Genomic DNA, 112,143 nt, shown 5'->3' on the forward strand with positions numbered 1-112,143 from the left:
TCGGTCGCGCTCGTCCCCACGGCACCGATCCGCATCAAGACCGTCACCGCCAAACTCGGCGACAAGGAGACCAGCCCCGGCAGCTACACCGGCACCGCCCTGCACGTCGAGGCCACGCTCACCGCCACGCAGGCCGCCACCTTCAAGGCCGGCGACAAGGTACGGGTCGTCATGCCGAACAACACGACCATCGACACCGCGCTCGCCGCCGTCGATCAGGGCGGGCAATCCACCGGCAAGGACGGACAGGTCACCTCGCCCTCCGCGCGCGTCGATTTCCCCGACCAATCCCAGGCGGCGAGCTTCGGCACCACCTCCGTGCAGCTCGTCATTCCCAACACGGCCGTCGCGAACGGAACGGCCACGGGGGAGTCGCTGATCGTGCCGGTGACCGCGATCATCGCCTCCGCCGGCAACACGTACGCGATCGACGTGGTGCGCGGCGACGGACTCAAACGCATTCCCGTCGAGATCGGACTCGTCGCGAATGCGCAGGCGCAGCTGACGAAGGCCGACGGTCTCAAGGAAGGCGACAAGGTGGTGGTGTCATGATGCGGGTCGATGCGACGACGATGACCATACCGCTGCCGGAGCCGCAAACGATGGCCGCGGCACCGCTCCTGACGCTGGAGCATGCGACGAAGAGCTATCCGGGACGTGACGGCGCCCCGTTGGAGATTCTGCACGAGACCTCCATCGCGATCGATCACGGCGAGCGGATCGCGATCGTGGGCCCGTCCGGCTCCGGCAAATCGACGCTGCTGTCCCTGCTCGGCACGCTCGACATGCCGTCGACCGGTACGCTGCGCTACGGCGGCGAGGATGTGGCGGCGATGGGGGAGCGTCGGCGGAGCATGCTGCGGGCCGCGCGCATCGGCTTCGTGTTTCAGCAGTTCCATCTCATCGCCACGGTGTCCGCGTTGGAGAACGTGACGACGGGGCTCCAGTACACGTCGGCGCCCCGGCGTTCGCGCAAGGACCTCGCCGCCGAGGCGCTGACACGGGTGGGATTGGGGGAGCGGCTGCACCACAAACCCCCTCAGCTCTCCGGAGGCGAACAGCAGCGCGTGGCCATCGCGCGAGCTCTGGCTAAACGGCCGGACATCATCTTCGCCGACGAACCGACCGGTGCGCTCGACACCGAGACCGGGCACGCGATCATCGACCTGTTGCTCGGAGCGTCGGATGACGGCGCGAGTCTCGTGGTCGTCACGCACGATCCGACCGTCGCCGCCCGCTTCCCACGACGGCTGCACATCCGGGACGGCATCGTGACGGAGCTGGCCGCGTCGGCGGAAGCGACGATGGAAACGACGGAGGGCGCGCAATCGAAGGAGACACGACCATGACCGCCACGAAGCACGACACGGGACGCTCCGGGCGACCGCTGGGCACGCGCATCGTGGATCTCCTGCACTCGGCGTGGATCGGCGCCATCGGCCGCCGATCGCGCACCGTGCTCGCGGCGCTGGGCATCGCACTCGGCGTCGCCGCGTACGTGGCCCTGTCGGGAATCTCCGCCTCGAACCAGTCGGCGCTGCTCGCCCGCCTCGACGCGCTCGGCGCGAACCTGCAGGTGGTCACCCCTGGACAGGACGCCTCGCAGAAGCAGATACCGCTGCCGCGGTACGCGCCGGAGACTCTCGCCCGGCAGCCGCAGGTCGAACGGGTGGGCGTCTTCGACACCCCGCCGGAGGGCGTGAAGATCTTCAAGAACGAGTTCGTGCCCAAATCCAACGGCAACGCGCTGGCGCTGGCGGTCATGCGCTCCGGCGCGCTCGACGCCCTCGGAGCGTCTCTGTCCCAGGGGCACGGCATCGACCGGCACAACGAAAGCCTGCCCGTCGCGGTCCTCGGCTCCGAGGCCGCCTACCGGCTCGGCGTGACCGGGGTGGGCGACCGCATCCTCATCGACGACGCATGGTACGGCGTCGTCGGAATCCTCGACCCCGTGCCGCAGGCGCAAAGCCTCGACTCGTCCGTGATCATCGGGTCGAAGGTCGCGAAGGTCCATTACCCGGACAAGGCGAAGACCATCGGGGCGATCAGCGCCATCTACGTGCGCACGAAACCCGGCGACGCGGAGGCACTGCGCCGCATGCTCGCCCACGCGGCGAACCTCACCGGATCGGGGGTCTCGGTCAACGCGTCCGCCGACCTGTCCGAGGCGCGCAACACCACCGACGACTCGCTGACCTCATTGGGGCTCATGATCGGTGTGATCGCGCTGGCCGTGGGCGGCATGAGCATCGCCAACATGATGATCGTCACCGTGATGGAGCGTCGCGGCGAGATCGGGCTGCGCCGCGCGCTCGGAGCCACGCCGGGATCCATCCGCATGCAGTTCGTCACCGAAGCCGCCATGCTCTCCGCGTTCGGCGGACTCGCCGGAATCGCGCTCGGCGCGGGGACGGCGATGGGGGTCGCGCTGTCCGCGAGTCAACCGGTCGCATTGGATTGGGGGTCGCTGCCGGCCGCCTGGGGCGCCGCCGTCCTCGTCGGCGTCGCCGCCGGCATCTACCCGGCCTCCCGTGCAGCACGACTCACCCCCACCGAGGCTCTGCGCGGCGAATAGCGGCCGAACGGCCGGAAACATGCCCGGAACGTGGAACGGCGCCTACGGTCAGCGCGACGGGTGCCTTATGGTGGCGCATGGTCAGACTTCAAGAACCACAAGGGAGGACCATGTCGGTACTGGACGAATTGGTGGCGGGCGCGCTGGAGGACCAGCGGACTCGTGAGCAGGCCGTGTCGTTGGAGGAAGTCAGGAAGGCCGCGTTGGCGGCGCCGGCCCCGATCGACGCGACCCGATGGCTCAAGCGTGCCGACGGCATCCCCGTGATCGCCGAGATCAAGCGCGCCTCCCCGTCCAAAGGCCATCTGAGCGACATCCCGGACCCGGCCGCGCTGGCCCGCGAATATGAGAAGGGCGGCGCGAGCGCGATCTCCGTGCTCACCGAGGGTCGCCGCTTCCTCGGATCCCTGGATGACCTCGACAAGGTCCGCACCGCCGTGCATATCCCGGTGCTGCGCAAGGACTTCATCGTCACCGACTACCAGATCTTCGAGGCTCGCGCCCACGGCGCCGATCTGGTGCTGCTCATCGTCGCCGCGCTCGACGACGCGAAGCTGAAGCACCTGCTCGACCTCGCGCACGAGCTGAAGATGACGGTGCTCGTCGAGACGCACACGCGCGAGGAGATCGAGCGCGCGATCGCGGCCGGCGCGAAGGTCATCGGCATCAACGCCCGCAACCTGAAGAACCTCAAGGTGGACGTCAACAAGTACGACGAGCTCGCGGCGAACCTGCCCGACGACGTCATCAGGGTGGCGGAATCCGGCGTCTTCGGCGCCGTCGAGGTCGAGGACTACGGACGCGCCGGCGCGGACGCCGTGCTGGTCGGCGAGGGCGTGGCCACCGCCGACGACCATGAACTTGCAGTGGAACGACTAGTGAAGGCAGGAGCAAGAGTGAAAGCATCCGAAACCACCCCGTTGAGCGAACACCACGGACCGTACTGGGGACAGTTCGGCGGGCGCTACGTGCCCGAGGCGCTGATCACCGCGCTGGACGAGCTGGAGCGCGTCTACGACGAGGCCAAGGCCGACCCCGAGTTCCACAAGGAGTTCATGACGCTCCAGCAGCGCTACGTGGGCCGCCCGAGCCCGCTGACCGAGGCTCCGCGCTTCTCGAAGCTGGTCTCCGAGAAGACCGGTCTCGACGCGCGCATCTTCCTCAAGCGCGAGGACCTCAACCACACCGGAGCGCACAAGATCAACAACGCGCTCGGCCAGGCCCTGCTCGTCAAGCGCATGGGCAAGACCCGCGTGATCGCCGAGACCGGCGCCGGCCAGCACGGCGTCGCCACCGCGACCGTGTGCGCCATGCTGGGCCTCAAGTGCCGCATCTACATGGGCCAGATCGACGCCCGCCGTCAGGCCCTCAACGTGGCCCGCATGCGCATGCTCGGCGCCGAGGTCGTCGAGGTCACCCTGGGCGACAAGATCCTCAAGGACGCCATCAACGAGGCCCTGCGCGACTGGGTCACCAACGTCAAGGACACCCACTACCTGCTCGGCACCGTCGCGGGCCCGCACCCGTTCCCGGAGATGGTGCGCGACTTCCAGAAGATCATCGGCGAGGAGGCCAAGCAGCAGCTGAAGGACTGGTACGGCATCGACCATCCGGATGCGGTGTGCGCGTGTGTGGGCGGCGGTTCCAACGCCATCGGCGTGATGAACGCCTTCCTCGACGACGAGCGCGTCAACCTGTACGGCTACGAGGCCGGCGGCAAGGGGCCGGAGACGGGCCGCCACGCCGTCCGCTTCGCCCCCGGCACCGGCCAGCTCGGCATGTTCCAGGGCGCCAAGAGCTACCTGCTCGAGACGGACGAGGGCCAGACCCTCGACACCTACTCGATCTCCGCCGGCCTCGATTACGCGTCCGTCGGCCCCGAGCACGCCTGGCTCAAGGACATCGGCCGCGTCAACTACTCGTGGGCCACCGACGACGAGGCGATGAACGCCTTCCGCGACCTGAGCCAGACCGAGGGCATCATCCCCGCCATCGAGAGTTCGCACGCGGTCGCCGGCGCATACAAGGCCGCCGCCGACCTCAAGGCCAAGGGCTACGACAAGGCCGTGATGATCGTCAACATCTCCGGCCGCGGCGACAAGGACATGGCCACCGCCGGCAAGTGGTTCGGCTACCTGACCGACGATCAGGCCAAGGCACTCGAGGTCACCGGCGCTCACGGGAACACCGTCGCCTGATCCGTCGGGAACCCAAGCTAAGGGAATAAGGAGATTGTGCAGATTATGACGAACACCGCAACCACGCCCTCCGGTCAGCCTCTGGGCATCAGCCACAAGCCCAGCCGCACCGAGGCCATGTTCGACAAGTTCAGGGCCGAGAACAAGCCGGCTTTCATCGGCTACCTGCCGTACGGCTTCCCCGATCCCGACACCTCGCTCGAGGCGTTCAGGACGATGGTCGAGCACGGCGTCGACGCCGTCGAGATCGGCCTGCCGTACTCCGACCCGGTGATGGACGGTCCGGTCATCCAGGCCGCGTCCTCCATCGCCCTCAACAACGGCGAGACCATCAGGCGCGTCTTCGAGGCCGTCGAGACGGTGGCCAACGCCGGCGGCGTGCCGCTGGTCATGAGCTACTGGAACCTCATCTACCACTACGGCGTCGAGCGTTTCGCCGCCGACTTCGAGAACGCCGGCGGCGCTGGTCTGATCACTCCGGATCTCATCCCGGACGAGGCGGGGGAGTGGATCGAGGCGTCCGACCGTCACGGGCTCGACCGCATCTTCCTGGTCTCCCCGGATTCGGCCGACGAACGTCTCGCGACCGTGGCGAGGAACGCCCGTGGCTTCGTGTACGCGGCCGCCCGCATGGGCGTCACCGGCGAACGCGCGAGCATCGACGCCTCTCCCGAGGTACTCGTCGAGCGCACCCGCAGGGCCGGGACGCGGAACGTGTGCGTCGGCATCGGCGTGTCCACCGCGGAGCAGGGCGCTAAGGTCGGCTCCTACGCGGATGGTGTCATCGTCGGCTCGGCGCTCGTTCACACGCTGCTCGCCGACGACAACAGGACCGCGCGCGACAAGGCCGAGGGCCTGAAGCTGCTCGCCGCCAAGAGCGAGGAGCTCGCCGCGGGCATCCACGGGGCTCGCGGCTGAGCGCGGTCGCGCATCAGCCGGGACCTCGATCCGCCATCGGAACCGGAAGCGGAACCACCGGAACGTGGGAATCCGCTGTCGGTCCCGATGGCGTGCGTAGGATGAAAGCATGAATCTCGCATATATCCCCTCGCCGTCGTTCTCCAAGTTCCAGATCGGCCCCGTGACCATCCGCATGTATGCGGTGTGTATCCTCATCGGCGTGTGCTTCGCCGTATGGATTCTCACCCGCAGGTGGAAGCGTGTGGGCGGCACCTTCGATCAGGTGCTCGACACCACGCTGGTCGCCGTGCCCTCGGGACTGGTCGGCGCGCGACTGTACCACGTGCTCACCACGCCGGACATGTATTTCCCGCCGAACGGCGACCCCGCCGACATCATCAAGGTGTGGGAGGGCGGCATGGCCATTTTCGGCGGCATCGGCGTCGGTGCGCTGGCCGCGTTCCTGTGGTGCCGCCACCGGCACTACCCGTTCGCGATGTTCGCCGACTGCCTCGCGCCGGGACTGCTCGTCGCCCAAGCGATCGGCAGACTCGGCAACTGGTTCAACCAGGAGCTGTTCGGCTGGCCGACGACCCTGCCGTGGGGGCTGAAGCTCAACGATTCGTCCGATGCGATCGGTCGTACCGAGGTTTGCTATCAGGGGACCGCCTGCCCCACCGGCACGCTGTTCCATCCCACGTTCCTGTACGAGATGATCTGGAACCTGATCGGCGCGGCACTCATCGTGTGGATCGGCCGTAGGTTCGCCGACCGACTCAAGGCCGGACAGCAGTTCGCCATGTACATGATGTGGTACGGTCTCGGCCGCACCTGGATCGAGAACGTGCGCATCAACTACTCGACCGTGATCCTGGGTCTGAGGACCAACGTGTGGACCGCGATCCTGGTCTTCCTGACTGGATGCGTGCTCTTCGTCGTGCTGCATCGCGTGGGCCGGGACACGAGCGAGCTGAGCGAACGTCTCGTCGCCGTCACCGCGGACGAACTCGAACGCCAGCGTCTCGACGAGGAACAACACGCAAAGAACAAGCGCTGAACTTTCGTCCACGCCGCCGATGGCGCGCGGCGCGGACCCGATTGATAGTAAGGTAAGGAACCATGAAGAAGATTGAAATCGCCCCCAGCATCCTGTCCGCCGACTTCTGCAACCTCGAGCGCGACCTCAAGGCCATCGCCAACGCCGATCTGGTCCACGTCGATGTGATGGACCATCACTTCGTCCCGAACCTGACCCTTGGCGAGCCGATCGTCAAGCGCATCTGCGAGGTCACCGATCTGCCGGTCGACGTCCACCTGATGATCGAGGACCCGGACCGTTGGGCCCCGGAGTACGCCCGTCTCGGCGCCTCCTCCGTGTCCTTCCACATGGGCGCCACCCACGCCCCGGTCCGTCTGGCCCGCCAGCTGCGCGACATGGGCTGCAAGGCATGCTTCGCCGTGCGCCCCGCCGAGCCGGTCGAGCCGATCTTCGACATTCTCGACGAGTTCGACATGATCCTCATCATGACCGTCGAGCCCGGCTTCGGCGGCCAGAAGTTCCTCGACAACCAGATGTCCAAGGTCCGTCGACTGCGCGACGAGATCACCCGCCGCGGTCTCGACACCAAGATCCAGGTCGACGGCGGCGTGAGCCCGAAGACCGCACACATCGTGGCCGAGGCCGGTGCCGACGTGCTTGTGGCCGGTTCCGCCGTGTACGGCGCCGAGGACCGCGCGGCCGCCATCGACTCCATCCGTGAGAAGGCCGCCGCCGCGTACCGCGACTGACGCCGACGCCCGGTCCAACCAATAACCGCAAATCATCAGAAAGCACCAACCACACATCATGAAGACGTTTGAATCGCTGTTCGCAGAACTGAGCGAGAAGGCCAAGACCCGTCCGGAAGGCTCCCTGACCGTCGAGGAGCTCGACAAGGGCACCCACTTCATCGGCAAGAAGATCGTCGAGGAGGCCTCCGAGACCTGGATCGCCGCCGAGTACGAGGGCGCGGACCGCACCGCCGAGGAGATGAGCCAGCTGCTCTACCACGTGCAGGTCATGATGATCAAGCACGGTCTGACCCTCGAGGACGTCTACAAGCACCTGTGACCGGTCGCCCGCGCGGATTGACCGTCTCCGCGCGGGCGTTCCGTCATCTTCTCGCCTTCAGTCATTTTTTCAGCGAAACAAGGGGGAAACCATGCTGAGAATCGCCGTGCCCAACAAGGGCATGCTGTCCGAGCCCGCCTGGAACATGCTGTCCGAGGCCGGGTACCGTCTGCGCACCAATTCGCGCCAGCTCGTCGTAGAGGATCCCGACAACGGCATCGAGCTGTTCTATCTGCGTCCGCTGGACATCGCCGTGTACGTCGGCCGCGGCACCATCGACTGCGGCATCACCGGTGAGGATCTGCTGAAGAACTCCGGCACCGAGGCGCTTGAGCACATGCCGCTCGGTTTCGGCGCCTCGACGTTCCGCTTCGCCGCCCCGAACGATTCCTCCTTCTCCAAGCTGGAGGACATCGACGGCAAGCGAGTCGCGACCTCCTTCGACAAGCTCGTCCACGACTACCTGGTCGATCATGGCATCAGCGCCGAGACCATCCACCTGGACGGTGCGGTCGAATCCTCGGTGCAGCTCGGCGTGGCCGACCTGATCGCCGACGTGGTGTCCACCGGCACCACGCTGCGCAACGCGGGTCTGCGCATCTTCGCCGACCCGATCATGCACTCCGAGGCCTGCCTGATCCGCTCGCCGCGCCTCGACCCGAAGGACGAGAGACTCACCATCCTGAGCCGTCGTCTCGAAGGCGTGCTCACCGCGCAGCGCTACGTGCTCATGGACTACGACATCCCGGTCTCCAAGGTCTCCGCCGCCGTCGCCGCGGCCCCCGGCTTCGAGAGCCCGACGATCTCCCCGCTGCACGACAAGCAGTGGAACGCCGTGCGCGTCATGGTGCCGAAGGCGCAGGTCAATCAGATCATGGACAAGCTCTACGAGGTGGGCGCCCGCGGCATCATCGTGACCGCGCTGCAGGCATCCCGCATGTAGCGAGTGCGTGTACACTGAACCGAAGTATGACCGAACACAACGCCACTTCACGCTACAGCCCGGAGGCAAGGGACATCTATCTGACCGTCCCGAACGTCATCAGTCTCCTGCGCATCATCTCGATTCCGTTCATCGCATGGCTGATGGCGCGGCACGAGATGGTGCCGGCGCTGATCGTGCTCGCGGTGTCCTCCGCCTCGGACGGCATCGACGGCATCCTCGCACGCAAGCTCAATCAGGTGAGCAAGATCGGCCAGATCCTCGATCCCATGGCCGATCGTCTGCTCATCTTCTGCTCGGTCCTCGCCCTCGGCATCGCCGGCATCATTCCGTGGTGGATGCTCATCGTCATCGGCCTGCGTGACCTGCTGATGGCGGTGCAGGTGCTGTGGATAGCGCAGTACGGCTATGGCCCTCTGCCGGTGCATTTCGTCGGTAAGGCCGGCACGGCCCTGCTCATGATGACCATCGTCGCATTGACGGTGGCCGATCTCGGAACGGGGTCGATGTTCCGTCTGCTGCATCTCGCGGCGCTGGCCACCGGCATCTGGGGCATCGCCATGTACTGGCTCGCCGGATACATCTACTTCCGGCAGGGCATCACCGTGCTGCGTCAGGAACTGCCGCATCGCGAGCGCGGTCGGGCGTGAGCGGGACGTGCCGATGAATGAATACGAACCGATGCCGGCGTCCTATCCGGCGGACGAATCGCAGTCCGTACCGCGGCGTCGTTCGGCGTTCTCGCGCACGTACCGCGGATTGATCTCGCATCATCCCTCCGCTCGACTCGACATCAGCGAGGGGGAGCGTGAACGTCGTCGGCGTGTCCGTCAGGACGAATCGCTGCGCCTCATCGACGATCTGACGAATCGTCCCCTCGACCCCATCTATCTGGATTCGAACCTCGCCACGCACCGGGAGTCCACGTTCTCGAAATGGGCGACGCGCATCTTCTGCTTCGTCGTGTGCATCGGCGTCGGTTTTCTCGGCAGCCTGTTCGTCCAACAACTGCACGCCGACCCGCGCAAGGAGGTGCGCGCCTCCCTCGCCTCGCAGCTGCAGACGTCGCAAAGCAGCGTGGAGACGCTCACCGGGGAGATCAACGATCTGCGTGCCAAGGTGGAACGGCAATCGAAGAGGCTCGACATCACCGGGGCCAGCAAGATCGTGCTCAACGACGAAATGGCCAGCGGACAGATCAAAGTGACGGGGGAGGGCATCACGTTGACCGTGTCCAACCCGATCGCCGCCGCCAACGACGGCTCCAGCGGCTCGCTGCCGCGTGAGAGCGCCGGCTCGTACCTTCGCGTCGTGACGGACGGCGATCTGCAGCAACTGGTGTCGTTGCTGTGGCAGTCGGGAGCCGAGGCGATCTCCATCAACGGTCATCGGCTCGGCGTCCAGACCTCGATCCGCACCGCCGGCGGCACCATCCTCATCGGTCTCGACGCGGTATCCAGCCCGTATCGGATCGAGGCGATCGGCAACAAGGCGGATCTGGCCGCGGCCATGGACCAACGGCGTCTGGGCGCTCTCTACGACGCCTACGAGGACGCGGGCATCACATTGCAGGTCAAACAGTCGAAGACGCTTACACTGGAGGCGGCGGTTGTTGGCGATCTCAACTACGCAAGGAGGGTTGAATAGATGGCAGCGGTTCTCGGTCTGATCATCGGCGTGGTGATCGGCGTATTCGTCCAGCCCGACATTCCCGTGTGGGTGCAGCCGTATCTGCCGATCATGGTCGTCGCGGCGCTGGACGCGTTGCTCGGCGCCGCACGCGCCTATTTCGAGCGTCGGTTCTCCGATCGGGTGTTCATCATCTCGTTCTTCGCCAACGTGGTCACCGCCACGCTGCTCGTTCTGCTCGGCAATCAGCTCGGCGTCGGCTCGCAGCTGCAGACCGCCGTCATCGTCGTGCTCGGCATCCGCATCTTCTCCAACGTCTCGGCCATCCGCCGATTCATCTTCCGAAGCTGAGCGGGGAGCGTGACGAGCATGGCGGGAACAAGACGGGACAAGAGCGGCGCCGGAGACGACGGGCGCGAGAACACCATATCCCGGATGGAGGCGCGCGCCAAGGCCGAGGAACGCAACGACGACCTCGCCACCGGGTCCTTCCCTCAGGTGAGAAGGAACGGCTCGGGCAAGCGGTCGGTGAACGGCTCCGGACTCAAGGCGAAGCTCCTGTCGTCCACACTGGTGGTGCTCATGTGTGCGCTGCTGGGATTCGGGTACATGACGCAGATCAACAACACCCAATCCACCTACGAGACGCTGAGCGAGGACGAACTCGTCCGATTGATCAACGAGACCAGCAACCAGGCTCAGCTGCTCGAACAGCGCAAGAACGAATTGTCCAGTCAGCTTTCGAGCCTCAAGGCGGCCGCCGACCAGCGTGAGCAGGCCGAGAAGATCGCCAAGCAGAACGAGGAGACCAGCGGCATCATCTCCGGCAGATTGCCGGCACAGGGGCAGGGCGTGGTCATCACCATCACGAAGGGGAGCAAGGACATCGACGCCGCCACGTTGTTCACCCTCATCGAGGAGCTGCGCAACGCGGGGGCCGAGGTCATCTCCGTGGGGGATGTGCGCGTCATCACCTCCACGTCGATCACCAGCAGGGACGAACAGCTGCTGTGCGACGGCGTCGTTCTGGACACGCCGTACGTCATCCGTGCGATCGGCAACCCCGGCGACCTGCAGAACGCCGTCAACATCGCCGGCGGCGTGGGATCCAGACTGAAGGTCATGTACGGGTCGCGCGTCACCGTCGTCCAATCCGACGACGTCGTCATCAACGCAGTGCGTGGCACAACCACATACGATTACGCAAAGAATGTAGAATGAGGAGTTATGACTGAACCGATTCCTAGCGCAGGCGAAACGACCATCATCGGTCTGCCCGCCATTACCATTCCCGTGACCGCCACCGGCGATCGTCCGCTTACCCAGGAGGATCTGGAGACCATCTCCCGTCTTTCCCCCGGAACGGCGCTGCTCATCTCCACCCGAGGAGCGGTCTCCGGATCGCGATATCTCCTCGATGAGGATGAGGTGAGCGTCGGCCGTGATCCCAAGTCGGACATCCTGCTTGACGATTCCACCGTTTCCCGTGCCCATGCGGTGTTCCGTCGTACCGGGGGAGTGTTCTCCGTCGTCGACGCCGGTTCGCTCAACGGCACGTACGTGAACCGCCAGCGCGTCGATCAGGCCGTGCTGAAGAACGGCGACGAGATCATGATCGGCAAGTTCCGTCTCGTCTTCTTCACCCAGTCGGCGATCGTCGCCTGATCGACCCGTCTTTTTCGGGATGCCTACCAGGGGAGCGGCGATGACCGGCATGGAGGAGGAACGACCGCGCCTGTACGTGTGGTCCGACGACCAGACCGGTGACGATGACGCCGTTCAGGGCGAGTTGTTCGCCACCGCGGAGGAAGCGGACATCAGACGCGGCTATCGCGGTACCGTGGCGTCCAAGGTCGCCGGTATCACCTATCGCCAGCTCGATTACTGGGCTCGCAAGCAGATCGTGGAGCCGTCGATCACGCCCTCCCATGGTTCGGGGTCCCGAAGACTGTACTCGTTCAAGGACGTCGTCATCCTTGCCGTCTCCAAACGGCTGCTTGACGCCGGCGTGAACCTGCAGAACGTCACCACCGCCATCGGGTTTTTGGCGAGACGCAGCACGCGGCAGCTGGAGAACATCACCATCATGTGCGACGGCCAGCACGTCCATGAATGCACCACCAACGAGCAGATGCTCGATCTGCTGCAAAGCGGTAAGGCCGTGTTCGCGGTGTCGGTGGGCTCCCTGTGGCACCAGATCCAGGAGTCGCTGAAAGGGGAGGACTACGTCGATCTCGAGACCAATCCGGCCTCCAAATCGACCGGCAGGCCGATCGACGATCTGACCGCGGCCCGCATGCGCAGGAAACTCGAGGCGCAGCGACTGGCACGCCACAGTGCATGACCGCGCATTCCAGACCTCGGTGGTTGGTGTTTTTCTGACATATCTGACATAACCGAGACGATTCGGATTATTCGACAATTATCAGACAAGGGGAGAACCATGCTGGATATCGTGCCGGCGGTCCTATGGTGCGTCGCCGTCGTTATGTCGCTGAACATCATAGGACTGTGCGTGCTGCGTGGTCGTCTGTTGACCCGATACGCCGGAGGCGTCCCCAGGGTCTCGTGGCCCGTGACGATCATGAATGTGGTCTCCGCGTTGCTGGGCCTGTCGCCGTATCTGGTGTACACGTGGTTTGCCGATACCGGGGCGTTCGACCCGGATGTGCGTGATTGGTATGCGTCATACGGTTGGCCGAGTGCCGGTGTCGTCATCGTGCTGCTGATCGTCCAGCTCGCATGTCTGTACGCCCAGGCCCGCCGCGCGATGCGCAGCGAGATGGATGCGAAGCTGAGCAGTGCGATTCGGTAGCTTCATGGTATGCGTGCTGCGCCCATGGGGGATATCCTCATATCTCCAATCTGACATAACGTACATTATCGGATTTTTATGGAGGGGGTGGAAACCGAGGATTATCCCTTGAAACAAGCAATGCCGTCCGCCAAGTACTTCACCGGCGGACGGCATTTTCTTCCCAACGCTTACAGCGTTTCGGAGATGAGATGACTGAGTCAGCGCCTCATCGTCTCATCCAGTTCGGCCTCGCAGGCTCCGACGCTGGCATGGGATTTGGTGGCGTAATGCCGAGGATCGGCGCACGCGACCGAGTACGAGACGCGGCCCGTGTCGTTTGCGATGTCGCGGTGCACGGTCATCGGATTGCCGCAGAACGGGCAGAACCAGTTGTGTTCCATGGGATTCCTCTTTTCAGAGCATGATGAGTTTGCGTATCCCGCCGTTGCTTTCGGTTGTGAGACGGTCTGTTGCCGTCGTACCCGCGTTTTTCCGGTTGGATATATACGATCGGCCGGATGGTGTTGCCCCGGCTCCGTGACCATGTTATGTGGTTATGTGTGGCCGGTGCTATGCGGCGGATCGTGTCGGTGCCGAAGCGACGGGATGCGGAAATGGTGTTTTTGTTGTCGGTATTGGTTGCTTCGGGACGCATCTTGTGCGCCCGTGGGGCGTCCGCTTAAAGCGGTCGCACAGAAATCACCTGACGCCAGTGGCGTGTTGCTGTTCGGCGACGTGTTCGTGGGCCCGTGTTCTTTCCTCTTGCTGTTTCCTGTTCGTCTTTTCCTCGGGCCGTCGTTACGGGATGGAACCTATCGATTCCATCTACTGAAGACGCTAGGAGCGGATTGTCACGAACATGTAAACCGTTCCGATTCGGCGAACGGCGAAAACGATGGACAACGGACGATGAACGGAACCTTTTCCAGGTTGTCTGAAGATGCATCCCTCCCCTGCGGGCATCGTCACCGATATCTGGAGACCATCCAATCGGCCGTGACGACGTCACCGTCACCCGCGTCCACGACGATGCCGTTGTCTCCGATACGAGCCCGGGCCACTCCGGCAAGACCGAAGGCGTTCATGCCGCACATACCGTCACGCCATGGACCGGTAAGCACGAATCGTGTGGCGGCTCGCCGAACGTCGGCGACGCGCAGGCCGAGAGCGGAGACGAACGCGCGGACCGCGGCGCCGAGACGCAGACGACCGCCGCCGACGACGGCGAGCAGGGACTGCATCCACGCTTCGCCGCATGCGCCCGCCTCGATGCGCGCCCGCGTTTCCTGAGGCGTCAGGTGTCGTCCGTCGATGAGCGTCGTACCGTCGGCATTCCATAGGAACCGCCCGGGATGCTTCCCTCCCGTCACGGTCGCGGAGATCATGGAGCCATCGATGTTCCGCCCGGTCGCGAACATGCCGTTCGCCGTCACTCCCCCGACGGCGAATTCGAATGATCCGCTGCGGGCTCCGTCGAATCGTCTGATGGCCCGGAGAATACGATTCAGCGGTGTGGGGGCCATGAGTGCCGGCGCATATGCAAGGAACGCAAGTGCGACGAGAGCGAGCATGACGGCGACTGCCGATGACGGGACGGATGCGAGCAGGTCGAACGGAGGCATGGATGTGACCCTTCGATGGGAGTTGGATTACGACGCTTGTGCTTCCGAAGTATAGGGGCCAAACGACGTATACGCGCCGACATGACGAACCATGTTGGTGCGTGGGTCCATCGATGCGTCCGCTGCGTTACTTCGCGAAGTACTCGTTGACCGCGGAGGCGAGATCATCGATGTCGTCGATGATGCGGTAGCAGCCGTGTTCCTTGAGCTCGCCGGGCTCGGCATAGCCCCAGCCGCAGCCCAGACAGTCGAGTCCGCAGGCGGCGGCGCCATCGGCGTCGGTCCAACGGTCACCGACCATGAGGGCCCTATCCCCCTCCGAGGCGTCGAAGCCGATGTGCTCGAAGCAGTAGCGGATGACCTGCTCCTTGGTCAGACGGGTGTTGTCCTTGCTGGCGCCGTAGATGCCGGACACCATCGGCGTCACGCCGAAGCGATCACAGATCGGCTTGGCTTGGTATTCGGGCTTGCAGGTGGCGACGGCGAGGTAGTAGCCGTCGGCGCGCAGGACGTCGAGCTGTTCCGCGATGCCGTCGAAGACCTTGTTGACGTATCGGCCGGCGACCTTCTGGCCGGGGTTGTTCGGATCGTCGAACACGTTCTGGTTCGCGTAGTAGTCGCGGTAGATGTCGACCGCCTCATCGAGCCTGTCCTCGGGCACATGGTTGCGCTTGAGTGAGGTGATGATGGCCGGGCCGACGAAGCGATGCAGCTCCTCGTCGTCCGGAACCGTCATGCCGAGGGTCTTGAAAACCTCGGTCACGGATGCGATGATGCCGGGTGCGGAATCCGTGAGGGTGCCGTCCAGATCGAGCAGGACCACGTTCCTCGGATGTTCAGCCATCGATGTCACTCCCCCTGTTTTCTTGTTGTCTCTCGTGTATTTACGTTGGTACCGGTGTTCGTGCCGTACGTACCTAGATCAGATTACGTTGTCGCGCGGAAGAACTGTGCCCGGCCTTGCCGGCCGGGCACAACGTTCATGCAAAATTCAGCGGGGAATCACTCGTAGTCGGGGATCCAGCCGTCGCGATGCATCTGCAGACGCTTTTCGAGCAGCTCCTTGAGCTCCTCTTCGCTGCGGCGTTCGAGCAGCATGTCCCAGTGGGTGCGGGTCGGCTTGGCGATTTCGTTGGCCTCGGCGTTCTCCCCCTCGCGATGCGCGGTGGCACCGCAGCGGCATTCCCACTCGTCCGGGATCTCGGCCCCCTCTGCGAACGGCAGGATGGTGCGATGGCCGTTCGGGCACACATAGGCGACTTCCTCGCGTGCGGCGAAGTCGACGTTCGAATCGGATTCCAGCGACTTCGCGCCGATGCTCATACCACGCAGACTGCGTTCTGCCATAGTTCACGTCCTCCTTGTAAAGACCTATCAACATTACGAAACAGCTCGGACGAGCGAAGTATTCCCATCCGCTCGTCCGACGTCCGGCTCCGGTCCTCCGATCAGTCGACTCCGGAATATGACACGACGCCGCGGTTGACCATTTCCACGGCCCGTCGTGCACGCTCGGCGAGCGACGGGCCGTTGTTCCCGAGATACGGTTCGGCTGCGGAGATCTGCTGCAGCACGTCGGCCAGGCGCTTGGCGTTGCGCACGAAGTCGCCGCCGGTCAGCTCGATGCCGCGCAGCACGTCGGTCAGTTCGCGTCCGTCGGCCCACTCGTACATGATGTCGAGGATGCCGGCGTCCAGGTCGGGCAGCGGATCGAGTCCGTGGTCCTCGCACAGGGCGCTGACCTGCGTTCGGATCGACTTGAGCTCCCCCGCCGCCACAGCGATCGGGCCGTGTATGGAACCGGGATAGTACCGGGGTTCGCCGCCGAGACCGCGACGGGCCTCATACACCAGCAGGGACATCACCGCGGCCAGTCCGGCCGGCGGCAGCAGATCAAGCGCCCCGGTCAGGATCGCCTGGGCGAGTACCACGTCCTGCTCGCTGTACAGACGACGCAGCAGCTGGCCGTGCTCGGTGAGCGTCAGATCGTGCTCCCCCGATCTGACGAGATAGCCGAGTTCCGTCAGCACGTCGCAGATGCGATCGAACTGCCGTGCCACGGAACCGGTGCGGGAGTCGTATCGGTTCCGAACTCGTTCCAGCTCGCGCATCTCGCGCATCCACCGGTGGCCCCACTTGAGATGCCGCTGCAGATCCGGGCATTCACGACACGGATGGTGCTGTTCCTGCTTGCGCAGTTCGCCGATGCGTCGGTCGAGATCGCGGAATGCGTCGGACCGTTCCCGATCGGAACGGAACACCATGCGCTTGAGGTTGTTGCGTTCGGTCTTCTCCAGATCGCTCAGTCGCATACGCAGGGTCATGAACTCGCGGAAGTCGCCGTGATCGCAGGCGAAGGCCTGTTCGTATCCATCGATCGCCTGCTCGAGGGCGGACATGCGCGACTCCAGCTGCCATGCGGAGGCGTTCGCCTCCCACTGCGCGAAGGAGCGGTCAAGCGTGACGCGGCTGGTCTCGTAGTCGCTGGAGTTGAGCAGGTTCACCGCCATGTTGAACGTGGCCTTGAAGCTTGAATGCAGCGGATACACGCGCTTGCTGGACAGCGCGGCCGCCGTGGCGGGGACGAAGCCCCGATGATCGACGACGATCGCGTGTCCGATGGTGTCGATGCCGCGACGTCCGGCGCGGCCGGTCAGCTGGGTGAACTCCCCCGGCGTCAGCGCCACATGTCCGGTGCCGTCGAACTTCTCGAGCTTCTCGACCACCACGCATCGGGCGGGCATGTTGATGCCGAGGGCCAGCGTCTCGGTGGCGAACACCATCTTGACCAGCCCCTCCTCGAACAGCCGTTCGACGATCTGTCTGAACAGGGCGATCATGCCTGCATGGTGGGAGGCGAACCCCTCCTCGAGTGCGAAGCGGAAACGGGAGAAACCGAGCGCCTTCAGATCGTCCTGCGACAACTGTCCCTCGACCATCTCGTCGACGATGGCGCGGATGCGTTTCGCCTCCTGCTCGCTGGTGAGTTCGAGACCGGCGTTGATGCACTGCTCGACGGCCTGGTCGCAGCCGTTGCGGGAGAAGATGAAGTAGATGCCGGGCAGCATGTCGAGGAAGTTGAGCTCGTCGACGACGGCCCATCGTTTCGGCGTATGGCGTTCGGGCTTGTGCGCCGAGGCTCCCCCACGACCCCTGCCCACATGGCGTCCATGGTCACGACCCTTGCGCGGATGCTCCGCCCCGGCGCGTCTTGCCGCGCGGCGGTCGAGCTGGTCGAGACGGTTGGCGAGTTCGGGATTGACCTTGGTGGTCTGCTCGCCCTTGTCGTCACGCTGGTACAGGTCGATGATCTCGGGCTCGGTGCGGTCGTCCTGCTGCAGGATGACGTGCTGCTCGAGCGGGACCGGCCGTCGTTCGGAGACGACGAGCTCGGTTTCGCCACGCACGGATGAGATCCACTTGCCGAAATCCTCGACGTTGGACACGGTCGCGGACAGCGCCACGATGCGGACACGTTCGGGCAGGTGGATGATGACCTCCTCCCACACCGGTCCGCGGAACCGATCGGCGAGGTAGTGCACCTCGTCGAGGATCACGTATCGCAGCGCGTCGAGCGTGGCGGAGTGCTCGTAGAGCATATTGCGCAGAACCTCGGTGGTCATCACGACGATGTCCGCTTCGGAGTTGATCGAGGTGTCGCCGGTGAGCAGCCCCACCTTGTCCGGGCCGTACACGTCGACGAGATCGTGGTACTTCTGGTTGCTCAGCGCCTTGATCGGCGTCGTGTAGAACGCCTTGACGTTGCGCTCCTGCGCAAGATAGACGGCGAAGTCGGCGACGACCGTCTTGCCGGCGCCCGTGGGGGCCGCGACCAGCACGTTGCGTCCGGCCTCGAGGGCGTCGTTCGCCTGCGTCTGGAAGTCGTCGAGATCGAACGGCAGGGTGTTCGCGAACCGGGCGGCCACGCTCATGGCCTTGGTCTGCCGTTTTCTGAATGCCGCGTACCGCGCGGCGGGAGATGTCGTGTCGTGTTCGTCGTCGTGATTGCGCCGTGTGCTGTTCTTCTTGCTCATCTATTATCCGAGAACGCCGTTGCGCCAGCGCCGCCACGCTTCGACATGGCGGCCGCGCTTGGCTTCCTTTCTTAGGATCACGCCGATATGCGCCTGTTCATAGCGTTCGGCTGCGGTCTTCAACGGTTGGGTGAACACCGGAGGTTCCTCGCCTGTGCCCGACTCGTACGGTTCCCCCATACGTGCGAGACGCTCGCCGACCTGCGCGCCGGTGTCCGAGACCACGCCCAATGCGGCGATGGCCCGTCGGACCGCATAGATGCCGCCGATGACGATCATGGCGATCATGAACAGGACCAGCAGCAGCCATATCCACCAAGGCATGGTTCGATCTCCTTTCCGTATCCCGTTCGGACGAGCCGTCCGGCAATCGATTCCCTCCGGTCGGTCAGTCCTCGTCCCGCGCGACGACGCTCAACTCCCGTTGCGCACGGGCGACGATCATCGTGCGCAACGTTTCGGGCGCAACGGCGACGATGTGGCGTGCGTGCGCGATGCAGAACGCGACGAACCACGAGTCGGAGGAGACGATGAGGTTGACCTTCTCCCCCTGTCCGCAGGGCTCCACCGTGGCTCCGGGCAGGTTCTTGACGAACGCCATGTCCTTCGCATCGGTGATGAACGCCGCGGCGGTGCCGTTGTCGAAGCTCCACTTGCGCAGCTCGCTCAGCGGCATGTCCGGAATGTCCAGTTTGGTGGTCGGCTCGACGAGACGCGCCTGCTCGATGCGCGCGATGCGCAGCACCTGCCAGGTGCGCGGCTTGCCGTTTGCCTTGTTGATGGCCGGGTTCTTCAGAACGATGTCCTGCTTGTCGGCGGGGGCCGCCTTGGACACGTCGGTCCACACGGCCACGTAGTACACGCCTTCGTCCACATAGATCTTGACCGGTGCGACGAGGCGGCGTCGGTTGTTGCCGGCCCCGTCCGTGTACGTCATGTCAAGCAGGGAACGCGAGGTGATGGCCCGCTTGACCACGCCGAAGTTGTGCGGTTCGAGCTCGTATCCGGTCAGGCTCAGCCACGGGGTCTGACCGGGCTTGACGTGCTGGTGCAGCCGATGGTACAGGCTTTCGGCCTGCGCGCGCTGCTCGTCGGGCAGCAGCGGCGAATGCGCCAGATAGCTCACCGACGCGGTCAGCATGCTCAGATACTGCGGCGAGATGCCGGCGAGACGTTCCAGACCGAGCGAGTTGGTGGCCGAGACGATGCCTTCGGCGTCCAGCAGGGACCAGTCGATGTCGAAGAACTGGCTGCCGGCCATCTCGCCGTCGTCGGAGACGGTGGTGAGCGTGTTGATGTCCTTGTGGATCACGTTGACGGACTTCTTGAGCTCCTCGGGCGTGCGAGGACGACCGATGAACCGCTCGGCGAGTTCCTCGAGAGAGAACTCCTCACCCAGATGAGCCGAGAGGAACAGCATCAGACGCAGACGACGGTCCACCTCGCTGCCGGTCTGGAACGAGGACTTCTTGGAACGCTGCTTGGCGTTCTCGTCGTCGCCGGGTTCGCCGGTTTCGGAGATCGTGTCGGCGTCCGCGAGGACGGCGGCCTTCCGCTCCGCGTCGGCGTCGGCCAGCACCAGGGCCTCGGCCGCGACAAGACGACGATGGAATGCGTCCGCCGCCTCCTGCGGACTGACGATCGAGGCGCCCGGATGCTCGAGCACATACATCGCCAGATCATCGGAATCGGTGTATGCGACGTTGATGTGCTCGCCGTCCACATCGATGGTGGCGGCGAAACGACGGGAGTCGATGACCTTGACGAGCGCGTCAGGAATGGTCTGGGTGCCCAGCCCCGGGGCGATCGAATCGAGGCCGAGACCGGGAATCGGCGTCTGAGGCACGCGCGGCGCCGTACGCGAGGCATGGCTGTTCGCCACCGGCTGATCGGATTCGCTCGACATCGACATCGAGCGTGCGAGATAGTTCGCAGCGGCCAGAACGGGCATATCCTCGGGGTCGAAACGCAGACGTACGCGGGGTTCGTCGCCGAGCTGCAGTCGGTATGAGGCGAAGTCCTGCCCTTCCGACTTGGAAGAGTATTCCGGCTGCCGGGATTCGATGGCGATGCCCATCGCCGCGAGCTTGGCGCGATCGCGCTGGAACTGCTTGGCGAACGCCGCCTTGGCGGCCTGATCCGCCAGTTCGCCGTAGGAGTCGGCATACGCCTTCACACGCTGAGCGATCTGACGTGAGGTGAGCCACTGCGGGAACGCGGATGACAACACGGCCAGCACATCGAGCTCGTGCTTGCCCCACTTGTCCGAAAACCGCCGCCGTCCGGTACTACCTTCTGCCATTAGTCCTCACGTATCGTTAGTCTTTAATTTCAACTGCGTGTATACGCAACTTCCATCTATATTACGGTGTTTTTCTAGCGTGGGGTGTCTTTTCGTTAAATTTCGATCGCGAATCTTATGAAATACGCCGTTTCTGGCCGTTTTCGCCCGACAAAACCCGTACGATCGGCGGAAACCGCCCGGGCCGTGTGCCGGTGCCGAACGCGACGACGGCGTGTCGCGACGATCTCGGACTCTCAGGCGGTGGCCACCAGCTCGTTCACCCACATGCGTGCGTCATGCAGGGCATCGAACGACTCGTGGATGACCATGCGATCCATCGACGTGGCGACGGCCTTGTGCTCGAGGGACTCCGGCAGTCCATACGAATCGGGGACGATGACCATGGCGTCGTACGTGAGATTCGGCGTCAGGCGGGTGATGCGCGCCTCGACGCCCTCCGGCGCGTCGGCAAGCACGGCCTGATAGTCGAAGACGGAATGCTGCTTGATGAACATGATGTTTGGTCCTTTCGGTGATGGAGACAGGGCCGACACCCATAGGGGCGCGTCCGGCCCTCCGGTTTCGGAATGATGGGGAAAATACAGAAAATCTGACGACACCGATGTCGATGTATGGCAAGTTAACCCACAGTCGGGACAATCGGCGGCTAAGCTGGAGGATAGACAAACGAATCGACGTCAGGGAGGTTGTTGAATGACGGCGAAACCCATGAGCCGGGAAGAGATGCTGAAGATGCTGCGCGCCCACGATGGCGAGGTTCCCGAGGAGTGCTCCATGATCGACGGCCTCGAGCTGGCGCGCAACACGCTCACCGCCATGCCGACGCTCGAGGAGCTGGCGCGCAAGGAGCAGGGGCGCCTGGGGGTTCATACCCGCAAATAGCGAATGCATGCATGGCGTGCGCGTAGGATGGTGCATCCGTACGCGACGGTCTCCTGCGCCCATTTCATGTCGCAGCGAGCCGGACGCCGACGTTTCCGCCGACGATAAGGAGAAGATCCCGCATGCCATCCATGCTCACCCGTGCAACCGCCGGACTGGTCGCCGCACTGCTTGCGCTCGCCCTGGGCGGATGCACGGCGAATGATGTCGACTCGGTGCTGTCCGAGGCGAAGAAGTACGCCGACAGTTCGCGGTCGTCCTCCGGTTCCGCCTCGGCCGCCGACGACGGGTCGTGGGACGAGGCCTCGGCACCGAACTACTACAAGGTGACCGGCTCCGCCGATTTTACGTCGGCCGGAACGATGCCCGACGCCGGCACGATCCGATATTCGGAACCGGACGCGTTGGGGCGTTCCGGCATGGCCGTCGGCGTGATCACGTATTCGCTCATGGAATCCGGATCCTCGCGGGATCGCGACATGCCCGATAGGATCACCGGTTGGCCCGAAGACAACCCGAAGGTCGAGATCGTGTTCAGTGACGGCGACAAGTACCACGGCTATCTGTTCAACCGTTCACATCTCATCGCCAAATCGCTCGGCGGCGAGGATTCGGCCCGCAACATGATCACCGGAACCCGAACCCAGAACGTCGGAGACAACGACGCGACCCCCGGCGGCATGGCCTACACCGAGAACGAGGCTCGCGAATGGCTGCGTTCGCGCAGGGACGGCACGATCGAATACATGGCCACTCCGAAATACACGGGCGACGAGCTGCTCCCCCGCACGGTCGACGTCGACATCAGGACCTCCGACGGTTCCATCGACGAGCACGTCGTCACCTACAACACGGCGGCCGGATACGACATCGACTATTCCCGGGGCGGCGTATTGTGAACGACATGGATCGCGTGCGTATAGTCTTCGAATTCCCCGACAGGGCGTCCGCGCGCGCGTGGCTGTTCCGCCTGCGCGAATTGGGATTGGAGTCGCCGAAGGCGATCGTGGACGACGAGCAGCCGCTCAACGTCAAACGCAACGGGCCGAAGCTGGCCCGCTGGCTGCTCACCCATGAGGGATGGCACCCGGTCGCGGATGCGGCCAACCGCTCCGCCGCGCGCAAGGCGGCCTACAAGATCAACACCGGTGTCCGCCGCGGGTTCGAAACCGGTGCGTTCGAGGCCCGAGCCCGTCTCGACGAGAGCGGTTCGTGGATCGTCGAGGCCCGCGTGCGTCCGAGTCGTGTCGAAAGCCCGGACACGGCGGCGGACATGGATCCGTTGTTCTGACCATCCCCGGTCGCACGGCGGTTCCCGCGTCGCGTCGCCGCGTCATGGAAACCGCCGTGCGGGAATGATTCGAGCCGTCACTCCGGGCTCTTCAGCGCGCCGACCATGTCGATGCGGTCGAGGGCCCTGTCGGTGGCCTTGCCTACCAGCACGGTGAACGCGAACGCCAGCACGGCGGCCGCCACATAGCAGAACCACTTCACGTTCGGCACGATGTCCATGCCGGGCAGATCGAGCCTGCTCACGAGGAATCCGAGCAGCGCCCTGCCGCACGGCAGTCCGATCGCGATGCCGAAGCCGGAGAGCAGCATCATCTCCTTGTCCACGTAGCCGTGGACCTCGCGCCGGCGGAAGCCCAGCACCTTGATGGTGGCGAGTTCGCGTTCATGCTCGGAGATGTTCGTGGAGGCGAGCGTGTAGAGCACCACGATCGCGAGGACGGCGGCCATGACCACGATGAATCCGATCATCACGAAGAAGATCATGAAGCTCCTGGAGAAGTCGCGTTCCTGCCGGGCGGAGCTCGTGACCGACAGATACCCGTCCTGTTCGGACAGACGGTCGGCGAACGCGATCTGCGCGTCGTCTCCGCCCCTCACGTCGATGAGGTCGGCGTTGGGAGCGTAGTCGGCGTCGAACGCCTTCTCGTACGTCGACCGCGTCATGAACACGACGTTGCCGGTGTAGTACCGCGCGACGGCGTGGACGTCGAATTCGGCGGAGTTCGCCATCCGGTCGGTCACGTCGACCCGGTCGCCCTTCGCGAGCGACAGTCTGGCAGCCGCGTTCGTCGTCACGACGACGCCGTCCTTTTCGAGCCCGATGGGAGCGCCGTCGGCCGTATGCAGATTGATGTAGCCGTCGAGCGACTTCCCGTCGGGGACGACCATGAGCTGCGCGGTGAGCTGTCCGTCGGCCGCATCGCCGTGACCGTCCGTGCCGGACAGGGTGACCGACCCCAACTGCAGCGGCAGCGAGGAGCGCACGTCGGCGTTCCCGTCAAGCCTTCGCTGCGCGTCGTCGTGATCGGCGGCGGAGGTCACGGCCATCACGTCATAGACGGAGACCTCGCCGTGCTGCCGCGGCATCAGGGTGAGCGCGGACGAGCCCATGCCGAACCCCGCGGTCATGAGTGCGGTGCATCCGAGCACTCCGATGATCACCATGAACGCGCGTGACTTGTACCGGAACAGGTTGCGCGCGTTCACCTTGCCGAGGAACGTGAGGTGGTTCCAGATGAACCCGACATGCTGCAGCATGATCGTGCGTCCCGCCTTCGGCGCCTTCGGACGCATGAGCTCGGCCGGTTGCAGCCGGAGCGAGCCCGCGCAGGCGACGGCCGCCGTTCCGGTGATGACGACGGCGAACAGCAGCACTCCCCCGATCGCCAGCCGCGGGTCGACGAACAGCGGGTACGAGGGCAGCACATAGATGCGGCTGATGAGCCGTCGCGTGAACACGAACGGCAGGCCGATAAGGCCCAGCAGATCGCCGATGAGCCCGCCGAGCAGGCATGCGGCGCCTGAATAGACGAGGTATTTGAGCATCGTCTCGCGTCGCGTGTAGCCGAGCGCCTTGTACGTGCCGATGAGCCCGCGGTCCTCCTCCACCATGCGCGTGACGGCCGTGAGGCTCACCAGTAGCGCGATGACGAGGAACAACGCCGGGAAGAGCGTGCCGAGTCGGGCGATCATCTCGCTCTGGGTCTTCACGTCCTCGTAGCTGGTGACGTCGCTGCGGTCGCGGACGATCCACTTGGCGTCCGGAATCGAATCGTCTACCTTGTCCCGGATGCTCCGTTCCGCCTCGTCGAGCTTCTCCCGCGCGGCGGTCTTCGCCGGAAGCCCGTCGGGCATCGCGTCGATCATGGAGCGCTGGCCGTCGAGCTTCGCCATGGCCTTGTCGACGGCTTCCTCGCGCACGGAGTCGGTGCGTGCCCGCTCCCGCTTCGATTGGATCGCGGAGAGCGCGTTCCTCGTCTTCGCGACCGTCGCGAGGTAGTCGTCGTCGTACGTGTCCATCGGTTTCGCTCCGTCGATCGTGAGGACGACGGACGTGTACGGCGCGTCGGCGTCTGCGACGGCATCGGACGCGACGAACATCGGATAGACGGTCTTCGCCCCGGAGACGAGCGCGAGCGGACCGTTCGGGTTCACGATGTCGTTCGGGTCGATGACGACGCCGACGATCGTGTATGCGCCGTCGTCGAACGTGCCGTTCGGGCCTCCGGTGCCGGAACCGGCGGCGGTCGTCGTCATCGAATCGTCGGGCGTGAAGCGCAGCGTGTCGCCGACGCGTCTGCCGCTGTCGTCGAGGTATTGGCTTGTGACGGCGATCTCGTGGCCGGTCTTCGGCAGACGTCCGTCGACGAGATACGGGCCGTCGATGCCGTGGTCCGTGGTCGTCGTCACCGTGGCCGAGGCGCGTTCTCCGTCGATTCCGGTGGTGACGCTCTGCGAGCGGACTCCGGCGGCCGTGGAGACGCCGTCGACGTCGCGCAGGGCGGCGATGTCGTCGTCATCGAAACCGAGCGTGGAGACGATCGACACGTCGTGCATGTTCGCGTCGTCGAAGAAGTCGTCGAGTCCGGCGCGGATGTCGCGTCCGACGGAGTTGAGTCCGCCGAGCATCATCACGCCGACCGCCACGATGATCGTCATCGCGGCGAAGCGTCTGCCGTTGCCCCGGATCGCGCGCCATGCGTCCTTCCATAGTGCGGTCTTCCTCATATCTGATGCGCCTCCCCTACCATTCGATGTCCGCGATGGGCGTCGGATGCTCGTTCGCGGTGATCTCGGTGACCCGGCCGGAACGGAACCGGATCAGACGGTCGCCCATCGGCGCGAGCGCGGAGTTGTGCGTGACGAGCGCGACGGTGATGCCGCGTCGACGGCAGGAGTCCTGCAGCAGCTGCAGCACCTCCTTGCCGGTGTCATAGTCGAGTGCGCCGGTCGGCTCGTCGCACAGCAGGAGCTTCGGGTTCTTGGCGAGGGCCCGGGCGATGGAGACGCGTTGCTGCTCGCCGCCGGAGAGCTGGGCGGGGAAGTTGTTCAGGCGCTCCCCCAGCCCGACCTTCTCCAGAGTCTCCCGGGTGTCGAGCGCGTCCGGGCAGATCTGGCTCGCCAGTTCGACGTTCTCGAGCGCGGTGAGGTTGGGCACGAGGTTGTAGAACTGGAACACGAAGCCGACGTCGAAACGGCGGTAGTCGGTGAGTTCGGCTTCGCTCGCCTTGGTGATGTCTTTGCCGTCGATAATCACGGAGCCGGAGGTCGCGCGGTCCATGCCGCCGAGGATGTTGAGGGTGGTGGATTTGCCCGCACCGGAGGCTCCGAGGATGACGGCGAGCTCGCCCTTCTCGATGTCGAAGGTCGCGTGGTTCAGGGCCAGCACGGCGGACTCCCCGCTGCCGTACCGGCGGACCACGTCATGGAATTCAAGGAACGACATGATGGTTTTTCTCCCTTGGGGGAACGGTTCGCGTTTCCCCATGCGTATGTGTGACTTCCTTCGATTGCAATCGCATTACAAGAAATACATCAGCATGTCGGTTTGCAAAAACCACGCAATCGCACATTATGTCGGGTTTCCGCCGCGTGCATGACATCACAACCCGATACGATGTCGGGTTGTCGGGAAGGACGGCGCCGACGGAGCCGGGAACCGGAGTCGCGGCGGACGACGAGGAACGGGAGACCAACATGGCAAGACCGAAAGCGAACGAACGCAGTGCACCGGAGAAGATGCAGGAGGCGTTCTGGCGGCTGCTGGAACGCAAGCCGTACGCGCAGATCACCATCAGCGACATCACACGCGACAGCGGGTTGAACCGCAGCGCGTTCTACTACCACTACACCAACGTCCCCGAGCTCGCGGAGGATGCGATCGCGGCGATCTACGACGAACCGGGCGTGACCGCGTTCATCGCCCACATCATCCGTCAGGACGGCAACATCGACTCATTGCGCGAATACGCGATGGGATTCATGGGCTCGCCCGAGCATCTTGAAAGCATCCATCATCTGTCCCTCATCGCCGGCCCGCACGGCTCGACGGGGCTGGCCGCGCAGCTCAAGACGTATGTCGGAGGCGTATGGCTCTCCGTGCTGGGGCTGGACGAGTCGCGGCTCAATCCCGGCCAGCGGGTCGTATTGGAGTTCGCGACGAGCGGCATCCTCGGCGTCCTCGGCAAAGCGGCTACGCTGTTCACGCCCGAAAGCGTCGAGTGGCTTTCCCGATCGGCGCTCCCGGACACCATCTCGTCCCTGATCAACTCGCTGAAGGACGACATGGCGGTCTGACGGCGGCGGCGAGGTCGGTGAGCTGGGCGATCTGCGCCTCGAACCGCCGTTGCAGCCGGGCGAGCTCGGTTTTGTTGGCGATGGCCCGTTCGCGGCGGAAGCGCAGCGTGCGGGCGTCGGCGTCCTGGAGCTCCCATCCGAAGGCGTGGTAGCCGTCGGCGAGCATGGACCGACGGTCGGGTGTGGTGGTGACGGTCAGGTAGTCGTAGCCGACGTAGTCGTCGACGGGGTGGCCGGCGATCCGCCGCGCGGTCTGGCTGATGGTGGTCATCGTCGGGCTCCTCGGTTCTCGTTCGTGGATGATGATGACCGCCGTACGGGCGTTGTGTTGGCCGACTGTTGGAGGAACGTTGGTCTTGTATTAAAAATCAATCCGCCGCGGGCAGGGTGACGGTGACGGTGGTGCCGATGCCCCGCCCACTGCGCACGGCGACGGCGCCGCGACTCAGTTCGACCGCGCGTTTGACCATCGCCATACCCAATCCGTTGCCTTCGGCGGCGTGCGCGGTGTCGCCCTGGTAGAACTTGTCGAACACGTGCGCGGCCTCCGTCTCGCTCATGCCGCAGCCGTCGTCGACAATCTCCACGATGCGCAGAGGACCGCCCTCCCCCGTCGTCGTCCGCTGACGCACCGTCACGTGCCCGCCGGACTCCGTGTATTTGAGCGCGTTGCCGAGGATGTTCGACCACGCGATGTTGAGGATGCCGGGGTCGGCGTGCACGGCCGCGCGGTCCTCGACATCGCGTGGTCGAACATCCGGTCGGTCGCGTCCCGCCTCGCATCGCCTTCGGCATGCCGCGGCGTGACGTACACGGAGAAGTCGCCGCGGGCGACGCGCTCTGCCGCCTCCCCCAGCGTCCGCATGGGACGTTCCAGCCGGTCGCGGATCTGTCTGCCGATGAGCGCGGCGAACACGACGGCCAGCACCAGCCAGTACAGCAGGATCACGACCGCCAGATACCATTGGGTCCCCTCGGACGGCATCCGCGGCAGCCAGACAATCAGACTCGTCTGCCCGGCGGCGGCCATCACGAACACCACGAACGACCACAGCACCAATCGGTCGGATACGCCCGGCGAACGTCGAGGCAGCCGGACACCGTGTATCCGGCGTCCCGCAGGTACAGGCACATGATGTCGTTGAGTTCCTTCTCATCCTCGACGACCACGATGTCCGTCATCTCGGCGCTCCTTCCTTCCGGTTCCAGAACCAGAGTACCGGGCCGCGACGGCGCGCCGCGGTCACAGCGGCACCTGTAATCCGTCGTTCAGCCGGCGTAGCCCCCGTCGCCGTATCCGTCGTCGTCGGCGCCGCGGCCGTCGTCGTATGCGCTGTCGCCCATGTACTCGCGGGCGCTCACACGGTTCACGTTGCGCGACTCGTCCACGGCGCGCTGGATCAGGCGACGCACGTCGAACCCGTGGACGACGTTCTTCAGGACCAGTTTGCCGCCGGATGATTGGTCGCGCGTCTCCAACGTAATCGTGGACAGGCCGAACAGACGCTGCATCAACGTGCGCGTGAGGGTCAGGTCCACGACGCGGAACAGCTTCGTCACGTCGTAGGTCTCGCGCAGGACTCCGGTCTTGACCGCGATCTCGTCGTTGGTCAACGTGTAGGTGGTGAAGGTGAACGGCGTGCGGCACCAGTTGCGCTTGCGCTGCGACCAGAGGATGTCGCCGTCGGCCATGCTGTTGGACATCGGAGCTTCCTTTCGTTGCGGACCGAATCCATCCACCATCGTAGCCGAGACGCCCATCGGACGGAACGCTCCCGGACGAACGGCATCTGCCCCGACGATTCCCTCGGCGTACGTTTCCCCGGGTTTTCCCGGCATCCGTCCGGTGGAACGTACGCTCATCGAGCGTCAGCGTACGTTCCACCGGATGCGACGGGAAAAGACCCGAAGGAACGTACACGGAGGAGTCATCATGACGACGGATGCGGCCGGGGACGCCGACGCATTGGGACGTCAGGCGCCGAGCAGCGCGTCGCGGCGGGCGATGAGCGCGTCGATGGCCTCGTCGCCCTCGATGACGGTGAAGGTGAGGGTCTTGCGTTCACTGGTCTGCGGGGCGAGGGTGTGCAGGTCGCCGCGCTCCTCGTGCCAGCCGCGGCCGAGCACGCTGGAGTTCGACGGCTCCAGTCCGACCACGTAGTCGCCCGAACCCATCGACTTCCATTCCATGAAGTACGGGAAGTCGGCCGCGTCGAACTCGATCATGAGTCCCAGCCCGAGCCGGCGGTTGACGACGCCCGCGAAGCCGCGGCCGTCCTTATCGGCGACGAGCTCGTGCAGATACACGCTTTCCGGCCTGTTGTCGACCGGCGCTCCGATCTCGTTCCACGGGGTCCCGTCGGCGGCGGTCGTCGCGTCGCGCGGCGTGGCCTTGCGGCTCGGGATGACGACCTCGGCGCCCTCGTCGAGCAGCGGCCAGCCGACGTTGCAGTGGTACATCCACATGAGCGGCTCGGTGCGGAAGCTCTCGTTGGTCACCTCGTCCTCGACCGTAATCCTGGGCTCGCCGTACACGCTCGTGATGCTCCGGCGCAGCACCATGTTCTCGCCGAACAGTTCGGCCTCGCGCATCTCGCCGGACACCTGGAGCACGTACCGGTCGTCCCCGTCCCAGTACGCGTCTGAGGAGACGTGCTCGGCGGGCGTGGTGCGGATGCGTCCGTGCATCGGATAGCTGCCGGCCGGGTACTTGGAGCCCTCGGGGGTCACGTAGGGCGCGCAGATGTTCTCGAAGCCGCACGTGAAGAACAGGCCGCCCATGATCGAGCGCTGCGCCTCGAGGCCGTTCGTGTCGAACTGGTTGCGGCCGTTGAGGCCCGGCTTGGACAGGAACGTGAGGTTCTCGCCCCGGTACTCGATCTGCGCGATATCGAGCGCGCGGTCGGCCATCGACATGAACCGCAGCGGACCGTTCTTCACCTCGATCGCCCTCAGGCCGTGCGCCCGCCCCTCCTGATACTCGATCGGGCGCGTGTAGGCCGCCTGCTGCAGGGAACCCATACGTGCGAGCATCCCCGCACGGGCCGGATTGTCGTGATGAACCAGCATGGTTCGTACCTCCTGACGATGATCGTCGTCGTTGTCCGTCATCATTGTATCCGAAAATGGTAAGCGCTTTCCATAGTGTTTTGCGCGATTCCCGCGAAATTCTCGAATCATCAGGGAAATGCCTTTCCGATATCTGAGGATGAGTGGGAACAGCCGCGTGCACGCGTACAATGGTTCCGTCACGAATGCGTCCGCAAGGCGAAGGGACGGGACATCATGGAACTGCGCGTGCTCAAATACTTCCTCGCGGTGGCCGAGGAGGGCAACATCACATGGGCGGCGCAGCTGCTGCGCATCTCCCAGCCGACGCTGTCCCGACAGCTGAAGCAGTTGGAGGAGGAGCTGGGCGTCACGTTGTTCGAGCGCGGGCCGCACGCCATCACGCTCACCGAGGAGGGACGCCTGCTGCGCGACCGCGCGCAGACCATCGTCTCCCTCGCCGACAAGACCGAGGTCGACCTGCAGCGGTCCTCGGGGGAACTGTCCGGCGATATCACGGCCGGATGCGGAGAGGTGGGCGGCATGACGTATCTGGCGCGCCGCATGGCCGAGTTCCGGGCATCCCATCCGGCGGTGCGCTTCCACGTGGTCAGCACCACGGCCGATGTGATTCAGGACCAGCTTGAGCAGGGACTCATGGATTTCGGTCTGCTCGCCGATCCGGTGGACACCGAAAGGTACGAGTACCTGCACACGGGCATCAGCGATCATTGGGCCGCGATGGTGCCCGACGGGCATCCACTGCGGAATCGCGAGTCGCTGTCGCCCGCGGACCTTGTCGGGGAACCGCTGCTGCTGCCCTCGCGCGAGCCGGTGCGACGCGTGGTGATGCACTGGTTCGGTTCCTTCGCCCCGCAGGCGGTCATCGCCGGCACCTGCAACCTGCCGGCGAACGGCGCGGCGATGGCGGCGAACGGATTGGGACTGTACCTGTGCCTCGACTACGGCGCCTCGTATCCGGACGTGCGCGCGGTGCCGCTCACACCGACCTTCGAGAGCAGCTCCGTGCTCGTGTGGAAGAAGCAGGGCGTCTCCTCCCCCGCGGCCGGCGCGTTCGCCCGCTTCCTGCGCGCATGACCGCGCGCGACCGCGTATGGCGAAGACCTGCGCATCCGTCGGAGATGATCCGATCGATGCGCGGGTCTTTCTCATCATCGCCTCGTCTCCTCCGCCGATTCGGATGAGGCTCGGCACCCGGTACTCGGCGATCAGACAATCAGGCGAGCCTGCGGTACGTCTCCTCGTCCACCGGCTCGAGCCACTCGTTGCTCGCGCCCTCCTTCTTCGGCATGATGGCGACATGCGCGAACGCCTCGTTCGGGGAGGCGCCGTGCCAGTGCTTGGTCTCCGGCGGAATGTAGGCCACGTCGCCGGGCTTGAGCTCCACGGGCTCCTGTCCCTCGATCTGGTAGTAGCCGCGTCCGCCCACGGCGAGCAGGATCTGGCACACGCCGTGGTGAATGTGCCAGTGGTTCGTGCAGCCCGGCTCGAACGTCACGTTCGCGACGTTGACCTGATCGTCGCCGGCGAGCGGCGCCAGGTAGCTCTGCCCCTCGAAGTACCGCGCGTACGCGTCGTTCGGCTCCCCCATCGGGAATGCGCTCGGATTCTCCATTGTTTCGTCCTTCCTGTCGTTGTCGGTATCCATTACACGACCGTCACGGCGTTCGCGCCAATAGCGTCGCCCCATGCGCATCCATGCCTCATGCGCATGGACCATGGGACGACGCTATGCGGCACTCCCGATTCGGATCATTCGGCAGTCGCGCAGGTCACCGTTGTGCGTGTTGCCGTCCGTGTCATAGGTAATGGTCTCGGGCACATTGACGGTCGCCGAGGCGATCTCGTCGTGGGAGTCATCGTTGATGGAGACTCGGTAGTCGCCGGCCTCGAGCACGTACGCCTTGGCGTTCCGGTAGTCGTAGGAGGCCATGTCGTCGTCATCGAATTCGATGGGAATGGTCTCGGATTCGCCCGGCTTGAGCTCCTTGGTCTTCTCGTAGGCGACGAGGTTGGCGGTGGACTTCTCGATGCCGCCGGTTCCTCGACGAACGCGGCGAGGAACGACCGATCGTCATCTACGCGGGCGGCATCGGCGTCACTCCCCTATTGCCGATCATGTTCTCGTACGGGGATCGCCGTCCGATCGTCGTGATGTACGGGGCGCGCGACGCCGACGGACTTCTCTACCGCGGCGAGCTGGAATCGTAGCGGCGACGCACCGGCAACACCTGCTTCTCGGCGTCGGACGGTTCTCGGAGGACGAGCTGCGTCGGGCGGTGACGCCGGACGCCGTGTACCTCATCGCCGGCCCCTCGGGCATGGTCCGTTCCGTCCGGCGCGTGCTGCGCAAGGCCGGCATGAAGACGGACGACATCTGCTACGAGCCGTTCGCGTTCTGAGCGAGTCCACCGCGATCCGGCTTCACTTTCCATACCCGCCGGACATGGATGGTCATCGAACGACACTATTGGCGGGCTCTCACCGGCCGCGGTTCAATAAGACCGACTTTCGGAAAGGACCGCATCATGAGCGCCATCACGGCCGAACCCACAATCGACATCCTCGCCCGCGACCGGAGCGGCGAGCCCGTCGACCCCGCTGATCCCGAATACGCCGCCATCGGCGCCATCATCAATGAGACGAAGCGGTTGTGCGTCGAACTCAACACCGGCGGCTACCACGAGCCGGACGAGATCCACGCGATGTTCGAACGGATCGTCGGCCATCCGGTCGACCCGTCGTTCCGTCTCAACCCGCCGTTCTACACCGATTTCGGCCACAACATCGAGATCGGCCGCGACGTGTTCGTCAACTGGGGGTGCACGCTCATGGACCGCGGCGGCATCTCGATCGGCGACGGCTCGTTCCTGGGACCGAACGTGCAGCTCATCACCATCAACCACATGCGCGACCCGATGCGGCGCGCGACGACCGTCTCCAAGCCCATCCGCATCGGCGAACACGTGTGGCTCGGCGCGGGGGCGATCGTTCTGCAGGACGTGACGATCGGCGATGGCGCCATCATCGGGGCCGGCGCGGTCGTCACGCACGACGTCCCCGCGGGCGCGATCGTCGCCGGGGTGCCGGCCAAGGTCATCGGGCACGTGTGACGGGTCCCGAAGCAGAGACGGAACGCACAATCCGGAATCGACAAACAGGGGAACCCAAAGGAAAGGAAACGCATATGTCCACCAACGATGAATACGGAACCATCACGCCCCTCGACCTGCCGAAGCGCACGCTCGGCACCGGTTCCGCGGCGCTGGAGGTCTCGGCCATCGGCCTCGGCTGCATGGGATTCACGATGAGCTGGCCGCCGTTCCTGCCGCACGACGAGTCCATCCGCGTGATCCGCGCCGCCTACGAGATGGGCGAACGGTTCTTCGACACCGCCGAGGTGTACGGCCCGTTCGCGAACGAGGAGCTGGTCGGCGAGGCGTTGGAGCCGTTCCGCGACGACGTGGTCATCGCCACCAAGTTCGGTTTCGCCCTGCACGGCGGCTTCGGCGAGGGCGAGGGCGAGGCGAGTCTCGATTCCTCCGGCCGCGTGCAGCAGACCGATTCGAGGCCCGAAACGATCCGCAAGGCGGTCGAGGGATCGCTCAGGCGTCTGCGCACCGACCACATCGACCTCTACTACCAGCACCGCGTCGACACGAAGGTGCCGATCGAGGACGTGGCCGGCGTGATGGGCGAGCTCATGGCCGAAGGCAAGATCCTGCACTGGGGTCTGTCGGAGGCGGCCCCCGCGACCGTGCGTCGGGCCCATGCGGTCACCCCGGTCACGGCCGTGCAGAACGAGTACTCGATGTGGTGGAGGAAGCCCGAGGAGGAGCTCATCCCCACGCTGGAGGAGCTCGGCATCGGCCTGGTGCCGTTCAGCCCGCTCGGCAAGGCGATGCTCGCCGGACGTTTCACCGCGTCCACCCGGTTCGCGGACGACGACTACCGCAGCCGCATCCCGCGCTTCTCCCCCGAACACATGGCGCACAACATCGCGATGAGCGACTACGTCGCGTCTTTGGCGCACGACAAGGGCGTGACCCCGGCGCAGATCGCGCTCGGCTGGCTGCTCGCGCGAAAGCCGTGGATCGTGCCGATCCCCGGCACCAAGCACGTGGACCGTCTGCGCCAGAACCTCGGGGCCGCTGCCGTCACGTTCACGTCCGACGAGCTCGCCGCCATCGACCGCACGCTCGGTACCATCACCATCGAGGGCGCCCGCTACCAGCCCACGCAGGAGGCCCTGACCAACCACTGACGTCCCATGGAAGCGTCACCACGGTGATGCCGTACACCGACTCCAGTCGTTCTTCGCCGTCACAGGTTCAGGCCGTCGACCCACTTGGCGAGTTTGGTCTCGCCTTCGGAGGCGGAGACGCGGCGACCCGCGACCCAGTGCGCGGCGGGCGCGGAGTCGTGCAGCTGCACGCCGTCGGCGCCGCGCGTGCTGGAACCGGAGGTGGCGAACGTCACGATGGTCCTGCCCGTCCAGTCCTCGCTTTCGAGGAACGTGCGCACCACGCGCGGCGCCGTCTCCCACCACAACGGATATCCGACGAACACCACGTCGTAGCCCTTGACGTCGATCGGCTTCGCCAACGCGGGTCGCATGTCGCGGTGCGCGTGCTCCACGCTGGAACGGCTGGAGGAGTCGCGCCAGTCGACGTCGGCGGCCGTGTACGGCTGGGCCGGTCGAATCTCCTTGATGTCCGCGCCGATGGCGTGCGCGAGGCGTTCGGCCACACCACGAGTGGTGCCGGTGGCGGAGAAATAGGTGACGAGCATACGCTTGCCCATGATGGTTCCTTTCCTTGGAAGAATGCTCCTATGTTTCCTGTTCTATTGACTTCGAGCGCTTGAAGTCAATGCCTATCCGCAAAGCATGGAACCTACGTCCGCGTTCGGCCGATGCTCATGGCTTCGTGTACGCGACTACCGCAAGGGCCATGATGGCAGACACCAGCAGCATGCCCACGACACGCAACGACGCCGAACAAGGCGACCGCATCGCCGATGACCGCGCCCCCATGCCATGCGCTCCGGCTATGCCTATCCATGGCGTGAACCTGTTGGCCCGCTTTCCTCTCCTGCTGTTCAATGGTGTGACGATTACGGTCATCGAACGAAGGGATGGAGTCCCATGACGGATATGCCCGAGGAGGTGCGCCAGGCGCGGCTGACCGGCGAACGCGCCGAATTCTTCGCGCATGACACCACGTATGTCGACACGATCTTCGCGGACGGCGAATCCCCGTTGAAGCACGCGCGCAACATCGAGCTGATCGACTGCGCCTTCCAGTGGAAGTATCCGCTCTGGTATGCGAAGGACATCACCGCGCGCGGGTGCACCTGGTTCGAGATGGGTCGTGCCGGCGTATGGTACACCGGCAACATCCTCGTCGAGGACTCCACCATCGAGGCGCCGAAGAACTTCCGTCGCTGCACGAACGTCGCCCTGCAGGGTGTCGATCTGACGCACGCCGAGGAGACGCTCTGGAACTGCCGGAGTGTGACGCTGGATAACGTGGTGGTCCGCGGCGACTATCTGGCGATGAACTGCGAGGGCGTGACCGCTTCGATACGCCCGTCGACCGGACGCACACGCACTCGCTCAAATGGGAGGACGACGATGAGTCCGGCGTCCGGGACGAACTGCCGATGTGGGTGGCGGACATGGATTTCCGCACCGCGCCGGCCGTACGCGAGGCTTTGGCACGGCGATTGGAGCATGGCGTCTTCGGGTATTCGGTCGTTCCTCCCGAATGGAACCGGGCGTACGCGGATTGGTGGGGCGCCCGGCACAGCCTTGCCATCGACCCGGATTCGCTGATCTTCACCACCGGCGTGGTGCCGGCCATCTCCAGCATGGTGCGCAAGCTCACCACCCCGGCCGAGAACGTGCTGATCCAGACGCCGGTATACAACATCTTCTTCAATTCGATCCTCAACAACGGCCGCCGCGCGCTGGAGGCGCCGCTCGCTTACGAAGTCGATGGCGACGACGCGGGGCATTACGCCATCGATTGGACCGATCTCGAGGCGAAGCTCGCCGACCCGCAGACCACGCTGATGATCCTGCGCAACCCGCACAACCCCACCGGCATGATCTGGGACCGCCGCACGTTGGCCCGCATCGGCGCCCTGTGCGCCGAACACCATGTCACGGTCGTCAGCGACGAGATCCACTGCGACCTGACCGACCCCAGGCATGGGTACGTGCCGTTCGCATCCGTCAACGAACAATGCGCGATGATCTCGGCGACGTGCCTGGCCCCGACGAAGGCGTTCAACATCGCCGGCCTGCAGCAGGAACTTGGTGGCGACCTGGTAGTCCTCGCGCTTGGGCGTGATCGAGCGCAGAGCGCGGCCGACGTACTCCTCGCTGGTGCCGTCCGCATAGTCGATGGCGGTGTCGTAGAACGTGATGCCGTGTTCGAAGTCGTACCTGATGATCTCGCGCGATCGGTCGGCGTCGAGGATCCACGAATGGTGTCCCTTGGTGGCATCGCCGAACCCCATGCAGCCCATGCAGATGCGGGACACGGTCACGTCGCTGTCGCCGAGCCTGGTGTATTCCATCGAATGGTCTCCTTTGGCTGAATCCGATGAACGTATCTGGGCCCATGCTCATGCCATGAATCCGGAGCCGTTCGTCTCCTATGTATGCGGTCCATTACACAGCGTCCGCGCCATCGCGTCCAATAGTCGCATCCAATGACCGGCCATGCATCATGGGCATATGGTGACGGACCTGCGCGATCGCGATCGGTCGGTTATACTGACCGCCATGCAGTTGACGGTGAAACGGTTCGAGGAACTGAGCACGGCGGAGCTCTATGAGATCTACCGGGTTCGTGTGGCAGTGTTCGTGGTGGAGCAGAAATGCGCCTATCAGGAGGTGGACGATGCCGACCGGCGTTGCTGGCACGTGTTTCTCCACGACGATGACGGCATCGCCGCATACTGTCGCGTGATCGACCCCGGCGTCACGTTTCCCGAGGCGTCGATCGGCCGCGTGCTGGCGACCCGGCGCCGTCAGGGGCTCGGCATGCGCATCGTGCGCGAGGGGCTTGAGGTGGCGCGGGTGCGCATGCACGCCGACGTCGTGCACATCGAGGCGCAGACCTACGCTCGTGGACTCTACGAGCGGCTCGGATTCGAGCAGGTGTCGGACGAGTTCCTGGAGGACGGCATCCCCCACATCGGCATGCTCTGGCGGGCATGACGGAGAGACTCGTCGTACCTCCCGGCCCGTCGACCGTCAGTCGACGCGTCGGTACATGGAGATGATGCCGTCGGTCCAGTCGACGCCGTCCAGCGGGCCGCCCGACGAGTTCGCGATTCGCATCGTCTCCAACGTGTCGGCGGGCTCGCCGGTCATGTGCGTGGATGTGTCAGGCGGGTAAATCCGCCATACGTTCGCCGTGCCGTGCTCGGTCTGTTCCACGTTCAGCCACCACGATCCGTCGTCTGACGCGTCCAGCGAGACCTTCGCGTAGGTCCTGCCGTGCTCGGTGACCGCGCAGTCCCCATCGAGACTGACCGTATCGTCCGACGCCAGCGACCGGTATGATCCGGACCAGTCCGCGCACGGCCCCGACGCGGATGCGGAGTCGTCCGCGTCATCCGGTTTCGAGGTGACGTCATCCGTGTCATCCCTGCCCGCATCGGCGGAGCTGTTCCCCTGCATCGATGACGGTCCGGATGACGGCCGGGCGGCGATCGAGGACAGATGCGCGATCGACAGCGCACCCATGACGAGGATGATGAGGATCACGGCGGCGACCGCGACGATGCGGCGAATGTTCATATATCCATGATATATACGAGGATGTGGTATTCCCTGCATGACGTGACCGATGCGATGCGGGAACCAATGAAGTTCGCATCGCTCCGTTGACGGCGGTCATGTGTGGACGGTATCACTCCGAAGTCGGGCCGTCGGCCCCCTTCGCATCGAGCAGAAGCTGGCCCCATTTCTCGAATTCCCTCAGAGCCGGGATGATGGCGTAGCCGTTGTCGGTCAGAGAGTATTCGACGCGCGGTGGCACCTCGTTGTACTGGGTGCGGTCGACGAGACCGTACTCCTCGAGGTCGCGCAGCGTGTTGGTGAGCATCATGTTGGTGATGCCGAGCTCGCGTTTGATCTCGTTGTATCGCACGGAGCCACGCTCGCTCAGCACGTACATGACCGGCAGCTTCCATTTGCCCTCGATGGCCTTGAACGCGTAGCCGATGGCGCAGGTCGGCGCGGTGAGTCCGGTCCGGGGTGTCTTGGCGTCGGCCGTCGTCGCGGTGCGTTCGGGGGTTTCGAGATGCTTGCTCATGGCCTCCATCCTAACAGCGTGCCGTATTCCAAAAATCAGTTTTTTATTCTAAGAACGAAAAGTATATGTACTCATGCATAATATCCTTATCGGAACGCGACGGACGGATATCCGCGCGGCGACAGACATCGACAACGATACCGAACGGAAAGGAAACCATCATGACCAAGCACATCCTCGTCATCCAGGGCAGCCCCACCAAGGGCGGAAACGCCGACATGCTCGCCGACGCCTTCATCGAAGGGGTCGAAACCGCCGGCAACACCGCGACCAAGCTCACGCTCGCGGACATGAACATCGCCCCGTTCACCGCTTACGACCAGCCGGCTGACGACATGACGCAGGTGATGGAGCAGATGAAGGCGGCGGACGGCATCGTCATCGCCACGCCGACCTATTGGATGCAGTTCTCGGCGCAGATCAAGGCGATGATGGACCGTCTGCCGTTCGACGCACACGATGATCTGGCCGGCAAGGAATCCGCGCTGCTGGTCGCCGGCGCCAGTCCCGAAGAGGTGCTCACCAAGAACGTGTTCGGCTACTACCAGATGTGCTTCGGTGAAAGCCTCGGCTGGAAGATCAAGGGCTCGGTGATCGCGGCCGGAGTGTTCGCGCCCGGTCAGGTGGCCACCACCCCTTATCTCGACAAGGCCCGCGAGCTCGGCCGCGAGTTCTGAACGGCACGGCACGTAAGCACACAAGACGCAAACAAGCCATAGCGCAACAAGGAAGCATCATCATGCAGATCGCACTCATCACCGGTTCGGGCCGCAAGGGCGGCCTCGGTTATGAAACCGCCCGCCAGCTCGGCGAGGCCGGCTATCACGTCATTCTCGCCGCCCGCCGCCCCGAACTGGCGCAGCTCGCCCAGGCATTCATCGACCAGGGCATCTCCGCCAGCTACGTGGTGATGGACACCACCGACGAGGCCAGCGTCACGGCCTCCGCCGCGGAGGTCGAGCGTCGCTTCGGCCGGCTCGACGTGCTCATCAACAACGCGGCGTCCATGCGCGCCGGGGAATCGGTGGAGCAGCAGGATCTCACCGAGATGCGCATGGTGCTCGACACCAACGTCATTGGCACCTGGAACGTCACCCAGAAGTTCATCCCGCTGCTGCGCAAATCGGAGCACGGCCGCATCGTCAATGTGTCCAGCGGCGCCGGCTCCTACGGCGATCCGCAATACGGCTTCCTGCACGGCGCGATGGGCATCCCCGCCTCCGGCTACGGCATCTCCAAGCTCGCGCTCAACGGTCTGACCATCAAGACAGCGAAGGAGCTCGCCGCCGACCATATCCTCGTCAACGCGGTCTGTCCGGACATCACCGACACCTTCGGCTCGGGCATGTTCGGCCGTCCGGTCGAGGTCAGCGCGAAAAGCGTGACGTGGGCGGCGACGCTGCCCGACGACGGCCCGACCGGCGGGTTCTTCCGCGACGGCGAGCCGCTGCCGTGGTGACGCCATGGAGCGGTCGCACGCCCGAATGACCGAACGGCCGCGCGACCGCATCACGCCGTCGTTCGCCCAGAACATATTCGCCCGACCGCGACGGCGTGTCGCGACCGGGCATGGTATTGATTGATGAGACATCTCGTTTCGAGATATTTCGAAACGAGCCGGTACATCGCACATCAAGGAGACAACCCCATGAAGAAGACCCTGGTCCTCGTGTTCCATCCGTCCCTGAACGGCCAGTCCCACGTCAACGCCGCGCTGGCCAAGGCCGCCGGCGAGCTGGACAACGTGACCGTGCGCGACGAGTACGCGCTCTACCCGGACGGCAGGATCGACGTCAAGGCCGAGCAGGCCGCCGTCGAGGCCGCCGACCGCGTCGTGTTCCAGTTCCCGCTGTTCTGGTTCTCCTCCCCCTCCCTGCTCAAGGAGTGGGAGGACGAGGTGCTTGAGCACGGCTGGGCGTACGGTTCCGAGGGACACGCCTTCGAGGGCAAGGAGTTCGCCGTCGCCGTTTCCACCGGTTCCCCGGAGTCGAAGTACCAGCCGGAGGGCGACAACAAGTTCACCATCGATCAGGTGCTCGTCCCGTTCGAGGGCACGGCCAACCACATCAACGCCACGTGGGTCAAGCCGTTCGTCACCTTCGCCTCCTTCGGCATCACCGACGAGGCGCTGGCCGAGGCCGCCGAGAGCTACGGGAAGTTCCTGTCCGAGTGATGCGGGCCCATACGGCCCCATCCGTATTCCGCGGCCCTTCCGTTTCGCACGGAAGGGCCGCGTCGTCGTATACGGACGCGTCGTCGCCCATGTCGGGAGCACGCGTCATCTATCATCGACACCGAATCCGTTACCGAATGATCAAAGGCGAACGAAGGAGCCCCCATGAAGACACTGGTCCTCGTATTCCATCCCGATATGGCGAAATCCCGCGCCAACGCGGCGCTGATGGCGGCGGCACGGCCCCTGTCCGAAGACGACGGCGTGACCGTGCGCGACGAGTACGCGCTCTACCCGGACGGCAAAATCGACGTCAAGGCCGAGCAGCGGCTCATCGAGACGCACGACCGCATCGTGTTCCAGTTCCCGATGTATTGGTATTCCGCCCCCGCGCTGCTCAAGGAATGGGAGGACAAGGTGCTGGAGTTCGGCTGGGCGTACGGTCCGGGCGGCGAGGCGCTCAAGGGCAAGAGCATCATGGTCGCCACCACCGCCGGCGGCCCTCGGACCGAATACCGCGACGAGGACAACGGCGCCACCATGGACGAGGTGCTCTCGCCCTACCGCATGATGGTCCGATACACGCACGCCGTTTGGCTGAAGCCGTTCGTCGTCTTCGAGTCGATGGAGCTCTCCGACGAGTCGCTCGCCGAGGCCGCCCGGGACTACCGACAGGCTCTTCTCCGGTAGGATCGCGGCGGCGGGAACCGCGACGCTCACCCGCGTTCCCGCCGCCGGTATTCGCTCGGCGAGCAGCCCATGCGTCGGCGGAACACGTAGCCGAAGTACGCGGACGACGAGAAGCCGCACGCCGTGGCGATCTCGCCGATGGTCATATCGCCGCCGACCAGCAGTTCGCGGCTTCTGCCGATGCGGTAGTCGGTCAGATAGTCGTTCGGCGTGCGGCCGGCGTGACGGCGGAACAGCTCGCAGCATGCCCGGCGTCCGATCAGACCGGCATGGGCGATGTCGTCGAGCGTGATTCTTGATGCGACGTTGGCGTGGATGAATGCCACCATGACGAGGAACGTGCGCAGATCGTCGGCACGCCCGGCCCTCCGGCCGCCGGGCGACTCCGATTCCCCGCCGGCGGCCCCGGGCTTCGGGCCCACGCGGCCCAGCGCCATGGAGCACAGCGCCGAGGCCCGCGACACGGCATCCAATGCGTGCAGTCCGTCGTGCGCACACGCGTCCATCGTCCGCGCGAAACCATCGATGCCGAACAGCAGGTCGCGGTCGGTCGGATCGTCGGCATCCAGCATCACGTAGTCGGCCATGTCGTCACCCATTCGCTCCAACATCGCATTCGCCAAATCCGGCCACAGCCCGCCGAGGAACGTCGGCTCGACCATCGCCGTCACGAACCGGCAGTCCTCGCGCTCGTCGGAGAAGAGATAGTGCAGTCGTCGCGAATTGATGAACACCCCTTCGCCGGCGCGCATCCGCCGCGTCTCGCCGTTGACGAACAGCGTCGTCGCGCCCGCGACCACATGGATGAACTCGAAATCGCGATGCCAATGGCATGCGATCCGGTATCCGAACCGACGCATATCGTCCCGACGACCATACAGGGGCAGTCCGGGCAGATTGTATTGCGGCCGTTCGGACAGGTCCGAGAAGATGGTCAACGGATTCGGCGGCGGATCGGATACGCCGCGCGATTTCTCGTCGGATATGTCATCGGTCACGATTTCCATAATACCCGAAGCGATATCGATATCATCGACTCATACCGTGCCTGATTTCATTGGTATCGTTGCTGCCGACACAGCAATCAGGCGCCCATGGTCCGACATGATTTCGATACCGCGGACGCCGCATACACCAATACAAGGAAGTATCCATGCGCAAAGTGCTCTGCTCCCCCGGCAGCTACATCCAGGAGGCCGACGCCCTCACCGCCCTCGCCGACGAATACCGCGAGCTCGGTTCGACGGGCGCGTATCTCATCGTCGATCCGTTCATCGACTCGATGTACCGGGACCTCATCGTCTCCGGCTTCGAGAAGACGGGAACCCCCTACCATTACGAGGTGTTCAACAGGGAGTGCTCGATGACCGAGGTCGACCGTCATCGGGGTCTGCTCGCCGACAACGACGCGGTCATCGGCGTCGGTGGAGGCAAGACGCTGGACACTTCCAAGGCCGTGGCGCACTTCGCCGGACTCCCGGTCGTCATCGCGCCTACCGCCGCATCGTCCGATGCCCCGTGCTCGCGCCTGTCCGTGCTGTACACCGACGATAGGCAATTCGACAGGTACCTGCCGCTGCCGAAGAACCCGGACAAGGTCATCATGGACACGACCATCATCGCCAAGGCCCCGGCACGCTTCCTCACGGCAGGATTCGGCGACGCCTACGCCACCTGGTTCGAGGCCGCGGCCTGCATCAGGTCGAACGCCGTCACCATGACCGGAGGCCATGCCACCAACGCGGCCGAGGCGATGGCCCGTCTGTGCCACGATCTGCTGATCGCGGACGGCGTCAAGGCGCTCGCCGCGGCGAGGAGGGGGTTCGTCACCCCCGCCCTGGAGCAGGTGATCGAGGCGAACACCCTGTTGAGCGGCATCGGCTTCGAGTCGAGCGGCCTGGCGGCCGCGCACGCCATCCACAACGGCCTGACCGTGCTGGAGGGCACGCATCGGTATCTGCACGGCGAGAAGGTCGCGTACGGCACCCTCGCCCAGTTCGTCCTCGAGGACCGTCCGATGGCCGACTTCGAGGAGGCCTACGGATTCTTCCGCGCGGTCGGTCTGCCCACCACGCTGGCCGGCATCGGCATCGCGGACGCCGCGGACGACGACCTGCTGCGCGTGGGCGAACTGGCCTGCGCGCCGGACGACACGATGGGCAACATGCCGTTCGAGGTCACCCCGGCCGATGTCGCGGCCGCGCTGCGCGCCGTCGACGAACTGGACGCCGTCGTCGGCTGAGGTCGTCTTCCCGTTCCCGCACTACCGCACGGCGGTGAAGAAGAACCTCGGGAACGGGAAGACGACGCTGCCGTCGGACCGCGTCGGATACGCCTCGCGCACGCGGACGGCCACCTCGGTCTCGAACGCCGCGCGCGCCCCGTCATCGGGCAGCGCCTGCAGATACGGGCGCAGACCGGTGCCGCGATACCAGTCCATGATGGCCTCGTGCGAGGGCAGCGTGTGCAGATACGCGGTCGTCCACATGCGGAAGGACGCCGCGCTCGCGTGCAGCAGCTCCCAGTATTCGGGCGGCGTCAGGTTGAAGAACTCGCGGGCCTGCGGCAGCTTGTCCGCGTACGCCGGCGAATGGACGAGGTCCGCGATGATGCGGTGGATCGGCTCCTCGTAGTTCATCGGCGTCTGCACGGCCAGCACGCCGCCCGACTTCAGGAGTCCGAGCAGCGCGGGAATCAGCCGGACGTGGTCCGGCACCCATTGGATGCAGGCGTTGGAGAACACCACGTCGACGTCGTGTGGCAACGCGGCGAGCCCCTCCGGTTTCGACACGTCGCACAGGGCGAAATCGATGTCCGGATGGGCCTCACGCGCCGAGGCGATCATCTCCGGCGAACTGTCCACGCCGAGGATCTCGGCATGCGGGTAGCGTTCGCGCAGCACGGCGGTGCTGTTGCCCGGGCCGCAGCCGATGTCGATGAGGCGCGCGACCGACCCGTCGTCCGGCGGCAGCTGCATCGCAAGGTCCCGCGACGGCTGCGTGCGTTCCTTTTCGAACCGAAGATACTGTTGTGAATCCCATACGACCATGCGGTTCACGCTAGCCGCACGCAGCATCGAGGTCCACGAATCCATCCGCATTGCGGACGCATAGCCCGGTCATCCCGCGATGATGCGAATCGGATGTTCGGGATGTTCGCAGTCGCCCTCGACCAATGATTCCGAGCCGGCCTCCACCGCCGCCTCGAAGTAGCGGACCTTGTAGTCGAGTTTCGACCAGCGGCGGCGCAGATCCTCGATCCGGCGTTCGACCACGGCGCGTTGACGACGGAAGACCGCGAGCCGATCCGCAAGCGTGGCATCGCCCTTCGTCGTCATATCCACGAAATCCCTGATCTCGGCCAGACTCATGCCGGTCGACTTGAGACATTCGATGAGGTCGAGCAGCTCGATGTCACCGTCATCGAAGCATCGCCGACCGGAACCGGTACGCGCCAAGCTCGGCAACAGCCCCTCCCTGTCGTAGTACCGCAGCGTGTGTTCGGACAATCCGGTCCTGCGCGACACCTGCCCGATCGAATATCCCATAGGTTCCCCTCCTCATCCAAAGGACGTTGTTCACTCTCGGCATACATCATATTTGACCTTGAGCCAACTCAAGGTTTTAGCATGACGTACGTCATTAGGACGAAATCATGAATACACGGCACACAAAGGAGCATCCATATGAACAACGAACGACATGTCACGCGAGTGGTAATGGCCGCCGACCCGCTCGGTTACGACCTGAAGGACATCGTGAAGGAGCATCTCACAAATCGCGGCATCCAAGTGACCGACCTCACCCCCGATACCCCCGACGACTACTTCTCGGTCGGCGAGACCGTAGGGGAACGCATCGCCTCCGGCGAGTTCGAACGAGGATTCGTCTTCTGCGGCACCGGCATGGGCGTCAGCATCGTGGCGAACAAATTCACCGGGGTGTACGCCGCCCTGTGCGAAAGCATCGAGACCGCACGCCTGTCGCGCGTCATCAACGACGCGAACGTGTTGGCGATGGGCGGCATCATCCTCACCCCGTATCTCGCCAAACGGATGGCCGACGTGTTCCTCGATACCGGGTTCGCGCACGGTTTCTCCGAGGCCGATCCGGAGTTCCTCACGCAGGCGCTCGGACACGTCAGGGACACGGAGACGCGCATCGCGGAGTACAACGCATCGCGCTGAGCGTGCACCAGATACATCGGGCGGGCGGGTCGAATGCATCGAGTCGTCCGACCCGCCCGTCGACGCATCATCACGGCCTGCCTTCGTAGAGGTAGTACACGTCATCGGCGCCGTCGCGACGGGATACGCGCCGCTCGCGGAAACGGGTCAGACCGCGATGGTCATAGAAACCGACGTCGCAGGTGGTGTCGGTGAACAGGAAGTAGCGGTTGGCGCCGACGTTGCGGAACGTTCGCAGGATGCGGTCGAACAGCATGCGTCCGACTCCCCTGCCGCGTACCCGTTCGTCGACGAGGAACAGCACGATTTCGGCATCGTAGCGCGATCCGATACCGCGAATCAGATGCGCGTCGACGGCGATGAGTTCAAGCGCCTCGCGGATGCCCCGTCGCCCCTCGGCCGAGAACGGCAGAGGAATCGATTCCCGGATCATGTGGAGGACATGCCGGCACCGCGGCAGTGGTCGTCGACGCGAGACCGCCGCGGCGACACGGCCCAGGATCACGCCCACGACCTCGCCGTCGCGCTCGGCGGCCATCGCGACGGTCGAGCGGGACAGGCAGTGATGCAGATCTGCGGCGGCGAGTCTTCGCGCGCAGGCATCGCCCACCGACGCGTACCACATGCGACGCATCATCTCGATCACCGTCGGATAATCGTCACGGTGCAACGGCCTCATGGTCACGGAATCGTCCATATGTCCCATTGTCGCATCGGCGGCTCCGGGCGCGACCGGAGTCACACCATATCGATCGGCGACGCGAACCCGGATAGTTGCTCGGCGCACGCCTTCGAACAGTATTCCCAGACGCGCCGCTCCCCTTCCGGCGAGATCCATTTCGGATTGATGTGCTTCGGTCGCCGGTTGCCGTAGAAACCGCCACTCACGCCCTCGACCGACGGGTCGGTCGCCATGAACACGCTGGTTCGCGCGCCGTGGGCTGCGGACCGGATGAACGGCAGCCACAGGATCAGCAACGGCAGCATCCATGGTGCGGTGCGGATCGATTCGCGCTGCAGCGAGGTCGCGGCCGATCCGGGTTCGACGGTGTTGACGGCGATGTTGCGGACGCCGGACGCCTTGAGACGTTCGTCGAACTGGCGCATCAGCCACCACACGTAGAGCTTCGAGAGACCGTACGCGCGCACCATCGAATAATGCCGCTCCAGTTCGATGTCGTCGAGAATCGGCCGGCCTCCCTGACGGTACGATTCGCTGGCGACCGTCACGATGCGCGCGGAATCGCTTCGCTCCAGCATCGGCAGCAGCAGGCTGGTCAGCAGGAACGGCTGCAGCGTGTTGATGGCGAACGTCTTCTCATGGCCTTCGGCGGTGACTTCGCGGGCGGAGCCGAACTGTCCGCCGGCGTTGTTGACGAGTACGTCGAGATGATCGTACGTTCCGGCGATCTCCTCGGCGAAGTCCCGGACGCTCGCCATCAGGGAGAGGTCGGCGATGTGCGCATGCACATCGGGATTGCCGCTGCGCTCGACGATCCAATCCCGGGCAGCCCGGGTCTTGTCGGGATTCCGCCCGTGCATGACGATCGTGTGCCCCTGTTGCGCCAGCGCCAGCGCGGTCTGCTTGCCGATTCCTCCGGAGGCGCCCGTGACCAGGATGATCTTCCTCGCGCTCGCGTTCATGTCATTCATGCGGTGTTCCGCCTTTCTCGCAGGTGATGTAACATCTGTCACATCACTCACGCTATCGACCGGTATCGTGCACGCGCAAGCGCCGCGACATCGGACATGACAGAACGGAGGAAACTGCTACATGGACCGCACGGACCGTACGGACCGCATCGGCGAGGGCCCGAATACGGGATATGACCGTTCCTCGCCGGCATCCCATCCGACGGGGAGCATGGCCGCCGATCGTCGTCTCGCCACACTGCATCGCAACAACGAGGAGTCGAACGCCTTCGTACGCGAATGCATCGAAGGGGCGCTGATACGGCTGATGGAGACCAAGCCGTTCGACCGCATCAGCGTCTCCGATATCGCGCGTCTCGCCGGCGTCTCACGCAACGCCTACTACCGCAACTATTCGTCGAAGGAGGACATCCTCACGGGATTCCTCGACACCGTGTTCACGGCGATCAATGCGAGCCTGCTCAGCTACGATCCGATGACGCAGACACGCGAGGCGTGGCTCGCGCTGCTTGACGGCGTGAGCGGCATAGCGCAGCAGTACCGGCTCATCCTGAAGGCCGGCCAAGGCGACCGTATCCGCGAGCGGATGGAGTCGCATATGAATCGCGGCGCCGCAAGGAACCGGATCGGACCCACCTACGCCGCATGCTACTGGGCGGGCGCCATCTGCGCGGTGGTGGACCGTTGGGTGCTGGACGGCATGGCCGCGCCCAAGGAGGAAATCGCCGACGTCATGACCGACCTGATGCTCCGCGGCGTGGCCACGGCCGACAAGTACGGCACGGGATGCGTCGCGGACACCGCGGTCAGCGTCGTACGCGCGAGAGCGTGAGCACGTACCAGGCGACGGGCAGGGTCAGCAGGCCTCCGGCGACGAACACCCACGCGATCGGGATCACGTCGGCGAGCGGCGCGAAGATCAGCATGCCGAGCGGCATGCCGAACGTTGAGAGCGTGGTGTCGAGACCGAAGACGCGGCCGGTCATCGACTCGTCGGATTCGGACTGCATGATCGTGCGCATCGGGCCGATGCAGACGGCGGAGGCGACGCCGTTGAGCACGTCGATGACGAGGTAGACGAGCAGGTTCGGCGCCAGTCCGAGCCCGACGACGGTGATGCCGACCATCGCGATGCCGGCCGCGACCATACGCAGTTGCCTAACCCCGCCGCGCAGGAACCTCACGCCGATCGTGGACATGAGCGCGCCGCCGAGCAGCATGCCGACGCTCAGACCGAGCTCGTTGGCGGCGAGCTTGTCGGAGGCGGTCGTGAGATTCACGAACCCCAGATTCAGGTCGATGCCCTCGTATTCGCGGGTCATGAGCAGAAGCGTCAGGTTCATCGGGGCGACCGACATGAAGCAGGTGAGCGCGTCGCCGAGGATCACGCCCTTCAGGTGGGGGTTGCCCATCGCGTACGCGAGTCCGGCCTTGAGGTCGGCGAAGTTGCGACGCAGGATGGCCATCGGTCCGGCGTTCCCGGAATGACCGTCGCCGTCGGCCGGGGCCGGACGTCCGGACGCGGCGACGTCGACCGTCCTTCTCGGCATGCGGATGAACGCGACGAAGCCGACGCCTATCACGGCGGTCGTCACGTCGATCAGCAGGATCGACCACAGCGGCGCCACGTTAACGAGCACGGCGGCGAGGGCTGGTGCGGCGAGGCGGTTGGCCGAGTCGATGACGCCGAATATCGAGTTGACGCGCAGCAGCCCCCGCTCCGGAACGATGTCCGGGATGAACGACTGCACGGCGGGCTGCTGGATGCCGCCGCCCGCCGAACGGATGAGCAGCACCACGAAGATCAGCGACAGACTCGCCCATCCGGTCGCGAAGGCGACGGACAGCGCCACGGTGACGGCCGCGATGACGAGATCCGGCAGGACGATCAGGGCCTTGCGGTTGTACCGGTCGGCCATAGGCCCGCCGAAGATCGACACGACGGCCTGCGGCACCACGCCGAAGAGGGTGGCGAGCAGCATGGACCAGCCGCTCTTCTCCTGCATCACGATCCACCACCAGATGGCGTATTGGACGATGCTGGAGCCGAGCAGCGAGAACGCCTGCCCGACGAGCAGCAATGCGGCGCGGCGATGCCAGCCGGTTTCGCGCGGGTCGTTCTCCGACGCGATCGCGTCCGAAGGCATGGCGGAACCTTGGGAAAGATGTTGAGACATGTGTGTTGATAATCCTTACGTGTACCCGGGAACGGGACCGTCGCCGAATCCGGCGACACGACGACCTACGGGCAACCACTGAACGGTATGCCGTCGCCGGTCGTACCCCTCTCGACTGATGTGCATATGACGAAACCGGCGCGCCCGCATCAAACGGGCTGCGTCACGGCCCATCGACGGGCCGATCATCGCGTTATATCGCGGGTTTGAACGCGACCAGCGCGTCCCTCGTCATCATGCAACGTAAAGAACACATGGTTCCAGACCATAAACCCCGTCACGGACAGGCGATCACGGGCGGACGATCACGGGCGGACGGTCATTCGCCGGATTCCGCCTCCGCATCCTCCTTCAGCGCGCGCAGCAGCGCCCGGTCGCGTTCCTCGATGACGCGCCTGCCGTCCTCCCCCTGCCAGGAGAAGAATCCCCTGCCGGTCTTTGCGCCCAGATCGCCGGCCTTGACCTTCTCGGCGAGCAGCGGCGAGGGACCGGTGCCGTTGTCCATGTCGTCGAACAGGTAGGTGCTGATGTTGTAGAACACGTCGAGTCCGCCCAGATCGATGCTGGCGACCGGGCCGACGAGGTTCCAGCGGCGGCCGAGGCTGTACCTCATCACGTCGTCGACGGTGGCCGCGTCGGCGATGCCCTCCTGGATGATGTGGAACTCCTCGCGCAGCACGGCCATCTGGAGACGGTTGCCGATGAAACCGAGCGACTCCCTGTTGAGCTTCGCCGGCTTCTTGCCGATGCGCGCCATCAGGTCGAAGGTCGTGTCGAGCACGTCCGGGGCGGTCCGCTCCCCCGGCACGACCTCGACCAAAGGCATGAGCTGCGCCGGATTCCAGAAGTGCGCGACGACGAAACGCTCGGGCCTCTCCAGCGCGGAGGCGATGGCCGTCGGACTCAGGCCCGAGGTGTTCGTCGCGAAGATCGCGTCCTTCGGCGCGAACCGTTCGACCTCGGCCCACACGCTTCGCTTCACGTCGAGGTTCTCGGCGACCGATTCGATGACGAAGTCGGCGCCGGCGACGCCCTCCTCGTAGCCGACGACCGGCGTGAGACGCTCGAGCACGTCGTCGACCGTCTCGCCGTCGTGCAGAAGCCCCGCATCGGCGAAGGCCGTCGTGTCCCGGCGGACGTTGCCCATCGCGCGTTGCAGCGACGCCTCGCTGCGCCCGACCAGTCTCGTGTCGTATCCCGCCAGCGCGAACTGCAGCGCGATGGCGTGCCCCATCGTGCCGGTGCCCACGTTCGCGATCGTCCGGATATCGTCAACATTCCTGCTCATCGTCGAACCACCTTCGTCTTCATTTCCATGCGGCGGTAATCGCCGTCTCCCGTATTGTAGGCCCGTTCAGCGGTCGGACCAGCGCAGCAGCTCGAAGACGAGGACGTAGACGAGCAGCAGCGCGGAGGCGAGGAACACGATGCGCAGGGCGAGATCGAGCGAGGGCAGGAACGTGGCGACGACGCCGAACACCGCGACGCCGATCGCGCCTCCGACCTGGCGGAACGTGTTGAACATGGCCGAGGCGATGCCGGCCTGCGCCGAATCGACGCTTTTGAGCACCACACCCGCGGCCGCCGGCGTGGTGATGGCCGCGCCGAAGCCGACGACGCTCAGTCCGACGGCGATCACCCATACGGGGATGGGCTGCGGGGTGAGGAATTCGAACAGGAACCCGGCGATCATGATCGTCAGTCCCAACGTGATGGAGAACTTCGATCCGTGTGCGGTGATGATGCGCCCGCCGGCGAGGTTGCCGGCGATGGTCACGAACGCGGAGGGCACGAATACGAGTCCCGCGGCGAACGCGCCCATGCCGAGCTCGTTCTGGAGGAACATCGTGCAGATGAACACCATGCCGTACCAGTTGAAGATCATGATGAAGCCGATCTGCAGCGCGACTTGCATGCCGCGGACACGGAAGAGCCCGAGCGGCATCATCGGGGCCGCGACCTTCGACTGCACATACGCGAACGCGGCAAGCGCGACGAGTCCCGCGCCGAGCAGCGCGAGGGTCGCGGGCGCGACGGCCCCGATCGATCCGACCTCGATGATGCCGGCGACGAGCGCGGACAGGCCGATCAGCGCCAACGTCTGACCCGTCCAGTCGAATCGGACCGGACGGGACGGGGAACGGGCGATGCGCGGGGCCGCGACGAGGATCGCCAGGCAGAACGGCACGTTGATCGCGAACACGAGACTCCAGTGAATCGGCGTGAGGAGCCCTCCGAGCAACGGTCCCACGGCCGACGCGGAGGCGCCGCCCGCGCCCCACAGGGCCAGAGCCCACGCGCGGCGCCGCGGATCCGGATTCGCCTCGTTGATCAGGGACATTGAGGCGGGCAGGATCAGCGCCGAGGCGACACCGAGCAGGCATCGGCCGGCGACGAGCGCCGCCATCGACCAGGCGAACGAGCAGAACAGCGAGGCCGCTCCGAACAGCGTCGCCCCGACGAGGAACACGCGTTTGGCCCCGAACCGGTCGGCGAGGCTGCCGGCGAGCAGCAGCAGGGCCGCGAACAGCAGCGTGTAGCCGTCGACGACCCATTGCCGGACCGCCATGTCGCCGCCGAGGTCCTGCGCGATGGTGGGCAGCGCCACGTTGACGATGAGCACATCCATGCCCGCGAGGAACGAAGCCAGGGCCGCCGCGAACGTGGTCGGCACCGACGAACTCTTTGAAGGAACTTCCATATTGCTCCCGATTTCATATACCGATATCTGCAACGCTGAATATGATATGTTCTGAAAACGTTGGAATATCGCCGTTTGTATATGATTGTGGTTTACAACCCGTGAACCATGGGTTCACACAGTTCCGGCCCCTCGACCTCCCCTCCCCGAGAGGGGTCGTCCATGGATGCGGACCGAGAGGCGGGAACCGGGACAAGCCGAAGACCATCCGACCGACAGGGGCGCAATGTACGATACACGTCTGGACGCGGTGATCGCCGCCGCAGAGACCGGCAGCTTCGCGGCCGCCGGACGTCGACTGCACATCTCGACGCCGGCGCTCGCCAAGCAGGTCACCACATTCGAAAGGGATTGCGGGATCACGCTCTTCAATCGTTCCCGCACCGGCGTCACCCCGACCCGGGCCGGCGCGGAGCTGATCGAGGGTGCACGGGACGTTATCCGGCAGTCGGCCGAGATCATCGACAGGGCGCGGCGGCATGCGCATCCCGATGATGCACCGGTCCGATTGGGCATCTCCATCCTGCGTCCGGCACGCCGAATCCTCGACCTGTGGCAACGTGCCGGGCACACGGATATCCGTCTGGAACTCGTCTCGATGCCGGACGACGATATGCCGATCGGCGACATCATCGCACGGCTCGGCGAGGACATCGACGTGATCGCCACTGCGTTCGTGCCGAACCACTGGAACGGCGTGTGCGGCATGCTGCCGCTGTCATACGAGCCGCTGTGTCTGGCCGCGCCGCGCAGCCACCCGCTCGCGCGACGGGCGAGGCTCACGATCGACGATCTGACCGGCGCGCGCATCCGCATCCTGTCGCGCGGCAACGGTGCCGACGACATCGCCCGTGACCTGCTCACGCGCAATCCGGGTATCACCCTGGTCGACATCGACCGGTACGACCTCGACCTGTTCAACGACTGCGCCGAATCCGGCGACCTGCTCATCTCCAAGCCGATGTGGGACGGCGTGCACCCGCAGCTCGTCAACGTGGCCGTCGACTGGCCCGAACCGGTCGGCATGCAGTACGGCCTCCTGTACCCGCTCGCCCCGTCCCCGGCCGTCAGGGCGTTCGTCGACCGAGTCGCGCAGCTGGGCGGCGTTACGCCCGCCGAGTGACGAGATGCGCACGCACCTTGACGACGACGTACCAGACGACCAGTGCGACGACGATCGCGGCAACGGCGTACTGGAACCTGTCGAGGAAACCGAGGATGGAGCACCACTGCGCGCCGAGCAGGTATCCGGCCATGATGAGAATCGTGTTCCACACAGCCGAGCCGATCATCGTCAGCAACGTGAACCTGGCGAGATCCGTGCGAGCGATGCCCGCGGGGATGGAGATGAGCGAACGCACGATCGGAATGACGCGGCCGATGAACACGGACAGGAGACCGTAGCGGGCGAACCAGTCGTTCGCCTTGTCGATGTCGGACGCGTCGGTCAGCGGCATCCGATCGAACAGACGACGCATGCGCTCCGCACCGATCGCGTAGGCGACGCCGTAGAGCATGAGCGCGCCGACGACCGAGCCGACGGTGGCGCCGCCGATCGCCTCGACCAAGGTCATGTGCCCCTGAGCGGCGGTGAAGCCGGCCAGGGGCAGGATGACCTCGCTGGGAATCGGTGGGAACAGGTTCTCGAGGAGCACGGCCACGCCCGTGCCGAGACCGCCCATGACGGACATGAGGCCGACGAGCCATTCGGTCATGGCTCCGATGAATCCGCCCGTGGAGACCGGGCATGCGGTGATGTTTTCGATCATGGCCCCAACGCTATGGGGGCCTCGCTTAGCGTCGGCTAATTCTCGACACGCCGGCGCGTGAGTGACGATGCGCGATGCGAGGAAGGCGTCGTGGCGGCATCCCGCGGTCCGACGTCACGACGCCAGCGGCAGCGTGAGCCGCATCACGGTGCCGCTGGCGGATGTCGATTCGACGTCCAGCGCGCCGCCGTAGCGGTTCGCCACGTCGCGCGCCAACGCGAGGCCCAGCCCGTATCCCTGATGCGTGGTGCCGTCGTCGTCGCGCGCGAATCTGCGGAACAGCCGTTCGGGGTTCTCCCCGATGCCGGGACCGTGGTCGCTCACGCGGATGGTGGCGTCGCCGCGGTGATGATAGCCGAGCGAGACGGTCACGTGAGTGCCGTCGGGCGCATGCGCGACGGCGTTGTCCAGCACGGCGACGAGACAGCGCGAGAGTCCCACGGCGTTGCCCCGCACGATGAGATGCGCGGGGTCGCCGTCGATGCGCTTGTCGATGACGACCCCGCGCTTGTCGGCGAGGGGTCTCACCGCATCGACCGACTGGTCGATGACGCCGGCGAGCGGCACCGGCTCGGTGTCGACGGCGCCGCGGGCCGCGACGAGCAGGTCGGTGATGATGGCGTTCATGCGGTCCACGTCGCCCCTCAGATCGGCGAGGGCCCCGTCGATGGGCTGTCCGTGCGCACGACGGAAGTCGATCAGGTCGATGCGTGTGGAGATGACGGCGAGCGGCGTCTTGAGCTCGTGGCTGGCGTCGGCGACGAAGTCCTTCTGCAGTTCGAACGCGTGCTCGAGCGGCGCGACCTCCTTGCGCGAGTAGTACCGTCCGACGAGGGCGACCGCGGCGACGACGCCGAGCACGAACAGGACGGTGAAGCCGATGGCCTTGCGCGTGTCGATGATCATCATGCCGGATCCGAACTGCTCGGTGACGCTCATGGCGTTCGGGTCGAGGCCCCGCTCGGTGAATTCGTGCCGCGAGCCGAGCAGCACGCCGAGGATGTAGATGACGCCGCCGACGACGGTGATGACCGCCATCGCGATGGTCATGCGCAGGCTGATGAGTCCGGCGACATGCCCGCCGCGCCCGATGTCGGTGCGGCTGTCCGTGGTGTGTCCGTCCATGGTTGCCCCCATTGCTTCCTTCCGCTGTTCGTCGAACCCGGATCGATCGTCCCCGTCGGTGCGGCCGAACCTCATTCGCGCGGATCCCCGATGCGGTAGCCGCGCCCGCGCACGGTGTCGATGATGCGTCGCGTGGTCTTGCCGCGCACGTACGAGACGTACACGTCGACGGCGCCGATGTCGCTGCCGTCGGAGAACGCGCCGCGCAGGATCTCCTCGCGCGTGAACACATGGTCGGGCGAGGACGCGAGCGTGGCGAGCAGCTTCGACTCGGTCTCGGTCAGGGACGTCGCACGTCCGTCGGGGTCCTCGATGACGTTGCTGCCGGGCTTGAGCAGCCAGTCGCCGATCGTCACGGCCGCGGCCTGCGCATGGAACCCCCGCAGCAGGGCGCGCAGCCGGGCCTCGAGCTCGGCGAAGTGGAACGGCTTGGTCAGATAGTCATTGGCGCCGGCGTCGAGGCCGTCGACGATGTCGTCGACCTCGGCGAGGGCGGTGAGCATGAGCGCCGGCGTGGTGACGCCTGCGGCGCGCAGTCGCCTGACCAGGTCGAGACCGTCGCCGTCGGGCAGTCGCCGGTCGACGACGAGCGCATCGTATCGGCCCTCCCTGAGCAGCCCGCGCGCCTCGCCCTCGGAGCGCGCCCAGTCGACGCGATGGTCGGTGCCGAGCATCTCGGCCGTCATCGCCCCCAGGTCGGGGTCGTCCTCGACGAACAGGACGGCGGGCAGCAGAAGCCGTTCGGGGCTCTCGGCGAAGGCGCCGCTCCGTCCCGCCGCCGCGCCCCGCGCATCCGTATCGTTGCCGTCGGCCGTTCGTCCCGTCGCCATCGCCCTCTCCTCGTCGTTCGTGATCCGTCCGGCCCGACGACGCGGTCCCGGGAACGCCCTCATCGGATTCCGTCGGCCCCGGCCCCGCGTCCGGCCTTCTCCTACGGTTATATCAGACCTCCGAACCGCTAAGGGTGCGCTAAGAAACGCTCGGGGATTGGCTCGGATGATGGCTTGGAAGTACCGTGCGCGGTATGAGTGGAATGAACGTATTCACCGCCGAACATGTGTCGTGCGTGGTGCCGTCGCCGGACGGCGACCGCATGATCTTCTCCGGTCTGTCCTTCGCGATCCGCACCGGTGAGATCGTCGATCTGGTGGGCCCGTCCGGTTCCGGCAAGAGCAGCCTGCTGACGGCGTTCGCGCTGCTGAATCCGCACGCGTCCGGATCGTTCGCATTGGAGGGGCGCGATTCGGGCGACTTCACGCCGCAGCGGTGGCGCCGCGAGGTGGCGTACCTGCCGCAGAAGCCGATCCTGCCCGGCGAGACGGTGGCCGATGCGATCCGGCTGCCGTACACGTTGGCGGTGCGCGCCGATGGGGACGCGCCGGCATCCGGCGTCCCGTCGTCCGCCGCCGGCACGCCGACGCGACGCATGGGCTTGGTAGGCCGGTTCGCGCGGCTTTTCCGGGACGACGACGCGAAGGCCCGCGACCTGCTGCCGGAGGGCCGCATCCGTGCGACGCTGGACGCGATGGGATGCGACGACATCGATCTGACGAGGGCCCCGCACGACCTGTCCGGCGGTCAGGCGGCACGCGTCTCGCTGGCGCGCACGTTGCTCACGGGCCCGAAGGTGCTGCTGGCCGACGAGGTGGACGCGGGCCTCGACGACGAGAACGCGGACAGGGTCGCCTCGATCATGGCCGATGCGGCGACGCACGGCATGGCGATCGTCCGCATCAGACACCGTCCCCCGGACGGCCGGGCCACACGCGTCGTCACGTTGGCGGACGGGGCGCTGAGCGGGTCGGAGACGGGTGACGCGGCGGCCCCGAACGGGGCGCGGAAGCTTCGGAGGACGCGGAACGCATGAGGGAGGAGCGCGCATGAGCGGCAATGCATACGACATCGACGTATGGGGACTGGTCGTCGCCCTAGCCATGGTGGCCGTGGCCGCCGGCGTGAGCGGACTGATGCGCATGGGCATCGGCAGGACCTTGTTGTGGTCGGCCTGCCGAGCTTTGCTGCAGCTGTGTGCGATGGGTTTCGTCATCGGCTATGTGATCCGAGCGAACAACGTGTTCCTCGTCTTCGCGATGATCGGCGTGATGCTCGTCGCCGCCGTACAGATTACGCTCTCCCGTGCCAAGGGAGTGCCGAAGGGACTGGCGGGGCCGGTGTTGCTGAGCCTGACGATCACGATGCTGCTGATGATCACGCTGGTCACCGAACTCGTGGTGCGACCGCACCCGTGGTACGCGCCGCAGCTGGTCGTGCCGTTGACCGGCATGCTGCTCGGCAACACGGTCTCCGCGCTGGCGGTCGGCCTGAGCCGGTTCTACGAGAGCATGGACGAACGGCGCGACGAGATCGACACGATGCTCGCGCTCGGCGCCACCGCATGGGAGGCGGCACGTCCGTCGATCGTCTCCTCGATCCGACTGGGGCTCCTGCCGACGATGGCGACGCTCGCCTCCTGCGGCATCGTGACGATCCCCGGCATGATGGCCGGTCAGGTCATCGCCGGCGGCGACCCGCTGGAGGCCGCGAAATACCAGTTCGTCGTGTTCGCGGCGATCTCGGCGCTGACGCTCGTAGCCGACGGTCTGATCATGGCCATGGTCTACCGCACCTGCTTCACCGCCGACGACCAGTTCAGGCCGCGGGACATGCGTGGAACGCGCTGAGCGGTCCGTTCCGTGGGGTGCCCGGTCGATGTGGATCGGGCACCCCACGGAACGGACCTTTCTCTCTTTGTATTTCCCGTATTTACGTTGCCCTATCCCCTATCGGCGGCTGTGAGCGCTACCATGAGAGGTATGGAGAATGATTCCATGTTTGGTAGTGAAGAAAACAGAGAAAACAGCAATAACGACGACAGCCGCGCGAATGCGGCGATCGACCGCTCGTGGCTGAACGAGGCCAAGGAAAGCATCGGCCAGTGGTCGTACATCATGCTCAGGGACGCGGACGACCACGACATCGACTGGGATTGGGTGCGTTCGCTTGACCTGGTCAACGGCATCGGCGCGGCCTCCCCCGCCGACTACGAGGCGGGAGCGGCCTCGAACGTGCACGACCTGCTCAAGGCCGATCTGGAGATCCGAGATCGACTTGAGGCGATCATCGCGAAGATGAGCATGACGTTCATGCGTGACTTCGACCGTCGCATCACGACGTACGATCTGCCGCGTGCACTTGCCTACGCGGACCGCAGGCTCAACGACCAGATCCAGCTGCTGCGCGACCGTGGCATCGCCGAGGGATTGTGGACCGTCACGGACGAGGAGCGCCAACGCGTCACCGTGCCGGTGCTCGCCGCGGCGAAGGAGGGTGTGGTCGTCGACGACATTCAGGACCGCACCGCCGAGATCGTCAATGCACGCGCCGAGCAGCGCAAGGCCGATCGCGCCAAGCGCGAGGAGTCGCGCCGGCATCGCGAGCAGGCGTTGTTCGAGGCCGACGAGGTGAAGTACGGTTCCGTCGAGGCCGGACCGGACGAGTCCGCTCCGGCCGATTCCAGCTCCGACGCCGGCAGCCCCGACTACCTCATCGAGGGACAGCCCGTCATCAACGACGACAACCCGGCCGTACCGTCGGTCGAGCACGTCGACGAGAACGAGACCGCCGTGCCCGAGGCACGATTCGAGAAGTCCCGCCATGCGGCCGCCGAGCATGTGGCCGAGCACGCCGCCGCGCGTCCGAAGGACTACTGGCGCGAGGTGTTCCTCCCGGGGCGCGACGTGGACAAGGTCATGGGCATCGATCTGGAGACGAACGGCACCGAACCGTACCGCACCTACATCATCGACGTCGGATTCGAATACATGAACATGAAGTCGCCCCGTCCGGCCGACGCCCCCACCGGATACCGCTACGACAAGGACTACTACGAGGGCGGCGACGCGTACGACCAGCACCGGTACTCGTTCGGCGTGACCCCGGAGGCCGCCCGTCACGGCAACCCGTTCATCATCCAGCTGACCGGCATCGACATCAAGGAGCGCGTCGGCGCGGACTACCCGCTGTTCGATGAGGACTTCGAGGCACAGGCCGACCTGCTGAAGCGACTCGTCTCGCAGCCGTTCGTGGCGCACATGGCCACCTTCGAGCACAGCTTCTTCATGCTCAACGTCAAGGGATATGCGGAGGCGTATCGCAATGGGCATGTGACCATCATCGACACGCTGCCGATGAGCCGCCTGTGGGACGAGGGATCCATCCCCAGTGAGGAGCATCCCGACGGCGACAACCGCCTCGACGCGTACGCGAAGCGTCAGGGCGCGCTGCACGAGGACGACGCCGAACGTCATCTCGGTCTCGAGGACACGCATATCATGCTGCTCGCGATGAAGCATCACCTCACCCAGCTCAAGGCCGAGGCTCGAGGACCGTGGGGCCCTGGCGGCAAGGCCGGCGTCGGCGGCAAGCGCATCATCAACTACCGTCGCCGTCACTGGAGGCGCTGAGCTGCGGATGCTCTGCCTAAATGAACATCGTGTCGTCTGTTTCGGTATGCTACAACAGACGACACGATGTTCATTGTTATGTGGCGTCGGCTTCTCGCCACATAACGATCAACTTGCGCGTCGGATTGTCGCCGGAGCGAGTATGCTCACGCACAGGCGATGGAACCCGCCAGAAACCCGTCTTGCCGCCCTGCGCCACGGATCGGTTTCGAACCGCATACCGCTGATAGTTCCTACACAACCATTCCAACATAGGGACCGTTGTGTCTTCAGCGACCTCCAGCGGCGCCCGGAAAGGCAATCATGAGTCAGTCGTCGTCGACCTCGACGCTGCATCGTTTCCCCGCTATCCATCCGGATATCTTCCTCGTCGTCTTCGTCGGCGGATCCATCGGCACGGCATTGCGCTACGCGTTCGCACTGATTCCCGCGAGCGGCGACTTCCATACGGGTACGCTGATCGCCAACCTCATCGCCTGTTTCTGCTATGCGGGGCTGACGACGTTCCTCTCGGGGTCCGCATCCACCCGATTCGGCGTCGCGCTCGGTGCGCGCGGCAGGGAGTATGCGAGCCGCGGTCTCGGCATGGGGCTGTGCGGAGGACTGTCCACTATGTCCACACTGGCGTTGGAATGCTTCACCGCGATTCATTCGGGCGACGCGTCCGTCGGCATCCTGTATCTGCTTGCGACGTTCGCGCTCGGCATCCTGTGCGCCGTGCTGGGTACGAACGTCGGCTCGCGACTCGCCGTCACGGTCGTCGGCCGCGCAAATGGGTCCGGAGATGTTGCGGACATCACGCGGGAGGAGGCGTGACGATGACCATGCTTCTTCCGATTCTCATCTGTCTGTGCGGAGGAGCCGGCGCGTCCTGCCGGTATCTTCTGGACGCCACCGTCAAAACATACTGGACGAAGGCGTTCCCGCTTTCCACGTTCATCATCAATCTCGTCGCCGGTCTGTTGGCCGGTCTCGTCGCCGCTCTGGCGATGAATGCGGCGATCAACGAATCATGGCGACTGCTGCTCGCCACCGGGTTCCTCGGCGGGTTCTCCACTTTCTCCACGGCGATCAACGAGATCGTGACGCTCGCGCGCGGACATGACCGTCTCACCGCATCGTGCTATGCGGTCTCCAGCATCATCGTGCCGCCGCTCGCCGTCGCGCTCGGCTTCATCCTCGTCGTCTGAACGGCGAACGGCGGCACGACGTCAGATCTCGATGTCGAGCATCGAACGCAGCCAGGAGATCTCGGCGGCGACCTGCGCATCATGCACGGTGATCAGCCCCTTGCGGTAGGGATCGTCGATGTGGTCGATCGACAGCGGATTGCCGGCGTCGCAGTAGAAGAAATGCACGTCGCCGCGCGACAGCAGATCGTAGCGGCGGCGCAGCACCGCATCACGATCCGCCTTGTCGGGCACGACGGACAGGAAGGTGAGCACCACGCGCCATCGGTTGAAGTCGGTGATGATGAAGCCGCCGGCGTTCTTGATCTCCTCGACGAGGCGTTCGCGTCCGGCGGGCTCCAGAGTGAACAGATGGCGCTGCCGTCCATCGCGCACGTCCGTCTTCTCGGAGATCAGCCCGGCCTTGACGAGACGACCGGTCGCCGGGTAGATCGCGCCGTCGCTGAACTTGCGCATGTCGCCCTGCAGCTGCTCCATCTTCTTGCGCAGCTCGTAGCCGCACATCGTCTTCTCGGACAGGAATCCGAGGATCATCATCTCAATCAGGCTCATAGGTTCCAGCTTATCTCGTTTCGACACGTTACGTTCACGGATGAGCCTCGTTGTCGAGAACGATTCGCTGCGCAGTGGAGCGCGGCGAGTACAGTGTCCAGACGTGGCCCAAACGGGATGTGCCCAAAATGTGCCCAAAACAGGAGGAGTCCGCCATCGCAGGAGCCGACGCGAAGTATCACGAGATGACGGAAAGCCCCGTCAGGCCGCTGATTCTCAAGCTGTGTCTGCCGGCGGTGATCTCGAATCTGGTCACCACCGCGTACAACCTCACCGACACTTTCTTCATAGGTCAGCTGGGCACTTCGCAATCGGGAGCGATCGGCATCGCGTTCTCCATCATGACGATCCTGCAGGCGCTGGGCTTCTTCTTCGGCAACGGCGCGGGCAACTCGATGAGTCGTGAGCTCGGCAAGCGCAACGACGAACGTGCCTCCCGGCTGCTTGCCATAGGCTTCGCCGGCGCGGTCCTGTCCGGTCTGCTCGTTGCCGTCGTCTGTCTGTCGACGCTGCGCCCCCTAGTCGTCGCGCTTGGTTCCACCGCGACCATCGCTCCGTACGCCGTGACCTATCTGACGCCGATCCTCGCCGCCGCGCCATGCGTATGCGGCTCGTTCGCCCTGAACGGGCTGCTGCGTTATCAGGGGCAATCCGCATACGGCATGATCGGTCTGGTCTCCGGCGCCCTGCTCAACTTCCTGCTCGCTCCGCTGTTCATCTTCGTGTTCGGCATGGGCATTCTCGGCGCAGGTCTTGCCACCGGCATCTGCCAGACGGTGAGTTTCGTCATCCTGACCGTCATGAGCGCACGGTTCGGCGTGCTGAAGCTCTCGTTGAGCAACTGCCGCCTCGACCCGCTGCTCCTGCGTGAGATCATCGGGGGCGGTCTGCCCTCGCTGATTCGTCAGGGGGCGGGTTCGATCGCGACCACGTGCGTGAACATCGCCGCCAACCCGTTCGGCGACGCGGCGATCGCCGGCATGGCCATCGTCATGCGCATCATGCTCGGAGCCAATTCGGTCATCATCGGCCTTGGTCAGGGATTCCAGCCGGTATGCGGTTACAATTACGGCGCCGCCAAATTCGCCCGAGTGCGCGAGGCCTACTGGTTCTGTGTCACTCTCGCCACCGGCGTGCTGCTCGCGCTGGGCGTCATCATCTGGATGACCGCGCCGCAACTTGTGGAGATCTTCCGCTCCGACCCGGCCGTAGTCGCCGTGGGCGTAGCGGCGCTGCACTTCCAGTGCGTGACCGTGGTGCTCAACGGCGTCAACATGATGGGCAACATGATCAGCCAGACGTTGGGGCAGACTGGCATCGCCTCGTTCCTCGCCGTATGCCGTACGGGTCTCTACCTCGCACCGATCGTGCTCATCCTGCCGCATTTCCTCGGCGTGACCGGTGTCGAGGCCGCGCAGGCCGTGGCCGACGTGCTCACCTTCGTCACCACCATCCCGTTCATGCGGCATATCCTCGGCAAGGTGCTGCACTGAGGATCGCAGAGAATCGTTCTCAATAACGAACGTGTGTGCCGCGGCATGTCGCCAAACGCACAGGGCTGTTCGGTGATCAGCGGTATTCCGGTCTTTTCGCGGATGTTCGATTGTGCGGGAATGTGCATCCGACACACACGTTCGTTATTGAGAACGATTCTCTGAACGACGCCCCGTCTCACTGCCCCGGTTTGCCGCCGTTCTGCATGCGCTTGACCTGAACGATGACGTCGCGATGCTCCTCGAGGAGGGTGTCGGCATCATCCTGCCGCCCTTCGGCGACGGCGCGCCAATACAGCGTCTTCAGGGAGACATACGCCTGCTGCATGCGGATGGCCTCGGCGCGAGCGGCCAGTCGCAGCGCCTGCTCGTCGAGCAGTTCGATCTGCCGCTTCGCGCCCTCGGCGCCGTCCGAGGAATTGCGCAGGTACTCGCGCATCGACTCCAGTGGCATGCCCGTGGCGGACAGACATGCGATCGTCGTCAGTCTGGTCAGATCGTCGTCCGAATAGGCACGATGACCCGACGGATCGCGGGCTATCGGCGGGATGATGCCGATCTGCTCATAGTAGCGCAGCGTGGATTCCGGCAGTCCGGAAGCCAGGGACGCCTCGCGGATGGTGTGCCAAGTGGTGACGTTCATGCTCATATCGTCCATAACCTCGATTCTGGAGACTTCGAGCGCTCGAAGTCAACGGATGCCGACCCATTCATTGAAGGCCCTTCCAAGTCGTGACGTCCAATGCCTGTGCGGAATCGCCGCTCATGCCTCTCCGATATGTCACCGGGGCTCGGCCGGCGACCTCACGCCGTAAGATATCGCCCGGTGATGCTCGCGGGATTCGCGGCGACGTCGGCAGACGTGCCGGCGGCGACGATGCGCCCGCCGTCCGCTCCTCCGCCTGGCCCCATGTCGATGATCCAATCGGCGTTGGCGATCATATCGAGATCGTGTTCGACGACGACGACGGTCGCGCCGTTCGACACCAGACGATCGAACACGCCCAGCAGCACACGTACGTCAAGCGGATGCAGACCGATGGTCGGCTCGTCGAACACGAACACGGCGTCCGACTGCACGCGTCCCATCTCGCTGGCGAGCTTCAGACGCTGAGCCTCGCCACCGGAGAGTGCCGGCGTGGGCTCGCCGAGCGTGAGGTAGCCGAGTCCCAGATCGTGAAGCGTGGCGAGCCGGGCATGCACCTTACGCATATCCTCGGTCGCCTCCAACGCCTCATCGACGCTCATCGCCATGTACTGTGGCAGAGTGAATGCGCGACCGTCTTTCGCGACACGGTGGATGGCACCGGCGGAAGGCGCGTAGCGGGAGCCGCGGCAATCGGGGCAGGCGATGTCCACGTCGGGCAGGAACTGCACGTCGAGTGAGATCGAGCCGGTACCGTCGCAGGCCGGGCAGCGCAGACGTCCCGTGTTGTACGAGAAGTCCCCGGCCCTCCATCCGTTCGCCTTCGCCTCATCGGTGCGCGCGAACGCCCGGCGCAGATCGTCGTGGATGTCGGCGTAGGTGGCGACGGTGGACCGTACGTTCGCGCCGATCGGAGTGGCGTCGATGAGGTTCGCGCGTGTGATGCCGTCCGCCGTGATCGTACGCACATGCTCCGGCAACGTCTCACCGGCGGCGCGCGCACGTAGCGCGGGGATCAACGACTCCAGCACCATCGTGGTCTTGCCTGAGCCGGAGACGCCCGTCACCACGGTGAGCCGGCCGCGCGGGATGTCGACGGACAGCGGTCTGACCGTATGCAACGGGCCGGTCTCCATATGGATGACGCCCTCGTCGAACATGTGTTCCGTCGCGACCGTCGTCCGCACGCGCTTCGGATTGGCTTCGGCCAGGAACGGCGCGATGCGGCTGCCGGCAATGCCATGGTCGTTTCGACCGGCATGATCATCTCCATCGTCCTTCGCCACCATCCGCGCGATCTCATCGACCGTGCCTTGGGCGATCACGTGGCCGCCGTCCGCGCCCGCGACCGGCCCCATCTCGATGAGGTGGTCGCACGCCTTGAGCACGCGTACGTCGTGATCGACTACGACCACGGAATTGCCGTCCGCGACGAGGTCGCGCATCACGCCGATCAGTCCGTCCACGTTCGAGGGATGCAAGCCGATGGACGGCTCGTCGAGTACGTACAGGATGCCGGTGGTGCGGTTGCGTACGGCACGTGCCAGCTGGACACGCTGACGTTCGCCGGTGGACAGGGTCGCGCCGGTACGATCGAGGGAAAGATAGCCGAGACCCAATTCCATGAGCCGTCTGGCCACATCGAGGAACGATTCGCAGATGTTGCGCGCCATCGGGCGCATCGGTTCGGGGAGCGTGTCCGGCACGCCGCGCACCCAGTCGACGGCCTCGTCGAGCGTCATCGTGCTCGCCTGCGCGAGGTCGATGCCCCGGACGTGGGGCGCGCGGGCCGCCTCGCTCAGTCGGGTGCCGCCGCACGCCTTGCACGGCTTCTCCTCGAGGAACCGTGCGACCCGCTTCAGTCCCTTCTCGTCCTTGGCCTTGGCGAGGGCGTTCTCGACGGTGTACACGGCGTTGTAGTACGTGAAGTCGAGCTCGGCAAAGTCGTCGCTCTTCTTGGACCGGTAGAGGATGTGCTTCTTGACGGCCGGACCATGGAACACAATGTCGCGCTCCTTGGGCGTGAGCTCGCGGAACGGCACGTCGGTGCGTACGCCCATCGCACGGCACACGTCCTTCATGAGGTCCCACATGAGCGAGCCCCACGGGGCGACAGCGCCCTCGTCGATGGATTTCGACTCGTCGGGCACGAGCGACTTCATGTTCACCTCACGCACGACGCCGGTGCCGGAGCAGATGGGGCACGCGCCGGCCGAGTTGAAGGCGAGGGATTCGGCGCCGGGACCATGGAATTCGGTGCCGCATTTCGCGCAGACGATGGGCAGTTCGGCGGCGACGGCAAGCGTCGGTTCGTTGCGCGCGCCGCAATGCGGGCACACATGCGAGCCGACGCGGGAGAACAGGAGCCGCAGGCTGTTGAGCAGTTCGGTCATCGTGCCGAACGTGGAGCGGATGCCGGGCACGGCGGGACGCTGATGCAGGGCGAGCGCGGCGGGCACGTGCCGTACGTCGTCGACCTGTGCACGGGACGCCTGGGTGAGGCGTCGTCGCGTGTAGGTCGACAGGGCCTCCAGGTATCGGCGCGACCCCTCGGCGTAGAGCACGCCCAATGCGAGCGAGCTCTTGCCGGATCCGGAGACGCCGGCCACGCCGACGAGTTCGCCCAGCGGCACGTCGACGTCGATGTCCTTGAGGTTGTGGACCCGGGCCCCACGCACCTCGATGGCCGTGGGGACCTTCCGTTCGTTCCGTTCGTCTGTGTTCCGCTCCTGCGTCATGCGGCCCATTGTAGGCCGATGGGCCACACGACGCGGAACGGCCCGCATCCCCGGGAAGTATTGGGATGCGGGCCGCGACGGCGCTTCCGGAATCGGAAGCGGATTCGGAAAGCGGGAGCGTAATTAGAAGCGGATGAGCGACTTGATGACCTTGCGCTGGTCCATCGCCTCGTACGCCTCCTGGATGTGGTTGAGGTCGTATTCGCCGGTGAAGACGCGACCCGGGTTGATCTCGCCCCTGACGACCGCATCGAGCAGTCCGGCCTTGAGGTCGTAGTGACGCACCGGGGCGGGGCCTCCCTTGATGCCGATGTTGCCGTAGAACGTACCCTCGGCGCTGATCTCGACGTCGTGCGGAAGCCCCACGCGGCCGATGACGGCGCCGCGACGGGCCAGTCCGATGGCGGTGTCGAACGACTGCTTGGAGCCTACACACTCAAGCACGGCGTCCGCGCCGTAGCCGTCGGTCATCGCCAGCACCTTGTCGACGGCGGCCTGGTCGCGTTCGGCGACGACGTCGGTCGCGCCGAATTCACGGGCGAGGGCCGCGCGGTCCTCATGACGGCTCATCGCGATGATGCGCTTTGCGCCGAGCATGTGCGCGGAGAGCACGCCGCACAGGCCGACCGCGCCGTCTCCCATCACGACGGCGGTGTCGCCCGACTTGACCTCGGCGGAGACGGCCGCATGGTAGCCGGTCGACATCACGTCGGCGATGGTCAGCAGCGAGGCGAGCGTGGCGTCATCGTAGTCCTCCGGTGAGCCGGGCACCTTGACGACGGTTCCATCGGCCTCGGGCACACGCACGTACTCGGCCTGGCTGGCGCCGAAGTAGCCGCCGTGGGGGCATACGGACTCGAAGCCGGCCTCGCACACCGGGCACTTGCCGCAGCTGTACGGGAACGGCAGCACGACGAAATCGCCGGGCCTGACCGAGGTCACTGCGTCGCCGACCTGTTCGACCACGCCGATCGACTCGTGGCCGATCTGGCTGTTCTCCGGGTGCGGGGACAGCCCGCGGAAGTACCACAGGTCGGAGCCGCACACGCAGGCGCGCACCACGCGCACCACGGCGTCGTCGTCCTTCTCGAGACGGGCCTTCGGCACCTCGCGCACGGTCATCTCGCCGGGCCTGACGAAGATCGCGGCCTTCATCGTTTCGCTCATGTCATTCTCCTTCGATAGCGCCGCGGCGTATCCGTTGGATGCGGACGGACCGGCGGCTTCCGATTCGCAACGGTTTCCACGCTAGGAACCTGAAGCGCTCGAAGTACAAGAACGACACGCCGGTACTCGAGAAAACCGGTATGCAAGGGGCCGTCCCTCCCCGATCGAGGGCCCCGTCTCGGGGACATCGGATCACTTCACCCGCGTGACGACGTCCCCTTTGACCATGAACCCCTTGCACGCCATGTCGATCATCGGCTGGTCGAATCGGCTGTCCGTGTAGAACTCGTCGATCACCGCGTCCTCCCCCAGCACCTGACGCAGACGCTTCGGCTTGTTGGTGTTGAAGTTGAGATAGGTGACCTCGAACGTCTCCGGGTCAATGGTCGAGGCGATGAGATGCCGCACGCCGAGCCGACGGCACGCCTCGCCCACGGTCACGTCGAACGATGCGGTGAGGATCACGTCGTCGGGCCGAGGCTCGTACCATGATTTGATCTTGCGCATGTTGCGGTCCCAGAACGCGTTGACCAGCGACCTGAGACCGCCGTTGAGATCGTCGGCGCCGATCACCGAGGCGTCGCCGACGAACACGTCATCGCCCAGACCGGCCTTGGCCGCGGCGTCGAGACGGCGCAGCCGCAGCTCGTCGATCCCCTTCGACGTGGACAGGTCGGCGAGATACTTGCGGGCGACGCCGCCCACGCCTCGTTCCATCTGCTCGAGTGTGGCCCGTCCGAGCTTGTATTTGATGGCGTAGCGCAGCACCGGGGCGATATGGCGGAAGACCCTCACATCATATCTCGCGCTGAACAGATACAGATCGAACAGGCTTTCACCGTCATAGATGGTCCCGTCGAAGTCGAACACCCGCATGCGCTCCCCCTTGCACTCACGCCACTCTCCTATCCGGCCACTATAGCCGTAGGAGGGGCGATATGGGCTCAGCCCTTGTGCGGCATGTCCATGTCGGTGTCGACGACGATCGTGACCGGACCGTCGTTGACGAGACCGACGCGCATGTGCGCGCCGAAGCGCCCTTCGCGGACCGGTACTCCCCCGGAGCGCAGCGCCTCGTTGAATCTGATCCAGATGAGGTCGGCGTGCTCGGGTTTGCCTGCCCGGATGAAGCTGGGCCGGTTGCCCTTGTGCACGTCGGCGTACAGCGTGAACTGCGAGATCGACAGGATCTCCCCGCCGATGTCCTGGATGGACCGGTTCATCTTGCCCTGCTCGTCCTCGAAGACGCGCAGGTTCAGCACCTTGTGGGCGAGCCATGCGACCTCGGCGTCGCCGTCCGAATCGGACACCCCGACCAGGATCATGTAGCCGGGTCCTATCTGCTGGGGCTCGAACGTGGGGTCGACCGTTCCCAGCTCGTTGACGACGTCGACGCTTGCCTGGGACACTCTCTGAATCACGATACGCATGCGCCCGATTATGCCACGGCTGGGGCACGGGCGCCCGCATCGCGGAAGCTCCGGGCCAGATCGCGGAACGCGCCGAAACGGGGCACAGCCGCGACGGCATGTCCCCCTTCGCTTGTCGCTTTCGCCTTTAGACTGGGAGGCATGTCTTTAACTATCGGAATCGTCGGACTGCCGAACGTCGGCAAGTCCACCATGTTCAACGCACTCACCCGCAACAACGTCCTGGCGGAGAACTACCCGTTCGCCACCATCGAGCCGAACACCGGCATCGTGCCGCTGCCGGACGACCGTCTGCCGGTGCTCGCCAAGCTGGTGCACACCGAGAAGGTCGTGCCCGCCACCGTGACGTTCGTCGACATCGCAGGCATCGTCAAGGGCGCCTCCGAGGGTGAGGGCCTGGGCAACAAGTTCCTGGCGAACATCCGCGAGGCGGATGCGATCTGCGAGGTCGTGCGCGCGTTCAAGGACGACGATATCGTGCACGTCAACGGCAGGATCGATCCGGCCGACGACATCGACACGATCAACACCGAGCTGATCCTCGCCGACATGCAGACCATCGAGAACGCGCTGCCGAAGCTCGAGAAGGATCTGCGCGGCAAGAAGATCGAGAAGGAGTACTTCGACGCCGTCAAGGAGGCGCAGAAGATTCTCGAGAACGGCGAGACGCTCGACAAGGCCGCGCGCGAGGGTCGTTTCGACAAGGACTCCGTCTACGACCTGCACCTCATGACCGCCAAGCCGTTCATCTACGTGTTCAACGTGGACGACAACGAGCTGCAGAACGACGACCTGAAGGAGGAGCTCGCCGCGTCCGTGGCGCCGGCGCCGGCCGTGTTCCTCAACGCCCAGTTCGAGGCTGACCTGACCGAGCTCGACGAGGCCGACGCCCGCGAGATGCTCGAGGACGCCGGCCTCAAGGAGTCGGGCCTCGATCAGCTGGCCCGCGTCGGCTTCGACATCCTCGGTCTCCAGACGTTCCTGACCGCGGGTGTCAAGGAGGTGCGCGCCTGGCAGATTCACAAGGGCTGGACCGCCCCGCAGGCCGCCGGCGTGATCCACACCGACTTCGAGAAGGGCTTCATCAAGGCCGACATCGTCTCCTACGACGACTTCGTCGCTGCGAACGGCTCGATGGCCACCATCAAGGAGGAGGGCAAGCTCCGTCAGGAGGGCCGCGACTACGTGATGCAGGACGGCGACATCGTCGAGTTCAAGTTTAACGTCAGCAAGTGATTGATGAATAGCGCCAGGGGCCTTGGAATTCACAGTGATTCCAAGGCCCCCGGTTATTTCGCCATGCGAAGCTTCTCGGTTCGATATCACGGTTTTACGATCGGCATGAGCAGGACGCTGTCGTAGACGCCGCCCGTATGCACGGTGTGCCTGCCCTGATTGACGGTGGGCAGCTGTGCGTCCGGCGCTTCATCGCTGGCGCGGGCCTCGGCTACCGGACCGCAGGCATGTCCTCCGATTTCCAGCACCAGGGTCTCTCCTTCATGCAGGAGCATATCGGTCGGCCATAATCCCAGATCGATCTGCACCGGTACGAATGGGGTGACCGGTTGCGGGTTCGTATAGGTCATGTATGGTTCGGTCGGCGTCGATCGTTTCGCATCGAGTTCGCGGTGCGAGGCGCGCAGTCGGCCGTTGGGGCCGACGTAGATCGGTCCGCCGGGAAGCTGCTTGCCTTTCGGCGTGAGCGCTATCATCATGCGCAGTTTCTTCTCCAAGCCGGGGAAGACCACGTGGTACAGCACCTTGCCCTTCGCATCCTTCTTGTACAGCTGGGCGAACAGATCCATGTCGTCGCCGGCGTCGGTGCTCATCCATAGGCGGGCATTGAGTGGCCCGTGGATTTCCATGTCCCGGGAAATCCGGTATTCGAAGCGCGCGACGGCGCTCATGTCACGACTGACGGCATCGTATTCGGCGCTGGATTCCAGTGCGGCCTTTTGCTCGTTCATAGTGCCGTTCGAGGCGTTCAGGTGCAGTGTCATCGTTTCGGTCCGCACGCAGGGATAGTCGTCGGACGTGGAGAACAGGTTGTGTTTGGCACCCACGTCAAGCCGCGAATAGCGTACGCGCGGCGTCTGCTCCCACCCGTTGTCGATGCCCTTGAGATAGTGGTCGAAGAAGCGACGCAGGTCGTCGCAGTTCTCCCGGGTGTCGAGGTCGCCCCATTCATGGGTGTCGTGGATGCGCAGCCATTTGTCCTTCGATCCGAGTCGTTTGAATCCGGAGAGCGTGCTGCGGGTGTGAATCGGATGCGTCCAGCTGGCCACCACATAGGCGGGGACGGTGACATGTTCGAGATCGGGGATCTTATCGGTCCAATAGTCATCCACGAGCGGGTGCTGTTCGAGCATGCCGGTCACATCCTCGAATCGGCTCTGTCCGTACAGGAAGCCGACGATGTCGATGTCATGGAACGTGCCGTTGGGGATGCCTCCTCGGCATACCACGTCGCGGTATTCGTCGGTAAGGCCCTCCCACGGGGCGATTGCGGCCAGATGAGCCGGCTTTGCTGCGGCGGCGGCCCATTGGATCATGGCGAGCTGTGAATTGCCCATCATACATACCTTGCCGGTGCACCAGTCTTGGCTCGCGATGTATTCGATGGTGTCATGCACGTCTCGTCCGGCCTGAGTGCCCATGAAGTACATGTCGCCGCCGGAGTGACCGATGCCCCGCTCGTCCACCACGCAGATCGCATATCCATACCTGCACCAGTATGCCGGGTCGGGAGACTCGAAACGTTGCAGACCGGATACCTGATTCTTGGGGAACCCAGTGCTGGTCACATCGTAGTTGGCGTTGAACGGGCCTCCGCGCTTGCTGTAGGGCGAATAGACGAGAATGACCGGAGTGCGGGTGTCGCCCTGCCTGCGCCATAGATCACCGTAGATGACCGTGCCGTCGCGCAGTTCGATCGGGATGTCCTCCAGACATTCGATGTCGATCGGCAGCCTCATGGCTCCCTTGGCGTTGACGCTTCCCTCCCGATAGAGGACGGTTCGCGTCTCCAATGGAGGAATCGGAGGTTTGGCCTGGTTCAGTGGATTCGCCGGTTTGAACAGGATGTCGCTCCCGTTGATGTCAAGCAACGGTGCGCCGCTGTTGGTGGTATCGGTCATGATGTTCCTTTCTGTGATGGGACTTGTAATGGAGAACAGATGATGTGATTCGGCCGGCGTGTCCTTTTGGACAATGGGCCGGGTATTTCCTATCCGACGATGGTGTCGGTTTCGCGGTCGCGTATGAAGATCGCGATGAATGCCGCCAGTGCCAGCAGAATCGCCGCGGCGACGATGAATGCGATTTTGTCGCCGTAATATGCCGCTTCCAGTTCCGTGGCCGTGGGCGCGATCACGGAGGATAGCGCAGAGAAGGATATGATCAGCGCGACCATGAAGGAATTGCTGATCTGGTTTGAGGTCTGGGCGGCGGCGTTCGCATGGCGCACGAGAGTATTGCTCAACGAATTGATGCCCCATGTGTTGCAGGGCGTGATGATCAGCTGCACACCTATCGAGCAAAGGGCGTATGCGATGGCGACGACCGGCATGCCGGTGTCCATCGGCATCGTTGCAAGCAGTGCGATGCCGGCGAGGGTGCACATGCTGCCTGCCCGAACCGGGACATGCACGCCGAACCGGTCGTACAGTTTGCCGGATACCAGCGCCATCGCCGCGCTGAGCAGAGCGCCAGGAAGTATGACGAGTCCGCTCATCACGGCGGATTCGCCTCTGACAATCTGAACGAACAGGGGCAGTACGGTACCGATGCCGAGATACACGCCCTGCGTGAGTGCGATGACGACGACGGAACTGGAGAACCTGCGGGAGTGGAATACATGCATGTCGAGCATGGGTTGGTCGAGCCTGAACTGGCGAACGACGAACAATGCGATGAGAGCGGCGCCGATCACGATGAGGAAGATGATGGTGACCGTATTGCCGGTCGATGCGAACGTCGACAAGCCGTACAGTATGCACAGCAGCCCGATTGACGACAATGCGACGGACAAGGCGTCGAACGGCGTCCGAGTAGCCGTCTCCTTGGTCTCAAGCACCACCATTGCGACACAGAGAATGATGATGCCGAGTGCGCCGACGATAAGGAACAGCGCATGCCAACCGACGGAATCGACCAACAGGCCGGACACCGTCGGGCCTATCGCCGGTGCGAATCCCACCAATAAGCCGATCAGCCCCATGGCCGTCCCGCGTCGTTCGCGAGGAAAGATGAGTACGATCTCGGTCATCACCATGGGCAGCAGAATTCCCGTACATGCCGCCTGGCAGACGCGGCCGACGAGCAAGACTCCGAAATTCGGCCCCCACGCGGCCAGCAGGCTTCCTGCGGAGAATATGCTCATCGCGGCGACGAACAGACGCTTGGTCGAAAAACGTCCGAGCAGGTATGCCGACAGTGGGATGATCAACGCTTCGACCAGCGAATACGCGCTCGACAGCCACTGGGCCGTGGTCGCATCGATGCTGAAGTCTTCCATGATGGACGGCAACGCCGGAGACAGAAACGACAGGTCGAGAATGGCGAGCACCGTGCCCGTCAACAGCACGATGACCGTAATGCGTTGTTTTCGGGTCAATCCCATAAGAACAGGTTCCTTTCCGTCGGCGGTCCGGCGCTGATTCGGCCGTACCGCTGCAATTTGACCGTGGTTGGTTATTGGTCTAATGTTTATTTAGCAACCAAAGTCGCATATCTTCAACCGACGGAAATCATCGCAGGAAACATATGCGACCGATGGACGAAAATGTCGCTTATCGACATCGCCCATATGGATACGGAAACGAAAGGGCCATGCATGGCGGAGGATCTACGCATCGTCAAAACCCGGAAGGCAATCCGTGAGGCCTTCCTGACATTGCGGCGAACCCAACCGTTGGAGCGGGTCAGGGTGCGCGACATCTGCGCGGAAGCACTGATCAACAAGTCGACGTTCTATCATCACTACACCGACGTGTTCGATCTGTCGGACCAGCTTGAGGACATGGTCCTTGATGAATGCTTCGAGGCGTTTCAGTACAAGGACAAGCTGCTCACCGATCCTTTGATCTTCCTCGGAAACGTGCCGGCGGCCATGAACACGAGAAAAGACGCCATAGACATACTGTTCCGCGGCAGGCAGGACGTGCTGTACGACAAGATAGAACGACATCTGCGGCAGTTCTATCTGACGGAAGACACCACCGAGGAAGAGGACATCCTCCTTACCTTCGTCATCGGAGGAGCGATGTACGCCATGCGTACGCTCGCGGCCGAAGGGCCATACAGCAGGGAATCCGTCACCGAGGTCTCGGCCCGCATCATCGGCAGGCTCGTGCAACGGGAATGAGGCCCGCCTTTCGGCGGCTGACGCGATTCCCTCCGTTCCGAACTGCCGTACCGAACATGGTCTGTTTTCTGCCACAGTGAGGCGAAAAGGTCGAGTTCAAGTTCTCCCCAACGTCTAAGAAGTGATTGCCGCAGCGGTCGCCGCGTAGCGCCGGGGGTCTTGGAATCCGCTAGAATTCCAAGACCCTCGTTTATTTCGGCCATACGGAACTCTTCAGGGGGCGCTTCCATCTCGAATCGCCGTACCGGACTCCATTGGCGGCTCCTCCGGGTTTGTCCCAGGCCTCGGAGTCATGCCATAGACAGGTCTTCAGTCAGCGGCCGCCAACCGCTACGGGCGGGTCATCAGATAGTTGGTGAATGAAACAGTCCCTATTGTCGGATGCCGAGTCTCGACCGTGCGGAATCCATGACGGGCAAAGAACGGATGCGCGGTGATGCTGGCATGGACGGCGAGATGTACGATACCATGGTCGGCCGTGAATTGCTCCACTCGCGCAAGCAGCAACGTGGCGACGCCCAGACGCCCGTACGTCGGGGCGACGAACAACATGTCGATGTATCCGGAGTCGTCCACGTCGATGAAACCGATCGGAGTGCCGATTGCGGAATCGGGCGAATCGCCGTCACAGGTGTCGTTGGCCAGTGCGGCGACCCATGTATGCGCCGTCATCCGACGGATATTCCATCCGGCGGCCGAACCTGTTCGGCTGGCCCACATGCGCGTCTGTTCCGCATCGTAATCCTGCGACGCCGTTTCGAGGATAGCGCGACGGAAGACTTGTATCGTTGCCATCGCGTCGGATGGCCGATACTTCCGGATGATGACTCGCATGATGTCTCAGTGTAGAAGGCATCGGCCCCATCGTGGAACGGTTCGGCGACCAGTTGGTTCTCTTCGAGTTCAAGTTCTCACCAACGGCTAAGCAGTGATTGTCGGGCAGCATCGGGAGTTTTGGACGGGGAGCATGTCCTAGAACTTCCGCGCTACGTGTGCAACCAATGGCAACATGGCAATGGCCAACACGAACGTCATCGCCAGAACCGCTCCCGCTGGATAAACGCTGTACGCCCAGCCGTATGTGATCTGCCCGAGAGGCTGGGCGCACATACTCGTGGAGAGCGCGAGTGACATCACCTTGCCAGTCATGTCCTCGGGGCAGCTCATCTGGATCGCCGGCACGGCGATGAGGTTCGCGAGGGTGATGGCGACCATGGTTCCGCAGGTGCTCGCCGTGAGCGTCGCAAGGCGCACTCCATCGCCGGCGGGAAACGCCATGACGAGCGCCTGGGGCAGGATGGTGAGCAAGAAGGCGGCGATCGTCGTCGGGAATCGTCGCTTGGAAAGCGACTTCGCGGCCCGTCCTCCGACGAGCGCGCCAAGCAGTCCGGATACTCCCACGAGACCATATGCAAAACCGTACGCCGTGGAGTCGAACCCCAGCACGGTCCGCACCATGTAGGGGAAACCGATCTCCGCGTAGCCCGTCACCAGAAAGTTGAGCGCAGCGCAGAGCAGCACCAGATGCAGTACATGGGGACGCTCGCGAGTGAGGAAACGTCCGGCGCGCACAAGGTCATCGAGGGCCGAGGTGCGCCCATCCCCGCCGCGTTCGGGAGCGCCGAGCCGGATGAAGCACTCCACGACTGCGGCCGTGCCGAATCCCACGATGGTGACGCCCATCATGGGCATGGCGCCCACCGCCGCGTAGAGCACGCCCCCGAGCACGGCGGGCACGAGCGTGCTTGTCTGGTTCACCACGTTCACCACGGCCATCGCGCGACGCATCACGTCCTCGCCGTGGGAGCGGAACATCTGCGGCAGCGCCGCCTGCACCGTGGGTGTCTCCATGGCATCGAGCACGGCGAGCACCACCTGCATCACGGCGATCGCCGCCAGATTGAATCCGGTAGCCGAGAAAATCGCCGCGCAAATGAGCACTGTTGCGGCGGAAAGCGCGTCGAGCGCCACCATGATGGTCCGGCGGTTCCTGCGGTCCGCCACCACGCCGCCAAGGGGCGAGAGCAGAATCGTGGGCAGGATACTCGCCGTGAGGATGGAAGCGAACGCCGCGGCCGAGCCGGTCTCGTCAAGCACCCACATGGACATGGCGAACCGCAACATGAGGTTGGCGAAGAGCGATATGCCGAGACCTGCGACAAGCAGATAGAAGTCGCGTACGCGAAGAGGGTTTGCGGCTGGGCTGCTTTGCGGTTGAGTCGTGTATTCGGACGTGTTCGTCATTATCGAGTTCCTTTCCTTGGTATTCATGAACATCCATTCAGACCGACCGTCGGTCTGTTGTGGTGATAAAAAATGCGCCACAGCAAAGAACGCACAAACGTCCTCTTACTTGGGCGCCATAATTTGCAAGCCGGCGTGCCCGGGTACGGCCTATGCGGACGCCGCTTCCCCTGCTGGCATCAGGACTGTGAGGCCCTTGACCGCTCGCAGGATGAGCGTCTCGTCGAATACCGGTACGCCGATGGCGTCAAGCATCGTGGCGAGGCAGCGAATACGCCGTTCCATGTCGGTACGGTCGGCGGGATAGAAGCAGGGCATGAGCCAGTAGTTGCCGAGGAGCGAGAGCAGTTGCGCCGCCTCCTCGGGATATGCCGTGGGAATCGAACCGTCTCGCACACCCATATCGATGAGCGAGCGGAAGGACTCCGGCAGCCTCGTTGACCAGAAGCGCATATTCGCGGTAAAGAACGCGGGATCCTTGAGCAGTGCGAGCTGGGATCGAACGAGATCCAAGTGATCGGGGGCGTCCACGGCGGAAATGACGAGTGCGCGCAACTTCTCCAACGCGCTCATGTCATCACGCTCGATGAGTTCGTCGAGGAGACGCGCGGTGACGGCCCACTCGTCGGCGTTCAGCTGGTCGAGAATCGCCTCCTTCGATTTGAAATGGTGATAGAGCCCGCCCTTGGAAAGACCCAGATCGTTCAGGATGTCCTGGATGGATGTCTTCTCGTAGCCCTTCTCGGCGAAGAGCCTTCGTGCGGAATCGAGGATTCGCCGTTCGGTGTCCTCGTGGTGCGTATGGTGCGCCATGACCTCCTCCTTTCCTCTTCTTCCTCAGAGCATACAGACCGTCGGTCGGTCTGTCAAATGGTCGAATAGACTATCATGCGCTGTGCTTGAATATCCACAACACGGCAGGATGAAAAAGACCGACAAACATCGAGCTTCAATTCAATGTGTCTGAGTACAGATAAATGACTTTTGGCATGACATGATTTCACTGTCTGGGTGACCATCCGTCGACTGCGCAAGTGTGAGGGCATGGACGGCTGTTGCGGTACGGCAAGTCGGTCGAGTTCAAGTTCTCCCCAACGTTTAGGAAGTGATTGCTTCATAGCACCGAGGGCTTTGGAATTCCAGTGATTCCAAAGCCCTTGTCTATACTGTAGACAGTTTTATTGTCATACGGGATTGCGCCGTAATGGGCTTGGCGCGTGTCTGATCGGAGGGGAACGGATATGGCTGGTTACGTGTTGCGTCTGTATGATGTTCCACTACTTCGATTCGATGCCGCGTACGGTGAGGGGCTGTTGGCCGGCAAGGTCGAGGCCCGTATCCGTTGGTTTGATGAGTCGAAGAGAATGCTGCTGCCGTTCCCGCTGGCCCCTCAGCCGGATGACGCGAAGCTCATCGCTTGGCTGGAACGGCGCACTATTCCGAAGAACCGCGAGTTCGCGGCCCAGATCCTCGCTCAGGCCGGACTGAACATCGCGGATACGCTCGGCATCATCGACCTGTGCAAGGGATTGTCGGTCAACGATCCGTTCTGGGTCGAACACGACGACGAGAATCTGAAGTTCTCGGACATCAATCTGTACGACAATCCGCTGGATGAGACGCTCGCGATCGTGGCGTATACGGGGTACACGTCTAGCGAGAAGCATGCGATCGGCCTGTCGAGCGAGTGGACGACGGACGGGCAGTTCCCGAAGGCGTGGCGGCACACAGGCAATGGATTGGAGTTGTGGAAGGCCGGTTCCGAAGGGTATGCGGACGCCGGACTGGAACCATATTCCGAGTATCTCGCCTCGCAACTGGCGCACAAGCTCGGCGTGAACGCGGTCGATTACCATATCGCCCGTTGGAAAGGCAAGCTGGCGTCGGTGTGTCCGTCCATGAACTCGAAGGATATATCGTTCGTGCCGTTCTACGCGGCCACGCAGCTCGCCTCGTTCCCGGAGATTCTCGCGGCCGCCCGCGCTGTGTCGGAAGCATCGCTCGAGGCGATGCGCACGATGCTCGTCTTCGACGCGCTCATCGTCAATCAGGACCGTCACGCCAACAACCACGGGTTCCTACGCGACAACCATACCGGACGCATCCTTGGCCCGGCTCCCCTGTTCGACCACAACATGTCGCTGTTCAGGAACGACATGCGCGCCGACTGGGAGCGTGGAGCATGGACGCCGAAGGTGTTGCAGGAGCGCCAGCCGTCGAATTCGCGCATGACGTTCTACAACCAGTGCGAGGTCATCATGGGGGTCGCACAGCATGAGATGCTGCGCAAGGCGTTGAACGTCACATTGGAGAACGATCCGACGCACCCGCTTGAGGACGGCCGCATCGAGGCACTGAACGACTATCTTCATGCCGCGGCACGCACACTGCTCGACATCCCCGTGGTGGACGAGCCGAAGCTTGCCGCGCAGCTCGACGCACTGCAGCCCGCGGTCAAGAACGCGCCCGTGATTCTCAACGACAGACTGCTTGGGGAAGACTAATCGGTCGAGTTCAAGTTCTCCCCAACGTCTAAGAAGTGATTGTCGGATAGTATCGAGGACTTTGGAATTCCAGTGATTCCAAGGCCCTCGTCAAATGGGGAACGCTGGCCGTTGCGGCGTGGTCTGTGTTGGGAACGGTGCATCGCCGGGGTCTGCGCCCGGTGTGACGGACGATTGGATCGGAGAGAAAGCCACAGGTGCCAATCGTGGACATAATCGCGTTTTGTGTAGCGCGAAACAAAGCCTCTCCATCACACGGCGTTCTGTAATGGAGCCATGACCAACAACAGTGCCAACAACTCAGCAATCTCCATTCAGGTTATGGTGGCCGGTCGTGTGCGTGTCTCACCGGATCTGCCTTTCGGCAACGGGTGCGGACTGGTCCACGGTTCGGGCTTTTTCGTGCCCGCGTCCAAGCGCATATGGCTGCCCGTGTGCGCGTTCCTCGTCACCACGCCGCACGGCCGTATCCTGTTCGACACCGGCTGGGGCCGGGACATGAGTCCGGACGGCGTCTACGACCGTGGAGCGCAGATCCGCTCTCTCGGCTCATGGTCCCTGTATCGGGTCAACCAGGGTGTAGTGGGTTCGGGGATGACCGTGCCTGAGCAGCTGGCCGCGCAGGGCCTGTCCCCGGCCGATCTCGACGTGGTGGCGATCTCCCATCTTGATTGCGATCACGCGAATGGACTGCGCGGCGTGAGGGACGCCCGGCGCATCATGGTATCCAGGGACGAGATGCGGTGCGCCACGCGGTTCCCGAACAGCCTCGTGCGCTTCAACGCCTCGTGGTGGAGGGGAATCGACCTCGACCTGTACGACTGGAACGACCATGAGGGCCCCGCCGGACGATCCTACGACCTGTTCGGCGACCGCAGCGTGCAGCTCATCAACATCCCTGGCCACACCGACGGTCAGGTGGCCATGAAGATCACGGCGTCGTCGGGCCGGTACGTACTGCTGTTCGCCGACGGCGGCTACGCCACGCGATCATGGAGGGACATGGTTACGTCGGGCATCGTCTACGACCGTCACGCGCAGCGCTCCTCGCTCGAATGGATCCGCGAGCAGAGCCTGTCGCCGCTATGCGTGCGGTCAATCGCCTGCCACGACACGGCGAATCGTCCCGAGACGATCCTGCTGAGCTGAAACGGCGCACGTCACGGCACGATCAGTGCGTCCAGTGCGCCGAACACCGTGTTGACGATTCCATCCACTCCCTGCTCGTGTACCTTGGATGGGTCGTGCAGCCAGAACGTGGTGGCCGACACCATCGATGAGGCGACGATCTCCAGAATCAACTCGCGGTTGACGGTGGGACGGCGCGGACCTTCCGCCCGTGGCTCCCCACCGCCGTCGGTCATCCGCAGTCTGCATTGCCGCTTGATGGCGTCCTTCCATCGTTCAATGAACCGAACGTCGGGCGCCGAGACGAGCAGCGCGCGGAACGCATCCTCGTTGGCCCGGATGTAGTCCAGCGTGGGCATGAGCGTGACGCGCGCTGCTCCGTGCGCATCCCCGCCATCGGCATCCCTGACGGTCAGCGGCTCGTTCAGCTCCTCGAGGTCCCTCACCAGTCGACGTTCCAACGTCTCGAGCACCTCGCCAACGTGGTGGTAGTGCGCATAGAACGTGCTGCGCGCCACGAACGCTTTCGCGCATAGCGTCTTGACCGATGGCAGCTCGACGCGTCCCGCCGGGCCGGATGGATCGGCGCCTTCGTTGAGCAGATCGATGAGCGCGCGCTCGATGGCAGACTCGACGTCGTCCCGCGGCTTAGACGCAACGGGCGGCGGATCGGCATGTGAGGTCTCCATGTCTCAACTCATATCCGCCATTCCGGACAGGCGACCCCATCGCCGAGGGCGCCAACACCAAGGGTGATAAGGCGTTGTTCATCCGGCGTGCATCCCGACTCGTGGGGTTTCGCGTGGTCTTACTCAGGGAATACCAGTACATTGCCATCAGACTCGCTGTCACGGCGGATGACTGAGATCAATGCGTGGAAACGAGCGACTGTTGCAGAAGGGCAAGCCGGTCGAGTTCAAACTCAACGTCTCCGAAGGATGCTATGACGCTGATCTCATTGATGCAAACAGTGCGGACGACGCTGATGAAAACCACGAATGTCGCAAAGCCCACGACACGTCTGCAACCTAATGCGACCTGGGCATGAACAGGATCCGCTCCTTGATTATTGGGGGCGGGTCCTTCTGTTTCTGCGGTTCAGTGCTAGCATGCGGGCTTATTGATTCCGGTCAGTGAAAGGAACGCTATGAGCGAAACCATCGAAACCGAACGCCTGCTGCTGCGCCCGTGGAAGGTGAACGATGAGGCCGAGGCGGCTTCGCTATTCCGGTACGCTTCCGATCCTGAAATCGGATTGCTGTGCGGATGGCCGCCGCATACCAGTGTCGAAGGCAGCATGAACGACATCAGGAACATTCTTGCGGTGGAGAACAACTGGGCCGTCACCATCAAAGACAACGGCGACGAACCGGTCGGCAGCATCGCGCTCAAACCGGTCAGCCACTACACCATCGACCCGGTCGAGGCCGATGGTGCGCTGAGAGAGCGCTACGGCAAGTATCTCGGTGATAATGCGCTGGAACTCGGCTACTGGATCGGCCGTCCGTTCTGGGGCAAAGGCTACATGCCCGAAACGCTCAATGCCGTACTCGGATACGCTCTCGATACGTCGCATAAGGACGCCGTGTGGGGCGGACATTACAAGGAGAACATCCAATCCGGCCGCGTGATGGCCAAATGCGGCATGAAGGCGGCCTTCGAGTCGACGCACGATTACTTCAACCTCATTGATGCGTATCATGACGATGTATTCCGCATCATCACCGCCGACGAATATGCAAGCCGGACAATGTGACGCGCATTCCGCGGGAACCTCGGCGGAAAAGACTCCGGAGCGCGCGTCCATGCGATCCGCCGAGCATCACCGCGATGTCTTGCGGGATATCATCACGACGACCCCGAGAGTGACGATGATGACCGCGGCCGCCGCGGAGAAGCTGCCGATCATCGCGGATTCATAGGAGCGGGAGGCCACCTCGCGCATCAGGTCGCCCGTCGCGTCCGTGAATCCGGCCGCCTGTTGGAAATCCAACGTCACGGAACCTGCGGACCGCTGGCCCAGTCCAGCGGATTGCGCGAGATCGCAGAATCCCGTCTCATACAATCCGCTCTGTACGCTGCCGAAGATCCCCACACCGATGATGGATCCGAATTGGCGGAACACGGTCAGCAGACTGGAGCCGGCGCCGGATTGCCCGACCGGCACCCGGCCCATGGCCCATGTCAGCATCGCCGGCTGGCCGACGCCCAGCCCGAATCCGGCCATGGTCTGACCGATCAGCACCGTCGATTGTCTCACCGCTTCCCCGGGCCACCACATGGCGGCGCCGATCGTCAGCATGCCGGCGGCCAGACATCCCAAGGCCAGCAGACTCGTGCCGCGCGAGCCGATCCGGGAGGCGATTCCGTCGACCATCCACGACCCCACGATGGACGCAACGACCAGCGGCATCAGCAGCATTCCCCCGACCAACGCGCCATGATGCAGCACCGTCTCCAGATAGGCTGGCATGATGAAGATGATGCCGTACATCGAGAAGTTCAGCATCATCAGCGCGGGCGCGCAGGCGGCGAACGACGGGTCCCCCATCAGTCCGAGTTCCATCAGCGGATTGCGGGACGTGCGATCGTGCAGCACGAACCCCACGATCAGCACGATGCCGACCATCATCGGAATCCAGGCGTCCGCGGACAGCAAACCGTGCTGCGCGTTGACCAGACCGGCCGAGAACAGGGTGAATCCGGCGAACATCATCGCCACCGACATCCATGGAATGCGCAGCGACCGGGATCCGTGCGACGCCCTCGTCCGCGGAACGTTCATGCGGATGACCGCGATCACGGCGAGGAACACCACGCCATCGAATCCGAAGATGCCGCGCCATCCCAACGTCGCGGTGAGCACTCCCCCAACGAGAGGTCCGAAAGGCACGCCCAGGGTACCGGCTATCGCCCATGCGGTCATGGCACGGGACAGTCCGGAACCCCGGAACAGGATGCCGAGCAGCGCCTGCCCCATCGGGATGACCACACCCGCGCCGGCGCCCATGATCGACCGCGAGACGAGCAGCGCCGGCACGTTCCCGGCCATGAGACCGACCGCGGACGCGACGACGAACATGCCCAATCCGACAAGCATGGTCCTCAGGTGGCCGAGCCGGTCTCCGAGGAATCCAGCCAGCAGCACCACGGCCGCGAACACGAGATTGTAGCTGGACACGATCCACTGCTGTTCCGCCATGCCGGCCCCGAGCGACTCTGTGATGTCCGGCAGCGCCACGTTGAACGCCGTGGTGTTGACCATCATCACCAGTTCGGCCGCGCACAGGCAGACCAGGGAACGGTTCATGCCGCTCCCCTTCGCATCAGCCATCGTCCATCTCCTTTAAGATACTTATAAGTTTCTTATAGACCGCATACCATTATAGATATCCGCAGATAGGAAACACCGTGGTATCTTGTAAAGGGCGGCGTGAACGATCATCGACACCACACCCATGCCGCGTCACGGAGATGAGACCATGGAAACGAACACCACGTCGAAGCAGACGCGCCGTCGGGGCAAGGTTCTGGAAACGGCCATCCTGGAGGCCGCGTGGGAGCAGCTGACCACGTGCGGCGCCGAGGAGTTCACGTTCGACAACGTGGCCGCCAGGGCACACACCAGCAAGCCGGTGCTGTACCGGCGATGGCCGAACCGCACGGAACTATTCGTGGCTGCCGTGAGACAACATCGTGGCCGCTCCGCCATCGAACGTCCGGACACCGGCACGCTCAGAGGCGACGTCATCTCCATTCTCCTGCAGCTCAACAGCAAGCAGTCCGACGCGGTGATGGTGCTGGCCAAGTTCGGCGTCTACGCCGACTGGCTCGGCGTGAGCGCGCACGAACTGTACGAACGCACGATGATGAGCGACCAACCCAGCATCATGATGGCCATCGAGAACGCGCGGGCGCGCGGCGACATCACCTGCGAACTGCCGGAGTCGCTGCTGCGCATGCCCGGAGAACTCGGCCGCGCGATCATCCTGCGTGACATGCGTCCCCTATCCGAGGCGGACATCATCGCCACGGTCGACGAACTGTTCCTTCCGCTCGTCGACCACTACGAACGTCTGGCCTGGGCCACTGCCGTCCGGTAATGGCCGAAACGGCGGAAGCCGGATAGCGGGTCCCGCCGTTTCGGATGAACCGTCTACTTCCCCACGATCGCCTCGACCGCGTTGATGACGGCGCCGCGGAAGCCGTCCTTCTCGAGCTGGGCGACGCCGCGGATGGTGGTGCCTCCGGGCGAGCAGACGGCGTCCTTCATCGCGCCGGGATGCGTGCCGGTGGCCATGTAGAGGGCGCCGACACCTTCGACCATTTTCGCGGCGAGCCTGTATGCGGTGGCTCGCTGCAGTCCGTACATGACTCCGGCGTCGCCGAGCGCCTCGATGTACATGTCGGTGAAGGCGGGCGCGCAGCCGGCCACGACCATCGCGACGGTCATGTGCGCGGTGTCGACGCGCTCGATGAGGCTGATCGGCGAGAACAGCGACTCGAAGACCTTCGTCTCCTCCTCGGTGAGCGTGCTGTCGGCCTCGGTGACGAGCACGCCCTTGCCGACGGCCATCGGCGTGTTCGGGATCGTGCACTGGATGTGGACCTCCGGGGCTTCGGCCGCATCGGAACCGTCGCCGCCCGCCTTCGCGAACAGCTCACGGTACTTCGCCAGATCCCATCCGGCCGCGATCGACACGACGATCCTGCCCGGCTTGGCGAGCTCCTCCGCGAGAGGCCCGACAACCGTCTCGATCTGGTAGGGCTTGATCGCGATGACGACCACGTCGGCCGCGGCGACGACCTCGAGCGGGTTGTGCAACGGACGCACGCCGAGCCCAGCGGCGTTTCGCTCCAGCTTGTCGTAATGCGCCGCACACGCGACGATCTGCCCGCCGCGCACGACGCCCGCATCGACGAGCCCCTCGGCGATGGCCTGCGCCATGTTGCCGTATCCGATGAATCCGATGGTGAGATCGGTGATGTCGGTCATGAAGTTTCCTTTCCGAAAGATGCCTCGAACAGTGCCTCGCAGACAGGGATATCAGAACAACGTTTCCAGATCGCCCCTGTTCAGAGCCTCCTCCCACAGGTGACGGAACACGATCGGTCCGTGCAGTCCGTCGTGCTCGAACTCGTTGGTCACCCAGTAGTGGCTGTTGCCGACGCGGCTCAGCGTGTCGAGCTGGAGACCGGAGTCGACGTACATGTCGTCGAAGTAGACGCCGGCCTGCAGCGGCACCTCGTTGCTCGCCAGTCGTTCCTCATCGTAGATGACTCCGAAGCGCGTATCCTCCATGAGGACATCCATCGCTGCCCTGAACGGACGGAGCGCGGACTCCTGTTCGAACATCCACGGGAACATCGCCTCGCCGGTGAAGTTGAGCGGACGCTTCCCCGCGCCGAACTCCGGGCGGGTGTCGCGCACGCGCTGCGCGGCCCAGCGGATGGGCTCGTCGAGCTCGCCGTTGGCGTAGATGAACTCCTGCAGCGGCCAGTAGAGCGGTCGCGACGAGGTGGCGTTCATCACCTTGGCGAGGAACTCGTCGCTCAGCGACGGCGCATCGGACGGTACTGAGCCGTCCCCCTCGAGGAACGCGTCGTCGAGGATCCAATGGACGCGTTCGAAGCTGGGCTTCATGCCGAAATCGGAACCGAGGCACTGCAGCCGTTCGACGGTCAGCGGATCACCGTTGGGCATGAGCGGGAAGCCGTGCGCCGCCATACCGGCGATTACGCCGAGACGACGTCCGAGGGCATCCGATTCCAACGATCCCAGCACGGAACCGGTCAGCGTGCCGACGAACTCATTCACCTCCGCCGCGGTCGGCAGCGCGTCGGCCAGTGCGGCCACGCGCGCGGCATCCTGCGGGTAGCGTTCGTAGAACCGCTTGGTTTTCACGGCCATGCGCGGGAACGTGTGCTCGTACACCTCGGTGGCGTCGGCCGGCACGTGCGGGATGCCGCCGGTGGTGAAACTCGCGTTCACGCCCTCGGGGAACAGGGACAGATAGGTGAGCGTGAGGAATCCGCCGTAGCTCTGTCCCATCGTCACCCACTTGCGTCCGCCGAACTCGGTGCGGCGCAGATGCTCGAAGTCTCGCACGATGGAGTCGGCGAGGAACCTCTTGAGGTAGTCGGCCTGTGCTTGTGCCGCCTTGGCCGCGCCGTCGGAGCCGGCGTCCGCGTGTGCGGCGGCGATGCGCGCCATCGTGTGCGTGTCGATGCGGTTGGATCGTCCGGTGCCGCGCTGATCGGGCAGGACGACGCGGAAGTGCTTCGTCGCCTCCTCGATCCAGCCGTCCGACTGCGGGCTCAGCAGACGCGGGCCGGCACCGCCGGGACCTCCCTGGAGGAAGACGAGCAGCGGCAGATCGTCATGGACGTGCTCGGGTGTGGTGACCACGCGGTAGAATAGTTTGATGGATTCGCCGTCGAACCCGCGCCCCGGCTCATGGCCGGTCCAGTCGAGCGGCACGTCGATGGAACGGTCCTCGATGTGCAGTCCCGGCACGTAGTATTCGTCGAGCAGCGTCATATGCGTCTTCCCTTCCTTTCGATTCGTGCGGATCCGCTTCGGATCCGCATCCGAATTCGCGCCATATGTATTCTCGTATATCCGTCAACTCTACCCGGCAATCGCATCGTCATCCATGTTTCGGCTCACGCGTCCCCGCCTCGAACCTGTCCATCGCCGTTCGTCGACGCAATCCGACTCTTCGCTCATGGTCCGGGTCTCATCCTTGGGCATGATGGCCGCGGTATGTCGACGCGCTAGCCTTGGGACCATGAACGATTGGATGGGACGACTCGCGGCCTGGGGCCGTTCGCATGTATTGGCCGTGGACACGCTGTTGGCGGCGGCACTGCTCGTCATGTGTCTGCCGCTGGTGGGAACCACCGATACGGGTACGGCCCCCGGACTGTTGACCTCCACGAGCAGCATCTCCCTGTACCTGTGGTCGGCTGCAACGATCATACCGTTGGCGATGCGTCGATGGCGGCCCGAACCGGCCGCATGGCTGTTCATCGCATTATGTGCGACGCATCTCGTCATCGGTCCGGTCGTAGCGTACGGCGACTTCCTGTCGCTGCTGATGCTCTATTCGGTGCTGGTGTACGGAGACCAGCACCACACGACGCGTTTCGTCGTCACCTCGTTCGTGATGGCCGCGATCACGTCCATCGCCTGGTCGTTGACGTTCAATCTCGGTCCCCTGTTCGACAATACGGACATATGGTCGTCATGGCTGCCCACGGCGACGACCCTGCCGACATGTCTCTCGACGACCAGCGGCGTATTCGATGCGCAGGCGGGCGGATGCGCCGGCAAGATCGCGATCGACGCCGGAATCCTGCTGTTGTGCATCGAGATGTGTCTGATCAGCGTGATCGTTATGGCGCTCTGGCAACGTGCGCGTCACGCCACGCTTCGGGCCATGCGTGAGCGCAACGCGTCGATCGCGGCGCGCGAATCGGAGGAAAGGCACATCGCGATGCTGGCCGAGCGCGCACGCATCGCCCGCGACATGCACGACGTGGTCGCGCACACGTTGTCCACGATCATCATCCAATCGGACGGCGGACGATACGCTGGGGCGAACGACATCGATGTGGCGAAGCGCACGATGACGACGATCCGTCACGAGGCCGTACGGGCCCAGAACGACATGCATCGTCTGTTCGACGTATTCGGGGGACGGTCCGGCACCGGTTACGTGGACATCCCCACCCTGTTCGGCGATCGCCCGCCGGTTGTCCGCTACGTGAACGGCGACGCGCTGCCGGAACGCCTCTCCCCCGATGCGGACACCGCGGTGTTCCGTCTCGTGCAGGAATCACTGTCCAACGTGCGCAGACATGCCGGCGACGGCGCGCATGTGACGATCGACGAGACATGGGGAACGGATTCGCTGGAGATCGTCATCCACGACGACGGCATGGGCGCGGCCGCGGCGGCGGATGGGCATCGGCCCGGATACGGACTGGTCGGCATGCGTGAGCGCATCGTCGCCGCCGGTGGCGCCGTCGAGACCGGCCCCGCTCCCACGGGCGGCTTCTCCGTCGTCGCGACGGTTCCGCTGCTGCCCATCCGCCGAGCCGCATCCTCCGATTCCACGCGTGACGTTCTCGGCGTCGCCACCGGTCTGTCCCGACTGTCCGCGCGTCTGGCGTCATTGCGCGTCCGGCTGTCGGGGCTCGACGTGGGCAACGGGGAATCTCCCGACGGCAGGACGCAGCCGAACGGCATCGGACGGATGGCATGGTGGACCGAACGGCACTATCTGTTCATGGATACGCTGACGGCCGTGCTGCTCACGATGATGCTGCATACGGTGACGTTCAACGATTCTGGGCTGTCCGACGCGACGTTCGCCCCTTTGCCGGCAAGACGGGCGATGGCTGTGGCCGTGACGGCGGCGCTGCTCGTTCCGTACGCGTTGCGCCGGCGGTTCCCCGAGTCCGCCGCATTGGCTATGGCCGTCATGTCCGCCGCGGAACTGCTGTTCGCGCCCACGATGCTGGCGGTGAACGTATTCGCACTCGCATCGGTGTATTCGGCGGTACTGTACGGGCGCGACGGCGCCTGGAGGTGGGTGCTCTCCGCGGCGGCGATCGATTCATGGCTGGTCGGCGCCCGCATCATGGCCGGGTGGAACGGATACCGTTCGCTCGCCGAGACGTTGCTGCGTGGGAACGGCGTCAGACCCGCATGGGAGGTGATGCTCGGCGGACTGTTGATCGGCGGCATGCTGCTGCTGATGTGTCTGGCATGTATGGCGATGGCCGAATGGCGTCGGTCGAGCGGTTCGGATGTGCTGGTGCTGCGTCAGCGTGAGGAGGCGCTGCGCGCCGAGGAGGCACGGCAGAAGGTGCTAGCGGCGAACATGGAGCGTGAGCGCATCGGAGCGGCCATGCGGTCCGAGGTCGCCGCGACGCTGGATGCGGTGATCGACAGGGCGGACGAGGGGCTCGCGATGCTCGGCGAGATCCCGGCGCCGTCACCGGAGCGCATCTCGGCGTCATTCGCCGGCATCGGCGAACAGGGGCGTGAGGCGCTGGCCCACATGCGCCGACTGCTCACCGTGCTGCGCGAGACCGGATTCAGCGACGAGACGCACGCCGATGCCACCGCGGTCGCGCCGCTCTCCCCCGCGGCGCCGTTGGATGAGCAGCTCAGGGAACGGCCCGGCGGAAATCAGGGGTGACTCGGGGGTGCCGATATGCCCGTCGCCTGTCCATCGCAGGTAGGGTGGTCGGTATGAGTGAGAGCAACAGGATTCGAGTGGTCATCGCCGATGATCAGGAACTGGTGAGGGCCGGGTTCGCGATGGTCATCGGCTCGCAGCCGGACATGGACGTGGTCGGTCAGGCCGGGGACGGCGCGCAGGCCGTGGCATTGGCCGAACGACTGCATCCCGACATCGTGCTGATGGACGTGCGCATGCCCGGCACGGACGGCATCGAGGCCACAAGACGCATCATCGGCGACGATGTCTCAGACAACGGTTCGCGGGCACAGGCGCATGTGACGCGCGTCATCATCCTCACCACGTTCGATCTGGACGAGTACGTGATGTCGGCGATCAACGCCGGGGCGTCGGGGTTCCTGCTCAAGGACACGGAGCCGGAGACGCTGCTCTCCTCGATTCGAACCGTCTTCCAGGGCAACGCGATCATCGCACCCTCCGCCACGAGGCGCCTCATCGAAAAGATGATGCAGGACGGCTATGCGCGCGGAGAGACGCCGGCGCCGGCGCGGCGCGACGTGCATGCCCCCACAGGGGCACCGGCGCAGGGCGCGTCCGGATCGTTCGGCACAGGCATCGGAGGATTCCCGGCGCCATCCAACGCCCCCATCGACCCAAGCCGCGGCTCGGACCCGTATCGGGATCCCGAGCTGGAGCTGCTCACCGATCGCGAACGCGAGGTCCTCGTCGAGATCGCGCACGGACTGAGCAATCAGGAGATCGCCGACAAACTGTTCATCAGCCTGCCCACCGTGAAGACGCACGTGGCGCACATCCTCTCCAAGATCCACGCCCGCGACCGCGTGCAGGCTGTGGTCTTTGCATATGATAATGAGCTCGTCTGATACGAGCATATGACGAAACGAGGGAGCCTCCGTGAAGGAGGCTCCCTCGTTTCGTCATATCTGGCGCGATATCACGTCATGCCGAGACATATCACGTCGATGGCATCACGCTTCGGCCAGCGCCTCGACCGGAGGGGTCCTGACCGCGCGGCGGGCGGGCGCGATGCTGGCGAGCAGCGCGGCCGCCGCCGCCACGGCGAGCACGGCGCCGTTCACGCTCCACTCGAACGGGAACGCGACCGTACCGTACAGGCTGAACACCATGTACGATCCCAGCCATCCGAACCCGGCGCCGAGCAGCACGCCGACCACGCCGGAGACGAGCGACAGCAGCAGCGCCTCGACGGCAAGCGAACGCCTCAGCTGGCCGCGGGTCATGCCGATGGCCCGCAGCGTCGCCGATTCGTGCGTCCGCTCGATGACGGACAGCGACAACGTGTTCGCGACGCCCACCAGGGCGATCAGCACGGCCACGGCGATGAGTCCGACGAGCATGGACATCATCACGTCAATGATCGTCTCCCACTGCACGCGTTCGGCGATGGGGCCGGACACGGTAACGCCGGCGTTGTCGGAGAACGCGGACTGCACCGAGGTGAACGTATCGTTGAGTGAGGTGCCGGGCTTGTCGGGGTCCACGGCCATGAGCAGCATGCGCCCGCCCGTCCTGATCCCGCCGTTCTCGAAATGCCTCGACGAGACGAACGCGACGGCGTCGTAGTCGGCGCTCACCCTGCGGTAGTCGGCCTGCGACGGGGTGAGCGTGAGCCTCGTGGATTCGGTGTCCGTCAGCGTGACTCCTTTGGCCTTGTCGAACCTGAGCTCCTTGCCGCTGGAGGCGGAGCGCTTGGGCAGGAGCACGTCGCCGTCGCCCAGACTCGCGTTCCCGAGATCGGCGTGCATGACCTTCCTCAGTGTCGTGACGTCCTTCACGCCGACGACCAGCACGCTCAGTTCCTTGCCTCCGGACGTTTTCACGGAGGCCACGGCGGTGGGGGCGGAAACGACCGCGGTTACTCCCCTGACACCCTCGACCTTGCGCACCTGCGCATCGGTCACATCGGCTCCCGTGGCGATCATGTCGACGCTGTAGCGGGTGGCGATCGCCTCGGCCATGGTCTGCTTGGCACTGGCGGCGCCGGTGGCGATGGTGGAGACGAGCGTGACGCCGATGAGGAGGGCGGCGCCGGTGGCGGCCACACGCCTCGGGTTCTTCTGGATGTTGGCGTGGGCGACCTTCGCGCTCGGACCGGCCAGCGAGACGAGCGCGCCGACGCCGCGCATCAGGACGGGCAGCCAGAACGCGGCGGACAGGATGAGTGCGAGGAACACGAACGCGCATCCACCGATCGCGGACAGCAGCACGGGACCGTAGTGGTCGTTCGCCAACGAATCGCGTCCGGCGTTGAGTTCGTGGATCTGCCATGCACCGAATCCGCAGAGTCCAAGTCCGAGCGTCAGCATCAGCGCGGATAGGACGGCGCGCACGATGCCTGCACGACGCGTGTCGATCAGTTCGATCGGGCGCAGCGCCTCGAGCGGGGTGACCGCGGTCGCGGAGCGGGCCGAGCCGAGCGAGGCGATGACGGTCATCGCGATGCCGAAGAGGATCGGCACGACGAACACCTGCCAGCTCAGGATCACCCGGTCGACGCCGGCGTTCCGCATCAGACCGGATGCGCCGAGACCGGCCATAAGCCCGATGCCGAGAAGCACGCCCAGCGCGGACGCGACGAGTCCCAGAACGCCGGCCTCGACCAGCACGGAGACGTACAGCTGCCCCTTGCGTGCGCCGATGGTGCGCAGCAGGGCGAGCGTACGTCGACGTTGGGCGACGAGCACCTGGAACGTGTTGGCGATGACGAGCGCGGCGACGAGCATCGCGAGCACGCCGAAGCTCAGCAGGAACGTGGTGGTGATGTCGGTGCCGCCGCTGCTCAGGCTCTTGACCGATTCGTTGGCGGCATCGGCTCGAGACTGGATGACGTAGTGTCTGGGCAGCAGTTTCCCGACGCGTTCGATGGTGGCCTTCGCGGCGGCATCCGACTTGTCGGCGACGGCGAGATAGATATTGAGGACGTTCATCGATCCCAGGTCCGTGGAACCGGCCATCGGGGCGAGGTCGTGACCGGAAAGCACGGCCGCGCCGCCGGTGTACGGGTATGCGCCGTCGGGGTCGGCGGTGAGCCCGACCACGCGTACGGTCATGGCGTCGAACGCGGAATCCGCGGCGCCGGCCGTACCGGATGCAGTCTCCAGCGACGCGGCCTGGCGCATGGACTGCGCGGCCTGGGAATCGATGGTCACCGTGTCGCCGATCTTCACGCCGAGCTGCTTGGCGGCGGATTTGGGCAATGCGATCTCTCCGTTGTCGATCGGCTGATCGCCGCTCGTGATCTCGATCGGCAGCGTGCCGCGCTTGTCCGCGGCGGCGATGGCCTGAACGTTCACGTTCCTGTCGCCGTTGGTGACGGTCACCATGGCGGAGACCCCGACACGTACGTCGTCCACGCCCTCGGTGGCGCGCATGCGGTCGATGTGGAAATCGTCGACGGTGCGCGTGTACGCGTATTCGAGCGCCTTGTCGTCGAGCTTGTCGAGCGACTGCGGGGTGATCATGTAGTCCGCGTCGCCGAACTGCGCGGTGGTCTGCCGAGTCAGCGACGCGCTCATCGCATTGGAGAACAGGAACGTGGAGGCGATGAACGCGGTGCCGATCAGGATGGCGATGCCGGCGGGGATGAGCATCCTCGCGCTTTTCCTCATGAGATTGAAGGTCATCGAAAGCATGATGGGTGTTGTCCTTTCGTCGAAGATCCGTCAGCGCGCGTGGCGGGCACCGGACGAGGCGCGGCGTCGGCCACGTGTCCCCCGCCGCATGCTGGAGACGGTCGCCGGTTCTTCATCCATCCACTCGGCGGGGGCCGTTCCTCCCGGAAGCGCCGATGCGGGAGGCATCGGCGGAAGCACGTCGTCGACGATCGGCAGGTCGGTCGCGTTGCGGGTGCCGGCGAGACGGGCGAGCCTGTCGGCGGAGGTGCCGGTGACGGCGGCGCGCGTGGCCTTCTCGCGTTCGGCCATGAGCAGTTGGTTCATGCGTTCGGCGGTGGGATGCGCCTCGTCGGCGACGATGCGCCCGTCGGCGAAGACGATGGCGCGGTCCGCGTAGGAGGCGGCGACCGCGTCGTGCGTGACCATGATGATGGTCTGGCCGAGCTCGTCGACCGAACGGCGCAGGAAGCCGAGCACCTCGGCGCTGGAGACCGAGTCGAGGTTGCCGGTGGGTTCGTCGGCGAACACGAGCGTCGGCTTGGTGATCAGGGCGCGCGCGATGGCGACGCGCTGCTGCTGGCCGCCGGACAGTTCGTTCGGCCGGTGACCGAGCCGTCGTTCGAGGCCGAGCGTGTTGACGAGGGTCGCGAACCAACGCCTGTCCGGCTTGGCGCCGGCGAGGGTGAGCGGCATGAGGATGTTCTGTTCGGCGGTGAACATCGGCAGCAGGTTGAAGCTCTGGAAGATGAATCCGATCCGGTTGCGGCGCAGCAGGGTGAGCTGCTTGTCGTTCATGCGGGTCAGGTCGCGGCCGTCGAAGATGATGCGGCCGGAGGTTGCCGAGTCGAGGCCGGCGAGCGTGTGCATCAGCGTCGACTTGCCCGAGCCGGACGGGCCCATGATCGCGGTGAACCGTCCGCGTTCGAAGGTCACGTTGACGTCGCGCAGCGCGTGCACGACGCCCTCGCCGCTGCCGTAGTCCTTGACGAGATCGATCGCCTGAATGGCGGGATTGGTTTCGTTCATAGCGTTTCTCCATCGTGTTCCGCGGACATGGTCTGTCCGCTCATGGTTCATACGCTATGCGTGTCGTCCCGCGCGCTCCATCGTGCGCAGGGTTGAATCGTCCGCCGGGGTCGGATCGATCTCATCCTTTCGGATGAGCGTGTCCGTTCGCCGCGTCGGGCATGATCGCGCGAACGGATACAGGCATACGAAAGCGGCGGAACGGCACCGCATGACGTTCGGTGCCGTTCCGCCGCTTCACTTCGGGTCGATCGACCGGAGCCTTCCCTTCTTCATCGTCCGGCGTCGCCGTCCGCCCTCGAAGCACGGACGGCGCCCCTTCCGCCGGATGACGGGCCCCGGACTACCTCACTTGGCGAGGCCGGAGGCGCGGACCGCCTCGAAGCCGCCCTTGAGGTCGTCGAGGATGTCCTCGATGTTCTCGGTGCCGATGGACAGGCGGATGGTGCCCTGGTGGATGCCCTGGTCCTCGAGCTCCTCCAGCGTCTCCTGGGAGTGCGTGGTGGAGGCCGGGTGGATGACGAGGGACTTCACGTCGGCGACGTTGGCCAGCAGGCTGAACAGGTGCAGGTTGTCGATGAAGACGCGGGCTGCGTCCTTTCCGCCCTTGATGTCGAAGGTGAAGATGGAGCCGGCGCCGTTCGGGAAGTACTTCTCGTACAGCGCGTGGTCACGGCGTCCCGGGATGGACGGGTGGGACACGGACTCGACCTCGGGCACGGTCTGCAGGTACTCGACGACCTTGAGCGCGTTCTGCACGTGGCGCTCGACGCGCAGGGACAGGGTCTCGGTGCCCTGCAGGAGCAGGAACGCGGCGAACGGGCTCAGGGTGGCGCCGGTGTCGCGCAGCAGGATGGCGCGGATGCGGGTCACGAACGCGGCTCCGCCGAGGGCCTCGTAGAAGTTCAGGCCGTGGTAGGACGGATCCGGCTCGGTCAGGGTCGGGAACTTGCCCGGGACCTCGGCCCAGTTGAACTTGCCGCCCTCGACGACGACGCCGCCCAGCGTGGTACCGTGGCCGCCGATGAACTTGGTGGCCGACTCGACGACCACGTCGGCGCCGTGCTCCAGCGGACGGAACAGGTACGGGGTGGCGAAGGTGTTGTCGACGATCACCGGCAGATGGTGCTTGTGGGCGATCTCGGAGATGGCCTCGAAGTCCGGCAGGTCGGCATTCGGGTTGCCGAAGGTCTCGAAGTAGACGAGCTTGGTGTTCTCCTGGATGGCGTCCTCGAAGTTCTGCGGGACCTCCGGATCGACGAAGGTGGTGGTGATGCCGTCGCGCGGCAGCGTGTGCTTGAGCAGGTTGAAGGTGCCGCCGTAGATGTTCTTGGAGGAGACGATGTGGTCGCCGGACTGCGTGATGTTGCGCACGGCGTACTCGACGGCCGCGGCGCCGGAGGCGACCGCGATGCCGGCGGTGCCGCCCTCGAGGGCGGCGATGCGGTCCTCGAACACGCCCTGGGTGGAGTTGGTCAGACGGCCGTAGATGTTGCCCGGGTCGGCGAGGCCGAAGCGGGCCTCGGCGTGGTCGAAGTTGTGGAAGACGTAGGAGGTGGTCGCGTAGATCGGCACGGCGCGGGAGTCGGTGGCCGGGTCGGCCTGCTCCTGTCCGACGTGCAGCTGCAGGGTTTCGAAACGGTAGTTCTTGTTCTTCTCGGCCATGATGATTTGCTCCTTGGTGGTTGTCGAAGTTCGCTTTCCTTGCCACCCGCCTGCCGTGTTCGGCGGTTGGCGAGGTGTTGGTTATGAAGGTACGACCCCGACCCCGCGCGCCGCAAGCCCGACGTTATCGGGCTTGCCTATAGGGGCTTATCAAGCCTTGGCATCATTGATGTTCCGGATGGTGCGGACGGGCGAATTTCATGACCGGATTCCCGCGACACGCCGTGGATGGCATCGTTGCCATGTCGCGCGCCGCGACGACCGGCCGACCTGTTTGCGGCTCGTCTCCGCCCCGCTTTGGTCGCTCATGTGCACAGCACCCCGCCGTCCGGATCGCGGCGGTGGCGCGACTCGCCGACGGCATGCGGCTACAGTCGTATCCCATACGACGACGATTCCCCGAACATCGAATGGAGCTCCAGATGAGCGACGTGACCCTGTATGACCGCGATCCGAACTATATTCCGCGCGTGGCCGCCGTACATGACATGTGCGGCTACGGCAAGTGCTCGCTGACGGCGGCGATCCCGATCCTGTCGGCCGCGGGGTGCGACGTGTGCCCAGTGCCAACCGCGCTGTTCTCCGCGCACACGAAGTACGAGACGTTCACCTTCCACGACACCACCGACATCCTCTCCGGGTATCTCGATGCCTGGCGCGCGGAGCGCGTGGAGCTCGATGGCGTGTACTCCGGGTTCCTCGGCTCCCCCGACCAGGTGGCGATCATCCAGCGCCTGTACCGCGAGTATCCGGGGGCGCTGCGTCTGGTCGACCCGGTGATGGGCGACGGCGGCGCGATGTACCCCACGTACACGGCCGAATTGTGCGAGGCGATGGGCGCGCTGGCGGATGGCGCGGACGTGCTGATGCCGAACCTCACCGAGGCGGCCATCCTGACCGGCCGCGACTACCCGGGACATGATCTCGACGAGTCGGCGGTCGACGGACTGCTCGGCGCGCTGCTGGAGCTCGGCACGAGGAACGTGGTCCTCAAGGGCATCGACCGCGGCGACGGGCTGATCCGCAACTACGTCGCCTCCGCCTCGGACGGCGTCGCGGCGAGGACGGCGATCGCGCATGAGAAACTGCCGTACATGATCCACGGCACGGGCGATGCGTTCGCCTCGGCCCTGTGCGGCGCGGTGATGGCCGGACGCGGGCTCGCCGAGTCGGCCCGCATCGCCGGCGAGTTCGTCCGCCACGCGATGGGCCATACCAGGAACCAGCCGCATTACGAGGAGCGTGGCGTGAGCTTCGAGCTCGATCTGAAGGACCTCACCTCGCTGGTCGTCGCCGACTGATCGACGCGGCGTCCTGCCGTCACCGGTTCTTGAAGTACCGCAGCAGATGGCTCTCCCGCGTGGCCAGTACGGCGGCCAGTGTGCCCGCGAGCACGCCCACGGATGCGGCGACCGGTACGCGCAACAGCGTGCCGACGATCGACCGCGCATCGGCAAGGTCGTTGGCCGCCCATATCCACGCGAGGAGTGGCGAGGTGATGAGCGCGCCGGCGATCGTCCACGCGCATGTCTCGATCAGCATCTGCGCGACGAGCGCGCTCTTCGGCACGCCGCAGTGCAGCGCCGAGGCGAGTTCGAGCCTGCGCGACCGCGCGGCGACCAGACCGAGCAGGAGACCTCCGGCCAGTGCGATCCACGGCGCATAGGCGGTCAGGCGTCCTGCGAACATGGCGTCGCCGTCCATCACGCTGCCTTTGGACGTGTTGAGACGGGAGATCATCGGCCGCGTCTGGTCGGCGCCGGTGGCGACGCGGTCGGAGGCGAGGCGCAGCAGCGATTCGATGCCTTCCGGTTCGGGCCATGCACGCACCCAGCACTGGCCGAACGGCTTCGCGTCGTCGGCCGGGACGGGAGTGAGCGCCGCGTAGGAGAAACCGGACTTGCGCCCGTCGTCGGGCCAGTCGAACACGTCGGCGACGGTCAGCTCGCGCCCGTCCCGCAGGGCGAGCGTCGTCCCCGCCGCGGCCCCGAACGGCTTGGCCGCTTCGGCGGACAGCATCACGCCGCCGGCCCATGAACCATCCGGCGAATCGTCCGACGCGGCATCGGCTGACGCATCCGCGGCGGTCCCGGACGTCTTTCCCGTTCCGTCCGCCCGCCGCGTCGCGGGCTGCGCCGTCCCGTCATCCGTTCCCGTGGTCGAAAGCGCGAACACGTCCATCGCGCCGGCGGTCACCTCGTAGGTCGGTACGCCGGTGGACGACAGCGCGGCGAACGTGAGCTTCGCGCCGCCCTCGCGCAGGGCGCCGGCCGCCTGCACGCCGTCGAGCGAGGAGAGCCGGTCGCAGGCGGCGCCGTCGATGTGGTTGTCGTACTGGAGAATCCACGTCGAGCCGCCGGCGGCTACGTAGCCGTCGACCTGTCGTTGGATCGACGAGACGGTGAGCCAATCGGCTCCGGCGAGCAGCAGGATGAGACTCGCCGCGCACAACGCCAGCGTGCACGCATGCGTGGTCCCGGTGATCAGGTCGCGCCATGCCTCGGAGACCACGCCTCGCAGGGTCATGCGGAGTGCCGGATGGGTTCCCGGCGTCATGTTCTCGTCAGTCATGGCCGCGCTCCTTCTGCCAGTCCCCTAGGTCGATGAGATCGGTGCAGGCGTCGCGGGTGCGCGGATCGTGCGTGGCGACCACGACGATCGCGCCACCCATCGACAGATTGTTCAGGTATGCGTTGACCGTCGCTGCCGTGTTGAGGTCGAGCTGCGCAGTGGGTTCGTCGACGAGCAGCAGGCCCGCGTGGGAGGCGACGCCGCGGGCGAGCATCAACCGCTGTGCCTCCCCTCCGGACAGGTCACGGAACGGCTTGTATGCAAGCGTTTCCAGTCCGAATGCGCGCAGCAGCCTCATTGCGTGGCTTTCGGCGTCGCGACGGTCCTCTCCGCGTGCGATGAACGGCAGCGCGACATGATCGACGGCCGACCTCCGTGCCACGCCGTGCGGGTTCTGCAGCACCCAGCACACACGACCGCAGTCGATGCGGGTCACGGTGCCGGACACGGGCCTCACCCATCCGGCGATGATCGACAGCAGCGTCGATTTGCCGGAGCCGGAGGGACCGGTCAGGGCGTACACGTGCTTCGGCCATAGGGTCATCGTCAGATGCCGGAACAGCATGTCGTCGCCGGTGGGGTCGAAGCTGTGCCCCACGTCGTCGAGTATGACGCGGCGTCCGTCCATTGCACTCACCGTCCGTCCGTAGTCGTGCGGCATGCCTCCGTGGTGCGTGGGGTCACGTCCACGTGGTCGAAGCCGTCCGCATCGTCGGCGGCGACCATCGTTCTGCCGAGCTGGGAGGCGATGATCGTGACGGGCACGGGTTTCGCGTCGACGCTCACGCACGCCTTGCCGCCGGATGCCGCGTAGATGGCCGACGGGGGCACGGTCAGCACGGTCAGGGCGTTGGCGAGCTTCCAGTCGTAGGAGACGTTCAACGTGCCTCCTTCCCCGGTGCCGCCGGTCGAAGTGCCGCCAGAGCCGGCGACCGAACCGGAGACGAGGCCGACCGCGCCGCCGGAGCCGCCGTCCAGCGAGGCGAGGCGGAATTGCGTGCTGCCGGCGATCGCGGCGAGCAGCGTCGGATCGGTCAGTTCTGTGGTGCCGGACGGTATCGGGAATTGCTGTTCGCCGATGGTGATGACGCGGTCCCCGGCGACGGTGTCCCCGCCGTTCGTCGGCAGCGTGGCCTTGACCGGCATCGCGGCGGTCGTGAGCAGGTCCGCCCCGGCCGTGACCTGCCGGCCGACCGCGGTCATGATCTGGTTGACTGTGACCGTGTCGGCGGGCAGCCAGACGAACCGGTCGGGGCCGATCGCCCAGTTCCCGTCCCTGGTGAGCTGGCTCGCGCCGACCGACTTGGCGAGCGCGTTGTACGCGGCGATGGTGTTCCAGGTCATGCGGTCGGAGTCGGGCGCGTTGTAGCCGAGCCGGCGCAGGGCGGTGTTGAGTGCGGCGGCGTCGGCGCCCTGCGTGCCGCTGGTCAGCGTGCGGTAGAGAGGCGTGTCGGTGTGGAGGGCGAGCACGGGCGTCGCGTCGACGTCGAACGCGACGCCGCCGGAGGTGAGCGTCGATCCGGCGCCGACGGCGAGCCGGGTGACGGTGCCGGCCACGGGTGAGGTGACGGTCGCGCTGGAACCGAGCGAGACGGTCAGGGCGACCGATCGGGTGTCGTCGAACGGCGCCGAGGCGACCGTGATGGTCGTCGCCTTCGTGGAGGAGACGAGGGAGGGCGGGGTGTGCGGCCGGGCGAGCAGGAATCCGCCGCCCGTGCCGACGGCGAGCGCGACCAGTGCCAGCAGTGCCGCGATGGAGGCGGTGATGCCGTTCCTTGTGGCGCGGCGTTCCCTGCGTGCGGCTTTGCGTGTTTCCTTGGTCGTCGTGGGTTGTCCGTTCGTCCCGGTCTGCCCGGCCGTGGTCGACTCGGTCATGGTCGTCGTGTCCATCGTGTTCTCCTTGATTCGCCGCCCGTGTCCTTGCCTGCGTATCGACCTGCCGGAGTGGTGTGCCGGTGTCGTTTTCGTTGCTCTCCGATGACGTCGCTTCGGTCCATCATCGGGTCATTGGTGGAGCGGGTCGGTCTGGCAGAGGTAGAATCGGTGGCCTTTGTCGGTGTTCTGGCCGTATTGGTATGTGGGGTTGGGGTTGCCGTCGGCGTCGGTTTCGTAGTAGGCGCCGAAGAAGTCCATTTCTCGCTTGGTGTTGGCTTGGATGGCGTTGTCGTCGCCTTTGGCGCCGATCGGGGTCATGGTGCTGATGTAGTCGTCCTCGCTGATCGGCGCGGGCAGGAGGTCGTGTTTGACGTAGCAGCGGTAGGTGGCGCGGTACATGGCTTCGGCGTCGAGGTTGTCGGGGTTGTCGGTCATGTTTGCGGCGAGGCTGGCGATGGTGTCGGCTCCGGTTTTTGCGTGGCATTGTTCCATGACCTTGAGTTGTTCGTCGTTGGAGAGGCTGCCTCGGTATTGGCCGGTGGTCTCGCCTTCTTCGGTGGTGTAGGTGGCTTGTAGTCCGTAGGGTTCGAGGCAGGTGTTGTAGGCGTCGTAGATCTCCTGGATTTCGGCGTCGGTGATTTTGCCGTCCTTGAGGATGCTGCGGGCGAGGTTGGTGGGTGCGTCTCTGTAGGCCTGTGCGAGGTCGGAGGCGTAGGGACCGGTGAATGTGGGTGTGGCGCCGTTTCCGGCGATGGTGTCGGTGTTGCCGCCCGCGCCGTCCGCATCGGTTGCGCCGATGCCGCAGCCGGCGAGCGCGGCGCAGATGGTCAGGGTTGCGCCGATTGCGGTGAGTCGTCGTGTCCATCCGATGCGTGGCGTGGTCCCGGCATGGTCGTAGCTCGTGTTCCGTGCGTACCTCTCGCCGTGCGCGCCCGTGGGGTTCGCGTTCGGGTTCGTGGTGTCCGTCATGATGGCCTCCCTGCCTTAAGCGGGTTCCGTGGGGTTCCCGCTTTCGTGGTTTCCACGGTACGCGCACGTGGGCCGTCGTCCCAATGGGGTTGTCGTCCATGGGATGACGCGGAACGGGCGCGCGCCGGCCGGTCATTGTCTGGGGTCGGCAAGGCACAGGTAATACAGTTGTTCGCTTTGCGCGCTGTAGTACTTGCCGCCGGGTTCGGTGAACTGCTGATTGAACCGATAGGCCGTGTCGCCGGATTCGTCGACGCCGGGCATGGTGGATTCGTCGAAGTCGTCGCCGACGACGCCGTGGCGTTTGAGACATGCGGCGAGGTCGTGGTTGGCCTGTTCGGGGTCTCGGTCGCGCAGTTCGCCGTCGGGGTCCTTCAGCACCGCCGCATAGAGCGCACTGATCCATCGCATGCCGGATGATTCGTCGCAGGCCTGTTCGGCGTCGCGGTGCCGTTGTTCCTCGGTGTCGGACCAGTCTCCGCCCTGCATCTGCATGCCGCCGTCCGGGTTGACGTAGTCATAGTGGTATCCGGCGTCGGCCATGCAGGATTTGAACCGGCCCGCGGCCTCGGTGGCTTCGGCCTCGGTGATGCTTCCGTCGCGTAGCACGTCCTGGGCGAACGTGTTGCCGGCCGCCGTGGCGCCGTCGTATTGGAGTCGGAAGTCCTCGGCCCACGCGCCGGTGAACGTGGGGTCGCCCGTGGACGCGTCGTTCGTTCCGGTCCCGTCGGTGTTCGTCGTCACGCCGAGACCGCAGCCGGCGAGCGCCATGCTCATCGCGACGATCGCCCCGGCCGCCGCGATGAGCCGCCGGCGCCGTGCTGATCCCGTTGGGTGTGCGGGGGCCGCGCGGTCCTCACGGGTGACTTCTTCATGGGTATGGGTGTGCCGTGTCATGGTCGGCTCCTTCGCCGTGGGATTCCGGGATTCGCCCCGGAGGGTGTCCTGTTTCTCACGCTACGGGCGTCGCGGCCGTCCGCCAAGCGCGCCCGTAGTCCGTCGGATGACAGCCGGCACGGGGCAATCCCGGATCGTCACCTCTCCGGCGGGTCCGCGACGGAGCGAACGACGGAGAGGCGACGATTCGCTCCGTCGTTCCGAAAAGCCCGTCCTCGTCTCGTCCCCGTATCTCCTCCTACCTGTCGCTGTTGATGATGCCCGCGGAGGCGTGCGTGTCGTGGTGGAACATCGACAGGGTCCCGTAGTCGGTGTCGCTCTGGCATCGTTGGATGGCCCGTTCCATACCGTCGTCGTCGAGCGAGCCGTGCACCTGGCTGAACGATTCGCCGTTGTCCAGATCGCGCGACTGGATGCCGTAGACGGACAGGCAGGCGTTGTACGCGCGTTCGACGCGGTTCATCTCCGCGTCGGTGACGACGCCGTCCTCGAACACCTCACGTCCCAGACGGCTGGTGAGACCGTTCCAGATCATCGTGAGCGTGATGCGGTCCGGTCCGGTGAAGTCGGGATGTCCGCCGTTCGCGTAGGCGGTCTTCTCCCCCGTCGCGTCCGATGCCGTGACGACCGGCGTGTTCCACGGGCCGGTTCCGCCCGTCACGGTGACGGTGGCGAGCGCGAAGGCGGTGGCCGCGATGACGATGCCCGCGCATACGGACCGTACGAGCGGCGCATGGGGAGCGTTCATGATGCTTGCGCCTCCCCATGGGCGTCGGATCGCGCGTGCAGGGGGATGCGCGCGTAGACGACCCAGTCGCCGTCCTCGGCGCTGGTGTTGAGTTCGCCGCCGAGCCGGGCGATGATGCGCCGGTGCAGTGCGAGCCCGCTGCCGTGGGGCTTCAGGCCCGTCGGCGACGCCGCCGCGGTCCTCGCGTCGTCGTCCCCGGCGTTCCCGTCGCCCGTCGCGATGATGGGGTTGGTCTCCATGATCTCGATCGCGTCCTTCCCGATGGTGACGACGCCGTGGTATGCGCCCGCGGCCGGGTCGAGGTGGCGGGTGACGTTCGAGGCGATCTCGCCGATGAGGGCCGCGGCCTCCCCGATCGCCTCGTCCGGACCATTGGCGTCCCCCGGTCCGACTCGTCCGTCCGTCGGATCGTCCAACGGTCCGCCGCGCAGTTCCAGACTCCCCCGGAATCCGAGATGACCGAGCCGTGCCCCGGCGTCGCGCACCGCGTCGGCGAGCGCATTCCGCCGCCCGCGTCGTCCGGTTCCGGGCGCGGAGTCGATCCGTTCCCGATGCCGTCGTGTCGGAGGGAGGCCGATCGCGGTGTCCGGTCGGACGGCGGAGGGGACTTCCGCCGACATCAAGTCGAACATCTGTTCGATTCCATTGGTCGTGGAGGGCGCGTCTTCCTTCGGCCCGTTCTCCCCGGCTGGTTTCTCCAGCAGGTCGATGACGTGGTGGATCTCGTCGAGGACGCGCCTCGCCTGCTCGTCGACGAACCGCCAGTCGGCGCGTTCGCCGGCGTGCGCTTCATCGTCGGGGATGCGGCGCAGCTGGCGTTGGGCGGTCAGGGCGATGTAGGACAGCCCCCCGGAGGCCGAGTCGTGGATGCGCGAGGCGAGGCGCGTGTCGCGTCGCAGCGTGTCGAGCTCCCATTGGCGGCGTTCCAGGCGCATGGCGCGTTCGCGGATCTCGTCGCGCTGCCGCCGCCAGCGCAGGGCCATGCCCATCATCGTGGCGAACGTGAACATCCCCACGTAGTTGACCATGCCGATCCATGTGGCCGACAGGGCGTTGAACCGGTTCATCGCGACCGGCACGCATTCGGCCAATGAGATGCCGACGAGGGCGCCGAGCGCGATGGGAATGGAGCTGTCGTAGCCGATGATCGCGAGCGCCAGGTACGTGGCCCACAGCGGGTTCGGCCCGGACAGGTCGAGCACGAACAGGCGGGCCACGACGGTCGCGAGGATGAGCCATGAGGAGGCGCGCGGCAGGAACGGGGAGAGCGCGACGCCGACGAGGGCGATCGCGCAGAACAGCCGGTTGAGCGGGTAGACGGGCGGGATCGCCGCCCATTCGATGAGCACGGCGACGAGCGTGAAGCCGGCGATGAGGAGGCGGAACCAGTGGGCGCGCGCCCATCGGAGTGCGGACGGGAAACCGGAGGGGCGTCCGGCGTTCATCGCTCGCCCTCCGACGCCCCGGTCCACAGGGCGACGGCCTGACCGCGCGAGGAGACGCCGAGCTTGCGGATGGCGCGCGCGAGGTAGGTCTTGGCGGTGGAGACGCCGACCTTCATGTCGGCGGCGATCTGCTCGGTCGTCAGGCCCCTGGAGCACAGGTTCATCGCCTCGGCCTCGCGGTCGGAGAGCAGGAACTGGCGCGGCGTGCGGCCGCCGGCGAGCCGCGCGTGCGCGTCGGCCGCGTTCTGGAAGGCGACGCCGGTGCCGGAATCCCATGTGCGTCCCGCGGCCACGGCGCGTACGGCGTCGATGATCGGCGATTCGACGGATTTGGGGACGATGCCCTGCGCGCCGGCCTCGGCGGCCTTGGACGCGTACACGGCCAGGGAGAACGAGGTGACGGCGAGGATCGCGACGCGCGCGCTTTTCACGCGCACGGCCCGGCATACGGCCGGTCCGGACAGTTCGTCCATCGACATGTCGGTCAGGAGCACGTTCGGGGCGGTGTCCGGGTCGAGGCATTTCGCCACCGCGTCGCGGCCCGACGTGGTGCGCCACAGGACGCGCGACTCGGGCATGAGCTCGCTCAGGGAGCGTTCGAGGAAGGCGAGCGCGAACTGGTCGTTGTCGAGCAGCCCGATCGTCGCGATCGGCCGGCGGACCGCGTCCTCCGGCATCCCCGCGCCGGCCGCGCCCGTCGCGTCGTCCCCGTCGTCGCCGTCCATGATCGCCTCCCCGCCGCATGCCACGCCATCCGCGGCCATCCGTCCTTCCACGGTACACCCGTCGGATGCGTCATGCCGGCGCCGTCGTAGTCCGACGGACGACACGCAGGCGGCGCCGACGCGCACGTCGGCGGATGTGGACAACCGGCCGGCCGTCCACATCCCGTCCACGACACGCGCGGCGACGGGGGCTCGGTCCACAATCCCCCGGCGGGTTGCGGCCCGCGAGGCGCCGCGCGCACAGTGAACCCATGGATACCACCCTGCTCACGGATCCGCCGGAGTCCGAGATGTCCGGCATCACCACCGACGTCCACGACGGGGCCGACGCGCCCCGCCCCCGCTCCCCCATGCCGCAGGACGGCGCCGGGGAGCCGACCGCGCTCGCCTCGATCGGCGCGCGCATGGCCGATCCGACGCTGCCGCCCCGCACCCTCGGCGCGCTCGGCGAGGACTACGCCGCGGCGTGGCTCGCCGAACGGGGCTGGCAGGTGCTGGAGCGCAACTGGCGCTCGCGCTACGGCGAGCTCGACATCGTGGCCCTCGCCCCCGACCGGCGCCTCGTGTTCGTCGAGGTGAAGACCCGACGCACCATGCGCAACGGGCTGCCGCAGGAGTCCGTCACGGCCGCGAAGCGCACGAGCCTGCGCCGCGCCGGCGTGCAGTGGCTGCTCGGCCCGGGGCGCGGGATCGCGCATGCGGGCGTGCGCTTCGACGTGCTCGCCGTGCTCGCGCGCGGCGGACGCCCGCTCGTGACCCCGATCGAGGGGGCGTTCTGATGGCGATCGGCAACGCGCTGTCCGTGGGGCTGATCGGCCTGCGGGCGTTCACCGTGACGATGCAGGCGTTCATCAGCCCCGGCCTGCCCTACTTCTCCATCATCGGACTGCCCGACGCGTCGCTGTCCGAGGCGCGCGAACGGGTCAAGTCCGCCTGCCAGGCGGCCGGGTTCCGCTGGCCCGAGACGCGGGTGACGGTGAACCTATCCCCAGCCTCCCTGCCCAAGCGCGGCTCCTCGCACGATCTGGCGATCGCCGCGGCCGTGCTGAGCGCCGCCGACGCGATCCCGCACGACTGCCTCATCGACACCCTCGTCATGGGCGAGCTGAACCTCGACGGCACGGTCCTGCCGATCAACGGCGTACTGCCCGTCCTCCTGCACGCGCTCGAACGCGGCATCCGCCGGGCGATCCTGCCGGCCGGCAACCTGGACGAGGCGCACCTGATCGGCGGGGTCGACGTGACCGGCGTCCGGCACGTGGGCGAGCTCATCGAGCTGATGGGCGGACGCGCCCGCTACCGGATCCCCGACGGCGATCGTCCGGACGCGGAGACGCGGACCATGGCCTGCGAACCGTTCGCGCCGTCCGTTCCGGGCGACATGTGCGACGTGGTCGGACAGTCCCATGCGAAATGGGCGCTGGAGGTGGCCGCGGCCGGCGGCCACCACATCATCATGACGGGCCCGCCCGGTTCGGGCAAGACGATGCTCGCCTCGCGCCTGCCGTCGATCATGAGCCCGCTGGGCGTGCCCGAGCAGCTGGAGGTCGCCTCGATCCGCTCCCTGTGCGGCACGCTGTCCGCCTACGGGATCTGCGACGTGCCGCCGTTCGAGGCGCCGCACCACACGTCGTCCGCCGCGGCGCTCGCCGGCGGCGGCGCCGGAATCGCCTCCCCGGCGCGATCACGCGCGCGCACCGCGGCGTGCTGTTCATGGACGAGGCGCCCGAGTTCTCCGCCCGGGCGCTGCAGACGCTGCGCGAGCCGCTCGAATCCGGCTACGTGGCGCTGTCGCGCGCCAGAGGCACGGCGTACTATCCGGCGGCGTTCCAGCTGGTGATGGCGGCGAACGCCTGCCCGTGCGGCATGAGCTACGGCACGGGAGAGCGGTGCACGTGCACGCCGCAGGAGCGCCGACGCTACTTCGCGCGCCTGTCCGGGCCGATCCTCGACCGCGTGGACATCCAGGTGGAGGTGCCGCCCGTCTCCCGCATCATCCTCGACGAGGAGATGGGCGAGCCGCGCGAGACCAGCGCGGAGATCCGCGCCCGCGTCGTCGAGGCGCGCGCCGTGGCGGCGGAACGGTACGCGAGGCACGGGTGGACGTGCAACGCGCAGGCGTCCGGCCGGTGGATGCGCGACCACATGTCCCGCTACTCGCTCGAGCCGATCAACCGCGCCCTAGAGGCGCAGCGGCTGAGCCTGAGGGGCGCCGACCGCGCGATGCGACTGGCGTGGACGCTCGCCGACCTGCGGGGCATCCCCTCGCCGGGACGCGAGGAGACCAGCCAGGGCATCGCGCTGAGGACGAGACTGTGAACGCCCCGCAGAAGGCGCCGCGCCCGCCGATGACGGCGCGACCCGACGGTCCGGACCGTGAGACGCTGGCCCGGGCCACGCTCACGTTCTGCCTCGACGGCGCGGACGCGCTCATGTACGCGCTCATCAAGGGCGCCGGGCGGGCGAGCCTGGCGCTCGAACTGCTCGTCGACTCCCGACAAGGCTCGCCCGGGGCCGGCGCGGCCGCCAACCGGCTGAACCAGACGTTCGCGTCGGGCCTGTCGCGTTGGGGCCGCAAGGTCAACGCGCAGGCCATGGCGGTCTTCCGCCGCGCCGCCGACGGATGGCGGGCGCGCCTCGACGCGCTGCCCACCCGGCGCTGGGAGGGGCTCGCCCCGTGGTTCACGATGGACGGCGCCCAATGGATCATCGCCCCGCACACCCCGTACTGGCCGGCACAGCTGCAGGACCTGTCCACGCGCAGGGACTGGGCGGCGCCCCTGTGCCTGTGGGGCGTCGGCGACGCGACCTCGCTGACCGGCTGCGACGCGCCGCTGGCCGTGGTCGGCTCGCGCGGCGCTACCGACTACGGGCGCGCCGTGGCCCGCGAGGTCGCCGCCCGGGCCGCGGCCGCAGGGCATCTGATCGTCTCGGGAGGCGCGATGGGAGCGGACGCCGCCGCCCACTGGGGCGCGCTGTCCGCGGGAGGCGACGGCCGCACGGTCGCGGTGTTCGCCGGCGGACTCAACCACATCGGGCCGCAGTCGAACCGGCGCCTATTCGACACGATCGTCGACAGGGGCGGCGCGCTGGTCAGCGAACTGTGCCCCGGAACGATCCCCGAGGGGCGTCGGTTCCTGCTGCGCAACCGGATCATCGCCGCACTGGGCGCGCAGATCGTCGTCGCCCAGGCCCGCACGCGCTCCGGCGCGCTCAACACCGCCGGATGGGGATGCGACCTGAACCGCATGGTGATCGCCGTGCCCGGCGACATCACCATGCCGCACAACGCGGGATGCAACCGTCTCATCGCCGACGCGAAGGCGACCATCCTCACCTCGGTCGAGGAGATCGACGAGCTCGTCCACGCGCCCCACCCGCCGCGCGCGGACGACGATGGCCCGAAGGACGCCGACGCGCCGGACGGGACGGACGACGCGACGGGAGGGGACGCGGCGCGGGACGACGCCGTCGCCTCGGCGATACGCTCCTGCATGCACCGCCGCCTGCCGGCCACGCCGGACGCGATCCTGGCGCGCTGCAACGCGCGCGACCCGTCCCATCCGATGACCATGCCGCAGCTGCTCGCCCGGCTCGGCGCCATGGAGGCGGACGGGCTGATACGCGGCGGCGACGGCGTGGTCGCGCTCGCCGCCCCGCCCGGGCCGGGCTCGGACGGACGCTGACGGGAGGACGGGCTCACGCCTCCCAGCGGCAGCGGTCGAGATCCACGCGCCATCCCGCGGCGCCCGCCGGCTCGCCGTCCGGCGGAGGCACGAAGACGACGCCCTCCGCCTCGAGCAGCGCGCGCTGGCGTTCCGGACCGCCGAACGCGAACCCGGGGGCCATCGACCCGTCGCGGAACACGACGCGATGGCACGGGATCACCCCGGGCTCCGGATTGGCGTGCAGCGCGAACCCGACGAACCTGGCGGCGCGCGGCGCGCCGGCGAGGGCCGCCACCTGACCGTAGGTGGCGACCCTGCCGCGCGGGATGCGCCGCACCACCCCGTACACGCGCTCGCCGAACGACCGCCGCCCGTCATCATGTCCCATGCCTCCCAGTGTAGGCCCGGCCCCTCCGCGGCTCGGGGAGCCCCGCCGCGGCCGCGTGCGCGCCCGGTCCGCCCCTATGCGACAATGAGGGGCATGAGTCCGAAGCAGTTGGAAGAAATGTATGACGCGGTGATCGTCGGCGCGGGAGCCGCCGGCCTGTCGGCGGCGCTGGGATTGCTCCGCTCCCCCGAGATCACGCGGATGAAGGAGGACGGCGTCGAGCCGAGGATCCTGGTGATCTCGAAGCTGCAGCCGCTGCGCTCGCACACCGGATCGGCCGAGGGCGGCATCGCCGCCTCGCTCGGCAACATCGAATCCGACGACTGGCACTGGCACTACTACGACACCGTCAAGGGCGGCGACTGGCTCGTCGACCAGGACGCGGCGCAGCTGCTCGCGCAGTACGCGCCCGAGACCGTCATCAACCTGGAACGGCAGGGCGTGGCGTTCTCCCGCACCGACGACGGGCACATCGCCCAGCGACGGTTCGGCGGGCACACGCGCGACTTCGGCGGCGAGCCCGTCAGGCGCGCGGCGTACGCGGCCGACCGCATCGGCCACCAGATCCTGCACACGCTGTGGCAGCAGTGCGTCGCCGAGGGCGTCGAGTTCGCCGAGGAATGGTACGTGACCGACCTGGTCCTGTCTCGCGACGGCTCCGGCGCGGCCGGCGTCGTCGCGTTCGACACGCACGCGGGCGCCGTCCACGCCGTCCACGCGCGCAACGTGCTCCTGGCCACCGGAGGCGCCGGACGGCTCTTCCACACCACATCCAACTCGTGGGACCTCACCGGCGACGGCATGGCCCTGGCCCTGGCCGCGGGCCTGCAGCTGGAGGACATCGAGTTCGTGCAGTTCCACCCCACGGGGCTGGCGCACACCGGCATCCTCCTGTCCGAGGCGGCCCGCGCCGAGGGCGGCGTGCTGCGGAACGCGGACGGCGAGGCGTTCATGGAGCGCTACGCGCCGGGACATGCCGACCTCGCGGCCCGCGACGTGGTCTCCCGCTCCATCATGGCCGAGATCGACGCCGGACGGGGCGTCGCCGACCCCAAGGACCCGGACGGCCCGAGGGACTGCGTGTGGCTCGACATGACCGGCATCGACCCGGATCACATGCGCGCCGTGCTGCCGCAGGTCGTCGAGACGATCGAGAAGTACGCGAACATCGACCCGTCCAGGGACCTCGTGCCGATCAAGCCGACCGCGCACTACACGATGGGAGGCATCCCCGTCACCGTCGACGGCGAGGCGTACCGCTGGGAGGACTCCGGCCGCCGCACGGTCGTCGACGGCCTGTTCGCCGCCGGCGAATGCTCGTGCGTGTCCGTGCACGGCGCGAACCGTCTGGGCGGCAACTCGCTGCTCGACGCCTGCCTGTTCGGCACGCGCGCCGGACGATCGATGGCCGGACGCATCGCCGGGAACCCGGTGGGCGACCCGACGGCCGCGGACGATCCGGACAGGACGGCGGCGGACGAGGCGCTCGCCGTCGCGGGCGACGACGCCGCACGGGCCCGCAGGGAGGACCTCGACGCGCTGCTCGCCGGTCCGGACGACGATGCATCCGACGGGGCCGCCGCCAACCCCTACGGGCTCATGGCCCTGCTCGGCTCGACGATGGAGCGGGCCCTTGCCGTCCGCTGCAGCGAGACGACCATCGCCGAGGCCGAGGAACGGCTGGACGACGTCATCGGACCGGCCGCCGCCGCGCTGCGGGCGCACGACAAGACCGCCGCGTTCAACCAGGAGGTCACCGCCATCTGGGAGGTGCGCCACCTCGTCGCGCTGGCCGACGCCATGCTGGCCGCCAGCGCCGGTCGCCGGGAGTCGCGCGGCTCGCTGCAGCGGCTCGACCACCCCGAACGCGACGACGAGCGCTTCCTCGCCCACTCCATGACCCGCCTCGCGCCGGCGGACGGGCCGGCCGCGGCCGAGCTGCTCTGGCAGCCGGTGCACATCGTCGACATCCCGCCGCGCGCCCGCGAATACTGAGCGGCGCGACGCATGGCCGGGACCGCGGCCGGTCCGGCGCGCCCGACCATGCGTCATGTCACAATGGAAAGTTGTTTTGAGAGCGATTGCAGGATTTGCAGGAGGCGCGCGCATGACCAGCAGCACGAACGTGACCACGGTGACATTGAAGGTGAGCCGTTTCGCGCCGCGTCCCGAACGTGAACGTGACCGCGCCCGGACGGGAAGTCCCTTCGCGCGCAGGAGCTCCCCGTTCGGCTCGGGTTCCGGTTCCGGCGCCGCCCGCCGCCGCCCGCGCGGCAGGCAGTGGGTGCAGGAGTACACGATCCCGGCCCGGCCCGAGGACACGGTGCTCGACTGCCTCATGACCATCAAGCGCACCGTCGACCCGACACTCGCCTTCCGCTACTCGTGCGGCCATGGCATGTGCGGCTCCGACGCGGTGGCGATCAACGGCACTCCGAACCTGCTGTGCACCGCCACGCTGCGGGACTGGGCGAAACGGCCGACCACGTCCGACGCCACCGACGACGAGGGCTTCCGGCACACCGGGGACGTGGCCGACGACGCGCCGGCCGACGACGCCGACTCCCCCAGCCTCGGCGTCGTCGAACTCGCCCCGCTGCCGGGATTCCCCGTGCAGCGCGACCTCATCGCCGACATCGACCCGATGCTCGACCAGATCCGCAGACTCAAGCCGTACCTGCAGGCGTCCGGCACGCTCGCGACCACCAGCGAAGGCAAGGTCGACGTGTTCGAATACCTGCAGCATCCGGACGAACTGGCGAGATACGAGCAACTGAGCAACTGCATCGCCTGCGGCGTGTGCGAGGGCTCCTGCCCGGTGTTCGCCGGCGGCGACGCGTTCATCGGCCCGGCCGCGCTCATCTGGGCCAGCCGCTTCGTCAACGATTCGCGCGACACGCAGGCGATGGCCCGCA

The 112,143-nt window shown here is 65.4% G+C and carries 111 protein-coding genes, 6 pseudogenes and 1 riboswitch (2 of these 118 only partly in view); of the genes and pseudogenes, 57 read left to right on the forward strand and 60 right to left on the reverse strand.

Going from position 1 to position 112,143, the window contains the following annotated elements:
• From JS528_RS01055 to JS528_RS01130, 16 genes are all read left to right on the forward strand, one after another.
• Positions 1-552 carry the 3' end of a peptidoglycan-binding protein gene (locus JS528_RS01055; protein WP_214357245.1) on the forward strand. The gene continues 582 nt to the left of window position 1, outside the view, so 552 of the gene's 1,134 nt are visible here — the last part of the coding sequence; the start codon falls outside the window, past its left edge; the stop codon is at positions 550-552.
• Entirely contained in the window at positions 549-1,349 is an 801-nt protein-coding gene (locus JS528_RS01060) for an ABC transporter ATP-binding protein (RefSeq protein WP_240541230.1), read from the forward strand. The genes JS528_RS01055 and JS528_RS01060 overlap by 4 nt, the downstream gene beginning before the upstream one ends.
• Complete coding sequence (locus JS528_RS01065) at positions 1,346-2,575, forward strand: ABC transporter permease (protein ID WP_214357246.1); 1,230 nt, start codon at positions 1,346-1,348, stop codon at positions 2,573-2,575. Before JS528_RS01060 ends, JS528_RS01065 begins: the two co-directional genes overlap by 4 nt.
• A 110-nt stretch (positions 2,576-2,685) precedes the next feature.
• A complete protein-coding gene (locus JS528_RS01070) occupies positions 2,686-4,773 on the forward strand; it encodes a bifunctional indole-3-glycerol phosphate synthase/tryptophan synthase subunit beta (protein WP_214357247.1) in 2,088 nt (695 codons plus the stop codon).
• Positions 4,774-4,818: 45 nt separating this feature from the next.
• Positions 4,819-5,691, forward strand: a complete 873-nt coding sequence (gene trpA / locus JS528_RS01075; protein WP_214357248.1) for a tryptophan synthase subunit alpha — start codon at positions 4,819-4,821, stop codon at positions 5,689-5,691.
• A gap of 109 nt (positions 5,692-5,800) precedes the next feature.
• Entirely contained in the window at positions 5,801-6,730 is a 930-nt protein-coding gene (gene lgt / locus JS528_RS01080; RefSeq protein ID WP_214357249.1) for a prolipoprotein diacylglyceryl transferase, read from the forward strand.
• A 62-nt stretch (positions 6,731-6,792) separates the two neighbouring features.
• Positions 6,793-7,461 carry a ribulose-phosphate 3-epimerase gene (rpe, locus tag JS528_RS01085; RefSeq protein WP_214357250.1) on the forward strand — a complete coding sequence of 223 codons (669 nt, stop codon included), beginning with the start codon at positions 6,793-6,795 and terminating at the stop codon, positions 7,459-7,461.
• Positions 7,462-7,519: 58 nt separating this feature from the next.
• Complete coding sequence (locus JS528_RS01090) at positions 7,520-7,783, forward strand: phosphoribosyl-ATP diphosphatase (protein ID WP_214357251.1); 264 nt, start codon at positions 7,520-7,522, stop codon at positions 7,781-7,783.
• A gap of 91 nt (positions 7,784-7,874) precedes the next feature.
• A complete protein-coding gene (gene hisG, locus JS528_RS01095) occupies positions 7,875-8,726 on the forward strand; it encodes an ATP phosphoribosyltransferase (RefSeq protein WP_214357252.1) in 852 nt (283 codons plus the stop codon).
• Positions 8,727-8,752: 26 nt separating this feature from the next.
• A complete protein-coding gene (locus tag JS528_RS01100; protein ID WP_214357253.1) occupies positions 8,753-9,376 on the forward strand; it encodes a CDP-alcohol phosphatidyltransferase family protein in 624 nt (207 codons plus the stop codon).
• 13 nt (positions 9,377-9,389) lie between these two features.
• Positions 9,390-10,373, forward strand: coding sequence for a DUF881 domain-containing protein (locus JS528_RS01105; protein ID WP_214357254.1), 984 nt, complete (start codon positions 9,390-9,392; stop codon positions 10,371-10,373).
• Positions 10,374-10,706 carry a small basic family protein gene (locus JS528_RS01110; RefSeq protein ID WP_214357255.1) on the forward strand — a complete coding sequence of 111 codons (333 nt, stop codon included), beginning with the start codon at positions 10,374-10,376 and terminating at the stop codon, positions 10,704-10,706.
• A gap of 18 nt (positions 10,707-10,724) precedes the next feature.
• A complete protein-coding gene (locus JS528_RS01115) occupies positions 10,725-11,576 on the forward strand; it encodes a DUF881 domain-containing protein (RefSeq protein WP_420838167.1) in 852 nt (283 codons plus the stop codon).
• Positions 11,577-11,582: 6 nt separating this feature from the next.
• The gene (locus JS528_RS01120; RefSeq protein ID WP_214357256.1) at positions 11,583-12,020 is read left to right on the forward strand and encodes an FHA domain-containing protein; all 438 of its coding nucleotides are present in this window, start codon (positions 11,583-11,585) and stop codon (positions 12,018-12,020) included.
• A 49-nt stretch (positions 12,021-12,069) separates the two neighbouring features.
• Complete coding sequence (locus JS528_RS01125) at positions 12,070-12,699, forward strand: MerR family transcriptional regulator (protein ID WP_214357542.1); 630 nt, start codon at positions 12,070-12,072, stop codon at positions 12,697-12,699.
• A 99-nt stretch (positions 12,700-12,798) separates the two neighbouring features.
• Entirely contained in the window at positions 12,799-13,170 is a 372-nt protein-coding gene (locus JS528_RS01130; protein WP_214357257.1) for a hypothetical protein, read from the forward strand.
• 200 nt (positions 13,171-13,370) lie between these two features.
• Here the strand turns inward: JS528_RS01130 and JS528_RS01135 are convergent, their stop codons facing one another.
• The 8 genes from JS528_RS01135 to JS528_RS01170 form a co-directional block, all read right to left on the reverse strand.
• The gene (locus JS528_RS01135) at positions 13,371-13,553 is read right to left on the reverse strand and encodes a hypothetical protein (RefSeq protein WP_214357258.1); all 183 of its coding nucleotides are present in this window, start codon (positions 13,551-13,553) and stop codon (positions 13,371-13,373) included.
• Positions 13,554-14,117: 564 nt separating this feature from the next.
• The gene (locus JS528_RS01140; RefSeq protein ID WP_214357259.1) at positions 14,118-14,774 is read right to left on the reverse strand and encodes a hypothetical protein; all 657 of its coding nucleotides are present in this window, start codon (positions 14,772-14,774) and stop codon (positions 14,118-14,120) included.
• 127 nt (positions 14,775-14,901) lie between these two features.
• On the reverse strand, positions 14,902-15,618 hold the full coding sequence (locus JS528_RS01145; protein ID WP_214357260.1) for an HAD hydrolase-like protein: 717 nt from the start codon (positions 15,616-15,618) through the stop codon (positions 14,902-14,904).
• Between the two features lie 158 nt (positions 15,619-15,776).
• Entirely contained in the window at positions 15,777-16,121 is a 345-nt protein-coding gene (locus JS528_RS01150; protein WP_214357261.1) for an RNA polymerase-binding protein RbpA, read from the reverse strand.
• A 101-nt stretch (positions 16,122-16,222) separates the two neighbouring features.
• On the reverse strand, positions 16,223-18,808 hold the full coding sequence (locus tag JS528_RS01155; protein ID WP_214357262.1) for a DEAD/DEAH box helicase: 2,586 nt from the start codon (positions 18,806-18,808) through the stop codon (positions 16,223-16,225).
• 3 nt (positions 18,809-18,811) lie between these two features.
• Complete coding sequence (locus JS528_RS01160; RefSeq protein ID WP_214357263.1) at positions 18,812-19,132, reverse strand: hypothetical protein; 321 nt, start codon at positions 19,130-19,132, stop codon at positions 18,812-18,814.
• A gap of 64 nt (positions 19,133-19,196) precedes the next feature.
• Complete coding sequence (locus JS528_RS01165; RefSeq protein ID WP_214357264.1) at positions 19,197-21,110, reverse strand: helix-turn-helix transcriptional regulator; 1,914 nt, start codon at positions 21,108-21,110, stop codon at positions 19,197-19,199.
• 236 nt (positions 21,111-21,346) lie between these two features.
• Positions 21,347-21,607, reverse strand: coding sequence for a hypothetical protein (locus JS528_RS01170; RefSeq protein ID WP_214357265.1), 261 nt, complete (start codon positions 21,605-21,607; stop codon positions 21,347-21,349).
• A 199-nt stretch (positions 21,608-21,806) separates the two neighbouring features.
• On the opposite strand from JS528_RS01170, the gene JS528_RS01175 reads away from it, so the two are divergent.
• The 3 genes from JS528_RS01175 to JS528_RS01185 all read left to right on the forward strand — a co-directional run bounded on the left by JS528_RS01175 (position 21,807) and on the right by JS528_RS01185 (position 23,286).
• Positions 21,807-21,995 carry a hypothetical protein gene (locus tag JS528_RS01175; protein WP_214357266.1) on the forward strand — a complete coding sequence of 63 codons (189 nt, stop codon included), beginning with the start codon at positions 21,807-21,809 and terminating at the stop codon, positions 21,993-21,995.
• Between the two features lie 122 nt (positions 21,996-22,117).
• The gene (locus JS528_RS01180; RefSeq protein WP_214357267.1) at positions 22,118-22,894 is read left to right on the forward strand and encodes a DNA/RNA non-specific endonuclease; all 777 of its coding nucleotides are present in this window, start codon (positions 22,118-22,120) and stop codon (positions 22,892-22,894) included.
• Positions 22,895-22,899: 5 nt separating this feature from the next.
• Positions 22,900-23,286 carry a DUF1071 domain-containing protein gene (locus JS528_RS01185; RefSeq protein ID WP_214357268.1) on the forward strand — a complete coding sequence of 129 codons (387 nt, stop codon included), beginning with the start codon at positions 22,900-22,902 and terminating at the stop codon, positions 23,284-23,286.
• Positions 23,287-23,363: 77 nt separating this feature from the next.
• Here the strand turns inward: JS528_RS01185 and JS528_RS01190 are convergent, their stop codons facing one another.
• On the reverse strand, positions 23,364-26,015 hold the full coding sequence (locus JS528_RS01190) for an ABC transporter permease (protein WP_214357269.1): 2,652 nt from the start codon (positions 26,013-26,015) through the stop codon (positions 23,364-23,366).
• Positions 26,016-26,031: 16 nt separating this feature from the next.
• Positions 26,032-26,733, reverse strand: coding sequence for an ABC transporter ATP-binding protein (locus JS528_RS01195; protein ID WP_214357270.1), 702 nt, complete (start codon positions 26,731-26,733; stop codon positions 26,032-26,034).
• A 251-nt stretch (positions 26,734-26,984) separates the two neighbouring features.
• Here JS528_RS01195 and JS528_RS01200 point away from each other — a divergent pair, with 251 nt between their 5' ends.
• On the forward strand, positions 26,985-27,584 hold the full coding sequence (locus JS528_RS01200; protein ID WP_214357271.1) for a TetR/AcrR family transcriptional regulator: 600 nt from the start codon (positions 26,985-26,987) through the stop codon (positions 27,582-27,584).
• On the opposite strand, the gene JS528_RS01205 is transcribed toward JS528_RS01200, so the two are convergent.
• From JS528_RS01205 to JS528_RS01225, 6 genes are all read right to left on the reverse strand, one after another.
• Entirely contained in the window at positions 27,553-27,855 is a 303-nt protein-coding gene (locus JS528_RS01205) for a hypothetical protein (RefSeq protein WP_214357272.1), read from the reverse strand. The two genes, JS528_RS01200 and JS528_RS01205, sit on opposite strands and share 32 nt — an antisense overlap.
• 97 nt (positions 27,856-27,952) lie before the next feature.
• On the reverse strand, positions 27,953-28,306 hold the full coding sequence (locus JS528_RS11765; protein WP_338069753.1) for a sensor histidine kinase: 354 nt from the start codon (positions 28,304-28,306) through the stop codon (positions 27,953-27,955).
• A complete protein-coding gene (locus tag JS528_RS11770; RefSeq protein ID WP_338069759.1) occupies positions 28,219-28,641 on the reverse strand; it encodes a hypothetical protein in 423 nt (140 codons plus the stop codon). The genes JS528_RS11765 and JS528_RS11770 overlap by 88 nt, the downstream gene beginning before the upstream one ends.
• Positions 28,614-28,766 (reverse strand): response regulator, encoded by a 153-nt coding sequence (locus JS528_RS01215; RefSeq protein WP_214357274.1) that lies wholly within the window; start codon positions 28,764-28,766, stop codon positions 28,614-28,616. Before JS528_RS01215 ends, JS528_RS11770 begins: the two co-directional genes overlap by 28 nt.
• Positions 28,767-28,853: 87 nt before the next feature.
• Entirely contained in the window at positions 28,854-29,288 is a 435-nt protein-coding gene (locus tag JS528_RS01220) for a PH domain-containing protein (RefSeq protein WP_214357275.1), read from the reverse strand.
• Positions 29,289-29,558: 270 nt separating this feature from the next.
• Positions 29,559-30,605 carry an aldose 1-epimerase family protein gene (locus JS528_RS01225; RefSeq protein ID WP_240541231.1) on the reverse strand — a complete coding sequence of 349 codons (1,047 nt, stop codon included), beginning with the start codon at positions 30,603-30,605 and terminating at the stop codon, positions 29,559-29,561.
• A gap of 264 nt (positions 30,606-30,869) precedes the next feature.
• On the opposite strand from JS528_RS01225, the gene JS528_RS01230 reads away from it, so the two are divergent.
• The gene (locus tag JS528_RS01230) at positions 30,870-31,730 is read left to right on the forward strand and encodes a LysR family transcriptional regulator (protein ID WP_214357277.1); all 861 of its coding nucleotides are present in this window, start codon (positions 30,870-30,872) and stop codon (positions 31,728-31,730) included.
• Between the two features lie 139 nt (positions 31,731-31,869).
• On the opposite strand, the gene JS528_RS01235 is transcribed toward JS528_RS01230, so the two are convergent.
• Positions 31,870-32,268, reverse strand: a complete 399-nt coding sequence (locus JS528_RS01235) for a cupin domain-containing protein (protein ID WP_214357278.1) — start codon at positions 32,266-32,268, stop codon at positions 31,870-31,872.
• 156 nt (positions 32,269-32,424) lie between these two features.
• Positions 32,425-32,691 (reverse strand): annotated as a pseudogene (locus tag JS528_RS01240) (fibronectin type III-like domain-contianing protein); the annotation flags it as partial.
• A 241-nt stretch (positions 32,692-32,932) separates the two neighbouring features.
• On the opposite strand from JS528_RS01240, the gene JS528_RS11695 reads away from it, so the two are divergent.
• From JS528_RS11695 to JS528_RS01250, 3 genes are all read left to right on the forward strand, one after another.
• Positions 32,933-33,055: a hypothetical protein gene (locus JS528_RS11695; protein ID WP_276312599.1), complete on the forward strand. Its 123-nt coding sequence runs from the start codon at positions 32,933-32,935 to the stop codon at positions 33,053-33,055.
• 126 nt (positions 33,056-33,181) lie between these two features.
• Positions 33,182-33,766, forward strand: coding sequence for a sugar O-acetyltransferase (locus JS528_RS01245; RefSeq protein WP_214357279.1), 585 nt, complete (start codon positions 33,182-33,184; stop codon positions 33,764-33,766).
• A 74-nt stretch (positions 33,767-33,840) separates the two neighbouring features.
• Positions 33,841-34,917: an aldo/keto reductase gene (locus JS528_RS01250; RefSeq protein ID WP_214357280.1), complete on the forward strand. Its 1,077-nt coding sequence runs from the start codon at positions 33,841-33,843 to the stop codon at positions 34,915-34,917.
• A gap of 59 nt (positions 34,918-34,976) precedes the next feature.
• On the opposite strand, the gene JS528_RS01255 is transcribed toward JS528_RS01250, so the two are convergent.
• Entirely contained in the window at positions 34,977-35,456 is a 480-nt protein-coding gene (locus JS528_RS01255; RefSeq protein WP_214357281.1) for a flavodoxin, read from the reverse strand.
• Between the two features lie 149 nt (positions 35,457-35,605).
• On the opposite strand from JS528_RS01255, the gene JS528_RS01260 reads away from it, so the two are divergent.
• From JS528_RS01260 to JS528_RS01270, 3 genes and pseudogenes are all read left to right on the forward strand, one after another.
• Positions 35,606-35,803, forward strand: a complete 198-nt coding sequence (locus JS528_RS01260) for a hypothetical protein (protein WP_214357571.1) — start codon at positions 35,606-35,608, stop codon at positions 35,801-35,803.
• A 5-nt stretch (positions 35,804-35,808) separates the two neighbouring features.
• A pseudogene (locus JS528_RS01265) lies at positions 35,809-36,174 on the forward strand (DUF3737 family protein); the annotation flags it as partial.
• Between the two features lie 41 nt (positions 36,175-36,215).
• Positions 36,216-36,962, forward strand: a pseudogene (locus JS528_RS01270) (MalY/PatB family protein); the annotation flags it as partial.
• Positions 36,963-36,983: 21 nt separating this feature from the next.
• On the opposite strand, the pseudogene JS528_RS11465 reads toward JS528_RS01270, so the two are convergent.
• A pseudogene (locus tag JS528_RS11465) lies at positions 36,984-37,238 on the reverse strand (aldo/keto reductase); the annotation flags it as partial.
• 160 nt (positions 37,239-37,398) lie between these two features.
• On the opposite strand from JS528_RS11465, the gene JS528_RS01275 reads away from it, so the two are divergent.
• Entirely contained in the window at positions 37,399-37,884 is a 486-nt protein-coding gene (locus JS528_RS01275; RefSeq protein WP_214357283.1) for a GNAT family N-acetyltransferase, read from the forward strand.
• A gap of 36 nt (positions 37,885-37,920) precedes the next feature.
• Here the strand turns inward: JS528_RS01275 and JS528_RS01280 are convergent, their stop codons facing one another.
• Complete coding sequence (locus JS528_RS01280; RefSeq protein ID WP_214357284.1) at positions 37,921-38,469, reverse strand: hypothetical protein; 549 nt, start codon at positions 38,467-38,469, stop codon at positions 37,921-37,923.
• Between the two features lie 112 nt (positions 38,470-38,581).
• Positions 38,582-38,986: a winged helix-turn-helix transcriptional regulator gene (locus tag JS528_RS01285; protein WP_214357285.1), complete on the reverse strand. Its 405-nt coding sequence runs from the start codon at positions 38,984-38,986 to the stop codon at positions 38,582-38,584.
• Between the two features lie 161 nt (positions 38,987-39,147).
• Between JS528_RS01285 and JS528_RS01290 the strand changes: the two genes are divergently transcribed.
• The 4 genes from JS528_RS01290 to JS528_RS01305 all read left to right on the forward strand — a co-directional run bounded on the left by JS528_RS01290 (position 39,148) and on the right by JS528_RS01305 (position 41,849).
• Positions 39,148-39,663 (forward strand): flavodoxin family protein, encoded by a 516-nt coding sequence (locus JS528_RS01290; RefSeq protein WP_214357286.1) that lies wholly within the window; start codon positions 39,148-39,150, stop codon positions 39,661-39,663.
• Between the two features lie 62 nt (positions 39,664-39,725).
• Positions 39,726-40,445 carry an SDR family NAD(P)-dependent oxidoreductase gene (locus JS528_RS01295; RefSeq protein WP_214357287.1) on the forward strand — a complete coding sequence of 240 codons (720 nt, stop codon included), beginning with the start codon at positions 39,726-39,728 and terminating at the stop codon, positions 40,443-40,445.
• 189 nt (positions 40,446-40,634) lie between these two features.
• Positions 40,635-41,159, forward strand: a complete 525-nt coding sequence (locus JS528_RS01300) for an NAD(P)H-dependent oxidoreductase (protein ID WP_214357288.1) — start codon at positions 40,635-40,637, stop codon at positions 41,157-41,159.
• A gap of 165 nt (positions 41,160-41,324) precedes the next feature.
• Positions 41,325-41,849, forward strand: a complete 525-nt coding sequence (locus tag JS528_RS01305) for an NAD(P)H-dependent oxidoreductase (protein WP_214357289.1) — start codon at positions 41,325-41,327, stop codon at positions 41,847-41,849.
• Positions 41,850-41,875: 26 nt separating this feature from the next.
• On the opposite strand, the gene JS528_RS01310 is transcribed toward JS528_RS01305, so the two are convergent.
• On the reverse strand, positions 41,876-42,847 hold the full coding sequence (locus tag JS528_RS01310) for an AraC family transcriptional regulator (RefSeq protein WP_214357290.1): 972 nt from the start codon (positions 42,845-42,847) through the stop codon (positions 41,876-41,878).
• Positions 42,848-43,002: 155 nt separating this feature from the next.
• On the opposite strand from JS528_RS01310, the gene JS528_RS01315 reads away from it, so the two are divergent.
• Positions 43,003-44,091 (forward strand): glycerol dehydrogenase, encoded by a 1,089-nt coding sequence (locus JS528_RS01315; RefSeq protein WP_214357291.1) that lies wholly within the window; start codon positions 43,003-43,005, stop codon positions 44,089-44,091.
• 21 nt (positions 44,092-44,112) lie between these two features.
• On the opposite strand, the gene JS528_RS01320 is transcribed toward JS528_RS01315, so the two are convergent.
• On the reverse strand, positions 44,113-44,898 hold the full coding sequence (locus tag JS528_RS01320) for a methyltransferase domain-containing protein (RefSeq protein WP_214357292.1): 786 nt from the start codon (positions 44,896-44,898) through the stop codon (positions 44,113-44,115).
• A gap of 69 nt (positions 44,899-44,967) precedes the next feature.
• Positions 44,968-45,396: a MerR family transcriptional regulator gene (locus tag JS528_RS01325; protein WP_214357293.1), complete on the reverse strand. Its 429-nt coding sequence runs from the start codon at positions 45,394-45,396 to the stop codon at positions 44,968-44,970.
• Positions 45,397-45,534: 138 nt separating this feature from the next.
• Here JS528_RS01325 and JS528_RS01330 point away from each other — a divergent pair, with 138 nt between their 5' ends.
• Entirely contained in the window at positions 45,535-46,035 is a 501-nt protein-coding gene (locus JS528_RS01330) for an RpiB/LacA/LacB family sugar-phosphate isomerase (RefSeq protein WP_214357294.1), read from the forward strand.
• Positions 46,036-46,105: 70 nt separating this feature from the next.
• Here the strand turns inward: JS528_RS01330 and JS528_RS01335 are convergent, their stop codons facing one another.
• Positions 46,106-46,873, reverse strand: a complete 768-nt coding sequence (locus tag JS528_RS01335) for a GNAT family N-acetyltransferase (protein ID WP_240541232.1) — start codon at positions 46,871-46,873, stop codon at positions 46,106-46,108.
• Entirely contained in the window at positions 46,774-47,688 is a 915-nt protein-coding gene (locus tag JS528_RS01340; protein WP_214357296.1) for an SDR family NAD(P)-dependent oxidoreductase, read from the reverse strand. Before JS528_RS01340 ends, JS528_RS01335 begins: the two co-directional genes overlap by 100 nt.
• Positions 47,689-47,809: 121 nt before the next feature.
• On the opposite strand from JS528_RS01340, the gene JS528_RS01345 reads away from it, so the two are divergent.
• Positions 47,810-48,520 carry a TetR/AcrR family transcriptional regulator gene (locus JS528_RS01345; RefSeq protein ID WP_214357297.1) on the forward strand — a complete coding sequence of 237 codons (711 nt, stop codon included), beginning with the start codon at positions 47,810-47,812 and terminating at the stop codon, positions 48,518-48,520.
• Here the strand turns inward: JS528_RS01345 and JS528_RS01350 are convergent.
• The 3 genes from JS528_RS01350 to JS528_RS01360 form a co-directional block, all read right to left on the reverse strand.
• Positions 48,495-49,835 carry an MFS transporter gene (locus JS528_RS01350; protein WP_240541263.1) on the reverse strand — a complete coding sequence of 447 codons (1,341 nt, stop codon included), beginning with the start codon at positions 49,833-49,835 and terminating at the stop codon, positions 48,495-48,497. The two genes, JS528_RS01345 and JS528_RS01350, sit on opposite strands and share 26 nt — an antisense overlap.
• Before the next feature lie 349 nt (positions 49,836-50,184).
• Positions 50,185-51,153 (reverse strand): 3-hydroxyacyl-CoA dehydrogenase family protein, encoded by a 969-nt coding sequence (locus JS528_RS01355; RefSeq protein ID WP_214357299.1) that lies wholly within the window; start codon positions 51,151-51,153, stop codon positions 50,185-50,187.
• 66 nt (positions 51,154-51,219) lie between these two features.
• On the reverse strand, positions 51,220-52,566 hold the full coding sequence (locus tag JS528_RS01360) for an MFS transporter (RefSeq protein WP_214357300.1): 1,347 nt from the start codon (positions 52,564-52,566) through the stop codon (positions 51,220-51,222).
• A 226-nt stretch (positions 52,567-52,792) separates the two neighbouring features.
• On the opposite strand from JS528_RS01360, the gene JS528_RS01365 reads away from it, so the two are divergent.
• Positions 52,793-53,689 (forward strand): LysR family transcriptional regulator, encoded by an 897-nt coding sequence (locus JS528_RS01365; RefSeq protein WP_214357301.1) that lies wholly within the window; start codon positions 52,793-52,795, stop codon positions 53,687-53,689.
• On the opposite strand, the gene JS528_RS01370 is transcribed toward JS528_RS01365, so the two are convergent.
• The 3 genes from JS528_RS01370 to JS528_RS01380 all read right to left on the reverse strand — a co-directional run bounded on the left by JS528_RS01370 (position 53,673) and on the right by JS528_RS01380 (position 56,290).
• Positions 53,673-54,335 (reverse strand): DedA family protein, encoded by a 663-nt coding sequence (locus JS528_RS01370; RefSeq protein ID WP_214357302.1) that lies wholly within the window; start codon positions 54,333-54,335, stop codon positions 53,673-53,675. The two genes, JS528_RS01365 and JS528_RS01370, sit on opposite strands and share 17 nt — an antisense overlap.
• Before the next feature lie 114 nt (positions 54,336-54,449).
• On the reverse strand, positions 54,450-55,472 hold the full coding sequence (locus JS528_RS01375; protein ID WP_214357303.1) for a sensor histidine kinase: 1,023 nt from the start codon (positions 55,470-55,472) through the stop codon (positions 54,450-54,452).
• A 59-nt stretch (positions 55,473-55,531) separates the two neighbouring features.
• Positions 55,532-56,290: a response regulator transcription factor gene (locus JS528_RS01380; protein ID WP_214357304.1), complete on the reverse strand. Its 759-nt coding sequence runs from the start codon at positions 56,288-56,290 to the stop codon at positions 55,532-55,534.
• A gap of 194 nt (positions 56,291-56,484) precedes the next feature.
• On the opposite strand from JS528_RS01380, the gene JS528_RS01385 reads away from it, so the two are divergent.
• The 5 genes from JS528_RS01385 (at position 56,485) to JS528_RS01405 (ending at position 61,113) form a co-directional block, all read left to right on the forward strand.
• The gene (locus JS528_RS01385) at positions 56,485-57,327 is read left to right on the forward strand and encodes an ABC transporter ATP-binding protein (protein WP_214357305.1); all 843 of its coding nucleotides are present in this window, start codon (positions 56,485-56,487) and stop codon (positions 57,325-57,327) included.
• A 13-nt stretch (positions 57,328-57,340) separates the two neighbouring features.
• Positions 57,341-58,141 (forward strand): ABC transporter permease, encoded by an 801-nt coding sequence (locus tag JS528_RS01390; RefSeq protein WP_214357306.1) that lies wholly within the window; start codon positions 57,341-57,343, stop codon positions 58,139-58,141.
• A 132-nt stretch (positions 58,142-58,273) separates the two neighbouring features.
• Complete coding sequence (locus JS528_RS01395) at positions 58,274-59,923, forward strand: PolC-type DNA polymerase III domain-containing protein (RefSeq protein ID WP_214357307.1); 1,650 nt, start codon at positions 58,274-58,276, stop codon at positions 59,921-59,923.
• A 146-nt stretch (positions 59,924-60,069) separates the two neighbouring features.
• A riboswitch (Fluoride riboswitch) is annotated at positions 60,070-60,166 on the forward strand.
• A gap of 60 nt (positions 60,167-60,226) precedes the next feature.
• Positions 60,227-60,739 carry a fluoride efflux transporter FluC gene (locus JS528_RS01400; RefSeq protein WP_214357308.1) on the forward strand — a complete coding sequence of 171 codons (513 nt, stop codon included), beginning with the start codon at positions 60,227-60,229 and terminating at the stop codon, positions 60,737-60,739.
• Between the two features lie 2 nt (positions 60,740-60,741).
• Entirely contained in the window at positions 60,742-61,113 is a 372-nt protein-coding gene (locus JS528_RS01405) for a fluoride efflux transporter FluC (protein WP_214357309.1), read from the forward strand.
• Positions 61,114-61,134: 21 nt separating this feature from the next.
• Here JS528_RS01405 and JS528_RS01410 read toward each other — a convergent pair whose 3' ends face one another.
• Complete coding sequence (locus tag JS528_RS01410) at positions 61,135-61,665, reverse strand: PadR family transcriptional regulator (RefSeq protein WP_214357310.1); 531 nt, start codon at positions 61,663-61,665, stop codon at positions 61,135-61,137.
• A 128-nt stretch (positions 61,666-61,793) separates the two neighbouring features.
• Here JS528_RS01410 and JS528_RS01415 point away from each other — a divergent pair, with 128 nt between their 5' ends.
• Positions 61,794-63,158, forward strand: coding sequence for an MATE family efflux transporter (locus JS528_RS01415; protein WP_240541233.1), 1,365 nt, complete (start codon positions 61,794-61,796; stop codon positions 63,156-63,158).
• 178 nt (positions 63,159-63,336) lie between these two features.
• Here JS528_RS01415 and JS528_RS01420 read toward each other — a convergent pair whose 3' ends face one another.
• From JS528_RS01420 to dtd, 5 genes are all read right to left on the reverse strand, one after another.
• Complete coding sequence (locus tag JS528_RS01420; RefSeq protein ID WP_214357312.1) at positions 63,337-63,801, reverse strand: MerR family transcriptional regulator; 465 nt, start codon at positions 63,799-63,801, stop codon at positions 63,337-63,339.
• Positions 63,802-63,962: 161 nt separating this feature from the next.
• The gene (locus JS528_RS01425) at positions 63,963-66,542 is read right to left on the reverse strand and encodes an excinuclease ABC subunit UvrA (protein WP_214357313.1); all 2,580 of its coding nucleotides are present in this window, start codon (positions 66,540-66,542) and stop codon (positions 63,963-63,965) included.
• Between the two features lie 123 nt (positions 66,543-66,665).
• Complete coding sequence (locus tag JS528_RS01430; protein WP_214357314.1) at positions 66,666-67,709, reverse strand: zinc-dependent alcohol dehydrogenase family protein; 1,044 nt, start codon at positions 67,707-67,709, stop codon at positions 66,666-66,668.
• Between the two features lie 192 nt (positions 67,710-67,901).
• A complete protein-coding gene (locus JS528_RS01435) occupies positions 67,902-68,585 on the reverse strand; it encodes an HAD family hydrolase (RefSeq protein WP_214357315.1) in 684 nt (227 codons plus the stop codon).
• 68 nt (positions 68,586-68,653) lie between these two features.
• Positions 68,654-69,139, reverse strand: coding sequence for a D-aminoacyl-tRNA deacylase (gene dtd, locus JS528_RS01440; protein WP_214357316.1), 486 nt, complete (start codon positions 69,137-69,139; stop codon positions 68,654-68,656).
• Positions 69,140-69,280: 141 nt separating this feature from the next.
• Between dtd and ychF the strand changes: the two genes are divergently transcribed.
• On the forward strand, positions 69,281-70,375 hold the full coding sequence (gene ychF, locus JS528_RS01445; protein WP_214357317.1) for a redox-regulated ATPase YchF: 1,095 nt from the start codon (positions 69,281-69,283) through the stop codon (positions 70,373-70,375).
• 86 nt (positions 70,376-70,461) lie between these two features.
• On the opposite strand, the gene JS528_RS01450 is transcribed toward ychF, so the two are convergent.
• A complete protein-coding gene (locus JS528_RS01450; RefSeq protein ID WP_214357318.1) occupies positions 70,462-72,276 on the reverse strand; it encodes a CocE/NonD family hydrolase in 1,815 nt (604 codons plus the stop codon).
• 89 nt (positions 72,277-72,365) lie between these two features.
• Positions 72,366-73,760, reverse strand: a complete 1,395-nt coding sequence (locus JS528_RS01455; RefSeq protein WP_214357319.1) for a DHA2 family efflux MFS transporter permease subunit — start codon at positions 73,758-73,760, stop codon at positions 72,366-72,368.
• A 162-nt stretch (positions 73,761-73,922) separates the two neighbouring features.
• On the opposite strand from JS528_RS01455, the gene JS528_RS01460 reads away from it, so the two are divergent.
• The gene (locus JS528_RS01460) at positions 73,923-74,504 is read left to right on the forward strand and encodes a TetR/AcrR family transcriptional regulator (protein ID WP_214357320.1); all 582 of its coding nucleotides are present in this window, start codon (positions 73,923-73,925) and stop codon (positions 74,502-74,504) included.
• 330 nt (positions 74,505-74,834) lie between these two features.
• Here JS528_RS01460 and JS528_RS01465 read toward each other — a convergent pair whose 3' ends face one another.
• From JS528_RS01465 to JS528_RS01475, 3 genes are all read right to left on the reverse strand, one after another.
• A complete protein-coding gene (locus tag JS528_RS01465) occupies positions 74,835-75,338 on the reverse strand; it encodes a GNAT family N-acetyltransferase (RefSeq protein WP_214357321.1) in 504 nt (167 codons plus the stop codon).
• Between the two features lie 138 nt (positions 75,339-75,476).
• Positions 75,477-76,748 (reverse strand): MFS transporter, encoded by a 1,272-nt coding sequence (locus tag JS528_RS01470; protein ID WP_214357322.1) that lies wholly within the window; start codon positions 76,746-76,748, stop codon positions 75,477-75,479.
• Positions 76,749-76,898: 150 nt separating this feature from the next.
• Positions 76,899-77,561, reverse strand: a complete 663-nt coding sequence (locus JS528_RS01475; RefSeq protein WP_214357323.1) for a TetR/AcrR family transcriptional regulator — start codon at positions 77,559-77,561, stop codon at positions 76,899-76,901.
• 428 nt (positions 77,562-77,989) lie between these two features.
• Here JS528_RS01475 and JS528_RS01480 point away from each other — a divergent pair, with 428 nt between their 5' ends.
• A complete protein-coding gene (locus JS528_RS01480; RefSeq protein ID WP_214357324.1) occupies positions 77,990-79,252 on the forward strand; it encodes a HipA family kinase in 1,263 nt (420 codons plus the stop codon).
• Between the two features lie 276 nt (positions 79,253-79,528).
• Positions 79,529-80,401 carry an N-acyl homoserine lactonase family protein gene (locus JS528_RS01485; RefSeq protein WP_214357325.1) on the forward strand — a complete coding sequence of 291 codons (873 nt, stop codon included), beginning with the start codon at positions 79,529-79,531 and terminating at the stop codon, positions 80,399-80,401.
• Positions 80,402-80,412: 11 nt separating this feature from the next.
• Here JS528_RS01485 and JS528_RS01490 read toward each other — a convergent pair whose 3' ends face one another.
• The gene (locus JS528_RS01490) at positions 80,413-81,069 is read right to left on the reverse strand and encodes a hypothetical protein (RefSeq protein WP_214357326.1); all 657 of its coding nucleotides are present in this window, start codon (positions 81,067-81,069) and stop codon (positions 80,413-80,415) included.
• Positions 81,070-81,527: 458 nt separating this feature from the next.
• Here JS528_RS01490 and JS528_RS01495 point away from each other — a divergent pair, with 458 nt between their 5' ends.
• Positions 81,528-82,136 carry a GNAT family N-acetyltransferase gene (locus JS528_RS01495; protein ID WP_214357327.1) on the forward strand — a complete coding sequence of 203 codons (609 nt, stop codon included), beginning with the start codon at positions 81,528-81,530 and terminating at the stop codon, positions 82,134-82,136.
• A 66-nt stretch (positions 82,137-82,202) separates the two neighbouring features.
• On the opposite strand, the gene JS528_RS01500 is transcribed toward JS528_RS01495, so the two are convergent.
• A complete protein-coding gene (locus JS528_RS01500) occupies positions 82,203-83,714 on the reverse strand; it encodes an MFS transporter (RefSeq protein WP_214357328.1) in 1,512 nt (503 codons plus the stop codon).
• 148 nt (positions 83,715-83,862) lie between these two features.
• Between JS528_RS01500 and JS528_RS01505 the strand changes: the two genes are divergently transcribed.
• On the forward strand, positions 83,863-84,483 hold the full coding sequence (locus tag JS528_RS01505) for a helix-turn-helix domain-containing protein (protein WP_214357329.1): 621 nt from the start codon (positions 83,863-83,865) through the stop codon (positions 84,481-84,483).
• 53 nt (positions 84,484-84,536) lie between these two features.
• On the opposite strand, the gene proC is transcribed toward JS528_RS01505, so the two are convergent.
• Together proC and JS528_RS01515 are read right to left on the reverse strand one after the other, a co-directional pair.
• Positions 84,537-85,376, reverse strand: coding sequence for a pyrroline-5-carboxylate reductase (gene proC, locus JS528_RS01510; RefSeq protein WP_214357330.1), 840 nt, complete (start codon positions 85,374-85,376; stop codon positions 84,537-84,539).
• A gap of 51 nt (positions 85,377-85,427) precedes the next feature.
• Entirely contained in the window at positions 85,428-86,921 is a 1,494-nt protein-coding gene (locus JS528_RS01515; RefSeq protein ID WP_214357331.1) for an alpha/beta fold hydrolase, read from the reverse strand.
• A gap of 250 nt (positions 86,922-87,171) precedes the next feature.
• On the opposite strand from JS528_RS01515, the gene JS528_RS01520 reads away from it, so the two are divergent.
• The 3 genes and pseudogenes from JS528_RS01520 (at position 87,172) to JS528_RS11820 (ending at position 90,479) form a co-directional block, all read left to right on the forward strand.
• A complete protein-coding gene (locus JS528_RS01520; protein WP_214357332.1) occupies positions 87,172-89,592 on the forward strand; it encodes a sensor histidine kinase in 2,421 nt (806 codons plus the stop codon).
• A 53-nt stretch (positions 89,593-89,645) separates the two neighbouring features.
• A pseudogene (locus JS528_RS11815) lies at positions 89,646-90,122 on the forward strand (response regulator); the annotation flags it as partial.
• Entirely contained in the window at positions 90,102-90,479 is a 378-nt protein-coding gene (locus JS528_RS11820; protein WP_420838170.1) for a response regulator transcription factor, read from the forward strand. The pseudogene JS528_RS11815 and the gene JS528_RS11820, both read left to right, overlap by 21 nt.
• 105 nt (positions 90,480-90,584) lie before the next feature.
• Here JS528_RS11820 and JS528_RS01530 read toward each other — a convergent pair whose 3' ends face one another.
• The 3 genes from JS528_RS01530 to JS528_RS01540 all read right to left on the reverse strand — a co-directional run bounded on the left by JS528_RS01530 (position 90,585) and on the right by JS528_RS01540 (position 95,942).
• Positions 90,585-93,269 carry an ABC transporter permease gene (locus JS528_RS01530; RefSeq protein ID WP_214357334.1) on the reverse strand — a complete coding sequence of 895 codons (2,685 nt, stop codon included), beginning with the start codon at positions 93,267-93,269 and terminating at the stop codon, positions 90,585-90,587.
• Positions 93,270-93,299: 30 nt separating this feature from the next.
• The gene (locus JS528_RS01535) at positions 93,300-94,277 is read right to left on the reverse strand and encodes an ABC transporter ATP-binding protein (RefSeq protein ID WP_240541234.1); all 978 of its coding nucleotides are present in this window, start codon (positions 94,275-94,277) and stop codon (positions 93,300-93,302) included.
• Positions 94,278-94,625: 348 nt separating this feature from the next.
• Positions 94,626-95,942: an O-acetylhomoserine aminocarboxypropyltransferase/cysteine synthase family protein gene (locus JS528_RS01540; RefSeq protein ID WP_214357336.1), complete on the reverse strand. Its 1,317-nt coding sequence runs from the start codon at positions 95,940-95,942 to the stop codon at positions 94,626-94,628.
• Positions 95,943-96,364: 422 nt separating this feature from the next.
• On the opposite strand from JS528_RS01540, the gene JS528_RS01545 reads away from it, so the two are divergent.
• Entirely contained in the window at positions 96,365-97,243 is an 879-nt protein-coding gene (locus tag JS528_RS01545; RefSeq protein WP_214357337.1) for a bifunctional hydroxymethylpyrimidine kinase/phosphomethylpyrimidine kinase, read from the forward strand.
• A gap of 19 nt (positions 97,244-97,262) precedes the next feature.
• Here JS528_RS01545 and JS528_RS01550 read toward each other — a convergent pair whose 3' ends face one another.
• From JS528_RS01550 to JS528_RS01585, 8 genes are all read right to left on the reverse strand, one after another.
• On the reverse strand, positions 97,263-98,513 hold the full coding sequence (locus JS528_RS01550) for a hypothetical protein (RefSeq protein ID WP_214357338.1): 1,251 nt from the start codon (positions 98,511-98,513) through the stop codon (positions 97,263-97,265).
• Complete coding sequence (locus tag JS528_RS01555; RefSeq protein WP_214357544.1) at positions 98,506-99,141, reverse strand: ATP-binding cassette domain-containing protein; 636 nt, start codon at positions 99,139-99,141, stop codon at positions 98,506-98,508. The genes JS528_RS01550 and JS528_RS01555 overlap by 8 nt, the downstream gene beginning before the upstream one ends.
• Before the next feature lie 5 nt (positions 99,142-99,146).
• Positions 99,147-100,403 carry a hypothetical protein gene (locus JS528_RS01560; protein WP_214357339.1) on the reverse strand — a complete coding sequence of 419 codons (1,257 nt, stop codon included), beginning with the start codon at positions 100,401-100,403 and terminating at the stop codon, positions 99,147-99,149.
• A 114-nt stretch (positions 100,404-100,517) separates the two neighbouring features.
• Positions 100,518-101,357 carry a hypothetical protein gene (locus JS528_RS01565; protein ID WP_214357340.1) on the reverse strand — a complete coding sequence of 280 codons (840 nt, stop codon included), beginning with the start codon at positions 101,355-101,357 and terminating at the stop codon, positions 100,518-100,520.
• A gap of 132 nt (positions 101,358-101,489) precedes the next feature.
• On the reverse strand, positions 101,490-102,254 hold the full coding sequence (locus JS528_RS01570) for a hypothetical protein (RefSeq protein ID WP_214357341.1): 765 nt from the start codon (positions 102,252-102,254) through the stop codon (positions 101,490-101,492).
• A gap of 238 nt (positions 102,255-102,492) precedes the next feature.
• Positions 102,493-103,002 (reverse strand): hypothetical protein, encoded by a 510-nt coding sequence (locus tag JS528_RS01575; protein ID WP_214357342.1) that lies wholly within the window; start codon positions 103,000-103,002, stop codon positions 102,493-102,495.
• Positions 102,999-104,447 carry a sensor histidine kinase gene (locus tag JS528_RS01580; protein WP_214357343.1) on the reverse strand — a complete coding sequence of 483 codons (1,449 nt, stop codon included), beginning with the start codon at positions 104,445-104,447 and terminating at the stop codon, positions 102,999-103,001. The genes JS528_RS01575 and JS528_RS01580 overlap by 4 nt, the downstream gene beginning before the upstream one ends.
• Positions 104,444-105,211, reverse strand: coding sequence for a response regulator transcription factor (locus JS528_RS01585; RefSeq protein WP_214357344.1), 768 nt, complete (start codon positions 105,209-105,211; stop codon positions 104,444-104,446). Before JS528_RS01585 ends, JS528_RS01580 begins: the two co-directional genes overlap by 4 nt.
• A gap of 251 nt (positions 105,212-105,462) precedes the next feature.
• On the opposite strand from JS528_RS01585, the gene JS528_RS01590 reads away from it, so the two are divergent.
• From JS528_RS01590 to JS528_RS01600, 3 genes and pseudogenes are all read left to right on the forward strand, one after another.
• Positions 105,463-105,951 carry a YraN family protein gene (locus JS528_RS01590; protein ID WP_214357545.1) on the forward strand — a complete coding sequence of 163 codons (489 nt, stop codon included), beginning with the start codon at positions 105,463-105,465 and terminating at the stop codon, positions 105,949-105,951.
• Positions 105,951-107,491 (forward strand): annotated as a pseudogene (locus JS528_RS01595) (YifB family Mg chelatase-like AAA ATPase). The gene JS528_RS01590 and the pseudogene JS528_RS01595 overlap by 1 nt, the downstream one beginning before the upstream one ends.
• Before the next feature lie 29 nt (positions 107,492-107,520).
• Complete coding sequence (locus JS528_RS01600) at positions 107,521-108,858, forward strand: DNA-processing protein DprA (protein WP_214357546.1); 1,338 nt, start codon at positions 107,521-107,523, stop codon at positions 108,856-108,858.
• A 13-nt stretch (positions 108,859-108,871) separates the two neighbouring features.
• Here the strand turns inward: JS528_RS01600 and JS528_RS01605 are convergent, their stop codons facing one another.
• Complete coding sequence (locus JS528_RS01605; protein WP_214357345.1) at positions 108,872-109,228, reverse strand: MGMT family protein; 357 nt, start codon at positions 109,226-109,228, stop codon at positions 108,872-108,874.
• A gap of 93 nt (positions 109,229-109,321) precedes the next feature.
• On the opposite strand from JS528_RS01605, the gene JS528_RS01610 reads away from it, so the two are divergent.
• Together JS528_RS01610 and JS528_RS01615 are read left to right on the forward strand one after the other, a co-directional pair.
• Positions 109,322-111,223, forward strand: a complete 1,902-nt coding sequence (locus JS528_RS01610) for an FAD-binding protein (protein ID WP_214357346.1) — start codon at positions 109,322-109,324, stop codon at positions 111,221-111,223.
• Positions 111,224-111,335: 112 nt separating this feature from the next.
• On the forward strand, positions 111,336-112,143 hold the 5' portion of the coding sequence (locus tag JS528_RS01615; RefSeq protein WP_214357347.1) for a succinate dehydrogenase/fumarate reductase iron-sulfur subunit. Its footprint extends 131 nt past the window's final position; 808 of the gene's 939 nt are visible here — the first part of the coding sequence; the start codon lies at positions 111,336-111,338; its stop codon lies off the right edge, out of view.

The organism is Bifidobacterium santillanense, assembly GCF_018555385.1.
GTDB lineage: Bacteria > Actinomycetota > Actinomycetes > Actinomycetales > Bifidobacteriaceae > Bifidobacterium > Bifidobacterium santillanense.

Coding starts and splice junctions, on each gene's coding strand:
- JS528_RS01060 (WP_240541230.1), top strand. CDS start 549: ATGATGCGGGTCGATGCGACGACGATGACCATACCGCTGCCGGAGCCG.
- JS528_RS01065 (WP_214357246.1), top strand. CDS start 1,346: ATGACCGCCACGAAGCACGACACGGGACGCTCCGGGCGACCGCTGGGC.
- JS528_RS01070 (WP_214357247.1), top strand. CDS start 2,686: ATGTCGGTACTGGACGAATTGGTGGCGGGCGCGCTGGAGGACCAGCGG.
- trpA (WP_214357248.1), top strand. CDS start 4,819: ATGACGAACACCGCAACCACGCCCTCCGGTCAGCCTCTGGGCATCAGC.
- lgt (WP_214357249.1), top strand. CDS start 5,801: ATGAATCTCGCATATATCCCCTCGCCGTCGTTCTCCAAGTTCCAGATC.
- rpe (WP_214357250.1), top strand. CDS start 6,793: ATGAAGAAGATTGAAATCGCCCCCAGCATCCTGTCCGCCGACTTCTGC.
- JS528_RS01090 (WP_214357251.1), top strand. CDS start 7,520: ATGAAGACGTTTGAATCGCTGTTCGCAGAACTGAGCGAGAAGGCCAAG.
- hisG (WP_214357252.1), top strand. CDS start 7,875: ATGCTGAGAATCGCCGTGCCCAACAAGGGCATGCTGTCCGAGCCCGCC.
- JS528_RS01100 (WP_214357253.1), top strand. CDS start 8,753: ATGACCGAACACAACGCCACTTCACGCTACAGCCCGGAGGCAAGGGAC.
- JS528_RS01105 (WP_214357254.1), top strand. CDS start 9,390: ATGAATGAATACGAACCGATGCCGGCGTCCTATCCGGCGGACGAATCG.
- JS528_RS01110 (WP_214357255.1), top strand. CDS start 10,374: ATGGCAGCGGTTCTCGGTCTGATCATCGGCGTGGTGATCGGCGTATTC.
- JS528_RS01115 (WP_420838167.1), top strand. CDS start 10,725: ATGGCGGGAACAAGACGGGACAAGAGCGGCGCCGGAGACGACGGGCGC.
- JS528_RS01120 (WP_214357256.1), top strand. CDS start 11,583: ATGACTGAACCGATTCCTAGCGCAGGCGAAACGACCATCATCGGTCTG.
- JS528_RS01125 (WP_214357542.1), top strand. CDS start 12,070: ATGGAGGAGGAACGACCGCGCCTGTACGTGTGGTCCGACGACCAGACC.
- JS528_RS01130 (WP_214357257.1), top strand. CDS start 12,799: ATGCTGGATATCGTGCCGGCGGTCCTATGGTGCGTCGCCGTCGTTATG.
- JS528_RS01135 (WP_214357258.1), bottom strand. CDS start 13,553: ATGGAACACAACTGGTTCTGCCCGTTCTGCGGCAATCCGATGACCGTG.
- JS528_RS01140 (WP_214357259.1), bottom strand. CDS start 14,774: ATGCCTCCGTTCGACCTGCTCGCATCCGTCCCGTCATCGGCAGTCGCC.
- JS528_RS01145 (WP_214357260.1), bottom strand. CDS start 15,618: ATGGCTGAACATCCGAGGAACGTGGTCCTGCTCGATCTGGACGGCACC.
- JS528_RS01150 (WP_214357261.1), bottom strand. CDS start 16,121: ATGGCAGAACGCAGTCTGCGTGGTATGAGCATCGGCGCGAAGTCGCTG.
- JS528_RS01155 (WP_214357262.1), bottom strand. CDS start 18,808: ATGAGCAAGAAGAACAGCACACGGCGCAATCACGACGACGAACACGAC.
- JS528_RS01160 (WP_214357263.1), bottom strand. CDS start 19,132: ATGCCTTGGTGGATATGGCTGCTGCTGGTCCTGTTCATGATCGCCATG.
- JS528_RS01165 (WP_214357264.1), bottom strand. CDS start 21,110: ATGGCAGAAGGTAGTACCGGACGGCGGCGGTTTTCGGACAAGTGGGGC.
- JS528_RS01170 (WP_214357265.1), bottom strand. CDS start 21,607: ATGTTCATCAAGCAGCATTCCGTCTTCGACTATCAGGCCGTGCTTGCC.
- JS528_RS01175 (WP_214357266.1), top strand. CDS start 21,807: ATGACGGCGAAACCCATGAGCCGGGAAGAGATGCTGAAGATGCTGCGC.
- JS528_RS01180 (WP_214357267.1), top strand. CDS start 22,118: ATGCCATCCATGCTCACCCGTGCAACCGCCGGACTGGTCGCCGCACTG.
- JS528_RS01185 (WP_214357268.1), top strand. CDS start 22,900: ATGGATCGCGTGCGTATAGTCTTCGAATTCCCCGACAGGGCGTCCGCG.
- JS528_RS01190 (WP_214357269.1), bottom strand. CDS start 26,015: ATGAGGAAGACCGCACTATGGAAGGACGCATGGCGCGCGATCCGGGGC.
- JS528_RS01195 (WP_214357270.1), bottom strand. CDS start 26,733: ATGTCGTTCCTTGAATTCCATGACGTGGTCCGCCGGTACGGCAGCGGG.
- JS528_RS01200 (WP_214357271.1), top strand. CDS start 26,985: ATGGCAAGACCGAAAGCGAACGAACGCAGTGCACCGGAGAAGATGCAG.
- JS528_RS01205 (WP_214357272.1), bottom strand. CDS start 27,855: ATGACCACCATCAGCCAGACCGCGCGGCGGATCGCCGGCCACCCCGTC.
- JS528_RS01215 (WP_214357274.1), bottom strand. CDS start 28,766: ATGACGGACATCGTGGTCGTCGAGGATGAGAAGGAACTCAACGACATC.
- JS528_RS01220 (WP_214357275.1), bottom strand. CDS start 29,288: ATGTCCAACAGCATGGCCGACGGCGACATCCTCTGGTCGCAGCGCAAG.
- JS528_RS01225 (WP_240541231.1), bottom strand. CDS start 30,605: ATGGGTTCCCTGCAGCAGGCGGCCTACACGCGCCCGATCGAGTATCAG.
- JS528_RS01230 (WP_214357277.1), top strand. CDS start 30,870: ATGGAACTGCGCGTGCTCAAATACTTCCTCGCGGTGGCCGAGGAGGGC.
- JS528_RS01235 (WP_214357278.1), bottom strand. CDS start 32,268: ATGGAGAATCCGAGCGCATTCCCGATGGGGGAGCCGAACGACGCGTAC.
- JS528_RS01245 (WP_214357279.1), top strand. CDS start 33,182: ATGAGCGCCATCACGGCCGAACCCACAATCGACATCCTCGCCCGCGAC.
- JS528_RS01250 (WP_214357280.1), top strand. CDS start 33,841: ATGTCCACCAACGATGAATACGGAACCATCACGCCCCTCGACCTGCCG.
- JS528_RS01255 (WP_214357281.1), bottom strand. CDS start 35,456: ATGGGCAAGCGTATGCTCGTCACCTATTTCTCCGCCACCGGCACCACT.
- JS528_RS01260 (WP_214357571.1), top strand. CDS start 35,606: ATGATGGCAGACACCAGCAGCATGCCCACGACACGCAACGACGCCGAA.
- JS528_RS01275 (WP_214357283.1), top strand. CDS start 37,399: ATGGTGACGGACCTGCGCGATCGCGATCGGTCGGTTATACTGACCGCC.
- JS528_RS01280 (WP_214357284.1), bottom strand. CDS start 38,469: ATGAACATTCGCCGCATCGTCGCGGTCGCCGCCGTGATCCTCATCATC.
- JS528_RS01285 (WP_214357285.1), bottom strand. CDS start 38,986: ATGAGCAAGCATCTCGAAACCCCCGAACGCACCGCGACGACGGCCGAC.
- JS528_RS01290 (WP_214357286.1), top strand. CDS start 39,148: ATGACCAAGCACATCCTCGTCATCCAGGGCAGCCCCACCAAGGGCGGA.
- JS528_RS01295 (WP_214357287.1), top strand. CDS start 39,726: ATGCAGATCGCACTCATCACCGGTTCGGGCCGCAAGGGCGGCCTCGGT.
- JS528_RS01300 (WP_214357288.1), top strand. CDS start 40,635: ATGAAGAAGACCCTGGTCCTCGTGTTCCATCCGTCCCTGAACGGCCAG.
- JS528_RS01305 (WP_214357289.1), top strand. CDS start 41,325: ATGAAGACACTGGTCCTCGTATTCCATCCCGATATGGCGAAATCCCGC.
- JS528_RS01315 (WP_214357291.1), top strand. CDS start 43,003: ATGCGCAAAGTGCTCTGCTCCCCCGGCAGCTACATCCAGGAGGCCGAC.
- JS528_RS01320 (WP_214357292.1), bottom strand. CDS start 44,898: ATGGTCGTATGGGATTCACAACAGTATCTTCGGTTCGAAAAGGAACGC.
- JS528_RS01325 (WP_214357293.1), bottom strand. CDS start 45,396: ATGGGATATTCGATCGGGCAGGTGTCGCGCAGGACCGGATTGTCCGAA.
- JS528_RS01330 (WP_214357294.1), top strand. CDS start 45,535: ATGAACAACGAACGACATGTCACGCGAGTGGTAATGGCCGCCGACCCG.
- JS528_RS01335 (WP_240541232.1), bottom strand. CDS start 46,873: ATGGATCTCGCCGGAAGGGGAGCGGCGCGTCTGGGAATACTGTTCGAA.
- JS528_RS01340 (WP_214357296.1), bottom strand. CDS start 47,688: ATGAATGACATGAACGCGAGCGCGAGGAAGATCATCCTGGTCACGGGC.
- JS528_RS01345 (WP_214357297.1), top strand. CDS start 47,810: ATGGACCGCACGGACCGTACGGACCGCATCGGCGAGGGCCCGAATACG.
- JS528_RS01350 (WP_240541263.1), bottom strand. CDS start 49,835: ATGCCTTCGGACGCGATCGCGTCGGAGAACGACCCGCGCGAAACCGGC.
- JS528_RS01355 (WP_214357299.1), bottom strand. CDS start 51,153: ATGAGCAGGAATGTTGACGATATCCGGACGATCGCGAACGTGGGCACC.
- JS528_RS01360 (WP_214357300.1), bottom strand. CDS start 52,566: ATGGAAGTTCCTTCAAAGAGTTCGTCGGTGCCGACCACGTTCGCGGCG.
- JS528_RS01365 (WP_214357301.1), top strand. CDS start 52,793: ATGTACGATACACGTCTGGACGCGGTGATCGCCGCCGCAGAGACCGGC.
- JS528_RS01370 (WP_214357302.1), bottom strand. CDS start 54,335: ATGATCGAAAACATCACCGCATGCCCGGTCTCCACGGGCGGATTCATC.
- JS528_RS01375 (WP_214357303.1), bottom strand. CDS start 55,472: ATGGGGGCAACCATGGACGGACACACCACGGACAGCCGCACCGACATC.
- JS528_RS01380 (WP_214357304.1), bottom strand. CDS start 56,290: ATGGCGACGGGACGAACGGCCGACGGCAACGATACGGATGCGCGGGGC.
- JS528_RS01385 (WP_214357305.1), top strand. CDS start 56,485: ATGAGTGGAATGAACGTATTCACCGCCGAACATGTGTCGTGCGTGGTG.
- JS528_RS01390 (WP_214357306.1), top strand. CDS start 57,341: ATGAGCGGCAATGCATACGACATCGACGTATGGGGACTGGTCGTCGCC.
- JS528_RS01395 (WP_214357307.1), top strand. CDS start 58,274: ATGGAGAATGATTCCATGTTTGGTAGTGAAGAAAACAGAGAAAACAGC.
- JS528_RS01400 (WP_214357308.1), top strand. CDS start 60,227: ATGAGTCAGTCGTCGTCGACCTCGACGCTGCATCGTTTCCCCGCTATC.
- JS528_RS01405 (WP_214357309.1), top strand. CDS start 60,742: ATGACCATGCTTCTTCCGATTCTCATCTGTCTGTGCGGAGGAGCCGGC.
- JS528_RS01410 (WP_214357310.1), bottom strand. CDS start 61,665: ATGAGCCTGATTGAGATGATGATCCTCGGATTCCTGTCCGAGAAGACG.
- JS528_RS01415 (WP_240541233.1), top strand. CDS start 61,794: ATGTGCCCAAAACAGGAGGAGTCCGCCATCGCAGGAGCCGACGCGAAG.
- JS528_RS01420 (WP_214357312.1), bottom strand. CDS start 63,801: ATGAACGTCACCACTTGGCACACCATCCGCGAGGCGTCCCTGGCTTCC.
- JS528_RS01425 (WP_214357313.1), bottom strand. CDS start 66,542: ATGACGCAGGAGCGGAACACAGACGAACGGAACGAACGGAAGGTCCCC.
- JS528_RS01430 (WP_214357314.1), bottom strand. CDS start 67,709: ATGAGCGAAACGATGAAGGCCGCGATCTTCGTCAGGCCCGGCGAGATG.
- JS528_RS01435 (WP_214357315.1), bottom strand. CDS start 68,585: ATGCGGGTGTTCGACTTCGACGGGACCATCTATGACGGTGAAAGCCTG.
- dtd (WP_214357316.1), bottom strand. CDS start 69,139: ATGCGTATCGTGATTCAGAGAGTGTCCCAGGCAAGCGTCGACGTCGTC.
- ychF (WP_214357317.1), top strand. CDS start 69,281: ATGTCTTTAACTATCGGAATCGTCGGACTGCCGAACGTCGGCAAGTCC.
- JS528_RS01450 (WP_214357318.1), bottom strand. CDS start 72,276: ATGACCGATACCACCAACAGCGGCGCACCGTTGCTTGACATCAACGGG.
- JS528_RS01455 (WP_214357319.1), bottom strand. CDS start 73,760: ATGGGATTGACCCGAAAACAACGCATTACGGTCATCGTGCTGTTGACG.
- JS528_RS01460 (WP_214357320.1), top strand. CDS start 73,923: ATGTCGCTTATCGACATCGCCCATATGGATACGGAAACGAAAGGGCCA.
- JS528_RS01465 (WP_214357321.1), bottom strand. CDS start 75,338: ATGCGAGTCATCATCCGGAAGTATCGGCCATCCGACGCGATGGCAACG.
- JS528_RS01470 (WP_214357322.1), bottom strand. CDS start 76,748: ATGACGAACACGTCCGAATACACGACTCAACCGCAAAGCAGCCCAGCC.
- JS528_RS01475 (WP_214357323.1), bottom strand. CDS start 77,561: ATGGCGCACCATACGCACCACGAGGACACCGAACGGCGAATCCTCGAT.
- JS528_RS01480 (WP_214357324.1), top strand. CDS start 77,990: ATGGCTGGTTACGTGTTGCGTCTGTATGATGTTCCACTACTTCGATTC.
- JS528_RS01485 (WP_214357325.1), top strand. CDS start 79,529: ATGACCAACAACAGTGCCAACAACTCAGCAATCTCCATTCAGGTTATG.
- JS528_RS01490 (WP_214357326.1), bottom strand. CDS start 81,069: ATGGAGACCTCACATGCCGATCCGCCGCCCGTTGCGTCTAAGCCGCGG.
- JS528_RS01495 (WP_214357327.1), top strand. CDS start 81,528: ATGAGCGAAACCATCGAAACCGAACGCCTGCTGCTGCGCCCGTGGAAG.
- JS528_RS01500 (WP_214357328.1), bottom strand. CDS start 83,714: ATGGCTGATGCGAAGGGGAGCGGCATGAACCGTTCCCTGGTCTGCCTG.
- JS528_RS01505 (WP_214357329.1), top strand. CDS start 83,863: ATGGAAACGAACACCACGTCGAAGCAGACGCGCCGTCGGGGCAAGGTT.
- proC (WP_214357330.1), bottom strand. CDS start 85,376: ATGACCGACATCACCGATCTCACCATCGGATTCATCGGATACGGCAAC.
- JS528_RS01515 (WP_214357331.1), bottom strand. CDS start 86,921: ATGACGCTGCTCGACGAATACTACGTGCCGGGACTGCACATCGAGGAC.
- JS528_RS01520 (WP_214357332.1), top strand. CDS start 87,172: ATGAACGATTGGATGGGACGACTCGCGGCCTGGGGCCGTTCGCATGTA.
- JS528_RS11820 (WP_420838170.1), top strand. CDS start 90,102: ATGCAGGACGGCTATGCGCGCGGAGAGACGCCGGCGCCGGCGCGGCGC.
- JS528_RS01530 (WP_214357334.1), bottom strand. CDS start 93,269: ATGCTTTCGATGACCTTCAATCTCATGAGGAAAAGCGCGAGGATGCTC.
- JS528_RS01535 (WP_240541234.1), bottom strand. CDS start 94,277: ATGAACGAAACCAATCCCGCCATTCAGGCGATCGATCTCGTCAAGGAC.
- JS528_RS01540 (WP_214357336.1), bottom strand. CDS start 95,942: ATGGCCGAGAAGAACAAGAACTACCGTTTCGAAACCCTGCAGCTGCAC.
- JS528_RS01545 (WP_214357337.1), top strand. CDS start 96,365: ATGAGCGACGTGACCCTGTATGACCGCGATCCGAACTATATTCCGCGC.
- JS528_RS01550 (WP_214357338.1), bottom strand. CDS start 98,513: ATGACTGACGAGAACATGACGCCGGGAACCCATCCGGCACTCCGCATG.
- JS528_RS01555 (WP_214357544.1), bottom strand. CDS start 99,141: ATGGACGGACGCCGCGTCATACTCGACGACGTGGGGCACAGCTTCGAC.
- JS528_RS01560 (WP_214357339.1), bottom strand. CDS start 100,403: ATGGACACGACGACCATGACCGAGTCGACCACGGCCGGGCAGACCGGG.
- JS528_RS01565 (WP_214357340.1), bottom strand. CDS start 101,357: ATGACGGACACCACGAACCCGAACGCGAACCCCACGGGCGCGCACGGC.
- JS528_RS01570 (WP_214357341.1), bottom strand. CDS start 102,254: ATGACACGGCACACCCATACCCATGAAGAAGTCACCCGTGAGGACCGC.
- JS528_RS01575 (WP_214357342.1), bottom strand. CDS start 103,002: ATGAACGCTCCCCATGCGCCGCTCGTACGGTCCGTATGCGCGGGCATC.
- JS528_RS01580 (WP_214357343.1), bottom strand. CDS start 104,447: ATGAACGCCGGACGCCCCTCCGGTTTCCCGTCCGCACTCCGATGGGCG.
- JS528_RS01585 (WP_214357344.1), bottom strand. CDS start 105,211: ATGGCCGCGGATGGCGTGGCATGCGGCGGGGAGGCGATCATGGACGGC.
- JS528_RS01590 (WP_214357545.1), top strand. CDS start 105,463: ATGTCCGGCATCACCACCGACGTCCACGACGGGGCCGACGCGCCCCGC.
- JS528_RS01600 (WP_214357546.1), top strand. CDS start 107,521: ATGACGGCGCGACCCGACGGTCCGGACCGTGAGACGCTGGCCCGGGCC.
- JS528_RS01605 (WP_214357345.1), bottom strand. CDS start 109,228: ATGGGACATGATGACGGGCGGCGGTCGTTCGGCGAGCGCGTGTACGGG.
- JS528_RS01610 (WP_214357346.1), top strand. CDS start 109,322: ATGAGTCCGAAGCAGTTGGAAGAAATGTATGACGCGGTGATCGTCGGC.